At 55.4% G+C, this 112,992-nt stretch carries 109 protein-coding genes and 3 tRNA genes (2 of these 112 running past the window's edge); 53 read left to right on the top strand and 59 right to left on the bottom strand.

Translation table 11 applies throughout. The features are described 5' to 3' along the window. The 3 genes from DOP62_RS12880 to ruvC all read left to right on the top strand — a co-directional run. Window positions 1-344: the 3' portion of a chromophore lyase CpcT/CpeT gene (locus DOP62_RS12880; RefSeq protein ID WP_208674270.1), read on the top strand. It extends 250 nt beyond the left edge of the window; only the last 344 of its 594 coding nucleotides appear in the window; its start codon lies off the left edge, out of view; it ends in the stop codon at window positions 342-344. A 71-nt stretch (window positions 345-415) separates the two neighbouring features. Beyond that, a complete protein-coding gene (locus tag DOP62_RS12875; RefSeq protein WP_222610251.1) occupies window positions 416-1,990 on the top strand; it encodes a photosystem II high light acclimation radical SAM protein in 1,575 nt (524 codons plus the stop codon). A gap of 7 nt (window positions 1,991-1,997) precedes the next feature. After that, window positions 1,998-2,483: a crossover junction endodeoxyribonuclease RuvC gene (gene ruvC, locus DOP62_RS12870; protein WP_208674274.1), complete on the top strand. Its 486-nt coding sequence runs from the start codon at window positions 1,998-2,000 to the stop codon at window positions 2,481-2,483. Here the strand turns inward: ruvC and DOP62_RS12865 are convergent. Next, a complete protein-coding gene (locus DOP62_RS12865) occupies window positions 2,480-2,728 on the bottom strand; it encodes a hypothetical protein (RefSeq protein WP_208674276.1) in 249 nt (82 codons plus the stop codon). The two genes, ruvC and DOP62_RS12865, sit on opposite strands and share 4 nt — an antisense overlap. 304 nt (window positions 2,729-3,032) lie before the next feature. Then, window positions 3,033-3,578, bottom strand: coding sequence for a DciA family protein (locus DOP62_RS12860; RefSeq protein ID WP_208677093.1), 546 nt, complete (start codon window positions 3,576-3,578; stop codon window positions 3,033-3,035). 98 nt (window positions 3,579-3,676) lie between these two features. On the opposite strand from DOP62_RS12860, the gene DOP62_RS12855 reads away from it, so the two are divergent. The 7 genes from DOP62_RS12855 to DOP62_RS12825 all read left to right on the top strand — a co-directional run bounded on the left by DOP62_RS12855 (window position 3,677) and on the right by DOP62_RS12825 (window position 9,944). Then, window positions 3,677-4,291: a hypothetical protein gene (locus tag DOP62_RS12855; protein WP_370538812.1), complete on the top strand. Its 615-nt coding sequence runs from the start codon at window positions 3,677-3,679 to the stop codon at window positions 4,289-4,291. Window positions 4,292-4,497: 206 nt separating this feature from the next. Next, entirely contained in the window at window positions 4,498-5,271 is a 774-nt protein-coding gene (locus tag DOP62_RS12850) for a PspA/IM30 family protein (protein WP_208674278.1), read from the top strand. Between the two features lie 183 nt (window positions 5,272-5,454). After that, window positions 5,455-6,690 (top strand): MFS transporter, encoded by a 1,236-nt coding sequence (locus DOP62_RS12845; protein WP_208674280.1) that lies wholly within the window; start codon window positions 5,455-5,457, stop codon window positions 6,688-6,690. Beyond that, entirely contained in the window at window positions 6,656-7,939 is a 1,284-nt protein-coding gene (locus DOP62_RS12840) for a CCA tRNA nucleotidyltransferase (protein WP_261789869.1), read from the top strand. The genes DOP62_RS12845 and DOP62_RS12840 overlap by 35 nt, the downstream gene beginning before the upstream one ends. Window positions 7,940-8,198: 259 nt before the next feature. Continuing rightward, window positions 8,199-8,621, top strand: coding sequence for an RNA recognition motif domain-containing protein (locus DOP62_RS12835; RefSeq protein WP_208674282.1), 423 nt, complete (start codon window positions 8,199-8,201; stop codon window positions 8,619-8,621). Window positions 8,622-8,760: 139 nt separating this feature from the next. Then, on the top strand, window positions 8,761-9,054 hold the full coding sequence (locus tag DOP62_RS12830; RefSeq protein ID WP_208674285.1) for a hypothetical protein: 294 nt from the start codon (window positions 8,761-8,763) through the stop codon (window positions 9,052-9,054). 95 nt (window positions 9,055-9,149) lie between these two features. Continuing rightward, complete coding sequence (locus tag DOP62_RS12825) at window positions 9,150-9,944, top strand: glutathione S-transferase family protein (RefSeq protein ID WP_208674287.1); 795 nt, start codon at window positions 9,150-9,152, stop codon at window positions 9,942-9,944. Between the two features lie 52 nt (window positions 9,945-9,996). On the opposite strand, the gene DOP62_RS12820 is transcribed toward DOP62_RS12825, so the two are convergent. The 3 genes from DOP62_RS12820 to DOP62_RS12810 form a co-directional block, all read right to left on the bottom strand. Further along, the gene (locus DOP62_RS12820) at window positions 9,997-10,878 is read right to left on the bottom strand and encodes a metallophosphoesterase (protein WP_208674289.1); all 882 of its coding nucleotides are present in this window, start codon (window positions 10,876-10,878) and stop codon (window positions 9,997-9,999) included. Between the two features lie 64 nt (window positions 10,879-10,942). Further along, window positions 10,943-11,809, bottom strand: a complete 867-nt coding sequence (locus DOP62_RS12815; protein ID WP_208674291.1) for a hypothetical protein — start codon at window positions 11,807-11,809, stop codon at window positions 10,943-10,945. A 166-nt stretch (window positions 11,810-11,975) separates the two neighbouring features. After that, window positions 11,976-14,345 (bottom strand): transglycosylase domain-containing protein, encoded by a 2,370-nt coding sequence (locus tag DOP62_RS12810; RefSeq protein ID WP_261789870.1) that lies wholly within the window; start codon window positions 14,343-14,345, stop codon window positions 11,976-11,978. A 356-nt stretch (window positions 14,346-14,701) separates the two neighbouring features. On the opposite strand from DOP62_RS12810, the gene hisG reads away from it, so the two are divergent. The 4 genes from hisG to DOP62_RS12790 all read left to right on the top strand — a co-directional run bounded on the left by hisG (window position 14,702) and on the right by DOP62_RS12790 (window position 21,371). Continuing rightward, the gene (hisG, locus tag DOP62_RS12805) at window positions 14,702-15,358 is read left to right on the top strand and encodes an ATP phosphoribosyltransferase (RefSeq protein ID WP_208674294.1); all 657 of its coding nucleotides are present in this window, start codon (window positions 14,702-14,704) and stop codon (window positions 15,356-15,358) included. A gap of 32 nt (window positions 15,359-15,390) precedes the next feature. Next, complete coding sequence (locus DOP62_RS12800; protein ID WP_208674296.1) at window positions 15,391-17,187, top strand: ABC transporter ATP-binding protein; 1,797 nt, start codon at window positions 15,391-15,393, stop codon at window positions 17,185-17,187. Window positions 17,188-17,435: 248 nt separating this feature from the next. Continuing rightward, window positions 17,436-19,952 carry a phosphoenolpyruvate synthase gene (gene ppsA / locus DOP62_RS12795; protein ID WP_208674298.1) on the top strand — a complete coding sequence of 839 codons (2,517 nt, stop codon included), beginning with the start codon at window positions 17,436-17,438 and terminating at the stop codon, window positions 19,950-19,952. A 45-nt stretch (window positions 19,953-19,997) separates the two neighbouring features. After that, window positions 19,998-21,371: a serine/threonine protein kinase gene (locus tag DOP62_RS12790; RefSeq protein WP_208674301.1), complete on the top strand. Its 1,374-nt coding sequence runs from the start codon at window positions 19,998-20,000 to the stop codon at window positions 21,369-21,371. Here DOP62_RS12790 and DOP62_RS12785 read toward each other — a convergent pair. Together DOP62_RS12785 and DOP62_RS12780 are read right to left on the bottom strand one after the other, a co-directional pair. Further along, a complete protein-coding gene (locus DOP62_RS12785) occupies window positions 21,363-23,762 on the bottom strand; it encodes an HD family phosphohydrolase (RefSeq protein ID WP_261789872.1) in 2,400 nt (799 codons plus the stop codon). The genes DOP62_RS12790 and DOP62_RS12785 overlap by 9 nt on opposite strands. 128 nt (window positions 23,763-23,890) lie before the next feature. Further along, window positions 23,891-24,340, bottom strand: coding sequence for a hypothetical protein (locus DOP62_RS12780; protein ID WP_208674305.1), 450 nt, complete (start codon window positions 24,338-24,340; stop codon window positions 23,891-23,893). 35 nt (window positions 24,341-24,375) lie between these two features. Between DOP62_RS12780 and folD the strand changes: the two genes are divergently transcribed. Genes folD through DOP62_RS12765 form a run of 3 tightly spaced genes read left to right on the top strand, consistent with a single transcriptional unit; the run spans window position 24,376 to window position 26,678 of the window. Continuing rightward, a complete protein-coding gene (gene folD, locus DOP62_RS12775) occupies window positions 24,376-25,245 on the top strand; it encodes a bifunctional methylenetetrahydrofolate dehydrogenase/methenyltetrahydrofolate cyclohydrolase FolD (RefSeq protein ID WP_370538811.1) in 870 nt (289 codons plus the stop codon). Between the two features lie 42 nt (window positions 25,246-25,287). After that, window positions 25,288-26,193 (top strand): geranylgeranyl diphosphate synthase CrtE, encoded by a 906-nt coding sequence (crtE, locus tag DOP62_RS12770; RefSeq protein ID WP_208674309.1) that lies wholly within the window; start codon window positions 25,288-25,290, stop codon window positions 26,191-26,193. Then, window positions 26,193-26,678: a divergent PAP2 family protein gene (locus tag DOP62_RS12765; RefSeq protein WP_208674311.1), complete on the top strand. Its 486-nt coding sequence runs from the start codon at window positions 26,193-26,195 to the stop codon at window positions 26,676-26,678. The genes crtE and DOP62_RS12765 overlap by 1 nt, the downstream gene beginning before the upstream one ends. Before the next feature lie 143 nt (window positions 26,679-26,821). Here the strand turns inward: DOP62_RS12765 and DOP62_RS12760 are convergent, their stop codons facing one another. Continuing rightward, the gene (locus tag DOP62_RS12760) at window positions 26,822-27,718 is read right to left on the bottom strand and encodes an alpha/beta fold hydrolase (RefSeq protein WP_208674313.1); all 897 of its coding nucleotides are present in this window, start codon (window positions 27,716-27,718) and stop codon (window positions 26,822-26,824) included. 75 nt (window positions 27,719-27,793) lie between these two features. Here DOP62_RS12760 and DOP62_RS12755 point away from each other — a divergent pair, with 75 nt between their 5' ends. From DOP62_RS12755 to DOP62_RS12745, 3 genes are all read left to right on the top strand, one after another. Then, a complete protein-coding gene (locus tag DOP62_RS12755) occupies window positions 27,794-28,339 on the top strand; it encodes a GNAT family N-acetyltransferase (RefSeq protein ID WP_208674315.1) in 546 nt (181 codons plus the stop codon). A 15-nt stretch (window positions 28,340-28,354) separates the two neighbouring features. Next, window positions 28,355-28,948, top strand: coding sequence for a chromophore lyase CpcT/CpeT (locus DOP62_RS12750; RefSeq protein WP_208674318.1), 594 nt, complete (start codon window positions 28,355-28,357; stop codon window positions 28,946-28,948). A 117-nt stretch (window positions 28,949-29,065) separates the two neighbouring features. After that, window positions 29,066-30,280: a glutathione S-transferase family protein gene (locus tag DOP62_RS12745; protein WP_208674319.1), complete on the top strand. Its 1,215-nt coding sequence runs from the start codon at window positions 29,066-29,068 to the stop codon at window positions 30,278-30,280. Here the strand turns inward: DOP62_RS12745 and DOP62_RS12740 are convergent. The 6 genes from DOP62_RS12740 to murA all read right to left on the bottom strand — a co-directional run bounded on the left by DOP62_RS12740 (window position 30,277) and on the right by murA (window position 35,422). Next, window positions 30,277-31,767, bottom strand: coding sequence for a bifunctional metallophosphatase/5'-nucleotidase (locus DOP62_RS12740; RefSeq protein WP_261789873.1), 1,491 nt, complete (start codon window positions 31,765-31,767; stop codon window positions 30,277-30,279). The genes DOP62_RS12745 and DOP62_RS12740 overlap by 4 nt on opposite strands. Window positions 31,768-31,788: 21 nt before the next feature. Further along, window positions 31,789-32,688 (bottom strand): hypothetical protein, encoded by a 900-nt coding sequence (locus tag DOP62_RS12735; protein WP_208674320.1) that lies wholly within the window; start codon window positions 32,686-32,688, stop codon window positions 31,789-31,791. 55 nt (window positions 32,689-32,743) lie between these two features. Continuing rightward, window positions 32,744-33,400, bottom strand: coding sequence for a Coq4 family protein (locus DOP62_RS12730; protein ID WP_208674322.1), 657 nt, complete (start codon window positions 33,398-33,400; stop codon window positions 32,744-32,746). A gap of 80 nt (window positions 33,401-33,480) precedes the next feature. Further along, entirely contained in the window at window positions 33,481-33,678 is a 198-nt protein-coding gene (locus DOP62_RS12725; protein ID WP_208674323.1) for a hypothetical protein, read from the bottom strand. A 297-nt stretch (window positions 33,679-33,975) separates the two neighbouring features. Then, window positions 33,976-34,059 (bottom strand) — tRNA-Leu (locus tag DOP62_RS12720). A 46-nt stretch (window positions 34,060-34,105) separates the two neighbouring features. Then, a complete protein-coding gene (murA, locus tag DOP62_RS12715; protein WP_208677096.1) occupies window positions 34,106-35,422 on the bottom strand; it encodes a UDP-N-acetylglucosamine 1-carboxyvinyltransferase in 1,317 nt (438 codons plus the stop codon). Window positions 35,423-35,592: 170 nt separating this feature from the next. Here murA and DOP62_RS12710 point away from each other — a divergent pair. From DOP62_RS12710 to ctpC, 4 genes are all read left to right on the top strand, one after another. Continuing rightward, a tRNA-Leu gene (locus DOP62_RS12710) sits at window positions 35,593-35,676 on the top strand. Between the two features lie 156 nt (window positions 35,677-35,832). Then, window positions 35,833-37,536: an N-acetylmuramoyl-L-alanine amidase gene (locus DOP62_RS12705; protein WP_208674324.1), complete on the top strand. Its 1,704-nt coding sequence runs from the start codon at window positions 35,833-35,835 to the stop codon at window positions 37,534-37,536. A 70-nt stretch (window positions 37,537-37,606) separates the two neighbouring features. Beyond that, the gene (ispG, locus tag DOP62_RS12700; RefSeq protein WP_208674325.1) at window positions 37,607-38,830 is read left to right on the top strand and encodes a (E)-4-hydroxy-3-methylbut-2-enyl-diphosphate synthase; all 1,224 of its coding nucleotides are present in this window, start codon (window positions 37,607-37,609) and stop codon (window positions 38,828-38,830) included. A 101-nt stretch (window positions 38,831-38,931) separates the two neighbouring features. Beyond that, window positions 38,932-40,206 carry a carboxyl-terminal processing protease CtpC gene (gene ctpC, locus DOP62_RS12695; protein WP_208674326.1) on the top strand — a complete coding sequence of 425 codons (1,275 nt, stop codon included), beginning with the start codon at window positions 38,932-38,934 and terminating at the stop codon, window positions 40,204-40,206. A gap of 150 nt (window positions 40,207-40,356) precedes the next feature. Here ctpC and carB read toward each other — a convergent pair whose 3' ends face one another. After that, entirely contained in the window at window positions 40,357-43,650 is a 3,294-nt protein-coding gene (gene carB, locus DOP62_RS12690; RefSeq protein ID WP_370538810.1) for a carbamoyl-phosphate synthase large subunit, read from the bottom strand. A 123-nt stretch (window positions 43,651-43,773) separates the two neighbouring features. Here carB and DOP62_RS12685 point away from each other — a divergent pair, with 123 nt between their 5' ends. After that, entirely contained in the window at window positions 43,774-44,412 is a 639-nt protein-coding gene (locus DOP62_RS12685; protein ID WP_039755832.1) for a DUF3318 domain-containing protein, read from the top strand. Between the two features lie 2 nt (window positions 44,413-44,414). On the opposite strand, the gene DOP62_RS12680 is transcribed toward DOP62_RS12685, so the two are convergent. After that, on the bottom strand, window positions 44,415-44,744 hold the full coding sequence (locus tag DOP62_RS12680; RefSeq protein WP_208674327.1) for a hypothetical protein: 330 nt from the start codon (window positions 44,742-44,744) through the stop codon (window positions 44,415-44,417). 51 nt (window positions 44,745-44,795) lie between these two features. Then, window positions 44,796-46,511, bottom strand: coding sequence for an ABC1 kinase family protein (locus tag DOP62_RS12675; RefSeq protein WP_228383101.1), 1,716 nt, complete (start codon window positions 46,509-46,511; stop codon window positions 44,796-44,798). Window positions 46,512-46,614: 103 nt separating this feature from the next. On the opposite strand from DOP62_RS12675, the gene DOP62_RS12670 reads away from it, so the two are divergent. Together DOP62_RS12670 and cbiT are read left to right on the top strand one after the other, a co-directional pair. Continuing rightward, the gene (locus tag DOP62_RS12670; protein WP_208674328.1) at window positions 46,615-48,084 is read left to right on the top strand and encodes an aminotransferase class I/II-fold pyridoxal phosphate-dependent enzyme; all 1,470 of its coding nucleotides are present in this window, start codon (window positions 46,615-46,617) and stop codon (window positions 48,082-48,084) included. Further along, window positions 48,065-48,679: a precorrin-6Y C5,15-methyltransferase subunit CbiT gene (gene cbiT / locus DOP62_RS12665; RefSeq protein ID WP_208674329.1), complete on the top strand. Its 615-nt coding sequence runs from the start codon at window positions 48,065-48,067 to the stop codon at window positions 48,677-48,679. Before DOP62_RS12670 ends, cbiT begins: the two co-directional genes overlap by 20 nt. A 120-nt stretch (window positions 48,680-48,799) precedes the next feature. Here the strand turns inward: cbiT and DOP62_RS12660 are convergent, their stop codons facing one another. From DOP62_RS12660 to DOP62_RS12640, 5 genes are all read right to left on the bottom strand, one after another. Beyond that, complete coding sequence (locus tag DOP62_RS12660) at window positions 48,800-48,979, bottom strand: hypothetical protein (RefSeq protein WP_261789876.1); 180 nt, start codon at window positions 48,977-48,979, stop codon at window positions 48,800-48,802. Window positions 48,980-49,010: 31 nt separating this feature from the next. Next, entirely contained in the window at window positions 49,011-49,646 is a 636-nt protein-coding gene (locus DOP62_RS12655) for a Vat family streptogramin A O-acetyltransferase (protein WP_208674330.1), read from the bottom strand. 32 nt (window positions 49,647-49,678) lie between these two features. Further along, complete coding sequence (gene dprA, locus DOP62_RS12650) at window positions 49,679-50,821, bottom strand: DNA-processing protein DprA (RefSeq protein WP_370538908.1); 1,143 nt, start codon at window positions 50,819-50,821, stop codon at window positions 49,679-49,681. Between the two features lie 104 nt (window positions 50,822-50,925). Then, window positions 50,926-51,714 (bottom strand): SAM hydrolase/SAM-dependent halogenase family protein, encoded by a 789-nt coding sequence (locus DOP62_RS12645; protein WP_208674332.1) that lies wholly within the window; start codon window positions 51,712-51,714, stop codon window positions 50,926-50,928. Next, a complete protein-coding gene (locus DOP62_RS12640; protein ID WP_370538809.1) occupies window positions 51,711-52,172 on the bottom strand; it encodes an acyl-CoA thioesterase in 462 nt (153 codons plus the stop codon). Before DOP62_RS12640 ends, DOP62_RS12645 begins: the two co-directional genes overlap by 4 nt. Before the next feature lie 141 nt (window positions 52,173-52,313). Between DOP62_RS12640 and DOP62_RS12635 the strand changes: the two genes are divergently transcribed. Further along, window positions 52,314-53,147 (top strand): universal stress protein, encoded by an 834-nt coding sequence (locus tag DOP62_RS12635; protein WP_208674334.1) that lies wholly within the window; start codon window positions 52,314-52,316, stop codon window positions 53,145-53,147. A gap of 86 nt (window positions 53,148-53,233) precedes the next feature. On the opposite strand, the gene psbM is transcribed toward DOP62_RS12635, so the two are convergent. Both psbM and DOP62_RS12625 read right to left on the bottom strand, forming a co-directional pair. Beyond that, window positions 53,234-53,341: a photosystem II reaction center protein PsbM gene (gene psbM / locus DOP62_RS12630; RefSeq protein WP_011243143.1), complete on the bottom strand. Its 108-nt coding sequence runs from the start codon at window positions 53,339-53,341 to the stop codon at window positions 53,234-53,236. Between the two features lie 99 nt (window positions 53,342-53,440). Further along, complete coding sequence (locus tag DOP62_RS12625; RefSeq protein WP_208674336.1) at window positions 53,441-53,875, bottom strand: 2Fe-2S iron-sulfur cluster-binding protein; 435 nt, start codon at window positions 53,873-53,875, stop codon at window positions 53,441-53,443. 336 nt (window positions 53,876-54,211) lie between these two features. Between DOP62_RS12625 and psbB the strand changes: the two genes are divergently transcribed. The 6 genes from psbB to DOP62_RS12595 all read left to right on the top strand — a co-directional run bounded on the left by psbB (window position 54,212) and on the right by DOP62_RS12595 (window position 59,298). Beyond that, the gene (gene psbB / locus DOP62_RS12620; protein WP_208674338.1) at window positions 54,212-55,738 is read left to right on the top strand and encodes a photosystem II chlorophyll-binding protein CP47; all 1,527 of its coding nucleotides are present in this window, start codon (window positions 54,212-54,214) and stop codon (window positions 55,736-55,738) included. Between the two features lie 76 nt (window positions 55,739-55,814). Beyond that, entirely contained in the window at window positions 55,815-55,910 is a 96-nt protein-coding gene (locus tag DOP62_RS12615; protein WP_011243146.1) for a photosystem II reaction center protein T, read from the top strand. 210 nt (window positions 55,911-56,120) lie between these two features. Then, window positions 56,121-56,627 (top strand): transcriptional regulator NrdR, encoded by a 507-nt coding sequence (nrdR, locus tag DOP62_RS12610; protein WP_208674340.1) that lies wholly within the window; start codon window positions 56,121-56,123, stop codon window positions 56,625-56,627. A 251-nt stretch (window positions 56,628-56,878) separates the two neighbouring features. Then, on the top strand, window positions 56,879-57,802 hold the full coding sequence (locus DOP62_RS12605; RefSeq protein WP_208674343.1) for a 30S ribosomal protein S1: 924 nt from the start codon (window positions 56,879-56,881) through the stop codon (window positions 57,800-57,802). 88 nt (window positions 57,803-57,890) lie between these two features. After that, a complete protein-coding gene (locus DOP62_RS12600; RefSeq protein ID WP_208674344.1) occupies window positions 57,891-58,646 on the top strand; it encodes an HAD family hydrolase in 756 nt (251 codons plus the stop codon). Between the two features lie 133 nt (window positions 58,647-58,779). Beyond that, on the top strand, window positions 58,780-59,298 hold the full coding sequence (locus tag DOP62_RS12595) for an alpha/beta hydrolase (protein WP_261789878.1): 519 nt from the start codon (window positions 58,780-58,782) through the stop codon (window positions 59,296-59,298). Here DOP62_RS12595 and DOP62_RS12590 read toward each other — a convergent pair. After that, window positions 59,295-59,639: a hypothetical protein gene (locus tag DOP62_RS12590; RefSeq protein WP_208674348.1), complete on the bottom strand. Its 345-nt coding sequence runs from the start codon at window positions 59,637-59,639 to the stop codon at window positions 59,295-59,297. The genes DOP62_RS12595 and DOP62_RS12590 overlap by 4 nt on opposite strands. A gap of 130 nt (window positions 59,640-59,769) precedes the next feature. Here DOP62_RS12590 and clpS point away from each other — a divergent pair, with 130 nt between their 5' ends. Further along, a complete protein-coding gene (gene clpS / locus DOP62_RS12585; protein WP_011377684.1) occupies window positions 59,770-60,057 on the top strand; it encodes an ATP-dependent Clp protease adapter ClpS in 288 nt (95 codons plus the stop codon). Further along, complete coding sequence (locus DOP62_RS12580; protein ID WP_208674350.1) at window positions 60,041-60,874, top strand: CPBP family glutamic-type intramembrane protease; 834 nt, start codon at window positions 60,041-60,043, stop codon at window positions 60,872-60,874. The genes clpS and DOP62_RS12580 overlap by 17 nt, the downstream gene beginning before the upstream one ends. Here the strand turns inward: DOP62_RS12580 and DOP62_RS12575 are convergent. From DOP62_RS12575 to DOP62_RS12540, 8 genes are all read right to left on the bottom strand, one after another. Beyond that, window positions 60,865-61,188, bottom strand: coding sequence for an ArsR/SmtB family transcription factor (locus tag DOP62_RS12575; protein WP_370538808.1), 324 nt, complete (start codon window positions 61,186-61,188; stop codon window positions 60,865-60,867). The genes DOP62_RS12580 and DOP62_RS12575 overlap by 10 nt on opposite strands. Then, on the bottom strand, window positions 61,178-62,800 hold the full coding sequence (locus DOP62_RS12570) for a DUF3352 domain-containing protein (protein ID WP_208674354.1): 1,623 nt from the start codon (window positions 62,798-62,800) through the stop codon (window positions 61,178-61,180). The genes DOP62_RS12575 and DOP62_RS12570 overlap by 11 nt, the downstream gene beginning before the upstream one ends. After that, window positions 62,790-63,950 carry a 7,8-didemethyl-8-hydroxy-5-deazariboflavin synthase subunit CofH gene (gene cofH, locus DOP62_RS12565; RefSeq protein ID WP_208674356.1) on the bottom strand — a complete coding sequence of 387 codons (1,161 nt, stop codon included), beginning with the start codon at window positions 63,948-63,950 and terminating at the stop codon, window positions 62,790-62,792. Before cofH ends, DOP62_RS12570 begins: the two co-directional genes overlap by 11 nt. A 10-nt stretch (window positions 63,951-63,960) precedes the next feature. Next, window positions 63,961-64,161, bottom strand: coding sequence for a hypothetical protein (locus tag DOP62_RS12560; RefSeq protein ID WP_208674358.1), 201 nt, complete (start codon window positions 64,159-64,161; stop codon window positions 63,961-63,963). A gap of 228 nt (window positions 64,162-64,389) precedes the next feature. Beyond that, the gene (gene groL, locus DOP62_RS12555; protein WP_208674360.1) at window positions 64,390-66,057 is read right to left on the bottom strand and encodes a chaperonin GroEL; all 1,668 of its coding nucleotides are present in this window, start codon (window positions 66,055-66,057) and stop codon (window positions 64,390-64,392) included. A 107-nt stretch (window positions 66,058-66,164) separates the two neighbouring features. After that, window positions 66,165-66,914: a 3-oxoacyl-[acyl-carrier-protein] reductase gene (fabG, locus tag DOP62_RS12550; RefSeq protein ID WP_208674361.1), complete on the bottom strand. Its 750-nt coding sequence runs from the start codon at window positions 66,912-66,914 to the stop codon at window positions 66,165-66,167. A 57-nt stretch (window positions 66,915-66,971) separates the two neighbouring features. Next, window positions 66,972-67,997, bottom strand: coding sequence for a potassium channel family protein (locus DOP62_RS12545; protein ID WP_208674362.1), 1,026 nt, complete (start codon window positions 67,995-67,997; stop codon window positions 66,972-66,974). 36 nt (window positions 67,998-68,033) lie between these two features. Next, entirely contained in the window at window positions 68,034-68,993 is a 960-nt protein-coding gene (locus DOP62_RS12540) for a glycosyltransferase family 9 protein (RefSeq protein ID WP_208674364.1), read from the bottom strand. A gap of 83 nt (window positions 68,994-69,076) precedes the next feature. Between DOP62_RS12540 and ispD the strand changes: the two genes are divergently transcribed. Then, window positions 69,077-69,775 carry a 2-C-methyl-D-erythritol 4-phosphate cytidylyltransferase gene (gene ispD, locus DOP62_RS12535; RefSeq protein ID WP_208674366.1) on the top strand — a complete coding sequence of 233 codons (699 nt, stop codon included), beginning with the start codon at window positions 69,077-69,079 and terminating at the stop codon, window positions 69,773-69,775. Window positions 69,776-69,778: 3 nt separating this feature from the next. On the opposite strand, the gene DOP62_RS12530 is transcribed toward ispD, so the two are convergent. The 4 genes from DOP62_RS12530 to DOP62_RS12515 form a co-directional block, all read right to left on the bottom strand. Further along, window positions 69,779-70,606, bottom strand: a complete 828-nt coding sequence (locus tag DOP62_RS12530) for a sterol desaturase family protein (protein WP_261789880.1) — start codon at window positions 70,604-70,606, stop codon at window positions 69,779-69,781. A 225-nt stretch (window positions 70,607-70,831) separates the two neighbouring features. Then, a complete protein-coding gene (locus tag DOP62_RS12525) occupies window positions 70,832-71,149 on the bottom strand; it encodes an RNA recognition motif domain-containing protein (RefSeq protein ID WP_208674368.1) in 318 nt (105 codons plus the stop codon). A gap of 285 nt (window positions 71,150-71,434) precedes the next feature. Continuing rightward, window positions 71,435-71,506: transfer RNA gene (locus tag DOP62_RS12520), tRNA-Val, on the bottom strand. A gap of 31 nt (window positions 71,507-71,537) precedes the next feature. Then, window positions 71,538-72,173: a ribonuclease D gene (locus DOP62_RS12515; protein ID WP_208674370.1), complete on the bottom strand. Its 636-nt coding sequence runs from the start codon at window positions 72,171-72,173 to the stop codon at window positions 71,538-71,540. Window positions 72,174-72,480: 307 nt separating this feature from the next. On the opposite strand from DOP62_RS12515, the gene DOP62_RS12510 reads away from it, so the two are divergent. Then, window positions 72,481-72,861 carry a PadR family transcriptional regulator gene (locus DOP62_RS12510; RefSeq protein ID WP_208674373.1) on the top strand — a complete coding sequence of 127 codons (381 nt, stop codon included), beginning with the start codon at window positions 72,481-72,483 and terminating at the stop codon, window positions 72,859-72,861. Here the strand turns inward: DOP62_RS12510 and DOP62_RS12505 are convergent. Continuing rightward, a complete protein-coding gene (locus tag DOP62_RS12505; RefSeq protein ID WP_261789881.1) occupies window positions 72,839-74,029 on the bottom strand; it encodes a lipid-A-disaccharide synthase-related protein in 1,191 nt (396 codons plus the stop codon). The genes DOP62_RS12510 and DOP62_RS12505 overlap by 23 nt on opposite strands. A gap of 95 nt (window positions 74,030-74,124) precedes the next feature. Between DOP62_RS12505 and DOP62_RS12500 the strand changes: the two genes are divergently transcribed. Further along, the gene (locus DOP62_RS12500) at window positions 74,125-74,646 is read left to right on the top strand and encodes a cofactor assembly of complex C subunit B (protein WP_208674375.1); all 522 of its coding nucleotides are present in this window, start codon (window positions 74,125-74,127) and stop codon (window positions 74,644-74,646) included. Here the strand turns inward: DOP62_RS12500 and hemF are convergent. After that, window positions 74,643-75,671 carry an oxygen-dependent coproporphyrinogen oxidase gene (hemF, locus tag DOP62_RS12495; protein ID WP_208674376.1) on the bottom strand — a complete coding sequence of 343 codons (1,029 nt, stop codon included), beginning with the start codon at window positions 75,669-75,671 and terminating at the stop codon, window positions 74,643-74,645. The genes DOP62_RS12500 and hemF overlap by 4 nt on opposite strands. 216 nt (window positions 75,672-75,887) lie before the next feature. Here hemF and DOP62_RS12490 point away from each other — a divergent pair, with 216 nt between their 5' ends. Continuing rightward, the gene (locus DOP62_RS12490; protein WP_208674377.1) at window positions 75,888-76,223 is read left to right on the top strand and encodes a hypothetical protein; all 336 of its coding nucleotides are present in this window, start codon (window positions 75,888-75,890) and stop codon (window positions 76,221-76,223) included. A 61-nt stretch (window positions 76,224-76,284) separates the two neighbouring features. Here the strand turns inward: DOP62_RS12490 and mutY are convergent, their stop codons facing one another. From mutY to DOP62_RS12470, 4 genes are all read right to left on the bottom strand, one after another. Continuing rightward, entirely contained in the window at window positions 76,285-77,358 is a 1,074-nt protein-coding gene (gene mutY, locus DOP62_RS12485) for an A/G-specific adenine glycosylase (RefSeq protein ID WP_370538807.1), read from the bottom strand. Beyond that, on the bottom strand, window positions 77,358-78,320 hold the full coding sequence (locus tag DOP62_RS12480) for an RNA polymerase sigma factor, RpoD/SigA family (RefSeq protein WP_208674379.1): 963 nt from the start codon (window positions 78,318-78,320) through the stop codon (window positions 77,358-77,360). Before DOP62_RS12480 ends, mutY begins: the two co-directional genes overlap by 1 nt. Window positions 78,321-78,578: 258 nt before the next feature. Continuing rightward, window positions 78,579-79,595, bottom strand: coding sequence for an aspartate carbamoyltransferase catalytic subunit (locus DOP62_RS12475; RefSeq protein WP_208674381.1), 1,017 nt, complete (start codon window positions 79,593-79,595; stop codon window positions 78,579-78,581). A gap of 2 nt (window positions 79,596-79,597) precedes the next feature. Beyond that, window positions 79,598-80,176, bottom strand: a complete 579-nt coding sequence (locus DOP62_RS12470; protein WP_208674383.1) for a DNA-3-methyladenine glycosylase — start codon at window positions 80,174-80,176, stop codon at window positions 79,598-79,600. A 111-nt stretch (window positions 80,177-80,287) separates the two neighbouring features. On the opposite strand from DOP62_RS12470, the gene DOP62_RS12465 reads away from it, so the two are divergent. Beyond that, on the top strand, window positions 80,288-80,410 hold the full coding sequence (locus DOP62_RS12465) for a hypothetical protein (protein ID WP_261789882.1): 123 nt from the start codon (window positions 80,288-80,290) through the stop codon (window positions 80,408-80,410). Window positions 80,411-80,419: 9 nt separating this feature from the next. Here the strand turns inward: DOP62_RS12465 and DOP62_RS12460 are convergent, their stop codons facing one another. Together DOP62_RS12460 and DOP62_RS12455 are read right to left on the bottom strand one after the other, a co-directional pair. Beyond that, a complete protein-coding gene (locus DOP62_RS12460) occupies window positions 80,420-80,731 on the bottom strand; it encodes a DUF6679 family protein (RefSeq protein ID WP_208674385.1) in 312 nt (103 codons plus the stop codon). A 226-nt stretch (window positions 80,732-80,957) separates the two neighbouring features. After that, complete coding sequence (locus DOP62_RS12455) at window positions 80,958-81,578, bottom strand: J domain-containing protein (RefSeq protein WP_208674387.1); 621 nt, start codon at window positions 81,576-81,578, stop codon at window positions 80,958-80,960. A 169-nt stretch (window positions 81,579-81,747) separates the two neighbouring features. Between DOP62_RS12455 and DOP62_RS12450 the strand changes: the two genes are divergently transcribed. Together DOP62_RS12450 and DOP62_RS12445 are read left to right on the top strand one after the other, a co-directional pair. Beyond that, window positions 81,748-82,494 (top strand): creatininase family protein, encoded by a 747-nt coding sequence (locus DOP62_RS12450; RefSeq protein WP_208674391.1) that lies wholly within the window; start codon window positions 81,748-81,750, stop codon window positions 82,492-82,494. A gap of 303 nt (window positions 82,495-82,797) precedes the next feature. Continuing rightward, window positions 82,798-83,928 (top strand): hypothetical protein, encoded by a 1,131-nt coding sequence (locus tag DOP62_RS12445; RefSeq protein WP_370538806.1) that lies wholly within the window; start codon window positions 82,798-82,800, stop codon window positions 83,926-83,928. 119 nt (window positions 83,929-84,047) lie between these two features. Here the strand turns inward: DOP62_RS12445 and DOP62_RS12440 are convergent, their stop codons facing one another. The 5 genes from DOP62_RS12440 to DOP62_RS12420 form a co-directional block, all read right to left on the bottom strand. Then, complete coding sequence (locus DOP62_RS12440) at window positions 84,048-85,397, bottom strand: mechanosensitive ion channel domain-containing protein (RefSeq protein ID WP_208677099.1); 1,350 nt, start codon at window positions 85,395-85,397, stop codon at window positions 84,048-84,050. 2 nt (window positions 85,398-85,399) lie between these two features. Continuing rightward, complete coding sequence (locus DOP62_RS12435) at window positions 85,400-87,253, bottom strand: CHASE2 domain-containing protein (protein WP_261789883.1); 1,854 nt, start codon at window positions 87,251-87,253, stop codon at window positions 85,400-85,402. 433 nt (window positions 87,254-87,686) lie between these two features. Continuing rightward, window positions 87,687-88,607, bottom strand: a complete 921-nt coding sequence (locus DOP62_RS12430; RefSeq protein WP_208674393.1) for a FecR family protein — start codon at window positions 88,605-88,607, stop codon at window positions 87,687-87,689. 68 nt (window positions 88,608-88,675) lie between these two features. Then, window positions 88,676-90,268, bottom strand: coding sequence for a hypothetical protein (locus DOP62_RS12425; RefSeq protein ID WP_261789884.1), 1,593 nt, complete (start codon window positions 90,266-90,268; stop codon window positions 88,676-88,678). 28 nt (window positions 90,269-90,296) lie between these two features. After that, on the bottom strand, window positions 90,297-91,133 hold the full coding sequence (locus DOP62_RS12420) for a prephenate/arogenate dehydrogenase (protein ID WP_208674395.1): 837 nt from the start codon (window positions 91,131-91,133) through the stop codon (window positions 90,297-90,299). A gap of 57 nt (window positions 91,134-91,190) precedes the next feature. On the opposite strand from DOP62_RS12420, the gene DOP62_RS12415 reads away from it, so the two are divergent. From DOP62_RS12415 to DOP62_RS12405, 3 genes are all read left to right on the top strand, one after another. Continuing rightward, window positions 91,191-92,696: a helicase C-terminal domain-containing protein gene (locus DOP62_RS12415; RefSeq protein ID WP_208674396.1), complete on the top strand. Its 1,506-nt coding sequence runs from the start codon at window positions 91,191-91,193 to the stop codon at window positions 92,694-92,696. A 142-nt stretch (window positions 92,697-92,838) separates the two neighbouring features. Next, a complete protein-coding gene (locus DOP62_RS12410; protein ID WP_208674397.1) occupies window positions 92,839-93,051 on the top strand; it encodes a DUF2839 domain-containing protein in 213 nt (70 codons plus the stop codon). 167 nt (window positions 93,052-93,218) lie between these two features. Beyond that, window positions 93,219-93,560 (top strand): DUF1815 family protein, encoded by a 342-nt coding sequence (locus tag DOP62_RS12405; RefSeq protein ID WP_208674400.1) that lies wholly within the window; start codon window positions 93,219-93,221, stop codon window positions 93,558-93,560. 355 nt (window positions 93,561-93,915) lie between these two features. Here the strand turns inward: DOP62_RS12405 and psbC are convergent, their stop codons facing one another. Together psbC and psbD are read right to left on the bottom strand one after the other, a co-directional pair. Then, entirely contained in the window at window positions 93,916-95,301 is a 1,386-nt protein-coding gene (psbC, locus tag DOP62_RS12400; protein ID WP_208674403.1) for a photosystem II reaction center protein CP43, read from the bottom strand. Next, entirely contained in the window at window positions 95,285-96,343 is a 1,059-nt protein-coding gene (gene psbD, locus DOP62_RS12395) for a photosystem II D2 protein (photosystem q(a) protein) (RefSeq protein WP_208674406.1), read from the bottom strand. Before psbD ends, psbC begins: the two co-directional genes overlap by 17 nt. A 224-nt stretch (window positions 96,344-96,567) precedes the next feature. On the opposite strand from psbD, the gene DOP62_RS12390 reads away from it, so the two are divergent. From DOP62_RS12390 to DOP62_RS12380, 3 genes are read left to right on the top strand one after another with little or no spacing between them, the layout of a single operon-like run. Continuing rightward, window positions 96,568-97,134, top strand: a complete 567-nt coding sequence (locus DOP62_RS12390; protein WP_208674409.1) for a photosystem I assembly protein Ycf4 — start codon at window positions 96,568-96,570, stop codon at window positions 97,132-97,134. Window position 97,135: 1 nt separating this feature from the next. Beyond that, window positions 97,136-97,867, top strand: a complete 732-nt coding sequence (locus tag DOP62_RS12385) for a peptidylprolyl isomerase (protein ID WP_208674411.1) — start codon at window positions 97,136-97,138, stop codon at window positions 97,865-97,867. Next, the gene (locus DOP62_RS12380) at window positions 97,864-99,411 is read left to right on the top strand and encodes an FAD-dependent oxidoreductase (RefSeq protein WP_261789886.1); all 1,548 of its coding nucleotides are present in this window, start codon (window positions 97,864-97,866) and stop codon (window positions 99,409-99,411) included. The genes DOP62_RS12385 and DOP62_RS12380 overlap by 4 nt, the downstream gene beginning before the upstream one ends. Here DOP62_RS12380 and priA read toward each other — a convergent pair. Further along, entirely contained in the window at window positions 99,408-101,864 is a 2,457-nt protein-coding gene (gene priA / locus DOP62_RS12375) for a primosomal protein N' (RefSeq protein WP_261789887.1), read from the bottom strand. The genes DOP62_RS12380 and priA overlap by 4 nt on opposite strands. Window positions 101,865-101,911: 47 nt before the next feature. Here priA and DOP62_RS12370 point away from each other — a divergent pair, with 47 nt between their 5' ends. Continuing rightward, window positions 101,912-102,406 (top strand): GNAT family N-acetyltransferase, encoded by a 495-nt coding sequence (locus DOP62_RS12370; RefSeq protein WP_208674413.1) that lies wholly within the window; start codon window positions 101,912-101,914, stop codon window positions 102,404-102,406. A 198-nt stretch (window positions 102,407-102,604) separates the two neighbouring features. Continuing rightward, window positions 102,605-103,804, top strand: coding sequence for an RNA polymerase sigma factor RpoD (gene rpoD, locus DOP62_RS12365; protein WP_208674415.1), 1,200 nt, complete (start codon window positions 102,605-102,607; stop codon window positions 103,802-103,804). A gap of 113 nt (window positions 103,805-103,917) precedes the next feature. Here the strand turns inward: rpoD and DOP62_RS12360 are convergent, their stop codons facing one another. The 5 genes from DOP62_RS12360 to DOP62_RS12340 form a co-directional block, all read right to left on the bottom strand. Beyond that, window positions 103,918-104,460, bottom strand: a complete 543-nt coding sequence (locus DOP62_RS12360) for a L,D-transpeptidase (RefSeq protein ID WP_208674417.1) — start codon at window positions 104,458-104,460, stop codon at window positions 103,918-103,920. Between the two features lie 218 nt (window positions 104,461-104,678). Further along, a complete protein-coding gene (locus DOP62_RS12355) occupies window positions 104,679-104,906 on the bottom strand; it encodes a hypothetical protein (RefSeq protein ID WP_208678064.1) in 228 nt (75 codons plus the stop codon). Window positions 104,907-104,912: 6 nt separating this feature from the next. Then, window positions 104,913-106,214: a glutamate-1-semialdehyde 2,1-aminomutase gene (gene hemL, locus DOP62_RS12350; protein ID WP_208674422.1), complete on the bottom strand. Its 1,302-nt coding sequence runs from the start codon at window positions 106,212-106,214 to the stop codon at window positions 104,913-104,915. Between the two features lie 125 nt (window positions 106,215-106,339). Beyond that, window positions 106,340-108,595: a circadian input-output histidine kinase CikA gene (cikA, locus tag DOP62_RS12345; protein WP_208674424.1), complete on the bottom strand. Its 2,256-nt coding sequence runs from the start codon at window positions 108,593-108,595 to the stop codon at window positions 106,340-106,342. A gap of 110 nt (window positions 108,596-108,705) precedes the next feature. Next, a complete protein-coding gene (locus tag DOP62_RS12340; protein WP_208674426.1) occupies window positions 108,706-108,909 on the bottom strand; it encodes a heavy-metal-associated domain-containing protein in 204 nt (67 codons plus the stop codon). A 95-nt stretch (window positions 108,910-109,004) separates the two neighbouring features. Here DOP62_RS12340 and DOP62_RS12335 point away from each other — a divergent pair, with 95 nt between their 5' ends. Beyond that, the gene (locus DOP62_RS12335) at window positions 109,005-109,550 is read left to right on the top strand and encodes a peroxiredoxin (RefSeq protein ID WP_208674428.1); all 546 of its coding nucleotides are present in this window, start codon (window positions 109,005-109,007) and stop codon (window positions 109,548-109,550) included. 128 nt (window positions 109,551-109,678) lie between these two features. Next, window positions 109,679-111,586 (top strand): fumarate reductase/succinate dehydrogenase flavoprotein subunit, encoded by a 1,908-nt coding sequence (locus DOP62_RS12330; protein WP_208674430.1) that lies wholly within the window; start codon window positions 109,679-109,681, stop codon window positions 111,584-111,586. Between the two features lie 30 nt (window positions 111,587-111,616). Here DOP62_RS12330 and DOP62_RS12325 read toward each other — a convergent pair whose 3' ends face one another. Continuing rightward, a protein-coding gene (locus DOP62_RS12325; RefSeq protein ID WP_208674432.1) for an ABC transporter ATP-binding protein crosses the window boundary here: on the bottom strand, window positions 111,617-112,992 show its 3' portion. Its footprint extends 391 nt past the window's final position; 1,376 of the gene's 1,767 nt are visible here — the last part of the coding sequence; the start codon falls outside the window, past its right edge; it ends in the stop codon at window positions 111,617-111,619.

Raw genomic sequence — 112,992 nt, 5'->3', positions numbered from 1 at the left:
TCCGGGTCATCAATGGCGAGGACCTGTTTGGCGCTTCCCGCGATCGCGATCGCCTGTCTAAGTTGAGCCGCGATCGCCTTGAAAAACTTCCGGGCTGCACTTTCATCACCCATTGGACAGGGAACGGCTTCAAAGGTGTGGTGGAGCCGGGCAAAGGCTGCATTGTCGAGCGCAAAGGTCAGTCCACCTACCTCGAAAGTGAATTCGAAGTAGACGAGGAGAAGATGATCAGCCTTGATCGCGGCCGTCATCCTGAAACCGATGAGCAGGTGTGGGGATCGGTGGCGGGGCCATTTCACTTCCTGCGCTGGCACAGTTTTGCCGACGAAGTCCCCACTCCTTAGTTGCCACTAAATCCGAGTCCTGATCAGACCTCGCTATGGTGGAAAGAGGTCTTGGGTCTTGTGCTGTGGCTGTGGCCGATCGCATTCTTTACGTCCGTCTTCCTTGCAACCCGATCTTTCCGATCGGCGTGGTCTACCTTGCAGATCATGTCCACAAGCAGTTTCCGGCGATCGAGCAGCAGATCTTTGACCTCGGCACCGTGCCCCCGCTGGACTACAAAGGGGCACTTGATCGGGCGATCGATCAGTTCCGGCCGACGCTTCTCGTCTTCTCTTGGCGGGATATTCAGATCTACGCACCGGTAGGTGGACGCGGCGGTAATCCGCTCCAAAACTCGTTTGAGTTCTACTACGGTCGCAATCCTCTGATTCGGCTGCGGGGTGCCCTCGGTGGTTTCCAAGTGGTCAGCGCCTACTACACGGAACTCTGGCGTAATTTGGGGCTGATCAAACGGGCTCAGAAACGATCGCAGCGCTACTGTCCTGATGTGCGAACGGTTGTGGGTGGCGGTGCCGTCAGCGTCTTCTATGAGCAGCTCGGCAACAAACTTGCCAAGGGCACGATCGTCTCAGTGGGCGAAGGTGAGACGCTGCTGGAGAAACTGCTACGCGGTGAATCGATCGCCCAAGAACGCTGCTACATTGCTGGTGCCGAAAAACCGCGATCGCGCCTGATCCACGAGCAACCGACGCCGCTGATCAAAACGTCCTGCAACTACGACTACATCGAGTCGATTTGGCCGGCGTTCAATTACTACTTGGCGGATGGCGACTTCTACATCGGCGTCCAAACCAAACGCGGCTGCCCGCACAACTGCTGCTATTGCGTCTACACAGTCGTTGAAGGCAAGCAAGTTCGCGTTAATCCGGCGGCGGAGGTCGTGGCGGAAATGCGCCAGCTCTACGATCGCGGTGTGCGCAACTTCTGGTTTACCGACGCCCAATTTATTCCGGCGCGCCGCTACATCGAAGACGCCAAAGTACTGCTACGGGAAATTCTTGCAGCGGGTCTAACCGATATTCACTGGGCAGCTTATATTCGTGCCGATAATCTCGATCCGGAGCTGGCTGAGCTGATGGTTCAGACCGGCATGAACTACTTCGAGATCGGCATCACCAGCGGTTCGCAAGAACTGGTTCGCAAAATGCGCATGGGCTACAACCTGCGCACAGTTCTGGAAAACTGTCGTGCCCTCAAAGCAGCTGGCTTCAATGACTTAGTGTCAGTTAACTACTCGTTCAACGTGATTGATGAGCGGGAAGAGACGATCCGCCAAACGATCGCCTATCACCGTGAATTAGAAGCGATTTTCGGTGCGGATAAAGTCGAGCCAGCGATCTTCTTCATTGGACTCCAACCCCACACGCACCTTGAAGATTACGCCTTTGAACAGGGCGTGCTAAAGCGGGATTACAACCCGATGAGCATGATGCCTTGGACGGCGAAAAAGCTGCTCTGGAATCCGGAACCGATGGGCTCCTTCTTCGGTGAAGTCTGCCTAGAAGCCTTCCAGCGCAATCCCTACGACTTTGGTCGTGAGGTGATGCAGTTGCTGGAAAACCGGCTGGGGCGATCGCCTTTGGCAGAAGCCTTGACCGCCCCAGTGCCTGAAGCGCCGGTGCGATCGCTGGCTTCGGTTTCCTAGCGCGATCGTGGGGCAACGCATTCTCGGCCTGGATCCGGGGTTAGCGATCGTGGGATTTGGGGCGCTGCTCTGTCCCGACTCCCGCCAAGGCGGATTGGAACTGCTGGACTTCGGCGTCATTTCCACGCCTGCTGGGGCGGAGATTGGCGATCGCCTCGAAACGATCTATCAGGATTTGCATCAACTGATCGATCTGGTGCAGCCGGATGCCGTCGCGGTTGAGAAGCTATTTTTCTACCGCATGGGCAACACGATCGCGGTTGCTCAGGCTCGCGGTGTTCTAATGCTGGTGTTGCGACAGCGCCGCTTGCCCTACTGTGAGTTCACGCCTGCTCAGGTCAAACAAGCACTGACTGGCTACGGCAATGCACCGAAGTTAGCAGTGCAGCAAGCTGTCCAACGCGAGCTTCAACTGGACGCAATTCCGCGCCCCGATGATGCAGCAGATGCGGTTGCTTTAGCTTTGACGGCTTGGTTCCAGCAAGCAGGCTAAGCGACCCCTGCTTTGAAATAAGCGCCTTGAGCCTCAGCACTCCACTCTGCTTCAGTCATTGACAAGACTGGAGCTGCACTGAGGGCAGGAACCGCAGCAGTGGGTTCGGAAAACAGTTGACTACTGGATCGGCAGGCAGGCCAATCACTGCCCACGCTGACTTGGAGGAGTTGACACTCACCAGCCCAGCGGCGATCGGCTCTGTAGAACTGGCAGTACCGACAGGTTGTAGCGGAATCAGCCATTGCGATCGCACCCACGCATCACGACCCTATGATCCCAAAGTCATTCTTAACTTTGAGGGGCGAGGATCACCTCAGAAGCTAGGAGCAGTCGGCGTTATTGGGCTGCAATTTCTGAGAGCCTGCTTAAGAATCTTTTCGTGAACTCGTAACATCTAGAAATTTATCTCCCGACAATTTAGACGCAAACAGCAGAGTTTTTTGGGCTTTAAGGTCGGGGATCAAGAAGAATGACAGACAATCCATGAGTGAACAGCATGCTGAGAAGGACAACCCTCAGGAGTCCAAGATTAAAATCCTGAGAATTTCACCGCGATGGATCAGCCCACTGTTGGCGAATGCAGAGCGCACAACAGTGCCAGCGCTGGAGTTCACCGGGAGGGGTAGGAATGCCGCAGCGGGGACAGCGGGGAAGACGACGACTCAGATCTCGGCGGTGTTGGAGTGGGTCACTGGCGATCGCGGGGTTGAACGTCTCCCCCAATCGGCAGGGGTGCACTTGCCAAGACTGTTGTTGGCGATCGGATTCGAGGGGAGTCGCAATTGTGCGGCGATCGCGGTAGGCGGTCGAAAAGCGAATGTCTTTCAGCTCTTGCACGCTGATTTTGAGTTCTTGCCGCAGCCGTTGCAGCAGCCGTAGCCGTTCAAAACCTAAGGTCTGTGCCCAAGCGCCCGAACTGACAGCCACTTGCAGGGTTTGGCGCTGAATCGCCACCGGTTCTGCCTGAGCTGCGATCGCAGGCCCAACAATCGCTGCCCAGCGCTGCTGTATCTGTCGCAGCGTGCGATCCTGCTGCCAGCGAGGATCCTGCTGAAGCTGTCGAAGGATCTGTTCAAGCGATCGCGGTTGCATGACAGGCACCCGGGCCAAAGGAAGCTAAGGAAGACCAAGGGTTGGCGTTGGCCAGCTAGCCGCTACACTAGCGAGCGCGTTCGGCTCTCTCCATTGTTATGCCTTCTTCATCTCTGCCCGAGCCACTTCAACGAATCCTGCAAGGTAGTGACAGCACTCTCGATCAGGAGTTGCGACGTTTTCAAGAGTGGAGTCAGGCGAACCCCGGTTGGGACAAGGTCGTCACGCCAATGACACCACCCCCTCAGCAGGAATATGACTCGACGGAAGCACTCTTTGCCGCCAGTCATCAAGGCTGGCGACGGCTGCTTCCAGTCGATCGCACACCGCTGTACGCGCTCTCTATCGTGGCAGCCGTGCTGGTAGTTGCCGTGGGAATCGCTAGCCAACTGGTCCGGCGATCGCCTGCACCGACTGCCCCACCTACCGTTGCGTTCCAAGGCCCCGATCTCAGCCAGCGGGAATTTGCGGACCTCACCCTCGATCGCCTGAGCCAAATCAATCCAGAAGGCCGCGATCGCCCGCGCTTTCAACTGTTTGTGCAAGTTAGCCCCGGCCAGAGCTTAGAACAGCTCGCAGCGCTGATTCCGGGCTCCCAAGTGGAGGGCGATCGCCTCTTAGTCGGTGAATTTCGCGATCGTCAAGCCGCCACAGAGCGCCAACAACAGTTTCGGCAGCAGGGATATAGCACCGAGCTAAAGACTTCCCCCTAAGCCCTGCTCAGGAAGCTGAATCCAGCCAAGTTGGCAAGGACGGGAATCCAGCCAGGGGTCAAATCCTGGACTTGACTGACAGGCAGATCCTCCTTGCTACACTGAAGCTCAGCGCCAACCGCAGCGTCTTCTCCCCACTTTTTGGGATGAGACTCTAACCCCGTCTTGACTGCGGGAAGCATCAACGCGAATAGGAAGTTTGCGTCATGGGACTTTTCGACCGCATTAGCCGTGTTGTCCGAGCCAACATGAATGACTTGGTCAGCAAGGCCGAGGATCCCGAAAAGATTCTCGAGCAAGCCCTGATGGACATGCAGGAGGATCTGATCCAACTGCGGCAAGCGGTGGCTACGGCGATCGCCGGCCAAAAGCGCATTGAGCAACAGATGAACCAAGCGCAGACGCAGGCCACGAGCTGGCAGCAACGGGCGCAATTGGCTCTGCAGAAAGGTCAAGAAGACCTGGCTCGTCAAGCGCTGAGCCGCAAGAAAACCTTCAGTGAAACAGCACTGGCGCTCAAGACTCAGCTCGATCAGCAAGCAGGGCAAGTCGATACACTCAAGCGCAACTTAGTGGCACTAGAAGGCAAAATCGCCGAAGCCAAAACGAAGAAAGACATGCTCAAGGCGCGGGCACAAGCTGCCAAAGCGCAAGAGCAACTGCAAGGAGCTGTGGGGCGCTTGGGCACCAATAGCTCGATGGCAGCTTTTGAGCGCATGGAGGAGAAAGTGCTGCAAATGGAAGCCAAGGCACAAGCCACGGCTGAATTGGCTGGCACAAATCTAGAAAGCCAGTTTGCGGCGCTTGAAGCAGGCGGTGATGTTGAAGATGAGCTAGCAGCCATGAAAGCGCAGCTCGCTGGCGGAACCACCGCAACAACAGCGCTACCCGCAGGGGACCCAACGCCGGTCAACGTCTCGCAATCTAGTAGCGTCGATGCTGAGCTAGAGGCTCTGAAGCGCGAACTCGATTCTCTCTAGTCGTTCTCTCGTTTGAACACATATAGACTTCAGCAATCTGTCTTTGGGCAGGTTGCTTTTGTTTTGAGGGTATCGATTCGCTGGTAGTCAGTACCGGTGCGATCCCCACCTACCACCCAGCAAACCAGCCGATCGCGTCACACTGGGGAGTAACTTTTCACAATTTTCCCAGGACCGTTGCCCATGCTGGTTAAAACCTCAGAGTCGCGCTGGTTGGCGCTTTTACAACGCCGCCAGCGTCAATGCTTTCTGGTGGCAGCGGGCGTTTCCTCGATTGGCTCCTTCGCCGGAATCATCGCCAAGGGCTGGCTCATTCAAGACATGACCCAGCAACCGTTGCTGCTCGCAGTCAACTTTGCCTGCCTGAGTTTGCCAGCCATTTTTCTCTCGTCCCATGCCGGGACGCTCACTGATCGCCTGGGGGCAGAACCTGTCCTGAAGCGATCGCAGTATTTCCTGCTGCTGGGGGCTATTTTCTCTGCGATCGGCTACGTCCTCTGCACCGGTTGGATTGCGGGCCAAGTGACAGCGATGATTGGCGGCACGCTGATTGTGGGCATTGCCAGCGCCTATGAGCTGACGTCGCGCCTCAAATACGTTGGCCTCGTGGTGGCGGAAGCAACCCTAGCTGGCTACCTGGCCCAGTTCTCAGTCATCTTTAATGTCGCCAAACTGATCGGCCCGCCGGTGGGGGGCTTTGCCCTAACGCTCTTGCATCCCTCCTGGGTCTTAAGCCTGGATGCCCTCAGTTACCTGGTGCCGATTGCGGTTGTCAATTTCGTGATGCAGCCGCGATCGCTGACGGCTGCCGAGCAGCCTCAGCATCGACTGACCATGACCCAAGCCTGGCAAGGGATCACGCCACAATTGCGCAGCATCACCCTATTTACTGGGGTTGCCTCGGTAATTGGCTTTTTCCATCCCGCGATCGTGCCGGTGCTGGCTAAGGCTTATGTCGGACCAGATCCGCTCTCCTTGGGTTGGCTGACCGCCAGTATTGCGATCGGGAGCATTACGGCTGGCTTACTGCAGCAGCGGTTTAGTCAAGCCGTCGTCGGGCGTCCGCGGCAAATGCTGATTCTGGCTGCCAGCGTGACGGCGATCGCCCAAATTGGTTTTGCCCTCCAGCCCAACCAAAACATGGCTCTCTTTCTTGCTGCCTTGATTGGCTTTGGCACCGCTGCGCTCCTAGCGGGCGGCAACATTATTGGCCAAGCCCTCGCCCCCTGGGAGTATCGCGGTCGAGTAGCTGGTCTGACCCAAATTGCTACCTTGGGCGGCGGTGGCGTCAGCAGTTTGTTGGCTGGTGGTCTAATCGCACAATTGGGACTGTCCATCGCGATGGGGCTGCTCGGAATCGCCGGACTTCTTGCAGCTTTGGTCTATGGCCGCCAGTCGCTACAACCCGCTGCCCGCTGATCGCTCTTGTATGAACACTGCTCTCGCTGCCCTGTTCAACCCACAGACTTGGCCCTTTCGTCCAGAGAGCTTGCCGGAGGGAGCCTGCTTGGTTGGAGGGGCCGTTCGTGATGCGTTGCTGGGCCGTCTGACTGAACCGCTCGATCTGGATTGGGTGGTTCCCACAGGTGCAGTTGAAACGGCACGCACTTTAGCTCGTCAACATCAAGCGGGCTTCGTTCTCCTGGATGCTGAGCGTCAGATCGCACGGGTCGTCTTCCCTTCAATGACCGTTGACTTTGCCCAGCAGGAAGGCGATCGCCTGGAACAAGACTTGCAGCGACGCGATTTCACAATCAACGCGATCGCCTACGACTGGCAGCGCTGCCGCCTGATTGATCCGCTGGGAGGCCAAGCCGATCTGGAGCAAGGACTGTTGCGGATGATTGCTCCCGACAATCTAGTGGCTGACCCGCTGCGCCTGCTGCGTGCCTATCGGCAAGCGGCCCAACTAGAACTAGAGATCGAACCAGAGACGGCTGCTGCGATCGCCCAGCTTGCCCCTTTATTACCCCAAGTCGCGGGTGAGCGGATTTGGGCAGAACTTCAGCGCCTGCTGAATGTGCCCCCACCCCATCCGATTTTGGTGGAGGCGATCGCCAGCGGGCTTCTCACACCGTGGTTTCCCGAGGCTTCGGTGGATTGTTTGGCAGCCATCGCCGATCACTGGCGGCAACTCCAAGCTCAAGTCCCAGATTGGGCGGACTGGTTCACGCCCATTGGACCGGGCGGCAGGCTTAGCTACTTAGCCTATGCTTGGCTGACCTGCTTGCTACCCCGCGATCGCGATCGGGCGCAACAGGTCCTACTGGCCCTCAAAAGTAGTCGAGCCGAGCAGCGATCGCTGTTACAACTGCAGCAACATTGGCAGGAATGCCAGGCGGGGACGGCAGCCACGACGGCTGGACAAGTCGCCTTATTCCAAACCTTGGGAGACCTAGTACCAGCCCTCTTGCTACAGCTCGAAGCGGGCGACTTACGCCAGACGTTGCTGCGGCGCTACCAAACGCCCAATGACCCGATCGCCCATCTCCAGCCCCTCGTCAGTGGGACTGATCTACAGGTTTCGCTGGGCATTCGGAGCGGCCCTCACCTCGGCCAACTCTTGCAGGATCTCCGTGTGGCTCAAGCCGAGCAGCAGTTTTGCGATCGGGCTGGGGCGATCGCGTTTGCGGCCCGTTGGCTCCAAGAAACCTCTCTCCCCCAATAGCTTGCAAATGCCGTGTTAGCCTAATCAATGGCGTAGGCTTTTTTACGCAATCTATAGTTCTAGGTGTGCCTGCAAGGCGCTTTGGTTATCCAGTCCTTCAGGTGTTTTTCATCAGGATTTAAGGTTGCGGGTCTATCCCTTCAGTCTTCCAAGGGCGTCATACCGCGATTACTCGGAATTTACGTTTCACGTCGAAGACGGACAGTTTTGCCATGACGGGGTCCCTTTATCCCGTTTGTTGTTTGAGAGGTCAGTGACCATGTCAGTTCGTGTGTACATCGGCAATTTACCGCGCGACATTGAGCAAGCCGAGTTGGATGCGGTCTTTGCAGAGGCCGGCGAGGTTTCGGCCAAACTGGTCACCGATCGCAAAACCGGTAAATCGCGTGGTTTCGCCTTTGCAACGGTCGCTAGCGACGAGCAAGCAGATGCTTTGATCGAGCGCTTCAACGGCACCGAAGTGCAAGGCAGCACCCTCAAGCTCGAAAAAGCTCAGCCGCGTGAGCGGGACAACGACGGCGGCAACAACCGTCGTCGCAGTGGCAGTGCCGACAACCGCCGCTCCGGCAAGAGCGCACCTCGCGTCATCTCTTCCGGTCCTGAAGGCTTCCAGCCCGATCCCCGCTGGGCACAAGAGCTGGAAAAACTCAAAGAATTGCTGGCAGCTCAAACGGTCTCCTAATCCAGAGACTCGAGACTGTCTGAATCAATGACTGAACGGCGGCTAGAAATTGATTTCTAGCCGTTTTTTGTTGCCTGCTTGGAGGCTGGTCGAATTACGCCGCCCACGGCATCCTAAAAGCAAGGCATTGGAGAGTGGCATGGGCGTGCGTCTTTGGATTTTGGCTATGGTCTGGATGCCCCTGCCAGCGATCGCGCTCCCCAGCGATCGCCAGCTCCAAGACTTCGCCAAAGAGCTCTGCGCCATCAATAGCCCTAGTCCCCAGCAATTCGAAGCAGCGGTCAGTCAGCAGATCAATCGTTGGATCAGCGACCAAAGTCTGACCGAGGCAGATCTGAAAACACCCAACAGTGCAGAAGCTCTAGGGGCTCAGCTTGCTGGTTTTCTGATTCAGCAATGTCCTCAGCAAGCCTCAAAACTCTTTGGGATTTAGGGAGCATAGCTGCAGGAAAGGTGCTGGTCATCTAGGGCAAGGCGGCTCATCGCTGATTTTTGATAGAGTCTTGCTGTCACCCAAGGAACGCCCCAATGCTGGAGCTTTACCAGTTTGAGTTATCACCCTACAGCGAAAAGGTTCGCCTGATTCTCGACTTCAAGGGTCTGGAGTATCGCAAACAGGAAGTGACTCCGGGCATTGGACAGTTTGAAGTGTTTCGCCTCTCGGGGCAGCGCCAAGTTCCGGTGCTGAAGGATGGCAGCGAAGCGATCGCTGATTCCACCGCGATCGCCCAGTACCTCGATCAAAAATTTCCAGAGCCGCCGCTAACGTTGGCCGATCCGCAGCAGCAAGCACTGAACGTCTTGCTGGAAGATTGGGCCGATCGCAGCTTTGCTGCAGATGTGCGCACGGTACTCCTTGGGGCTTTAGGCTGGGATCCCAGCCTGCGAGAAGCGGCGCTGCCCAACCAAGTACCCGGGCCACTCCGTAACTTGGTCAGCGCTGTCCCTAGCGAAGTCTTCAGCGTCCTCGGCAGCGGTGTTGGCCTCAGCCCAGAAACACTACGAACCGCCCGCCTCAACCTCGAGCAAGGCCTCAAAGCGCTCTGCCAACGATTACAGAATCAACCCTACCTATTGGGCGATCGCCCAGTTCTGGCAGATTTAGCGATCGCGGCTCACAGCCTCTTTCTGAAATTCCCGACAACCGCTGCGATCGACATTCCCAGTGGTCTGCGCGGGCGCGGTGTTCCTGGCTTGGTCGATAACCCCGACTATGCTGTGTTCTTCGAGTGGCGCGATCGCCTCTATCGCGAGTTTCGCCGCGGTGCTGCTGTCACTCCCCCGAGCAGCGGCAACGGGCCAACCAAAATTGCGATCGATTAACGCGATTTGCCAGCAGGCTGAAGTTGGCCGATTGCTTCAGCCTGCTGTTGGATCAGGATGCAAAAATCTGACCTTGATCGATCAGGCGACTGTCTTTATCAAAGGTTTGGATTCGTAGTTCGTTGCCATAGACCTCGAGTCCTGCAAAGCTCAGGGTGCTGGCTGACTGAGCCGTCCAGGCTGAGCGGCCCACGGGTCGCAAGCCCGCTCCGGCGCCCACAATTAGATAAGTTGTGCCATCAATCGGCTGAGTGCGTTCATAGCTGTGGTCATGACCACTGATGTAGAGCTGGACACCATGGCGCTTAAACAGGGGCACAAGGCGGCTGATCAGCGTCCGGTTAACACCATAGAAACCAGATGAATAGATCGGATGATGACCAAATACCACCTTCCAAGGCGCAGTGCTCGCCCGTAGGGCGCGATCGAGCCAAGTCAGTTGATTGTTCCAGTCCGCATTGCCGTTAGTGTCCAGCGCAAAAAAAGCAACCGGTCCTTCCTGGAATTGGTAATAGCGCCCAGCCATGTTGAAACCGGGATAGCGTACCTGATCGTTACCATTGTTGGTGCGGATGTCGTGGTTGCCCAAAACAGCCCGAAACTTAACGCCCGATTGCAACAACGGTGCATAGGGACGCTCAAACACTGCTTGAATTTTTTCGATTTCGCCGTTGTTGTAGATGTTGTCGCCGGCTAACAGCGCAAGTCGATAGGGATTCGATCGCCGGTAGCGTTCCATCGCTGCAGCGACTGAATATTGCCCACGGGCACCCGTTCCTGTGTCCGCAACGGCGATGAAGCGAAGATCCAAAGAACGATCGCTGGCGGGCAGGGGTGTGATCGCTTGAGCTGGCGAGGGTTGCAGCCATTGCCGCCCCATCCCAGCGGCGATCGTACTCAGTCCGCCCAACACCAGCAGCTCACGGCGCTTCATGCCCAAGTCCTCAGCAAAACGACTACACTCTAGCCGCTAGAACCCGCGATCGCTGCACACTCGCTTACCTTGAAGCAATGGCTCCGGTCGCGAACCGAAGGTTCTTGAGGAAGTTGGCTGGATGATGACGAATTTCGAGGAAAGATGCCTGAGGTGCAGCAGGCTTATAGATTCGAAAGACCTTCATCAAGGAAAGAGAAGCAGCACTTTCAAGAGGGCCAACGAAGCGGATATCCCGATCGAGAAAGCAGGGATCAGTGACCAGCTTTTGGACTTGGGCTTGGCTGAGAAAAAAGCAGCCTGAATGAGGATTGACACTGCGTTCGAATGTCATGGGAAACCCTAGGAATTGTCCCGTTAGCTGCAGGGCCTCGCGATCGGGCCAAAACTGAACAGCAACACCACTGTTCGGACCATCGACATAAAGCTTATGAGGTTTTCCTTCTGCTACTAAGGATTCAAAACGATTAGGCTGTAGCACTGCTTGGGGCCCAACATTGGTTTGAAACCACTGTAACTTCAAGAAGAAAAGTGGATCTTCAATAATCAAGTCATCTTCTAGAAACCCATACCAATCAAAATCCTGTTGGCGATCGCGAAGATAGGCTTGAGCTTCAAAGCCTAAGAACATTGGATCGCACTCGACTGGACAGTGCCGATACAAGTTTTTGGGGCAGGATAGATACTCTAAAACGTGACAGCCTTGAGTTGTAAAAATGGCAATTTCGATCTCAGCTGCTTTTTGCTGATTGGCTGGCTGTAATGTGCGATCGCGAATTTGGAGTACAGCCTGCTGGGGGCCAAACTGACTATGTAAAGCAGCGATAAGACGACTCAGAGCCGCGACACGCGGACTCGGGTCTGCCCCAAGCGAGCCATAGTTACCGCCAGTTGGCTTCCAATAATGTGGCACTACAAATAACAGCTTCATGACTCAATTGAGGTCGGTTATCTGAGATGGAGAGCAGATTGGCTGTTTAGACTCCGAGGAGAATTTAGTGATGGAGGATTTGCCGCATCGCTAGTATCGTCCCATGAGCACGCTCGCGATCGCTTCTGGCACTCGCTCACGACCCAGTATCAGACACTCAAGCATGCTAGGGAGCCTGGGGGAGTGGTGCTGTCGGTTCGACTGGTGGCGGTGGTGCCGTCGGTTCTAGAGACGGTGGTGCTGGAGCTTGGGGTTCAACCGGTGCTTCTGGTTCCGGTTCAGGTCCTGCAGGAGCAGGAGCTTGATCAACTGGCTCAGAGCCCGAGGAAGACGGCGGTTCATAGTACCGAGGTTCCTCAACCGCAGGCTCTTGACCAAAGTCAGCTTCGTAATCTGGTGATGGCCGATTGGGGGTTGACCCACCGGAGGGAGCTGGGGGCAAGCTACCGGCAAAACTGGGGGAATCCGCTAATTCAATCCCTGCTCCGTAATCATATCGACCTGGTCCGCGATCGATTCCACCTAGATCGCGTCCACTCGTGAACTGCGCCTTAAACAAGGGCTTGCGCTGTTCAGGCTTGGGCAGCGGCGGGAATTTCTCCGGCGGGAGGTCCTTAATCGCCTGTGCCATGAAGCGATACCAAGCCACCGCCGCTGCACTACTCCCACTGCCAGTTGGAGCAAAATTGTCGTAGCCCAGCCACACTCCCGTGACCAGCTGTGGGATATAGCCAATGAACCAGAGATCACGGGCTTGCTCAGTCGTGCCTGTTTTACCTGCTACAGGGCGATCGGGCAGATAGGCTGCGGCCCCAGTTCCAGAGGTTACGACGCGTTCCAGCATAGAGGTAACTAGCGCAGCAGAGCCTGGGTCCAAAGCTTGGACAGGTTCAATCTGCTTATCTTGGTAAAGTCGGCGACCACGATGATCAATAATCTCCGCGATCGGGTGGGGCGTGAGATATTGTCCACGATTAGCTAAGGTTCCATAAGCACTGGTGATCTCCAGCAAGGTGACATCGGAGGCTCCCAAAGCTAATGGATAGTAGCGTGCGAGGTCGGCCCGAATCCCCATCTGTCGGGCAACCCGAATGACGTTGTCAATTCCAACATCCCGCAGCACTTTGATCGCAACAATATTGACCGAGTTGGTCAGCGCCTGAGTCAGGCTGATAGCGCCACTAAAGCTGCGACTAAAGTTTTGTGGCTTATACCCCCCTAGGTTTAGCGGTGCATCCACATAAATCTGAGACGGCGACATTCCCGAGGCGATCGCCGCTGCATACACAAACATTTTGAAGGTGGAGCCAGGCTGCCGGTAAGCCTGGGTCGCGCGATTGAACTGACTACGATCAAAATCGACACCACCGACCATGGCGCGAATGGCTCCACTGCGGGGATCGATACTGACGAGTGCCCCTTGCAAGCTGCCGTAGGTGGAGTCTTGAATCGCCTGATCTGCCGCTTTCTGCCAGCGATAGTTCAAGGTTGTCTTGAGTGTGAGTCCGCCGTATTCCAAAACGTCTGGTGAGACAAATCGTGGCAATTCCTGTCGGACATAGTTGGTGAAATAGGGCGCTATGCTCTGGGCGTATTTGGGGCTGGCCGGTTTGAGCGCCAACGGTTCGCGGCGAGCAGCCTCTGCTTCAGCAGGCGTAATAAAACCCACTTCCTGCATCCGGCTCAAAACAATGTTGCGTCGCTCTTGCGCAATCTTGAGTGAAACCAGTGGGGAATAGGCGGTCGGAGCAGGCGGAAGCCCTGCCAAGGTTGCCATTTCTCCAAGGCTCAAGTCCTTGACCGGCTTACTGAAGTAGACCCAGGCAGCATCTGCCACCCCGTAGGCACCGGCACCGAGGTAGACCAGATTGAGATATTGCTCAAGGATTTGGTCTTTGGTCAGCTCTTGCTCTAGCTTCTGAGCCATCAGCGCCTCATTGAACTTGCGCTGAATGCTGCGTTCTTGGCTGAGAAATACAATGCGGGCCAGCTGCTGCGTGATCGTGCTCGCCCCTTCCTGAACTTCACCGCTCAGGAGATTGGTGACACTGGCACGGGCAATGCCTACCAGGTCAAGGCCACTGTGTTCGTAGAAGCGCTGATCTTCCGCGGCCAGAAATGCTTGGCGTAGCTGCAGCGGAATTTGATCAAAAGGAACCTTGTCACGGGTCGCCGGCCCAATCTTCTGCAGCACAACATCGTCTGCCGAGAGAATGGTGATCGTGCCGGGACGGGTAAAGCTATAGACTTCTCGCGGATTGGGAAGCTGCTGAATCAGTCGCCGCCGACCCACTTCTGCACCAGCAACAGTTGCAGCACCGATCGCAACGGCCACGATCGCTCGGAGCCAGCGCCGTCTGCCTGGAGGATGAGCCGCCCGCTTTGCTCGATGAGCCTGTCGGCGCTCCGCTCGACTTTTTCGCGTGCGGGTGGTGTTCGTCTCAGGACGGGCTTTCCAAAAAGCTAAGCGCCCCAAAAAAGAGGGAGAAGTAGCCGGGCGATCGCTCGTCTGGTCAACAGCAGAAGACTTGGCCACCGATGGTTGATTGCTAGAGCCAGACACCGCTAGGTTAAAACTCCTCGAAATAGTGATGCCCAGTGATCGAGCGATCGTGCAGGGATCTTAGCCGTTCACAGCGCAATCAGCAGTCGATTGAGGGGCAGCTCAAGAAAAGTCCAAGCTAATGCCGTTGCTGACCCTACCGCCCAAGCCGCTGAGCCAGCGTTTTAGATTTAGATTGCAGCTTTGCGGAGGTCAGGAGTGTCGAGCCGCGATCGCTGTTTAGCGTACCTCACAGATTCCCAGCTGAGGCGCATCGTTGATGCAAGAGTTTGCGCTCGGGCTCTGTAAAGCACTTTGATACGATCGAAAGACTTTTGCTGCCTGCCACCATGCTGACGATCGCCCTGCCCAAAGGTGCCTTACTCAAGGACAGCATTCGCTTGCTGCAATCCGCAGGGCTCGACTTTAGCGCCTTTTTGGAACCCGGAAATCGTCAATTACAAATTCTCGATCGTCAGGGTCGGGCCAAGGCTTTGCTGGTGCGCAATTCCGATGTGCCAGTTTACGTGGAGTATGGACAGGCTCAACTGGGAGTCGTCGGCTATGACGTGCTGCGCGAGAAAACTGCCCGAGTCGCTCAACTGATCGACCTGGGTTTTGGGGGCTGTCGGATGTCGATCGCGGTGAAGGCCAGCAGTCCCTACCGTTCGGCTCTCGATTTACCGGCGCACTGTCGCATTGCCTCCAAATTTGTCCACTGTGCCCGCGACTATTTCCACGATTTAGATTTGCCGGTGGAGATTGTGCCACTCTCCGGTTCTGTCGAACTGGGTCCGATTACCGGTATGTCAGAAGCGATCGTGGATTTGGTAGCCACGGGGCAAACCTTGCGCGAGAACGGGCTTGTTGAGATTGAAACCCTGTTTGAAAGCACAGCTCGTCTGATTGCCAACCCCTTGGCCTATCGAATTAATGCGGATGGTATCGGCGATCTGATTAGTCAACTCCGGCAGACCGTTGCTCAGGCGATCGCGGCAACTTGTTAGGGTGAAGCATGACCCAGTCCGTCATTTAATTCATGCTTGCTCTGCTACGCCGTTGGGATGATTGGTCACTGTTGCAGCGGCTTTTGCCCTATCTCGGTCGCTACCAGCGGCCCCTGATTGGAGCACTAATCCTACTGGTGCCCTTGGCCTTGGCGGGTGCTGTTCAGCCCATGTTGGTGGGTCAGGCTATCTCCGTCCTGCAGAACAAGCCCACTTGGACTGTGCTGCAGGGGATGAGCCGCAGCGATGGGTTGAACCTGTTGTCGCTGGCTCTGCTGGTCACCATCGTTGTGCGATTGGCTTTTCGGGGCGTGCAGGGTTACTACGTCCAGGAAGTGGGGCAGCGCGTGACGGCGGACATTCGCCAGGACTTGTTCCAACACGTGACTTCGTTGGCTGTGCGCTTTTTTGATCGCACACCGGTGGGCAAGCTGGTCACCCGTTTGACGAATGATGTTGAAGCCCTCGGCGAGGTGTTTTCGACTGGGGCAATCGGCATTCTCAGCGACATTGTTTCGTTGCTGGCGATCGCGATCGCCATGTTTTGGCTGCAGTGGCAATTGGCACTATTGCTGACCGTTTTACTACTGCCCACCACTGCTGTCATTCTCTATTTCCAGCGGCGCTACCGCATCGCTAACTACCGGGCCCGCGAAGAGCTGTCAAACCTCAACGCTACCCTGCAGGAAAATATGGTCGGCATTGGTATTGTCCAGAGTTTCCGTCGCGAAGCCTACAATGCCCAGCAATTTCGAGTTGCCAATCAACATTATTTAGAAGCTGTCGATCGCACCATCTTTCACGACTCAGCTATTTCTGCCACGCTGGAATGGATCTCGCTGGCTGCGATCGCGGCAGTGCTCTGGCTAGGCAGCTTTCTCGTGCTGCAAGATCAGATGAATTTTGGTCTGCTCGCCGCCTTTATTCTCTATTCCCAGCGGTTGTTTGATCCGCTACGCCAACTCGCTGAAAAATTCACTTCAATTCAAGCTGGCTTTACGGCGATCGAGCGGATTGTTGATATTTTCAATGAGCCAATTGAAATTCGAGATGCAGCCAAGCCCCAACAACTGAGTCTTGACACTTCACAATCGGGTGAAATTCGCTTTGAGAATGTTTGTTTTGGCTACAAACCGGATGAGCCAGTTATCCATAATCTCAATATCACGATTCAGCCCGGTCAAAAAGTAGCACTAGTGGGGCCAACTGGTGCAGGTAAGAGCACAATTATTCGCTTGCTTTGTCGCCTCTATGAACCGACCCAAGGTCGGATTTTAATTGATGGAATTGATATCCGTGATCTGCCGCAGGTAGAGTTACGCCGGCACCTAGGGGTCATTCTCCAGGATGGTTTTCTGTTTGCTGGTGATGTGCAGAGCAACATTACGCTCGGAGAACCCTACGACACGGATGCTGTACAAACTGCCGCTCGACGCACCAATGTTGCTGATCTAATTGAATCCCTTCCCCAAGGCTATGCCACGCCGCTGCGGGAGCGAGGTACAAATCTTTCGGGTGGACAACGCCAGCTCTTGGCATTTGCGCGAGTGGCGATTCGCGATCCCAAGGTTTTGATTTTGGACGAAGCAACCGCAAATTTAGATGTTGGGACCGAAGCTTTGGTGCAAGAAGCTTTGGATGATTTGCTGAGCGATCGCACGGCAATTATCATTGCCCACCGACTCTCAACGATTCGCAATGCCGATCGTATCCTTGTCCTTCGTCAAGGGCAACTGATTGAGGATGGTTCGCACGATGTCTTGATGGCACGCAATGGGCTTTATACCAGTCTCTATCGCCTTCAATCACTGGGTGTAGAAGTGGCCTAGAGGCTGTTGATTTCCTCGTCACCAAGCATGCTTTCTCAGTATTGATCTCCAACCCAAAAAGGGTGGTAAATAGCATTTTTTTGAGATCGCTATTTCTGTTATCGTGCTCTCCCTGGGAGTAAATCTTCGCTGATTGCACAGAGTTTCTATCGTTTTCTAACGAATCCTCAGTCTTTCCAACGAACTGTTGATTTCGCTACAGTCCTCGTGCCTCCTAGAGATAGGACGTGCGATCGCGAGGCTCCGCCATGACGCTCACTAGCTTCCAGCCAACCGCTGGCAATGAGTCGCGAGACCAACAGTTTGTGCTCTGGTTCGAAGACGTTGGTATTGACGATATCGCGCTTGTCGGTGGCAAGAATGCCTCCCTCGGCGAGATGATCCGCGAGCTCCTGCCCAAAGGGGTCAACGTTCCCTTGGGTTTTGCCACCACTGCGACAGCGTTCCGCTTTTTCCTTGCTGGGGCAGGCCTGGAACCCCAGCTCCGCCAACTGTTTGCGGATTTGGATGTGGAGGATGTTGCCAATCTGCGGGAACGCGGTCAGCAAGCCCGCAATTTAGTCCTCAATACGCCCTTTCCGGTGGAGCTAGAAACTGCGATCGCGGAAGCCTATCAGCAACTTTGCGATCGCTATCAACCTGTTGCTTCTGTTTGCGATCGCCTTAGCGGGCTCGATCGCGATCGCTGTCAGCGTCAGTTCGGCAGTGTCGATGTGGCGGTTCGTTCCAGTGCGACTGCAGAGGATCTGCCCGATGCTAGCTTCGCTGGTCAGCAGGAAACCTATCTGAATGTGCGCGGGGTACAAGCGGTCATCCAAGCCTGTCATCGCTGCTTTGCGTCGCTGTTCACCGATCGCGCCATTTCCTATCGACAAATCAAGGGCTTTGACCACTTTGAGGTGGCTTTGTCAGTTGGGGTGCAAAAGATGGTGCGCTCTGATCTGGCTGCTTCGGGCGTGATGTTCTCAATCGACACGGAAACGGGTTTCCGCAATGCGGCCCTTGTGACAGCAGCCTACGGCTTGGGTGAAAACGTCGTCCAAGGCGCAGTTAACCCTGACGAATTTTTTGTCTTCAAACCGACGTTGCAGCAGGGCTATCGCCCAATTCTCGACAAGCGCCTTGGCAGCAAAGAGATCCGCATGGTCTATGACGAAGGCGGATCGAAGCTGACCAAAAACGTCTCCGTGGCTGAGAGCGATCGCCAACGGTTTGCCATCAATGACGATGAAGTGCTGCAGCTAGCTCAGTGGGCGTGCATCATCGAGGATCACTACTCTGCCAAACGGGGCTGCTTCACCCCGATGGATATCGAGTGGGCCAAGGATGGCCTCAGCAGCGAGTTATTCATCGTCCAAGCCCGCCCCGAAACAGTGCAATCTCAACGGGCGAGTAATCTGTTACGCAGCTACCAACTGCAAGGCAGTGGCCCGGTGCTGGTGGAAGGGCGAGCCGTCGGTGAAATGATCGGCCAAGGTACGGCACGGGTCATTCTTGATGTTCATCACATCGCCGATTTTCAAGCGGGTGAAGTGCTGGTGACCAATCGCACCGACCCAGATTGGGAACCGATCATGAAGAAAGCCAGCGCGATCGTGACCAATCAAGGCGGTCGGACTTGCCACGCGGCAATCATTGCCCGCGAGATGGGAATTCCTGCGATCGTAGGGTGCGGAACAGCTACTACTGCGATCGCCACGGGGACTGATGTCACGGTCTCCTGTGCGGAAGGTGATCAAGGTCGTGTCTATGCTGGCCTGCTGCCTTTTGAGGTCCAGGAAACGGTACTGGACGATCTACCCCGCCCGCGCACTCAGATTCTGATGAATGTCGGCAATCCTGAGGAAGCCTTTGGACTGGCGGCGATTCCCTGCGATGGCGTCGGGTTAGCACGACTGGAATTCATCATCGCCAATCACATTCAGGCTCACCCGCTGGCGCTGCTCCACTTCGAGCAGCTTGATGATCTGCTGGTGCAGGCCAAAATTGCGGAGCTGACAGTTAACTACGATCGCAAAGCTGACTTCTTCGTCGATAAGTTGGCGCAGGGCATTGGCCGGATTGCTGCTGCCTTCTGGCCGAAGCCAGTAATTGTCCGACTCTCGGATTTCAAGAGCAACGAGTACGCCAATCTCTTGGGCGGGCGACAGTTTGAACCCCGCGAAGAAAACCCGATGATCGGCTGGCGGGGCGCCTCACGCTATTACGACCCGCAGTACCGGGAGGCTTTTGCGCTGGAATGCCAAGCATTCCACCAAGTACGCGAGGCGATGGGGCTAACCAACGTCATTCCGATGGTGCCCTTCTGTCGGACGCCGGAAGAGGGGCGACGGGTACTGGTAGAGATGGAAGCCAATGGCCTCAAACGTGGCGAAAACGGCCTACAGGTCTACGTAATGTGCGAACTGCCCAGCAACGTGATCTGTGCCGATGCCTTTAGTGAGGTGTTTGACGGCTTTTCAATTGGCTCCAATGATCTGACTCAGCTCACCTTGGGGCTCGATCGCGATTCGGCTCTTGTGGCAGCTCTGTTCGATGAACGCAACCTAGCGGTTAAACGAATGGTGGCGCAGGCAATCCAAACGGTCAAAGCCTCCGGTCGCAAGATTGGTATTTGCGGCCAAGCCCCCAGTGACTATCCCGAGTTTGCAGCCTTCTTGGTAGAGCAGGGCATTGATTCGATCAGCCTCAACCCCGATTCCGTGCTCAAAACGCTGCTAGCGATCGCAGAGGTCGAAGCCCGTCTCGCTGCTGGACGGGACTAGGGGGCTCAGGGCACCCTAGAGGCAAGCTCGGACTCCAAACTACAGATGAGCATGCTGCCTGTCGGCACGGTTCTCAACGATCGCTATGAACTCGATCGCCCACTCGGGCAGGGAGGAACGGGGACGACCTATCGTGCCCGCGATCGCCAGAGTCAACAGACGGTGGCGATCAAAGTTCTGACGCTCAGCGGCACCACTGACTGGAAGATCCTCGATCTGTTTGAGCGAGAAGCCCGGACTCTCGCGACGCTGCAACATCCGGGTATTCCCCGCTATCGCGATTACTTTCAGGTCGAAACACCAACGGACTGTTACTTCTGCCTCGTGCGGGATTTGGTCGAAGGTCAGCCGCTCGATCAATTAGTCGAGCAAAGCCAGCGCTTTCAGGAGCAGGAAGTCGTTGCGATCGCGACGCAAGTGCTGGAGATTCTGGTCTACCTGCAAAGTCTCTATCCGCCAGTGGTTCACCGTGACATCAAGCCGCAGAACTTGATTCGCCAAGCCGATGGACAGCTGCAGCTGATTGACTTTGGCTCGGTGCAGGCGATCGCCCGCGAAACCTTGCTGGGCAGCAACACGTTTGTCGGCACGCTCGGCTACATGCCCCCTGAACAACTTCAGGGTCAGAGCACACCGCAATCTGATCTCTACGCTTTGGGTGCAACGCTTGTTTTTCTGCTGACGGGGCGATCGCCCGATCAACTGCAACGGCAGCGATTGCGCATCGACTTTCGACCCTATGCGAGGGTCTCCGAGCGCTTAGCCACATGGCTCGATCAACTCTTGGCACCTTTGCCCGAAGAGCGTTTTGCTTCTGCTGCGATCGCCCTGCGTGCCCTGCAGACCCCCGATCCACCCGTGATCCGAGAGCGTACGCTCACCGGTTCTCCAACAACCACCGTTCTTAGCCTGCGGCGTCCGGCAGGTAGCAACGTCGAACTGATTCGCAGCCCACAACGTCTGCGCCTTCGCATTCCGCCTCAAGGACTTCGACTTTCCCTTCTAGGACTCGCCGGATTTGCGCTGTTTTGGAATGTCTTGCTGGTTTTTTTTACAGCGACATTTGCTGTCAGTGCACCGCTCTTTCTGCTTTTCTTGCTGCCTTTCTGGTACGTCGGCATCATGCTGATGGCACCGCTCTGTTTGGCCCTCTTCGGGCAGACGATTTTAGAGGTGGGACGCGATCGCTTTCAGCTCCACATGACGGCTTTAGGCATCAGTAAAACCCTGCGGGGTCAGACGGATGACATCAATGCGGTAGAAGTGGCGAATAGCGGGGTTCGCATCAATGATGTGCCACTCTACACCTGCGTTTTACAGGTAGGTATTCACCGCCATCAGTTTGGCTTTATGTTGACGACAATTGAGCAGGAGTGGATTGCTGCTGAGCTTCAGCAATTTCTACAGCAACTAGTTTGAATTGGTTGCGCTGTTGGGATAGGCAATGCGTTTGTGATGGAATTGCTGCCAAATTTGAACAAAGACTTCCGCGATCGTGGCGAGATCCCTGCGGTTTAAGCCTGAGGCAGCAAGCTGATTATCCTGCCAGCGAGCACGAATAATACGCTTCACCATTCGGAGAGCATCTTCGATCGTGGCATCCTCCAGCGATCGCAGTGCTGCTTCACAGGAATCTGCCAACATTACAATGCCGGTTTCACGGCTTTGGGGAATTGGACCGGGATAGCGAAAATCCCGTTCATTCACTTGGTACCGTTCTGGATCTTTCTGGGCCAGTTCCTTTGCTTGGTGATAGAAATAGGCGATTAGCATCGTGCCCTGATGTTCCGGGATAAAGTCCCGTACCGCCTTTGGTAATCCTGCCCGTCGCGCCAGTTGCACCCCTTCCGAGACATGTCGTTGAATAATGGCTGCACTTTGCCAAGGATCGTTGATCTGGTCGTGCTGATTTTGACAACCCTGCTGGTTTTCAACAAAACAGCGCGGCTCACAGAGCTTGCCTACATCGTGATAGAGCGTACCAGTGCGAACCAGCTCCATGTTGCAGCCTAAGGCTCGGGCCGCAGCTTCGGCGAGCGAGGAGACAAACAGGGTGTGCTGAAATGTTCCCGGTGCTTCAGCAGCCAGTCGGCGCAGCAGGGGTCGGTTTGGATTCGCTAGCTCCGCCAAACGGATTGGGGTGACAAGGTCAAAAATCCGCTCGAGATAAGGGCTGATACCTAGCGCTACCACACTCCAAGCCATGCCCCGCAGTGCATGAATGCCCACGGTGGTTAGCAGGGAGATCCAAGAGGCGACAAACAGCCCAGCAGGGGGATTGATCAAGCTACAGAGCAAGAAAGTGACCCCTTCAGCCAAGCCAACCCCTAGCCCCAGCAGGGCTACTTCTTCCCGCGATCGCAGCGATCCAGCGCGGACTGCGCCCACCAGCCCAGCGATAGAGCTGGCCATCAAGGAGTTGAGATCGACCACGGGTACTAGGTTCAAGCCCAAAGGGGCGATCGCCGTTAGCAAGACGACCAAGGTGCTGCCCAAACGGGCGCCGTAGAAGCTGCCCGCCAGTAAACCGACAGCTGGCAAGGTCGAGACATGCAGCGGGGTGCTGTAGCCCAAGGGCACTGACAAGGCGAGGATCAGCAGCAGCAGGCGATCGCCCACGCGCAGGTTAGGTTGCCAGCGACGTTGCATCAACCAAAAAACGCCAAAGCCTGCCGTCACAATGCCGCCAAAGCCGATCAAGCCCGGCCAGTTGGGGCTACGGCGGGTCAGACCAAAGTAGTCCAGCAGAGCAAATTCTCGCTCGCGAATCACTTCGCCCGAGGCAACAATCACCTGCCCCTTACGCACGGGCACAACCACATCATCGACAGCGCTGGCCCGTAGTTCAGCCAAAAAGCGCGTTTTTTCTTGATCGACTTCTAGGGTGCTCTGGTTGTTGAGCACCTGCCCCAGCAGGGTTTGACCAACCAAGACGGAAGAAGTCGAGAGCTGATTGCCCAGTTGGGATCGAATCGTGTTTTGGATGACCGCTTCAGGCAATCCTTGCGGCAGCCCTTGGGCCAAGATGCGATCGAGTGCCACGCGAAGCGAGAGCTGGAGCTGCTGCCACTGACGATTGCTGAGGTCGAGCAATTCTGGCTGAAACGGTGAGGGGCGATCGGGCGACTGCAGGGTATCCAAGCTGGCCCGTGCCCGACTATAGCGCTGCTGGGCTTGGCGAATACTGTTCAACACTAGCGACCAAGTCCGGGGCGATCGCTGGCGAGCTTGTTCCAGGCTGTCGAGCAGTTGTTGAAGCTCTGGGTCGGTCAGGGGTTGATTGGGTTGAGTCAGGGCGAGCTGTAGCTGCTGCCAACGTTGCGGGGGGAGCTGACGCAGCGTTAGCTGGGTCTGTTCACTGAATTGAGGCAGGGGCAGATAGGGGAACGCCCCAAGCTGTTCCCGCACTTCATCGCCTTGATCCAAAAAGGCATTCAGGGTTTGACGGAGCTGCTGATTGGTCGTGGCATTAATCCGCAGCACGGACGTTGTGCCCGATCGCGCTTCACTGCGGCGGCGATCGGTACTGAGGCGATCGACCACCTGCGCCGAGTCGGGTGCCGTAATGGTGACAGCCGCACGCATCCCCACATCAAGGCGAGGCTGATTATAAAATCGCTGCCCACCCAGAGCAGTCATGGCAATGATGCCAACGATTCCGAGCACCAGACAGCGTCGGTAAGAGCGACGGCGCTTCGGAGGCATCACTGAGCAGACTGCTCCCACGGAGAGCGGTTCGTGGGATGGCTGCCACCAGCGTGGCTGCTGACGAATGAAGGGTCGGACGATCCAGCCGGGCAGGGAACTCATGGAATTGAACGCCAGATCACGAGGGCCAGCAGGCAATGAAGAGAGACATGGACAGGCGATCGGCAAGCATTAGGCCGATTATAGCGAGTTGACCTCTTCGGCTCAGCCATACTCAGGGGTCAACCCCCCTATTGCATTGGCGGCTGACGGTAGCCTGCCTGCCAAGCTCCCAGTTGCCAGCTGAGGACTTGAAGGCGATCTTGTGGCAGCGATCGCCACCAGTGCAGCGGCAGGATCACGGTTCCAAACTGACGGCCTAGGTGGGCTAATTCCAGTGCGATCGCCTCTGGTTCATGCTCCTGTTGCCGCGCGATCGCTAGTTGTAAATCCAGCTCTGGCAACAGGGTTGGCTTGGGGGATTCCAACGGTACGGCTGTGAGATAGCGCTGGGGCAGAGCAGCTATGCCGATGGCTGCAGGTGGTTCCTGGCGTTGCCAGATGGCTGTGGCGATCGCTTCCCAGGCTTGCAAAAGCGGTTCCGGCCCATGGTGGTGAAACTGCCAGACATACAGTGCGATCGCCAATGGGGCTAGCCAGCGATCGGTCTGAGGAGACAAGCTAGTGACAGGATGCGACATCGGCAAACCAGCGGAGCACTCAAAGGATAGACGGGATGGCGGCAGCAATACTGGATGGTCGGGCCTTGGCAGCACAATGGCGACAAAATCTGCGATCGCATGTGGAAGCGATCGCTCCCGCCGTGGGTCGTCGTCCCGGACTAGCAGTGATTATGGTCGGTGACAATCCTGCCAGTGCCGTCTATGTTCGCAACAAAGAAAAAGCCTGTGAGCAGACGGGCATTGTCTCCTTTGGCAAACATCTGCCCAGCAACAGCAGCGAAGCGGAAATTCGTGCCCTGATTGAATCGCTCAATGCTGACGATCGCGTCGATGGCATTTTGGTGCAACTGCCCTTACCCAGCCATTTGGATGCAGTGCCATTGCTCCTCGCGATCGATCCTGAGAAAGATGCGGATGGTTTGCACCCACTGAACCTTGGGCGGCTACTCCGCGGCGAGGAAGGTCTGCGCAGCTGCACGCCAGCGGGTGTGATGGAATTGCTAGCGGCCAATCAAATCGATCCCGCCGGCAAAAAAGCAGTCGTGATTGGTCGTAGCATCCTCGTCGGCAAACCGTTGGCAATGATGTTGCTCGAAGCCAACGCCACCGTCACGATCGCCCATTCCCGCACTCCTAACTTGCCGGAAGTGTGCCGACAAGCCGACATCTTAGTCGCCGCCGTGGGCCGGCCCGAACTGGTGAGCGTTGACTGGATTAAGCCCGGCGCAGTCGTCGTTGATGTCGGCATTAACCGACTGGAAGACGGCCGTTTAGTTGGGGATGTGGACTACGAAGCCGCCGCCGCTACCGCCAGTTGGATCACCCCAGTTCCCGGCGGGGTTGGTCCAATGACCGTGGCAATGCTGTTGCATAATACGGTCTTGAGCTATTGCCGCCGCTCGGAACAGCCGTTTCTGCGCTAGACCGCTGAGTGGTGTGGCCTGTTTCCCATTGCGCTAAGTCCTATGGTCGCCTCTTCATCGCTTCGCTTCGATCTCAAAAGCTATCTAAAGGAGCGGCAGCGCCAAGTTGAGGCAGCTCTCAACGCGATTTTGCCCCCCCAAGAGCCGCCGTTGATCTACGATGCCATGCGCTATTCGCTGCTGGCAGAAGGCAAGCGGCTCCGCCCGATTCTCTGCCTGGCGAGTTGCGAGCTGGCGGGTGGAACGGCAGCGATCGCTCTACCCACGGCCTGTGCCTTGGAAATGGTGCACACTATGTCGCTAATCCACGACGACCTACCGTCGATGGACAACGATGATTTTCGGCGGGGTCGTCCCACCAATCACAAGGTCTACGGCGAAGACATCGCCATTTTGGCTGGTGACGCGCTGCTGACCTATGCCTTTGAAGCGATCGCTAGCCAGACACCCGAAGTTCCCGCCGATCGCGTCCTCAAGGTGATTGCGGCTCTGGCTCGCGCCGTCGGTGCAGAAGGGCTCGTCGGTGGTCAGGTGGTGGACTTGCAGTCCGAAGGTCGCGATGACGTCGATCTCGAGACCTTGCACTACATCCACACCCACAAGACCGGTGCGTTGCTAGAGGTATCGGTGGTTTCCGGTGCAATTCTGGCCGGCGCTAGCGATGAGTTGCAGAAGCAACTGCGCACCTACGCCCAAAAAATAGGTCTGGCCTTCCAAGTGATTGACGACATCCTCGACATCACGGCCACGGCTGAGGAATTGGGCAAAACGGCAGGCAAGGATCTCGCGGCGCAGAAAGCCACCTATCCCAGTCTTCTTGGCCTAGACGCTTCTCGGGAGTATGCCGATCAGCTGATTACTGAGGCGAAAACTGCGATCGCGGCCTTTGGGCCGGAAGCAGATCCGCTGCGGGCGATCGCAGACTACATCACTGCACGGAAACACTGATGCTGGCAATTCTTCAGCAAGTGCTGGCCAATGATGTTCTCGTTGCAGCTCTGTTGGCCTGTGGTATTGCACAGTTCTCGAAGCTCATCGTTGAAGGGGTGCGCGATCGCCGTTTGAACTGGCATGTACTGATTGAAACCGGCGGCATGCCCAGTTCTCACTCCGCTCTTGTCGCTGCCTTGGCCACAGCAGTGGGCCGCCAGCAGGGGTGGGGCAGCCTCGAATTTGCAGTCGTCACTGTCTTCGCGATCATTGTGATGTATGACGCTGCCGGCGTTCGCTGGGCAGCAGGACGTCAAGCCCGCATTCTCAACTTGATCAGTGAGCAAGTCTTGACGAGTCAAGAGGATAGTGATGAAGACGCGATCGAGCGTTTGAAAGAAGTTTTGGGACACACACGACTGGAAGTTTTAGTCGGTGCTGCTCTTGGTGTCGCGATCGCCCTGCTCTTAGAACCGGCCTTGTCACTCTCCGAGTGGCTGTAAGTTCAGCCCCGGAACCAAACCTGCAAAGGGATGGATTGCCTTACAAGCGCAGGGGCAAAAGCAAGCTCCTGACTGAACTTCGCTTTTTTCTAATCGCTTGGGTCAGACTTGCCAACATCCAGCAACATCTGTCCAAAGATGACTCACAGACCAGACTGCAGCGAGGGATCGAGTGCTGGATCGCTCTGCTCGGCTGCGATCGCCTGGTGGATCCAAGTGTGGATCGCCTCAGCCACAGCATCAGTTTGTTCCAGCATGGCTAAATGCCCACAGTCTTCCAGCTGTCGCAGGTTATGTCCTTCCAGCCCAAAGCTGGGGTGGAAGCTCGCCAGATGCTGCACATAGGCTGGCGGCATGATCGTGTCGCGATCGCCCGCCAAGAAGTACGCAGGCTGCGTGAGCCGCGCCACCAGACTAGGCAGGCAATTAACCTGTTCTGCCGTTGTTGAATCCAGCAAGCTACCGGTTGCTGCAGCCGCATCCGCTCCCAAAAAGTCCCGTAGTCGTCGACGCGCCCATTGTCGTGGTAGAGGACGATGCACACTGTCCCAACAGAAAGGCAACTCAGCACCGGGAATTTGTCGCAACCATTGTGGACGCCAGCGAATTAACTGCTGACCAAAGCCGCGAAATCGCTCAAATTCTTGCTCAATGTAGATGCCACCCCCTGCATTCACCCCAATCACGCCAGCGATGCGCTCGGGACAGAGCCGTGCCGCCCAAAGGGCGATCGTGCCCCCGAGCGAATGACCAACCAGCCAGACTCGTTGGAGGTTGAGGGCAGTGAGAAGGTCGATCAAATCCTCAGCGTAGTCAACCGGGCTATGCCCTTGATCAGGATTGGCAGTCGATTCTCCAAAGCCGCGTAAGTCGTAACTCAGACACCCCCAATGCGATCGCAATTGTGCGATCAGCGGTTGCCAATAAGAACGACTCAGCAACCAGCCGTGAATAAAAACAAGCGTGAGGTCAGGGTCGCCATCCGTCGGATCGTACTGATCGTAGGCGTGTAACGATCCCCGTAAATTCAGGTGGGGCATGCCTTTAGGATAAAGGCTCCAAGCCAGCAGGCTATACTAGCCACTGGCACAGCGCCCAAGCGAGTGGCAGCAGGAATGGGGTTTTGGAAGAGTTTACTCTCTGCACTGGAGTCACCCGTTACCGTTTCCAGCTCTGCTTCTGACGATCCCCTCGCTGGCTATGGTCCAGAAGCCGTTGAGATTACCCCCGCGATTGCCACTGATCAACGCCTGATCCTCAGCACTCGTCGCGATATTGACCTACAAGAACTCGAAGCTCTATGCGATGCCGTGGGCTGGTCACGTCGCCCAGTGCGCAAGGTTCGTCGCGCCCTCGATAACAGCTTTCTCGTCGTTTCAATGTGGGAACACCTCGCTCAGCAGCGGCGGCTGATTGGCTTTGCCCGCGCCACCTCAGACCATGCTTTCAACGCCACGATTTGGGATGTGGTGATTAATCCCAGCTTTCAAGGGCAGGGTCTCGGACGTGTCCTGATGGAGTATGTGATCGCGCAGCTGCAGCAAGCTGATATTCCCAACATCACGCTGTTTGCCGATCCCCATGTGGTCGACTTCTACCGGCGCTTGGGATTTGTGCTGGACCCCGAGGGCATCAAAGGCATGTTTTGGTATCCCAACTAGGGGCAGATGGTTCCCATGGATGATCTCCAACAGCTCTGGACTTGGCTCAGTGGCGAGTTCAGCAACCAGCCACAAGCGATCGCAGAACCCGTTCACTTTGTTCAACTGCGCCTGTGGCAACAGCCCCTACTGTTGTTTGGGCGCGATCGCCCCTGTCTGTTTCTAGAGCAGGCGAATGCCCTCCAACTCGATCGCCCTTACCGCCAACGGCTGCTCTGCTTAGAGGCCGACTCCTCAGGTCAACTAACCGCTCAGTTCTATCAATTCAAGAACGCCACAGCCGTACTCGGAGCTGGAGCGGATCCTGATCGCCTGCGATCGCTCACCCCAGAAGATATCCAACTCCTCGAGAGCTGTCGTTTAACGGTGGAGCACACCCCACGGGGTGGATACAAGGCCCAGTTACCAGCAGGCTGTCGCTGTCGGTTTTGGACAGATGGGGTCGAACGACAGGTCAGTTTGGGCTTTGAAGTTTGGCAGGATCAGCAGACAGTTCACTTTCATAGCTTCGATCGCGGCATTGATCCTGAAACGGGGCGCAGCATTTGGGGCGCGTTGATAGGTCCCTACGAATTCACGAAGCTTACGGACTACAGCATCCCAAGTTGAACATTCAGCCTGGCATGATGCCGACTCTGCATTGAGCGCAACGTTTGCGCTAAGGAACCGCAGGAGCCGGGAACTTCGCAACAATAATGAGGACTGTCCCGGTTTGCCTTGTCTGCTATGAGTTCTTCTGCCCTCAGTTGGTCTGAGCTGGCTGCGTTGACGGACTTCAACCCCGATCGCGTCAACGGCCCCACCAATGCCCAGAGCACGCTGCGACTGTTTGGGCAGCCAGAATCAGCGGTACGGGTCACCCTCTACCGCGACCACCACGCTTGGTGCCCCTACTGCCAAAAAGTGTGGTTCTGGCTGGAGGAGAAGCAAATTCCCTACCGCATCGCCAAGGTGACGATGTTTTGCTACGGCGAGAAAGAAGCTTGGTACAAGCGCAAAGTGCCGTCGGGGATGCTGCCTGCGTTGGAACTCGATGGCCGGATCATCACGGAAAGTGATGACATCCTGCTGGCCTTGGAGGCGGCCTTTGGCCCCCTGACCCACAGCCTGCGCGATCGCGACGTTCTGCCATTGCGACGACTCGAGCGGGAACTGTTTCGGGCTTGGTGTGGCTGGCTTTGCTATCCCTCGCGATCGCTGCAACAAGATCAGCAAGGCCATGCCGCCTTTCAAGCCGTGGTCGATCGCGTCGAAGCGGCTTTAGCGAGTACGTCCGGCCCCTACTTTCTCGATCGCTTTGGCGTCACCGATGTGATTTTCACGCCCTACGTTGAGCGGATGAACGCCAGCCTCTACTACTACAAGGGCTATTCCCTGCGTGAGAGCAACCCGCGACTGAACGACTGGTTTGATGCGCTGGAATCTCGCGAAACCTATCGGGGCACCCAGAGCGACTTTCATACTCACGCACATGACTTACCGCCACAAATGGGTGGCTGCTTTGCCAATACCGATCCCCAAACAGCGGTCTGTCAAACCCGTGTAGACCAAGGCCCTTGGTTGGGTCTGCCGGATGTCACCTATCCAGAGCCTTCGACTGCTCGCCAAGAGGCACTGCAACGAGTCTTGCGCCACAAAGATACGCTGATTCGTCTGAATCCAGTGGAAGCAGAAGTCTTTGATTCCGCCCTGCGTGCTGCCCTAACCACATTGATGACCGAGCAGCCCTGTCCGCCACCGGCGGGTTCTGATCTGGGCCTGCGCTATCTCCGCGATCGCATCAGCGTGCCGCGCGATATGTCGATCTATGCCGCTAAGCGTCTACGGGAAGCCTTGGAAACAACCGCCCAACTGGCGGGCGATCGCCAAGGAGCGCCAATCTCCATGCGCGATCGCCGTGACCAAGATCCTGCCCGTTTTGCCAGTGCGGCTGCTCATTAGGGTTGAGCCTTGAGCTGCTCAATCACGGCGAATCGAACGTCCTGCCCCCGTTGCAGCGATCGCAGACTGGGATTCTGTTCGGTCAGAAAACTGAGTCCTTTCTCTTGGCCAGTGAGCAGATAGTCTGCGATCGCCACCCGATACCAGCGATTAGGCTGTAGGGGCTGACCTTGGATCTGCCAACCGCGATCGCTGCGATCGACCCCATCCGTTTGGAGAAAACCGCCACTGCCGCGATTCTTGAGCCCTTGGTCAAGGAGCTTTTGCAGCAATTCCCCTTTCATTTCTGCGGAGACGATCGCTCCTCCAAAAGGCAGCATACGAATCACGTCGTACTGACTAATCGGTCCCGGTGGCAGCACGTCATCAATGCGGATAGCACCACTGTTGTAGATCGCAACTTCGGCTGTCGGCACTGCTCGCCGATAGCTCTTAGCAATTAAGCGTGTCAGCGCTGTGGATTCGTTGCGCACTGCACTTTCGAGACCATCTAATGGTTCCGAAGTACGCCCCACGATCGCGCTGGGGTCAAAGCCCTGAGCCCGAAATCCTGCAAATCCTTTTTCCAGCCAAGTCTGCACAACCGCTGCTGTCTTCGGATCTTCGGGAATGGCTGGTGTAATTGGCACCAGTTGCGAATTAATCTGCAGTTCACGGCGATCGCTGTCATAGGTCAGGCGATGCACATAGACAGTTCGAGCATTGGCATCCGCCTTGAAAATCGGCGTGAAGTCATCGCCCACCCACAGCTGAATATTCTCGTGCTCATGCCCACCCAGAATCAAATCCAACGGGGGGAGCGATCGCGCTAGTTGCTGATCCTGGGACAGATTAAGGTGCGTCAGCCCAATGAATAAATCCGTTTGAGGCTGTAGTTGCTGGATCTGTTGTTGCAGCGTCGTCAAGGGATCGTCATAGCGCACATAGGGCGCTCGATTACTGTCGATCGTGACACCTAAAACGGAGACTTGCAGGGGTGGACAAACAGGCTTCTGGCAGTCAGCCGCCTGCACCTGAAACTGATAGTCCGCTTGGGTGTTAGGAAATAACTGCCCTTGAGCATCAACCACATTGCCCGTCACCAAAGCAAACTTCTGCTCCTGTAATCGCTGGCGCAGCTGTGCTTCAGAGATATCAAATTCGTGATTGCCGAACGTGGCTAAATCCAGTCCCATCGCATTCAGGACAGCGACCATTTGCTGCCCCGCCAAGCGATCGCCATTTACCTTAGCGGTGCCTAGAGCAGAAGGGCTGAGGTAATCGCCCGCCAGCATCGACCATGTCTGCGGATTCTCTGCTTTGAGTTGCTTGAGCAGGGTTGCGACTCGGGCTAGACCACCGCTGCGACCACCCTGCACCGGCGTAATTTCGTAGACATCATTGAGTTGCAAAATCTGGAAGCGATAGATTTCTGCAGCAGCAGGCAGCATCCAGCCCAGCCCCAGCGCCACTCCAATCGCCAGCGATCGCCCCAGTTGCCCCATCATGTCTACACTTCCTTTGTGTGATTAACGATCAGCCGTAGCGGGCAAATAGCCATTGCGTTGCAGAAAAGCCCGCAGCGCTTCCGGAAAGTTTTTGTAGCGCACTTCTTGCCCCTTACAGCGACCTTGATCGTCATAGGTGCCGAGGCATTCATCAAGTCCCCAGTCGGATGGCTCGTAGCGCGATTCCACCAACTTCCAGGCTTCGGGGAATTTGCCCAGGATCGCTTGGGTGGCAGCATAGCCAGCCAGCAAACCATTGCTATCCGGCGATCGCGGGGGCGTCTCTTGAATCGCCTTCAACATCTGCTCAGCTTGCTCTTCGTGTAACCGTCGAAATGGAGGCTGCTGCGAAACATCAACAAACTGGCCGTTCTTCAACTGCCAAACTTGCACGGGTGGGACGCTACCCGCATAGGAACTGAATTGATAGAGAAAACGGTTGTCGCGATCGACAAACTCCAATTGCCCGTCCCCATCGACATCTTCCAAGGGATGAGGTCCCCCATCAAAAGCGCCCAACTCGAGCGATCGCCACTGCTTTCCTGTTGAATCGCTGCTAATCACTTCTACCTTGTTGCAGCAATGTGCCCCACCGGTGTAATGGGAGATGATCACCTCTGGATAAGGATTGCTGGCATCCATCTCAGCAATCTCTACCAAGGTTTCCATGCCTGGCAGATCGGGCCGGAGCGCGCGAAAAACGGTTTTGCCACTGACTTGCACGGTCACGACTGGCGGTGGGGGATCGCCATCAGGCGTGGCACTGCGGGGTACATCGATGCTGACACTGACAGAATTAACCGTTAGCTGCTGTGCACCAGGGCCACTACTGGAATTGAAATTCAGTGTGGCAGCCTGCGCGATCGCAGTACTACTCCAGCCCCAAAAGCCCAGGGCAACGATCCATGCAGTCAACCTCATCCTGAGCTTTCCCCTTCACACCAACTTTGCCTGAGAAGTCGCGATCGCCTTTGCCCTAATCAGCAATTTGCAGCTGCTGACGAACCTCGGCCACAGGCAACGCCCAGAAGCGATCCCAACGCTGTGCCAGAAGTAATTGCGGCGAGTGGCGACCTCGACGAAAAGCATCAGAAATGGCATCAATCAAGGCGGGAATGCGATCGGGTTGCACCACCGATGTCCGTAACAAGCCCATGCTGACAACCACAACGCTGAAGGGAATCGGCAGTTGTCCCATCAGGAATGCTTGCAGCGCTACTTCTCCACGGGGATCGGTGCCAATGCCAGTCGCGATGTGATGAAAATCATGGGTAGTTCGCCAGAGCCGTTTGAAATAACTCAGATCGTCATCCCCTTCAACCGGCGCAATTTGGATCACATAGTCGGGGTCAAAGCCATTGGCAACGAGCATTTCGGCATAGACTCGACCAAAGCTTCCTTCAGGCAATTGCAGAAATGTCGACAGATTGAGCTCGGGCAACGTCCAACGCTCAGCAAACAACTGGTTAGCCGCAGGATCCTTTTGCAGGGCTTCAACAGTCAAGCGGCCATATTCACCCGCTTCTAAAGCATCCTCAGCTGTAAAGAGCCGACGGACATCAAAGTCAGTATCAAACAGACTCTGCAACGCAGAAAAGCCTTGCAGTTGCTTCTCGAGCTGGGCATCAATCATCGAAAAACTCCTGCAATTTCCTGCAATTAATTGAGGCTGGAGCAAAACACTCAGCTGGACCGTTTAAGGACAATCCTGTGTTAGCTGTCTTCACCCGTCGGTGGCTGATGGGGTGAGAGAGCGGGCAGGCGATAGCACTGCTCCAGATATCGCTGCCGATAGCAACGCCAGTAACGAACCGGATTCAGAATGGCATTGCGATCGCGTTGAAACAGTGGCTGACAAAGATAGTCCTTCCACGGGAATGCAAGGCTCCAGCCGGTAGTAGGCGAGAACATCAGACCGGCCCCCAGAAGAATGCAATAGAAATACTCTTAGATTCAGTGTGCCCCGCGCTTTTGGCCGCTACGACATATGCAACAGTGCTTCATCAAGCCTAGAAATTTACTGCCTTCCTCACAGTTTTGGGAACGACAGAATTGCAATTGCTTCTACTCCCGCCCTCAAACCATTCGCCAGATCGCGTTCGATTCAGGGATCTCAACCGATGTCCTCACGTGTCCATGGGGGTAGGGAGCAGGATTCCAAAGCAAAAGCCTCTCGCAGACAAGCTTTGAGAGGCTTCAGTTGAGTGATGGGCAAGGTGGGACTCGAACCCACACACTATCGCTAGCGGCAGATTTTGAGTCTGCTGCGTCTACCAATTCCGCCACTTGCCCGTGGCACTTTCATTACAGTACCAGAGGACAGCAGCGTTGCCAAGGACTACTCAGCGCTAAAGCGCTTGATATCTGCGCCCAACTTACGGAGTTTTTCCTCAATATTTTCGTAACCGCGATCGAGGTGCTGGAGACCACTGATTTGGGTTTTCCCTTCAGCTGCCAAAGCTGCCAAGATCAGTGCTGCCGAAGCTCGCAGATCCGTTGCGAGGACAGGCGCTCCTGAGAGCTGAGGAACTCCACGCACGATCGCAGTATTACCTTGCAGACGAATGTCGGCCCCCATGCGTTGCAGCTCAGCCACATGCTGCATCCGGTTCTCAAACACTGTCTCAGTGATGACGCTATCGCCTTCACAAATGCTCATCAGCGCCATAAACTGCGCCTGCATGTCAGTTGGGAAGCCCGGATAGGGAAGCGTCCGCAAATCTACCCCTCGCAAGCTGCCCTGGGGGCGAGTCTGCAGTTCATTGCTGCCAGTTTGCACAATCGGGCAGCCCATTTCTTCGAGCTTAGCGATCGTGGCTGAGAGGTGATCAGGAATGACCGGCGCTACGTTGATCACGGAGTTCGTGATTGCCCCAGCGATCAGGAAAGTCCCTGCTTCAATGCGATCAGGAATGATTGCATAGTCAGCGGTGTGCAGGCGCTCTACACCTTGAATCGAAATAGTGTTAGTGCCAGCCCCACGAATGCGAGCGCCCATCGCGCGACAGAAGTTGGCTAAATCGACCACTTCGGGTTCTTGGGCCGCATTCTCCAGAATGGTTTCCCCTTCGGCCAACACTGCAGCCATCATCAGGGTTTCGGTCGCTCCCACACTGGGGCAATCGAGGTAGATGCGGGCACCTTGCAGGCGACGACGCGAGCCAGGAATCGCTGCACTGACAATGCCATGCTCAATCTGAACGTGAGCCCCGAGTGCGCGTAAGCCTCGAACATGCAGATCGACAGGCCGCGCCCCAATATTGCAGCCACCCGGCAAGGGCATACGGGCGACACCCACCCGCGCTAAGAGCGGACCGATCGCAAAGAAGCTGGCTCGGAGCTGATTGACCAGTTCGTAGGGAGCGGCGGGACTACTGAGATCTCGGAGGTCGAGGTCAATACAGTCGCCTTGTTGTTTCGTTTTGACACCCAGCGCCTGCAGAATTTCCAACATGCGGCCCACATCGGCCAACTGCGGAACATTTCGGATGCGGCATTGGTCAGGGCACAAGAGTGCCCCAGCCATCACGACCAAAGCCGAGTTTTTGGCGCCACTGATGTGCACGCTCCCTGAGAGGGGGCGGTTGCCAACAATTTCGAGGAACGATGCAGGTGCGGTGGCAGCCTCAGCAGCCGATAAAGACAGGGCGGAAATGGCTCGTTCCTCCTCAGGTGGGGTGCAGGGGTCAAAAAAGTGACCTAATACTACAGGAAACTAGCAACCTGTCTAGGCAGGCATGGACAACTCTGTTGCTGGCTCTGCAGATGACTTGACAAAAGTTTCTCTTGGCCTAAAGTAATTAATTGTGCGGTTCGCACTTGCCAGCGGAACTGGCGGAATTGGTAGACGCGCTAGATTCAGGTTCTAGTGGTTTCACGACTGTCCGGGTTCAAGTCCCGGGTTCCGCATTGAACAAACCCCTCTCATTCTTGATGAATCAGAGGGGTTTTGTTTTTGATTGATTTTTCAATGATGGCGATCGCCCGTGGATTGATTCTTCAAGGGTAAGTATCATCTGCCAAGCTAGACGCTGGATCTGGCCATGGTTCTAGGGAGTCCGTGGAATGTTTTGGATTGCACAACTGCCTGCCCTCCAAGTGGTCTATCCCAGCGATCGCCACGAGACGACTGCCGATCGCATTTTTCTGATTGGGACAGCTGATCCTCAACAACCAGTTACCGTTAACGGCCAAGTCATTCAACGCAGTCCCGCCGGTTACTTTGCCCCCAGCTTTCCTTTGCAGCTCGGTCCCAATCAGTTTGAGCTGCGATCGGGCAATCAAACATTGATGCTGACGATTCTGCGCAAACCCACTCAACCCGTTCTGGCTCCGGGTGTCTTGTTTGATAACCTCCAGCCCAGTCAGGCGATCGCAGTCAGCCCCAACGAACTGGTCTGCTTTTCTGCGATCGCGGTGCCACAAGCCCAATTAAAAGTTCAGATCGGAGCACTACAAGTCCCACTGCAAGCCCAAGCCGGCGCGCCACTCCCCAGTAATGCTGCCGTCTTAATCGGTCAAAACCAACCCGATCGCCCTGCTTCTGTTCAGCGCTACGAAGGATGCACGACTGCATTGCCAGCAGGGTTTCAGGGGCGTCCCATCTTCCAAATCCAAGCTGGCGATCGCCGTCTGACTCAAACTGCTCAAGGGTCGGTAACGGTTTGGTCCGCCCAGCCCTATCGCATCGCCACCATAACGGCAGCTGAGGCAATCGCCAGAACAGGCCCCAGTACCGATCATTCCCGTCTTACCCCGCTGCCTCAGGGGACTCAAGCTCAGGTTTTGGCTCAGGCTGGCGACTGGTTACGACTGGCCTACGGCGGTTGGATTCGTCAGTCAGAAGCGCGAGTAACTACCAGTGCTGCACCACCGCGATCGCAGGTTCGCAGCGCTCGCTTCCAGAATCGCGATCGCTGGCTAGAGTTTCAGGTGCCGCTAACTCGTCCTGTCCCAATTCGGCTAGAGCAACAGGGCAATCGTCTCAACTTGTACCTTTATGAAACGACTGCTCAAACCGATACGATTCGGCTGACAACACAACCATGGTTGCAGCGCTTCCGCTGGGAGCAAGTCCGTCCAAACGAGGTTCTCTATCAATTTCAGTTTGCGACTGCACAGCAGTGGGGCTATCGCGTGCGCTACGACGGCAGCACTTTAGTTCTGTCAATTCGCAAGCCCCCACAACTGAGTAACTCGCGATCGCAGCCTTTGCATGGACTCAGGATCTATCTCGATCCCGGGCATGGCAGTGCTGAGGATTTGGGTGCTCGTGGGCCAGATGGCACACCCGAAAAAGACGTGACCCTCACCGTCTCGAAATTGCTACGCGATCGCCTCCAACAGTTAGGGGCAACAGTGTTGATGAGTCGAGAGGGTGATGAAGACATTTGGCCGCAGGAACGGGCCGCGCAGATTCAAACGCTGGAGCCAGATATTGCCCTCAGCCTGCACTACAACGCCCTGCCCGATGCAGGAGATGCCGAAGGAACCCAGGGAATTGGGACATTCTGGTATCAAGACCAGTCGCAGGACTTAGCGCGATCGCTCCATGACAGTCTGGTGACGCCTCTACAGCGACCCTCCTACGGCATTTTCTGGAATAACTTGGCACTGACCAGACCCACGGTTGCGCCCTCGGTGCTGCTGGAGTTGGGCTTCATGATCAACCCGCAGGAGTTCGAGTGGATTGTTGATCCCGCCGCTCAAAAACAACTGGTTGAAGCGATCGCCCAAGGTCTGGTCGATTGGTTCCATTCACAGCCGTAATCACTGAAACACACGTCGAGTTCCGCTTCCATGGCACCTTAAAGGAGTGATCCGAACTGCTCGCGGTGCCATGCAGACCCTTTCCAACCCCAGCGCGACTGCTACTGAGTTTGATACCGTCATTCACCGGCGCCCGACGCGATCGGTGCGTGTCGGCGATATCTGGATTGGCAGCCGCCACCCCGTCGTTGTCCAGTCGATGATCAACGAAGACACGCTGGACATCGATGGATCCGTTGCTGCCATCCGTCGTCTGCATGAGATCGGCTGCGAGATTGTCCGTGTTACGGTGCCCAGCCTCGGTCATGCCAAAGCCGTCGGCGACATCAAAAAGAAACTACAAGATACCTATCGCGATGTGCCCTTGGTGGCTGATGTCCACCACAACGGCATGAAAATCGCGCTGGAAGTGGCCAAGCACGTCGATAAAGTGCGGATCAATCCTGGCCTCTACGTTTTCGAGAAGCCCGATCCAAACCGGCAAGGCTACACACCAGAAGAGTTTGAGCGGATTGGCAAACAGATTCGCGACACCCTTGAGCCATTGGTCGCCAGCCTGCGCGAGCAAGATAAGGCAATGCGGATTGGTGTCAACCATGGCTCTCTCGCTGAGCGGATGCTGTTCACCTACGGCGACACGCCGGAAGGCATGGTGGAGTCGGCGTTGGAATTCCTGCGGCTCTGCGAAGAAATGGACTTCCGCAACCTCGTTATTTCCATGAAGGCCAGCCGCGCGCCCGTAATGCTAGCGGCCTATCGTCTGATGGCTAAACGCATGGATGATCTCGGCATGGATTATCCATTGCACTTAGGTGTGACTGAAGCAGGCGATGGTGACTATGGTCGGATTAAGTCCACAGTTGGGATTGGTACCCTGCTGGCTGAAGGCATTGGCGACACGATTCGTGTTTCCTTAACTGAAGCCCCAGAAAAAGAAATTCCCGTTTGCTACTCGATTTTGCAAGCTTTGGGCCTCCGCAAAACGATGGTCGAGTACGTCGCTTGTCCGAGTTGTGGACGGACGCTCTTCAACCTTGAAGAAGTACTGCATAAGGTTCGAGCAGCAACGAGCCATCTAGTCGGTCTGGACATCGCCGTGATGGGTTGCATCGTCAATGGCCCTGGTGAAATGGCGGATGCGGACTACGGCTATGTCGGAAAAACTCCCGGCACGATCGCCCTTTACCGAGGACGGGATGAGATCAAAAGAGTTCCCGAAGAACAGGGGGTTGAAGAGCTGATCAATTTGATCAAAGCCGATGGTCGCTGGGTTGAACCTGAGGTGATCGGCTGACCCTAAAAGTCCAGAAATTGAGCCGTCTATCGGGACTGTGTCGCTCCAGAAAGCCTGTGCTAGATTGAGCCTACTCCTTTCCTGATAGGCGGTTTTCGCCAATGGCTTTTTCTAATCGCAAGCTCATCGCCGGTATTTGTGCCTCTGCGATCGCGACCGTAGCTGTGGTGGGGGCAGGAAATCACTGGGCGAAAGGGCAAGCGCTCTTTCAAGAAAGCCCCAAAGAAATCATTGATGAAGTGTGGCAAGTTGTCGATCGTAACTATGTCGACAGCACAGGTACCTTTAACCGCAATAAATGGCGTGAGTTACGTCGTGAATACCTAAGTCGCAATTACAAGACTCGGGAGGAAGCCTACACCGCTGTTGAGGAGATGCTCAAAACGCTGGGCGATCCTTACACGCGCTTCATGAATCCCGACGAATTCAAAGACATGCAGATTGATACCTCGGGTGAATTGACCGGGGTAGGGATTCAGCTCAGTCAAGACCCAGATACGAAAGAACTGATTGTCGTCTCACCAATTGAAGGTTCGCCCGCTGCTGCTGCTGGGATTCGCTCACGCGATGTGATTGTCCGCATCGACCAAAAGAGCACTCAAGGCATGTCATCTGACGAGGCCGTCAAGCTGATTCGCGGTCCCGTAGGTAGTAAAGTCACTCTCACCATTCGCCGCGAGAATGAAACGATCGCCTTCCCAATCGTGCGGGAACGGATTGAAATTCACTCAGTCAGTGCTCGAGTTCAAGACTCACCGACAGGTCCTGTGGGCTATATCCGGCTGCGGCAGTTCAGCGCCAATTCAGCGCCAGAAATGCGGCAGGCCATCAAAGATTTAGAAGCGAAAAATGTCAAAGGTTATGTCCTTGACCTGCGGTCGAATCCGGGTGGGTTGCTCTACGCCAGCATCGACATTGCTCGGATGTGGCTCCAGAAAGGGGTGATTGTTTCTACGCAGGATCGGGGTGGCATCTCAGAGCAGGCTTCAGCAAATAATCGAGCCCTCACAGATAAACCCCTCGTCGTCTTAGTGGATGGCGGATCCGCTAGCGCCAGCGAAATCCTCTCGGGTGCTCTGCAAGACAACAATCGAGCCGTACTGATTGGCTCTAAGACTTTTGGCAAAGGTCTTGTGCAATCTGTTCGTCCGCTCGGGGATGGCTCTGGTCTGGCAGTGACGATCGCCAAGTACCTCACGCCCAGTGGTCGCGATATCAATAAGCAGGGTATCGAACCCAACATTGTTGCTGAGTTGACCGATGCACAACGGGAAAGTCTCAGTAAAAATCAGGAGCAAATTGGTACGGTCAGCGACCCTCAATTCCAATCTGCACTGAAGGTGCTAACGCAGAAGATTGCGACCGCATCGAAATAAGCCACTGCTGGATTAGTTAGATAGAAAGGCGAGTAGCGATCGCTACTCGCCTTTCTGTGCTTTCGGCTAGTTAAGCGTCAAGTTTTCAAGCCAATCGAGTTCACCCAAATCCTTGCAGAAGATGGGTGAACAACTAGCAGATGACTGTTGCTATCCCTGTTGTTGATATTCCTGCAAGGATTTCACTTGCAACGGTTGTTCTAACAAGGCACGAATCGCCTCAACCGTAGCTTTTGCACCCGCGATCGTGGTTACGGTTGGCACTTTGTAATCGAGTGCAGCGCGGCGAATAATCTGGTCATCCACTTTGGCGCGAGCGCCTGCGGGAGTATTGATAATCAGCTGAATTTGATCGTTCTTGAGTGCATCCAAAACGTGCGGACGACCTTCATGGACTTTGAGAATCGGCTCCACGGAGAGTCGTTGCTCCGCCAACACTTTTTGAGTGCCACCCGTTGCAACCACTCGGAAGCCCAACGTGAGAAATTCCCGCGCGATCGGCCCGATCGCCGCCTTATCGCGATCGCTGACGGAGATGAAGACCGTGCCTTGGCGTGGCAGTCGCTGAGAGGCAGCCAGTTCCGCCTTGGCAAAAGCACGGCCAAAGTCCACATCAATGCCCATCACTTCGCCAGTGGAGCGCATTTCAGGGCCGAGCAGCGTGTCGGTGCCGGGGAAGCGATCGAAGGGCAGCACGGCTTCTTTAACCGAGAGGTAGCTGGGCACTAATTCAGAGGTAATGCCGAGATCCGCTAGTGTTTGACCCGACATCAATCGTGCTGCAATCTTGGCCAGCGGTCGCCCGATCGCCTTGGAGACAAAGGGAACGGTTCGCGAGGCACGGGGATTGGCTTCGAGGATATAAACCTGCTCGTCTTTGACGGCGAACTGAATGTTCATGAGGCCGATGACGTTGAGCGCTTTCGCGAGCTGGGTTGTCCAAGCACGGATCGTTTCCAGCACCGTCTCGTTGAGGCTGACGGTGGGCAGCGAACAGGCGCTATCGCCGGAGTGAATGCCGGCCTGCTCAATGTGCTCCATGATCCCGCCGATGACGACTTGACCCGTGCGATCGGCGAGGGCATCGACATCAACTTCGATCGCGTTTTCAAGAAACTTGTCGATCAAAATCGGGTGATCCGGCTCGACCTGCACGGCCTCAGCCATGTAACGCTCGAGTTCGGCATCGGAGTAGACAATCTCCATCGCACGGCCGCCCAAAACGTAGCTAGGGCGCACCACCGTCGGGTAGCCGATGCGATGGGCGATCGCTAAGGCTTCTTCGGGGCTGCGCGCCAGACCATTGGCAGGCTGGGCGATGTCGAGCTGGCGCAGGATTTGCTCAAAGCGTTCGCGGTCTTCCGCTGTATCGATCGAGTCCGGCGAGGTGCCCCAGATTTGGGTACCGAGGGCTTGACCTTCTGGCGTTTGCAGGAAGGTTTGCAGGGGAACAGCCAGCTTCAGCGGCGTTTGACCGCCGAATTGAATGATCACGCCTTGGGGCTGCTCGGCTTCCAGAATGTTCAGCACATCCTCGCGGGTCAGCGGCTCAAAGTAGAGGCGATCGCTGGTGTCGTAGTCGGTGGAGACCGTCTCAGGGTTGGAGTTGACCATGATCGTCTCGTAGCCATCGTCGGCCAGCGCAAAGGCCGCGTGACAACAGCAGTAGTCAAACTCGATGCCCTGACCAATGCGGTTAGGGCCACCCCCTAGAATCATCACTTTCGGGCGATCGCTGGGACGGACTTCTGATTCCGGTGCGATCGCGGCTAGACCTGACTCACCCAGTTGGGCGCGGGGCGATTCGTAGCAGGAGTAGTAGTAAGGCGTGTAGGCTTCAAACTCCGCCGCACAGGTGTCGACCAGTTTGTAGACCGGCTTGATGCCCTGTTGCTGTCGCCGCTGGCGCACCGCTTCTTCGGAACTACCCAGCGCAAAGGCAATCTGGCGATCGCTAAAGCCCAGCTGTTTGACCTCCAGCCACTGCGCTGGTGTGATCTGCTCGATTGAGGTGCGCTTCAGGAAGTCTTCGCCCTCCAAAATCTCGCGGAACTTCTCCAAGAACCATGGATCGATGCCCGTCAGCTGGTAGATGTCACTGTCGCTGAGGCCGAGCAGCATCGCCTGCCGCACTGCAAAAATGCGATCGGGGCTAGGTGTCCGGAGTTGTGGCTTGATTTGATCCAGTGTTGGCAGGGTTTCGGGGCGATCGCAGCCCCAGCCGGCCCGACCAATTTCCAGCGATCGCAGCGCCTTTTGGAAAGACTCGGGGAAGGTCCGCCCGATCGCCATCGCCTCACCCACGGATTTCATCATCGTGGTCAGCTGGGCAGGCGTACCGGGGAATTTCTCGAAGGCAAAGCGCGGGATCTTGGTGACGACATAGTCGATCGTCGGTTCAAAGGAAGCTGGTGTCTGGCGGGTAATGTCGTTTTTCAGTTCATCTAAGCTGTAGCCGACCGCAAGTTTGGCGGCGATTTTGGCGATCGGGAAGCCGGTCGCTTTCGAAGCCAGCGCTGAACTCCGGGAAACGCGCGGGTTCATTTCGATCACGATCACGTCGCCATCTTGGGGATTGATCGCGAACTGGATGTTGGAACCGCCAGTTTCCACCCCGATCTCGCGGATGATTGCGATTGCTTGGTCGCGCAGTCGCTGATATTCCTTATCGGTTAGGGTTTGTGCCGGTGCAACGGTGATCGAGTCGCCGGTGTGCACGCCCATCGGATCGAGGTTTTCGATCGAACAAATGATCACGACGTTATCGGCGAGGTCACGCATCACCTCCAGCTCGAATTCTTTCCAGCCAATCAGCGACTGTTCCACCAGAATTTGGCTGACGGGGCTGGCATCCAAGCCCGACTGAACAATCAGCTCAAATTCTTCTTGGTTATAGGCAATGCCGCCGCCGGTGCCGCCCATGGTAAAGGCCGGACGGATGATCAGCGGATAGGTGCCGATTTGCTCCGCGATCGCCTGAGCCTCGGCCATATTGTTGGCGATGCCGCTGGGGCAAACTTTGACGCCGATCCGCTCCATCGCTTCTTTGAACAGGAGTCGGTCTTCAGCTTTTTCGATCGCTTCCAGTTTCGCGCCGATCAGTTCCACCTCAAAGCGATCGAGGGTGCCGTTTTTGGCGAGCGCAACCGCGAGGTTCAGCGCCGTTTGGCCACCCATCGTGGGCAGCAGCGCATCGGGGCGCTCCCGTTCGATCACCTGCGCGACCAGTTCCGGCGTTAGCGGCTCAATATAGGTGCGATCGGCCGTCTCGGGGTCGGTCATGATCGTGGCGGGGTTGGAGTTAACCAACACCACCTCGTAGCCTTCCTCGCGCAGCGCCTTACAAGCTTGCGTGCCCGAGTAGTCAAACTCGCACGCCTGTCCAATCACAATCGGCCCGGATCCGAGCAGCAGAATTTTGCGAATATCTTGGCGGCGAGGCATGGCACGGTCACAGCGGCAAATCCGATCTATTCTGCCATCTGCGCTGGTGCTCCCCGACACCGAGGGCTGAGTCGGGCTTGTATGCTAGGGACAATTGCGCATGGGTTATCGTCACCACCGGCTATGAGCGAACTTCAGCGTCTCAAGGGTTTGCTGCCACCCGAATTGCAGAGTTGGGTCTTTGTGGAAGCGTCGGCAGCCGTCGATCCGCCCTTGGTGACCTGCGAAGAAATCGGTCGCGACGAAGTTGAAATCCAGATTGATCTCCTGCGCTGGGAGCAGTTGGCGATTGACCAACGCAATCTGCTCTTTTGGCATGAAGTTGGCCGCATCCAAAATGATGCGATTCCCCGTGATGGCTGGGAAATGGCAGCCTTGGCGATCGGCTTGGGCGGCGCAGTCGGTGAACTGTGGGTACGCGACGGCCTGTTGCTGCTGCTCGCCCTTGGTCTCTCGGGTTTTGCCGGCTATCGCCTCTATCTGAAAAACAACAGCGAGAAGAAGCTGCAAGAAGCGATCGCCGCCGATGAACGCGCGATCGCCCTCTCGACGCGGTTTGGCTACAGCTTGCCCAACGCCTACAAGAGCTTGGGAAGCGCTATCAAAACGCTGATTGAGCAAACACCCAAGAAAAAACAGCGCAGCTTCTACGAAAACCGTTTGCAAGCTCTGCGCCGTAGTGCTGCCAAAGCCAAAGCGAAGGCTCAACAGCAAGTTGCAGCGAATCCCGAAACCTTCGAAGACGTCTACCAACAAGGCTAGAGCTACGGCTGGTACTGTGTATCCGGCCAAAGCTCAAGGATTGCAGTCGCTTGCTGAGCAACGGTGAATCGCTCCCAGAGGATGCCGTTGCAGTCGCGATCGCATTTAAATGCTTCTGCTTGCGGATCTTCCCAGCCTAGATGGCGGAGTTGACCCGCTTGCTTTGGTTCCGTCTGGCGAATCGAAAAGTTGAGCTGCGGCGTGCGCCAGAGTGCATAGGCTCCGGCGATCACAACTTCGGGTTCTTGCCCCAGTCGCTGCGAATAATCCGCCACTGAAGCAGCGACATCAGCCACAGCGATCGCGAGGTGAAAGCGTTTTGGCTCAGTCATCTGCCAGCTCCTCGAACACGCTTAGGGACGGCGATCGCCCAACTAAATCACTCAGCGATTGGATTCGAGAGCCAGCGCAGGGAAGAAGGCTGCAGCGCGATCGCGGGAGAAAGCCACAAAGGCATTGAAGGCATGGCCTGCCACTCGGGCGGGTTCCAGTTCCGGCCGCAGCAATTCCCACAGCCGCTGCAGGGGTTCCGTTTGTAGACGCTCATTCTCAGTCAGAGCCAACAGCAATTGATTGCGCAGGTAAGCCCCTTCTTCTGAGAACAGATATTGCAGACCCATTTGAGCCGTGGGCAGCAAATCAAAACCGCCATCATTCTGGGCGATCGCGATCAGATTTTCGAGACGACTCCAGCGGAATTTTCCATCCTTGACCAGGACTTCTAGCAGACGCCGCCGCAGTTGAGGGGATTCACCCTGCAACAGACGCTTGGCAATGTAGGGATAGGCGACATCAACAATACGGAAGTCAGGATTCACGCTCAGCGCTAAACCTTCTTGGGTGACGAGCGATCGAATAATCAGCGCAAACTTAGCAGGAACACGGAAGGGATAGTCATACATCAACTCCGAGAAACGATCGGTAATCGTCTTGAAGTTGAAGTCGCGAACTTTCTCGCCCATGATGTCGCCCAGCACCGATTCCAGCGCCGGAATAATCGGTGTGAGATCGCTATCGGGTGTCAGGAAGCCAAGGGTAATAAAGTCTTGCGCTAGCTCGACATAATCACGATTGATCAGGTGAACGACCGCATCGACTAAGGTTTCTTTAGTCAGCTGATCCAGCTGATCCATCATCCCAAAGTCGATATAAGCCATGCAGCCCAGACCATCAGGGCGTGGTTCTGACGGCAGGGCAAACAGGTTGCCCGGATGGGGATCAGCGTGGAAGAAACCAAACTCTAACAGCTGCTGCAGACCGGAAATGACACCCGTTTTAACGACTGCATCTGCATCGATACCCAACTGATCGAGTTCAGTCGCTGCTGTCAATTTGACACCATCGATCCATTCCAGAGTCAGGACATGACGGCTGCTAAATGCCCAGTAAATTTTTGGCGCTTTGACATAGGGACAATCGCGGAAGTTCTCAGCAAAGCGTTCCGCATTTCGCCCTTCATTTTCGTAGTCGATTTCTTCAAAGAGCTTGCAGCCAAACTCGTCGACAATCAGGGTCAAATCATGGCCAAGATTGAGCGGGAGCAACGAGCCAAACCAAGTGGCTCCCCAGCGAATGAGATAGAGGTCGAGGGTCAACGTCGGCAGTAGATTCGGCCGCTGCACTTTGACGGCAACCGTTTCGCCGCTGAAGAGTTTTCCTTTGTAGACCTGACCTAAACTGGCGGCTGCGATCGGCTCCGGCGAGAGTTCCTCAAAACACTGACTGACTGGGCGCCCCAGTTCCTCCGCCATGATTTTGAAGGCTTGATCATTGGGAAACGGAGGCAGCTGGTCTTGTAGCTTGGTTAGTTCATCGAGGAAATCAACCCGCACCAGATCGGGTCGCGTTGAAAGGGCTTGACCCGCTTTGATGAAAGTTGGCCCCAGTTTCGTCAGAATTTGTCGCAGTTCTGCCGCTCGTTCTGGCAGATGGGCATCCCCAGCCTGTTGTCGTTGATCCCAAAAAAGTCGCCACGCAAATCCCAGAAAATTCCAGAAGATGACCGTCAGCCGTGCGATTGCCAACCAAGGACGAAGACGGTAGTAGCGGGCGATCGCCGCAGCATCGTAGCGATCGGAGTCAGCAAGGGGAAAACTCACAGGCGGCAACCAAAAACCGGAGGAGCGCACTGGCCCCTGACCGTAGCGCGGATCGTCAGAGGTTCGTAACAACAGTATAGAAAACGACACATTGTCACGCCGCATGCCGACACCGCTCTTTGATCAACTTTTGGCCAGTGCTGAGCAAGCCCGTGCGCCCTTTCATACCCCCGGACACAAGCTGGGACGAGCGATCGCGCCGCATCTTCGGCAGGCATGGGGATCAGCAGTCTTTCGCGCCGATCTGCCTGAGTTGCCGGAATTGGATAACCTCTACGCCGCCAGCGGGGTTTTAGCGGAGAGTCAAGCCCAAGCCGCTGAAGTCTTCGGTGCCGATCGCAGTTGGTTTTTGGTCAATGGCTCTACTGGCGGACTGTTAGCTGCGATTCTGACCATCTGCAGTCCCGGCGATCGCTTGCTACTGCCTCGCAATGCCCATCGATCACTGCTGAGCGGCTGTATTTTGAGCGGCGCGATGCCGGTTTGGATCACGCCACCAGAAGCAGCTGACTTTGACCTGATTGGGGTGCCAACTCCTGAGCAGGTGGCCATAGCATTAGCCCAAGATGCCCAGATCAAAGCTATCGTCCTTGTCTCGCCCACCTACGAAGGCGTCTGTGCCGATGTGGCTACGATCGCAGCGATCGCTCATCGCCATGGCGTCCCGTTGATTGTGGATGCCGCCCACGGCGCGCATTTAGGCTTTCATCCTGACTTGCCAGCCTCGCCCCTGAGCGAGGGAGCCGATCTCGTCGTCCAATCAACCCACAAGCTGCTGGGAGCCCTGACCCAAGCAGCGATGCTGCACCTTAAGGGCGATCGGATTGATCCTGAACGACTCAGCCAATCCTTAGCGTTGGTGCAAAGCAGTAGCCCCAGTTATCTGTTGCTGGCCTCTTTGGAAGCCGCTACAGAGCAAATGCGTCTTTCCGCGCCGGAGCTCCTGCAAACGCCGATCATTCTTGCTCGTCAAGCACACCAGCAACTCGCTGCACTGCCAGGCCTGCGATTGCCCGCGATCGCGATCAGTGATCGCCCCGGATTCCTCGAGTGGGACCCAACGCGGCTCGTGATCAATTTCCAAGCCTGTGGTTGGAGCGGCTTCAGTGCCGATGAATATTTGCATGAACAATGGCAAGTCACAGCGGAGCTGCCCAGCCTTCACAATCTGGTTTTCCATCTCAGCTTGGGTAACCAAGCGGCAGATATCGATCGCCTCGTCACAGCCTGCGATCGCCTCTTGTCACAGGAACATCACGAGGAATTACCACCGCGCCTGCCCGCTTGGCTGGAGCCAGAAATTGTCCTCAGTCCACGGCAAGCATGGTTTGCTCGCCATCAAACCGTCAGCCTTGAGCAAGCGATCGGAGCGATCGCGGCGGAGTGTATTTGCCCCTATCCACCCGGCATTCCCGTCCTGCTGCCCGGCGAGCGGATTTCCAAGAGCGCAGTAGACTATCTGCGACAGGTGCAGGCGACCGGCGGTATTCTCAGCGGCTGCGCTGACCCTGAATTGACCACGCTGCGCATCGTGCAGGACTCCGACACGCTTCATGCCTCTTGCCCCTCCTGATCGTTCCTGGCCCTACAGCACGGCTGGCATCCCCGACGACTGGTTTGCCCAACTGCCCGGCATTCCTCTCACCAAACGGGAAGTGCGGCTGCTGATTTTGGCACAACTCCGGCTTGAAGCCACCTCCTGTCTCTGGGATGTTGGGGCGGGGACGGGGACGATTCCGGTTGAAGCCGGTTTACTCTGCCCGCAAGGCAAAGTGGTGGCGATCGAGCGGGATGAGGAAGTCTGCGCCCTGATTCAGCGCAACTGCCAGCAGTTCGCCGTGACTAATGTCGATGTGGTGATGGGCAACGCACCCGATTGTTTAGAGGCGATCGCCCACTCTCCTGATCGCGCCGTGATTGAAGGTGGCCGACCGATCGCTGCTGTGATCAGTAGCGTCTGGCAGCGTTTGCAGCCCCAAGGTCGCCTCGTAGTCACGACTGCCAGCTTGGAGGGGCTATATACCGTTTCCGAAACGCTGGCCCAGCTTCCCGCTCGCAACATTGAAGTAGTTCAAGCCGCTGTTAATCGACTCGAGCGCCGAGGACGCAGCCAAGTACTCGCTGCGGTCGATCCGATCTTCATCCTCAGCGGCGAAAAACTCGAATAGCCACTAACGGCGATCGTTCGCTACATCAAAGCTCAGACGCTGGTAGCAAAATCCTGCTGGAATTGAACAAGCCCGCAACAACGCAACTAACAGGTGACTTTTGGCGTAGCAGTAGCCCGTTCAGTACTCCAGCACCTCTGAAGCACGACAGGTTACAGGATTGAGTTGAGAGTCTGAGCTATGGCGAATCTGATCGCGCACCCATTCAAAACAGGCCTGAGCGATCGCAGTTATAGAAGATTGATCAGCTTGCAGTTCTGTAGCTAAAGCCTGAATTGAAGGATGATCAAAATCAATCACAGGACTGACTGATAGACACAAATCTTTCGATTCAACTACTGATATTTTTAAGGACTTCTAAATCTGCGCCAACGATTGCTTCTAAATTCTCTGTAATTTTCTCAATTGGCCAATCCCACCAAGCGATCGCCAGTAATGTTTCAATCACAGAATCTGGGAAGCGCATTTTTAAAACTTGAGCAGGATTCCCCCCAACAACCGCATAGGGCGGAACATCTTTAGTCACGACTGATCGCGCCCCAATAATCGCACCGTGACCAATCTGAACACCCGGCATAATCAGGGCTTCGTAGCCAATCCAAACATCATGACCAACCACCGTATCGCCCTTGTAGGGATAGTCACCGGGCTGCGGCATGACTCGATCCCAACTCGGCCCAAAAATTTCAAAGGGGTAGGTCGAGAAGCCTGACATTTTGTGAGCAGCGCCATTCATGATGAATTGAACGCCACGGGCGATCGCGCAAAACTTACCAATGATCAGCTTGTCACCCACAAACGGAAAGTGATAGAGAACATTACGCTCGAAGTTCTCAGAATCTTCAGGATCATCGTAATAGGTGTAGTCCCCAATGATGATGTTGGGGTTCTGAACCGTATTTTGAATAAAGCAGACTTGAGGAAAGCCAGGTAACGGATGCTTATTTTGGGCGCTCGGATAGGGCATTGATTGCAGATCAAAGAAGGACAAATTTTACGCTAGCAGCGTTGACAGAAGTCACTTGGGAGAACCTCAACAAGGCCTAAGATCTCCAAGTGAGTAATATGAATTTGAACTTGGTAAAAATCTAAGCCCGATCGCTCAACAATCTCATCTTTACTAATCGGTTGATCACTCAGAATGGCATAAACCTTTGCTTGCTCCGGTGTCAAGTCCGCGATTGCTGCTTCCGCTTCTTGACTCGGCACAGCCAAGGGAATTAGCGGCTGAGACTGTGGGTCAAGAGGCGGTAATTGTCGGAGCCAATCAAGCAAGTGCCCCGCTCCTAAAATCGGTTGTGCTCCTTGCTGAATCAAGCTCAGGCAACCCGCCGCCTTGGGATTATCCAAGCTGTTCGGCAGGATGTAGACGTCTCGACAAAATTCATTGGCTAAATGAGCCGTAATCAAAGCACCTGAGCGCCCCGGTGCTTCTGTCACTAGCAGAGCCCGACTGAGACCAGCAATGATGCGATTTCGCGCTGGAAAAGCACCGCGATCGGGCTGAGTAGCGCTGGGTTGCTCACTCAGAATTAATCCACCTTGCTCCAAAATCGCTTCGTACAGAGTGCGATTCTGCGGCGGATAGATCACATTGACGCCGGTGCCCAGCACTGCAACGGTTTTTCCCCGCGCTTCCAGACAGGCTTGGTGGGCTTCCGTATCAACTCCATAGGCCAAACCAGAAATGACAGTGTAGCCTGCTTGGGCGATCGCACCACTCAACTTGCCCGTCCAGCGGCGACCATAGGGCGACGGGTCGCGCGTGCCCACAATCCCGATCGCTACTGCATCCAGCGGCGGTTGAATCAGGTCTAAGTTGCCTCGGTAGTAGAGAACAGGCGGTGGCGTGGGAATTTCGCGCAGGAGGCGTGGATAAGCCGGATCAGTCCACAGTAAAAAGTGCGGATTTTGGCGCTGGTGCTGCTCCCAAAAAGCTTCTGGCTGCAACTGCTGCCTGAGGGTCGCGATCGCTTCGGCCAGTAACAGACCAATGCCATCGACTTCCAACAGCGCTGTTGTCGGGGCCTGCCAAGCAGCTTCAAAACTGCCAAAGTGCACCAGAAGACGCCGGAGTAAGGCTGGCCCCAGCCGTGGCACTTGCACCAAGGCAAGACAGCACAGCGCCTCAGCGTCCGGCATAGCCCGCATCGTTGCAGGGGATTCTTGAAGGCGCGATCGCTGCGATCGGGGCGGTGCAAGAGAGTCCAGCAAATCCATGACTGCGATCGCAGACAGATTGCTGTTTAGGGTGCCCGTCTACAGACCAATTGAACGACTGCGCCCATTTCTGCACCTAAGGCTTGTTGTGCGGAGCCGTTGCGTTGGGCGATTTCTAGGTAGCCATGACTCCCTGCCAGCACTAGCAAGTCACCAACCGCGACTTCACTATAGGTTCGTGCGATCGGCAGCCAGCGATCGCCCAAAGTCAGACCCGCTGCTGCCTGACCCAGCTCTGCCGGCAGGGTGGTGATCAGGTTGCCAAAGCGATCGATCGCTTGAATTTGTCCTTGCCAACCCTGAGGCGATCGTTGCGGTTGCGACTCCCCCAAGGTCTGCAAGGAGGCTGGCTCAATTAAAGGTCCTAGCTCAGTCAACGGCACACCATTGAGCAGATGAGCAGCAACCGGTGCAAAGATATCGCGACCATGAAAGGTCGGATCTGGCTGAGGCGATCGCCAGTAGTTCGTGTTAGTCAGGTTGACTGCCCGTTGCGCCGGAAAGCGGCTGAGGAGACCACTCCAGAGGCCGTTATCAGGGCCGACCAGTAGCCCGATCGCTGTTTCAATCACTACGGCGCGGCGATCGCTACCCACCCCTGGATCCACCACCGCCAAATGCACGGTTCCCGCTGGGAAGTAAGGCACTGCTTGCAATAGCTGCCAACGGCCTGCCGCCACATCCTGAGGCGGGATTGCATGGCACAAATCAACCAGAGTCGCCTCTGGACAGATCGAATAGATCACCCCTTTCATGGCCGCGACATAGCTGTCCTGCAAGCCAAAATCTGTCAGCAAGGTCAGCAAGTGACTCATTCAGGACTGTACTGACCCGCCTGCAGCCGGTCGATCGCCGCTTGGAGAGGTTCAGGGAGCTGCCGCAGGATGCGTCCCCGCTGGCGATCGACCGGAGCCAAAATCACTTGAGCGGTGGCGCAAACCTGATCAGGCGACAGGCAAATCTGACAGTCCCAGACCAGCCGCACACCTTGACTGGGGCCAGTGCGGACGCGAACTAACACCGACTCACCCAAGGCGATCGCTCGGCGGTAGCGAACCCCCAGGTCGACCACTGGCAAATCGACCCCTAAAGACACCAAGTCAGCAAAGGCTACCCCCACCGATCGCAGGCATTCAACCCGCGCTTCTTCCAACCAGGCGAGATAGGTGCCATGCCAAACAATGCCGGCATAGTCGGTGTGATGGGGTTGCACCCGTAGCGGGTAGTCAAACCAAGGCGGGGCTTCTTTTTCAAGATTTATGTCAGCAGACATGACGGCGTCTTTACGCGGTGCGAGGAATTCTCTCTCAAGAAATATTATGAGGAGGTGCAGGGGACGCAGTTAGCCTGCCCCGGCAGTCCCCGACGCAACCCTGCTCTGTGCTCTGTTGAACGACCCGAGGAGCTGTGGTTCATGATTCAAAAAATCTTGCTCGCTGATTCTGGCACTGGCAACTCTGAGGAAATGCTCAAGCAGTTGCTAGAAATTCCTGCGCTCAAGCAGGCCAGTATTTCGATCCTGCACGTGGTTCCCGGCCAAATTAGCCCCGAACAGCTGACCCAGAAATGGGAAGAAGGCGGTAAATTGCTGGCCACTGCAGTCCAGTCACTCAAGCTAGACCCCACTAAGGTCAGCACCATCCTGCGTCAAGGCGACCCCAAAACAGTCGTCTGTCAGGTAGCGGAAGAGATCAACACCGACTTGATCATCATGGGCTCGCGTGGTCTAAAGCGCCTGCAATCGATTCTGCAGAACTCCGTCAGCCAGTACGTATTCCAGTTGTCTTCAAAGCCGATGCTGCTGGTGCGCGATGACATCTACGTCAAACGGTTGAATCGAATCATGGTGGCGCTGGATAAGTCAGAAGCCGCTCAAGAGGCTCTGAAACAGGCGATCGCTCTGGCTCGTGATATCAGCGGCGGTCAACTCTTGCTCGCTCATGTCACCAGTGGGCCAGCCGCCAGCAACCCTGAGGAAGATCCCATCCTGCAAGCAGCAGCCAAAACCGCCCGTCAGCAGGGAATTGAGGTGAAGTTGTTCACAGCATCGAGCAATAAGGCCGGTGAAGCGATTTGTGCAATCGCGGCTGAAGCGAATGCCGACCTGCTGATTCTCGGATCACCCGATCGCCGTCCAACCATTGCCAAGGGCTTACCGGATCTCGATCGCCTCTTGGGCGGCTCCATTTCCGACTACGTCCGCGTCTACGCCGATTGCCCTGTGCTGTTGACCCGCACAGCCGCTTAGCTCTCAACTTTACGAAAACAAAGCCCGGCGGAAATCCGTCGGGCTTTTGAATGACTCGTGGCAAAGACTCGGTTTGAGTCCAGCCTTTATTTCGCTTCGCGGCTTGCTGTCTGGATGTACAAGACGATCAAAAAGACGCTCGGCACGAGCACAAATAGCAGACTGGCAAGGAACCCAAGCTCGTTGACTTGCATAGCGACTCAGCCTCAGTAGTAGCAGTTCCGAAAAATTTTCTTCAGCCTACCACTCTGGGCTATCATGCCCCTGAGTTTTTTGCAAAAGCCCAACGCTCTTTACGATTCAGCCGTCGCGATCGAAGGCTGATCACTATCGGGGCTGAGCTCCTCTTGAGGCGGGGCTGCTGGCGCAGTTACAGGGATCGGCTTGGCTAAATCTTGAGCAATCAGCGTCTCGCGTTGGGCCTCTTTGGGGTTGGGCTTGGTCAACACTGTCACTGGCCCATTGACAGATGCTTGGCAGGCAAGACGGTACGAATCAGGCTTGCGTTTGAGCTTACGCTCTTCAAACGACGTGCGGGGCGAGAGGTTCTCAGCACCTTGGACAATCTCGACAATGCAAGTCCCGCATTGGCCGTAGCCGCCGCAGTTCATCATCTTGCCACCGAAGGTGTAGAGGTCGACTTGGTTCTCCACAGCTTTGAAGCGGAGGTTGGCCCCATCGGCGGCAAAGACCTCTTTGTCTTCACGGATAAAGCGAATGCTCGGCATGGGGTTTTGGTCTCCTGCGAAAAGAGCAGAGGTAAATAAATATTAAAATCTGTTTCGACAATGATGGGATCTTTTGAGCTGTCTTTGGGCCTCTCTGACGGCTCCGATCGCGGCGATCGCTGTTGTAACAAGTATTTCTACTCGCTTGCTGGGCTCTCTCACACTAGATACACTTCTTCAAGTCTTAGTCACGTCGCTGGAGACCGTCGGCCCTTAGCAAGGTGCTGTCTAGCTTGTTCAAAGGCGATCGCAGCCTTCCGGTAAGCTGGATTTTGGAATCCTAGAGTCGCAGCTGAGAGCACTCTGGCTAAAAACCTTAGAGGAGGAGCGTAGTCGATGGGACTACCCTGGTACCGTGTCCACACGGTCGTCCTCAATGATCCGGGACGACTGATTGCTGTGCACTTGATGCACACTGCCCTCGTGGCAGGTTGGGCAGGTTCGATGGCTTTATACGAACTTGCCATTTTTGATCCTTCTGATGCCGTGCTGAACCCGATGTGGCGGCAAGGCATGTTCGTGTTGCCGTTCATGGCGCGTTTGGGCGTCACCCAATCTTGGGGTGGCTGGAGCATCACCGGCGAAACCGCCGTGGATCCTGGCTATTGGAGCTTTGAGGGCGTCGCGATCGCCCACATCGTTCTGTCCGGTCTGCTGTTCCTCGCAGCTGTCTGGCACTGGGTCTATTGGGACCTCGAACTCTTTACCGATCCCCGCACCGGCGAACCGGCTTTGGACTTGCCAAAAATGTTTGGCATCCACCTGTTCCTCTCCGGTCTGCTTTGCTTTGGCTTCGGTGCCTTCCACCTGTCTGGCCTCTGGGGCCCAGGGATGTGGGTCTCCGATCCTTACGGCTTAACCGGCCACGTACAACCGGTGGCTCCGGCTTGGGGTCCTGAAGGCTTCAACCCCTTCAACCCTGGCGGGATTGTGGCTCACCACATCGCAGCTGGTGTCGTTGGCATCGTTGCGGGTCTGTTCCACCTAACGGTTCGTCCGCCCGAGCGCCTCTACAAAGCGCTGCGCATGGGCAACATCGAAACCGTTCTGTCTAGCTCGCTGGCAGCAGTCTTCTTTGCTGCTTTCGTGGTGGCTGGCACCATGTGGTACGGCAACGCCGCCACTCCGGTGGAACTGTTTGGCCCAACTCGCTACCAATGGGACCAAGGCTACTTCCGTCAGGAAATTGCCCGCCGTGTTGATACGGCTGTTGCCAGCGGCGCTTCTCTTGAAGAAGCTTGGAGCGAAATTCCTGAAAAACTGGCCTTCTATGACTACGTCGGCAACAGCCCCGCTAAAGGTGGCTTGTTCCGGACCGGTCAGATGAACAAAGGTGATGGGATCGCTCAGAGCTGGCTTGGCCATGCCGTCTTCAAAGACAAAGAAGGCAATGTCTTGGATGTTCGTCGTCTGCCGAACTTCTTTGAAAACTTCCCGATTGTCTTGACCGACAGCACGGGTGCCGTTCGGGCTGATATTCCCTTCCGGAAAGCAGAAGCAAAATTCAGCTTTGAAGAAACCGGTATTACGGCTAGCTTCTACGGCGGTTCTTTGAATGGCCAAACCATCACGGATCCGGCGCAAGTGAAGAAATACGCCCGGAAAGCACAGTTGGGTGAAGCCTTCGAATTTGACACCGAAACCCTCAATTCGGACGGTGTCTTCCGCACCTCGCCGCGTGGCTGGTTCACCTTTGGTCACGCCAGCTTTGCCTTGCTCTTCTTCTTTGGCCACATCTGGCACGGTTCTCGGACACTGTTCCGGGATGTCTTTGCTGGGATTGAAGCCGACCTTGGCGAGCAAATCGAATTCGGGGCCTTCCAAAAACTGGGTGACCCGACCACTCGGAAAACAGCCGCCTAAGGTTGTGATTGGTTAGAGCGGTTTGAGTTGCGCTCAGATCGCTCCGCTTTCTTGCTCTGACTATTGGCTCACGGTCATGGAAAGTCTCGTCTACATCTTCGTTTTCGTTGTGGCACTGGGTGTGCTGTTCTTCGCGATCGCCTTCCGCGAACCGCCTCGGATCGGCAAATAACCCTCAGGAACTTGTCTACAGACCTGATGCGACTCTGAGTTTGTAGACAAGTTCATCCACCAAGACTCGTTGTTCCTTACGATCGCAGTTGTTCCTTTTGGAACTGCTTCGATTACACTATGGGGCAACGAGTCTTTGCTTTTAGGGTCGTCTCTGTTTCCGAATCAATAAATCGGAAACACCTTTCCGAAAGCTTGCGAGGAAACGAGAATGCAATGTCCAGCCTGTCGCCATACTGATAGCCGGGTCCTCGAATCGCGATCGTCTGAAAGTGGTCGCAGTGTGCGGCGGAGACGGGAATGCCTCAGTTGTGGCCATCGATTTACCACCTATGAACGGGTGGAGTTTGTGCCGATTAGCGTCATCAAGCGCAATGGCGATCGCGAATCCTTCGATCGCTCAAAATTGCTGCGTGGGATTGTCCGGGCTTGTGAAAAAACTGGCGTCTCAGCTCAGCAAATGGACTTGCTCGTTGATGAAATTGAGGGAACCCTGCAGCAACGTAGCTCCCGCGATGTCCAAAGTTCAGAAATTGGCGAGATGGTGCTGCAGCAAATTGGCAAGTTGAGCGAAGTCGCCTACATCCGGTTTGCATCGGTTTATCGTCAGTTTCGAGGGGTGCGGGATTTTGTCGAAACCCTCGATCGCCTTCAAGATCTCAATCGGAGCGAAGTGGGCGATATTCCTGCAGCGGTCACGAGCTTGACCTCGGCCTAAATTGCCAACGATGTTATTCTCCTCAGCCGAAATCCATTGACCGTCAACCCAGCAGCGAATAATCGAGTCAAATGGTGATTGGCGAATTCTTGCACTGGCAAAGTTCAAGAGATACGGTAAGATTTTGATTTGGGCAGTTGCCCGCCGGCCCAAGAGCGACTTAGGGCGTCCTGACAGCGCGATCGCCTGTCTTGTCAGCCTTTAATGTCACTCAAATTCGCAGCGGAGATCCCTTCTAGGAAGCGTTTAGCATGGTCACACAGGACATCCCAGCGGTCGATATTGGCTTTACTCTCGAAGATTTTGCCGCTCTACTCGATCAGTACGACTATCACTTCAATCCGGGTGACACTGTCGTCGGCACGGTCTTCAACCTAGAACCGCGGGGTGCCCTGATTGACATCGGTGCAAAAACGGCCGCGTTTTTGCCCGTTCAAGAAATGTCGATCAACCGGGTAGAAAGCCCGGAAGAGGTGCTCCAGCCCAGCGAAATGCGGGAGTTCTTCATCCTGAGTGATGAGAACGAAGATGGTCAGCTGACGCTGTCGATCCGCCGCATTGAGTACATGCGGGCTTGGGAACGGGTGCGCCAATTACAGACTGAAGACGCCACGGTGCGTTCGGAAGTATTTGCCACCAACCGCGGTGGTGCCCTAGTTCGGATTGAAGGTCTGCGCGGCTTCATTCCGGGTTCGCACATCAGCACCCGCAAAGCCAAAGAAGATTTGGTAGGCGAAGAACTGCCCCTGAAATTCTTGGAAGTGGACGAAGATCGCAACCGCTTGGTGCTCAGCCACCGTCGGGCGCTGGTTGAACGGAAGATGAATCGCCTCGAAGTGGGCGAAGTGGTGGTCGGTGCCGTGCGTGGCATCAAACCCTACGGTGCCTTCATCGACATTGGTGGCGTCAGCGGTCTGCTGCACATCTCCGAAATTTCACACGACCACATCGAAACGCCCCACAGCGTTTTCAATGTCAATGACGAAGTCAAAGTCATGATCATTGACTTGGATGCCGAGCGTGGCCGGATTTCGCTGTCGACTAAGCAACTGGAGCCCGAACCGGGTGACATGGTTCGCAACCCAGAAGTGGTTTACGAGAAAGCTGAAGAAATGGCTGCTCAGTACCGCGAAAAACTGAAACAGCAAGCTGAAGGGCTGGTTGTTACCGAATAGATAACAGCAAAACCGCTGCTCAAGAGAACCGGGCCAAAAGGTCCGGTTTTTTTGTGGAGCTCCCCGAGTCTGCATCTCTGATCGATCCATGCCTCTCCTTCGATTACTCGATGACCGCAGCAGCGATCGCTGGCAAATGTCAGTCCAAGCCTTACTGTTTGATAAAGACGGAACGCTGGCCAACAGTGAGGCTTTTCTGAAGCGACTCGTTTTGGCACGCTATGGCGCGATCGCGAAACGGGTGCCGACTCTCAGTCCTGACCTCTTACTGAGTTGGGGTTATCGGCAGGAACAGGTTGATCCCGCTGGCTTAATGGCGATTGGTAGCCGTCAAGAGAATTTAATTGCTGCTGCTGCCGCGATCGCTATCCAAGGATTTAGCTGGACTCAAGCCCTTAAACTTGTCACTGAAGCCTTCAGCGAAGGTGATGCAGCCTGTGAACCCAAAGCTGTCCAAACGCCGCTTCTATCCAGCATTCGTGAGTTGCTACAGCTAGCGCGATCGCTGGGCCTCAAGATTGCAGTGATCTCTGCTGACAGCGAGGCGCAGATCCAAGCCTTTTTAGATTGCTATCAGCTCAATGACTGGGTTGATTTGATTTGGGGGTGCGATCGCCAACCGAGTAAACCTGATCCAGCTACTGTTTTAACCGTGTGTCAGCAACTCAACATCGATCCCCAGTCTGCTGTTGTCATCGGGGATGCCGATAGCGATCTGCAAATGGCTGCAGGCGCTGGAGTTGCAGCGATCGCAGCGGCTTGGGGTTGGTCGCAAGCACCCAAATTTGAGCTGATCGCCCCAATCGCCACTCAAGTCGAGGACTTAGTTTTAATACCGGATTGACTTGAAGAAACCTGCGATCGCATTGCTAGGCGGTGGCGGAGAACGCGCGTCGTTGTCAGACTAGAGGGAATAGGAAAGACACCAAGGTTCAGACCACATGAATCGACCTCTGAACTGGGCTTTGGGCCTCTGGATGAGTTTTGGATGGGTGCCCGCTCAGGCATTAGAAACGGTCACCTTCTCGGCAGATGGACAAGTGCAGCAACTCACGATCGCCGATCTTGCGGTTCTGGCACAGCAAGGGCAAGCTCCCAGGGCTTTATCTCAGCTGCTCCAACAAGCCGGACTGAATAGTCAAGCCGTGCGACGCTTTTTAAATACCCCCTTGCCTTTATCCGGCAGTCAATTATCTGCACTGCTCGACCTCGGTTTTGGCGATCGCCTCGTGCAGGAGTTAAGCCGCACCTTGGGCGCAACAGCAGAGCAACTTCAGAGTCCAAATCGCATCAGTAATCGCTTGGCGCAGCTTGCTAATCAGCCGAGTATTTCGGTTGTGCAATTGCTGGAAGTCTTGCCAGCGCAAAGCCTCACGATTGAAATTCCGCGTCTGCTCAAAGTTTTGTTGCCGTTGCAAACGCAGTTTCGCAGTCTCGGTTTAGAACTCGCTGACGTGGTACCCTGCCTGAGCGATCGCAGTTGTACTAGCCGTTAGACAGCAGTGACCAACAACTGACGCAGCAGCGTTCGCAAATACTGCCGTCCTGCCTGACTTGCTTGAGGTATTTCCGAGAGCTGGCTGAGCAGCGTAATTGCGGCTACATCTTCTGCCGCTTCGAAGGCACTGAGAGGAACTAGTAGTTGTGAATCCTCGCGGCAGTCAAACACTTGCCAAGACTCAGCTTGGCTAACGGCTACCGCCAACGGACGCAGCCAAAGGCGATCGCGATCGCTGACCACATCAATCACCTCAGCCAAAAGCCAGAGCAGCGATCGCTGGCACTGAACGATTTGTCCAGCACAGAATGGCGATCGCGAGGGTTGTCCAAAGGACATTTGTTAAACTAAGACTGCTTTTCACAATCGAAACTAACTCGAAATCTGCGCTGCCGCGTTGAGAAGAAGGAAGGACTGCAGGACGAGTTAAGTCAGTCGTTGTTTGTTTTGAAAACAGAGGAGAGCTGCAATGGCCGTGGAAACCATTCAGAAGCCAGAAACCACGACCAAACGGAAAATTGCCCCGCGCTATCGGGTTTTGCTCCACAACGATGACTTCAACCCAATGGAGTATGTGGTCATGGTGCTGATGCAAACGGTGCCCAGCCTAACTCAGCCGCAAGCTGTGGACATCATGATGGAAGCCCACACCAACGGCACGGGCTTGGTGATTACCTGTGATATCGAGCCGGCAGAGTTCTACTGTGAGCAACTGAAAAGTCATGGCTTGAGCAGCAGCATTGAACCGGACGACTAAACTGCTCACGCGCGTATTTACAGCCCTACGCGATCGCCCCGTTTGGCTACGAGTGCCCGCATTTTTGGTCATCCTCGGTCTGCTATGGTTGCCATGGTTATTCCTCGGTTCGATCGCGATCGCTGATAGTAATAGCCGGTCGATCGTCACCCTGATTGGGCTGTACGTGATTTTTCTGCTGCTGTTGCCGCGCTGGGGTCAAAGCCAGCAGGATTGGCAACAACCATTCCGCCACTATGGACTGGAATGGAGTGACCGCTGGCGGCGATCGTGGCTACTGGGTTTAGGGCTGGGAATCAGCCTCGTTCTGCTGCTCTACGGTCTGCAGTGGAGCCTTGGCTGGCAACAGTGGCAGGGCTGGTCGCCCCAGTTTGGGCAGTTCTTCCTAGAAGGGCTCTTGATGGCAACAGCGATCGGGTTTGCCGAAGAGCTGTTGTTTCGCGGTTGGCTGCTTCAAGAATTACGGCGCGATTTTCCGCAGCAGAGCAGCTGGATGAGCGCACTCATTTTTGCAGCAGTCCATCGTTTTGGTCTGCAAATTCTCGGTTTAAGCCTCTTGGGACTGGCACTAGTCGCCGCCCGTCAGTGCGATCGCCAGCGCTTAGGACTACCGATGGGACTACACTCCGGCCTTGTGGCTGCCTACTACTGGATTAATGTCGGTCAGCTGATGCAACCGCGAGCGGGGCTTTGGGCGGGCTGGACAGGTTGGGAAGGTAATCCGTTGCAAAGCATCCTGGGCGTTTTTCTCCTGATGCTGCTCTGGCTGGGGCTAGTCGCTTGGCAGCGGCGCGATCGCCCCTCTCTTCACTCCTGACAAGTAGATGCGATCGCCGGTTGAGCCTGACTGAAGCGCTGCAGCCAGACCTGTAACGACGCAAAACGGCTGGGGCAGAGCGAGTAGTAAGTCCAGCGGCCTTGGGGTCGCGCCTGGATCAGACCGGCTTCCCGCAACTGACGGAGGTGAAAGGAGAGCTTGGGCTGTTTGACCTGGAGGCGATCGCAGAGGTCACAGACACACAGTTCTTGTGTAAGTAACAGCTCAATCACCTGCAAGCGCAGCGGGTCAGCCATGGCTTGCAGGGCGATCGCCGGATCGAGCAGGGATTCAGTCTGGACGTCAGTTGTCACGGGTCGCAGAATCATTAGGCTCAGCAGGTTCGGCAGGCGGCAGGGTCAGCCACAGTTCAAACGGCGTCACTCCCGCTTGCACCGCTTGCCACTGCAAGTGCAGTTGGTCAAAGGACTGCAGGCGATCTTGCAAGAGTTTGGGCAACGGCAGCAGACCCAGTTGCCGGAGTTGCGTGAGCTTGAGGATCAGACGATCGCTGGGGCCGTCGCCGGTCAGAGTAGCCGTGGGAGTATTCGCCAAGGAGGCGCGATCGCCTTGGGGCGGCAAGTTCAGACTTGTACCAGCCGCAACCGCTAGAAAACTGACATTGTTCGGGAGCCAGCCATGACGAGCAATGGGGCGACCATCCGGCAACTGCCAGAGCGTTGCTCCCGCTTGTGTAACCACCTTGAGCTGCCCTGTTTTTTGCAGGTGCTGATCGAGACGTTGCCAACTTTGCTCAGCCTGCCGACGATTGCTCGCATGGGCCAGTAGAATCAGCCCCGCCCGAAACTGTGTCTGGGTCGCCGTATCCGGGTTTTGCACCACGCCGATCGCATAACTTCCCTGACTCCAGCTCAACCAATCACGCTGTAGTTGGGTGCCGGTCAAGGACTCAAAATCTCGATCGAATTGCTGACCACTGGGGAGTTGCGCCGCGATCGGCCCACCGCTAATGGTCTGCCAGAGTTGCTCTAGGTCAACGGACTCAAACCAAAGCACCGTTTCTGCTGGAACCAGCGATCGCAACTCTTGTCGGGGGCGGCGGGTTCGCGCAGGAGGAGGTGCCTCACCATCTGGATTGGTCAGGGCTTTGCCCAGCACTTGAATCCCTTCCGGCTGGGTCGCAAAATCGGCACAAACTGCCTGGGCAACTGCCGGGAGTCCCCAAGCATCACCCGCTTGGCTACTGGCTGTTTGCAAGACTGGCCAGTCAAAATACAGTCGAAGTTCAGCGGCAGGCGCACTGTTACATAGCCGACGATAGTCAGCGGATTGGGTTAGGGTTCGTTCCCCGAGGTAGGCTGCCAGCAGCCGACGCAACGTCGCATCACTTTCGCTCAGAACAAGGTAACGATTTCGAAGCAGTAAGAGGGAATAGCGATCGCCCAATCGACCCACCAAGGATTGGCCAGAACGCTGTTCCACTCGCCACTGCTGTTGCCGTTCCAACGTTTTAAGGCGATCGAGCAAAGGTTCAGGCTGGGTCAGCTCCAAGGCGATCGCCGGTTGCAGTTGCCCTGCTCCAAGGCCAAGAATTTGAGGCTGAGATGACGGAAGCCAGATCGCAAGGCGATCGCGAGCCTGATCGATGAGCGGCTCCAGGAAATCCGGCGGCAGTGCTTTTAACCAGTCCGCTTCCGTGCTGAGCGATCGGAAGAGGCGATCGCTCTGATCAGCGCTAAACAACAAGCTAGCGGCTGTATCTTGAGGCTGCAGATCAACTAAGGAACTGCTTGAGACATCATTGAGGGTCCAAGGTCGCTGCCACCACAGCAAGCTGGCACTAACGGCCAACAAAAGACCTGCCGCAATCCCAATCACCCACCGTTCTCGGGGCGATCGCCGCCGCAAGACCCGCCACCGACGACGGAATTGTCTCCACGCAGAGGGCGACGTTTTAGCCGGCATAAGCTGCCTCCACAGCGACCGGCCGATAGAGCGTATCGCGCTGGTAGGCTGGCCGCCCCACAGAGGCGATCGCTGCCTGCAACTGCTCTACTGTTTGGGCTGTCCCACCCTGCGCGCCTGCCATGCTCGTGATGTGCTCCTCCATGAGTGTGCCGCCGAGATCATTACAGCCCCAGTCGAGGGCTTGAGTCGCTCCGGTCAGCCCTAGCTTGACCCAACTCGGTTGATGATTGGGGATCCAAGCTCCCAGGTAGAGCCGTGCTATGGCCATCACTAACAAAGCATCCGATAAATCCGGCTGATCACGCTGTACCCGCTTCCGCAGAGGCGTCGGTGCCAGCGCCCCTACAAAGGGCAAAAGAATAAATTCTGTGATTCGCGCTGGGGTCTCTTGGGCGATCGCCTGTTGTTGCAGCTGACGCAATTGTTCAAGGTGCTGGGCCTGCTGACTGGGCGTTTCGATGTGACCGCTGAGCAATGTGCTGGTGGTTGGCAAACCTACCTGGTGCGCAGTCTGTACGATCGCTTTCCAAGTAGCACTGTCTAACTTCTCAGGACAGAGAATGCGCCGCACCGAGTCATCCAAGACTTCTGCGGCTGTCCCTGGCAAGGAACCCACGCCGGCTGCCTTCAGAGCCTGCAATACCTCTCGGAAACTCAACCCATCTTCGCGGGAAATAAACTGGATTTCCTGCGGAGAGAATGCATGGAGATGGACGCAGGGAAAAGCTTGTTTAAGACTAGTAATCAACTCGACATAAAAGTCGAGCGATCGCCCATTGCGTTTAGCAGCTGGATTGAGCCCGCCTTGTAAACAAAATTCCGTGGCACCCGCCGCAACAGCAACAGCACCTTTCTCAATCAAAATTGAAGTGTCAAGCCAGAAAGCTCCTGCTTGATCAGGATCGCGACGAAAAGCACAAAAATTACAGTGCTGTTCGCAAATATTGGTGAAATTGAGATTGCGATTGATGACATAACTAACGCGATCGCCCACCTGTTGAGAACGGAGTTGGTTTGCCGTTGCTTGAATTTGGTGACGGAGTGAGCGATCGCGGACTTGGAGCAAAACCGTTGCGGCTTCTGGTTGTAAAGGCTCACCATCCAAGACCGATGCCAAGATGGCGGCAACCATTGCCGAATCAGTCACAGGGCAACTCTCAAGCGTTCGCAGAACGACGGCGATTTCCCGCGATCACAGGAGCCATCGGGGGATTCAACTCAAAAATGGTCCAGGCAATATCGCTGGGGTTAGGACTCACCGACTCCGAAAAAGCCGCTGCTGCCTGAGGGGTATCGAACGGTCCATAGAGCTTGCTGCCTGGTTTGCCGTTCCAGCGGACTTGCAACACAAAGTTCACTGGTTTTGACCTCCTTCGCGCTAGCTTCAGTCTGACAGCCGTTTCCCAGCAAAGCTGTGTCGAATATCACGGTCACAGCCCTTCAAGCTTTATTTGGGATCGGCACCCCCAGAGTAGCGATTGTTCGCTAAAACGGGGGGCCGTGCAGAAAAGCTTCAAGATTCTAGGGCTGAGTTAAAGCAATGTTGAGGAGAGGAATTTTCTCCTCAACATGCTTGCGATCGCAGGCTACATCATGCCCATACCGCCCATCCCCGGCATGCCCATGCCACCCATACCGCCCATGTCACCACCGGCAGGCATCGCTGGCTCTGGTTCGGGTTGATCGACAACCAACACTTCGGTCGTCAGGATCAACGAGGCGACGGATGCGGCATCTTGCAATGCCGAGCGCACCACTTTGGCGGGATCGATGATGCCGCTGGCAATCAAGTCTTCGTAAGTCCCGGTTAGCGCGTTGTAACCGGTGTTGAAGTCGCTAGAGCGCACTTTCTCGACCACCACTGAACCTTCGGCACCGGCATTATCAGCGATTTGACGCAGGGGTGCTTCGAGGGCACGTGCCACGATATCGACGCCGATTTTTTCCTCAGCAACGGTGAGCGAATCCCGCAGGCTGCTCAGGCCGTCAGCAAGGTGCAGCAGGGTCGTACCACCACCCGGCACGATGCCTTCTTCGATCGCAGCCCGAGTGGCATTGAGGGCGTCTTCGATCCGCAGTTTGCGGTTCTTCAGCTCGGTTTCAGTCGGGGCACCGACCTTGATCACGGCTACGCCGCCCGCCAGTTTTGCGATCCGCTCTTGCAGTTTTTCGCGATCGTAGTCGGAGTCAGTTTCTTCCAGACTGCGACGGATTTGAGCAATACGAGCTGCCACATCAGCCTTGTTCTCATCACCCGCCACAATGATCGTGGTGTCTTTGCTGATCGTAATTTTTTGGGCTTTACCTAGGACACTGCTGTTGGCATCCGCCAAGCTGAGGCCGACTTCCTCGGAAATGACTTGACCGCTGGTCAGCACCGCAATGTCTTGCAGAATCGCTTTGCGGCGATCGCCAAAGGCTGGGGCTTTGACTGCAACAGTGTTCAACACGCCCCGCGCTTTGTTGACGACGAGGGTCGCTAGCGCTTCACCTTCAATGTCTTCAGCAATGATCAGCAGCGGCCGACTGGAGCGGGCGGCATCTTCCAGCACCGGCACCAAGTCTTGAATCGAGGAAATTTTCTTGTCAGTCAGCAAGATCAGCGGATTGTCGTACTCCACAACCTGCCGGTCCTGGTCGGTGACGAAGTAAGGCGACAGGTAACCGCGATCGAACTGCATCCCTTCAACTACTTCCAACTCGGTAGCGAGGGATTTCGATTCTTCAACGGTGATCACGCCGTCTTTCGTGACCTTCGCCACGGCATCCGCGATCATTTGGCCGACTTCATCGTCGTTGCCAGCGGACACTGCCGCAACCGATTTAATGGCCGCTTCATCAGAAACAGGCTGGGCTTTGGCAGCGATCGCTTCAACTAAGTGAGCAACGGCTTTTTCAATGCCGCGTCGCAGCGAAATCGGGTTAGCTCCCGCCGTCACGTTTTTCAGGCCTTCCCGCACGATCGCTTGCGCGAGCACCGTCGCAGTCGTGGTGCCGTCGCCCGCAATCTCTTTCGTTTTAGAGGCGACTTCTTGCACCAGACGAGCACCCGCATTCTCGTGGGGATCTTCTAGCTCAATCTCTTTGGCAATACTGACGCCGTCGTTGATGATTTCCGGTGCACCGAATTTTTTCTCCAGCAGGACGTTCCGTCCGCGGGGGCCAAGGGTCACCTTGACGGCATCTGCCAGGGCATTCACCCCCCGTTCAAGAGCTTGGCGCGATTCTTCGTTAAACAGGATCAGCTTGGCCATAGGAAATCGTGGACAGCAGAATGGGTGGAGGAAAGGCGAGCGATCGCCCGCCCTTCACTGTCGCACGGTGCCCGGCAAGGCTGAAGTAGGGATTACCGAAGCACGATTTAGGCCATCACCAAGCCGCCGTCGATGTTGATCACTTGGCCGGTGATGTAGGCTGCTGCAGGATCCGCGGCGAGGAAGCGCACCACACCTGCGACTTCTGTCGCTTCGCCATAGCGACCCAAGGGAATGACTTCCAGTAGTTTCTCGGCCGCTAGTTCGCTCGTCATATCGGTGGCAATGAAACCGGGTGCGACAGCGTTAACCGTGATGCCGCGGCTCGCCAATTCTTTCGCCACTGTTTTAGTGAGGCCAATCACACCCGCTTTCGCCGCACTGTAGTTCGCCTGACCGGGGTTACCCATTTCACCGACAACAGAGGCAATGTTGACGATCCGGCCCGATCGCTGTTTGAGCATGATTTTGGCGGCTGCCCGACTGCAGAGGAACACCCCGCCGAGGTTGAGATCCAGCACCAATTGCCAGTCGTCGCGTTTCATCCGCAGCAGCAACGTGTCGCGGGTAATCCCGGCGTTGTTGACCAGCACATCTAGCCGTCCCCAACGCTCGATCACCGCCGCGAAGAGAGCTTCCACTTCTGACTCTTGCGACACATCGGCTTTGACTGCAAAAGCTTCGCCCCCTGCCGCCGCGATCGCTGCCACGACTTCGTCGGCAGCACCCGCAGAACTAGCGTAGTTAACCGCCACCTTCGCCCCCGCTGCTGCCAATTCCAAGGCGATCGCCCGACCAATGCCCCGAGAGGCTCCCGTCACAAGGGCAACGCGATCGGTCAGGGGTAGGGCAGTCATGATGTTGCGCTCCAGTGGGCATTGGCAGGGTTGATTTTACGATCCCAGCGGAACCCACTAGGCCAATAACTGCTCAAGTGCTTGGAGTTGCTGACGAGTTCCTAGGCAGAGCAACAAATCGCCCAGCTCCAGATAGGTTTCGCCAGTGGGCCCCGCAATCAAGGTGCCATCGGTGCGCCGAATTGCCAGAATCAGTGCCCCCGATCGCCCCCGCAGGTCGGCATCCCGTAGCGTACGCCCCAAAAAACGCGATCGCGGTTGCTCAAGCAAAAACTCATCAATGTAGACCGAGCGCTCACTGGCAGAAGTCAGATCATCAATGAAATCGATCGCTTGTGGACGGCGAGCCGCTGCGGCCATCCGCCGACCTCCAGTGATGTAAGGCGACACTACTGCATCTGCCCCACCGCGCCGCAGCTTTTGCACAGCTTCAGCGGAACTTGCCCTAGCGATCGTTCGCAGCTCTGAATTCAGGGTCTTAGCCGACAGGATCGCGTATAGGTTGTCCGCATCAGACGGCATGGCCGCCACCAAGCAGCGCGCCCGCTCAATTCCCGCTTTGATCAACACTTCATCGAGCGTGGCATCACCCACAAATGCCTGAAATCCAGCCGCGATCGCTGTGTCAATCGCAGCCTCATCATTGTCTAAAACGACAAACGGCAGCGCTTCTGCGTTGAACTCACGGGCAATTTCTTGGCCAGTCCGACCAAAGCCGCAAATGATGTAGTGATTGTGCAAGCGATTGAGTAAGTGTCGTAGTCGGCGATCGCGCAGCGTTTCTTGGAAGTATCCCTCGGCCAAGGCTTCGGTTGCAGTCTTGATCACATAGCCAATCAAAATCAACCCTGCCAAGATCAGCAGGATCGTAAATAGCCGGCCCTTGGGACTGAGGGGATTCACTTCCCCAAATCCCACCGTAGCCAGCGTTGTGATCGTCATGTACAGAGCATCTAGCCCTGTCCAGCCCTCAATCAGCTGGTAGCCCAAGGTGCCGACAACAATCAGCAGGAGCAACGCCCAGAAGCTGTAGACCAGATTACGACGATGGTTGAGGCTGCGCCGCGATCGCTGTGGCTCCATGCTGCCTCGCTCAATCCGAGCGGTGGAGGAAGATCACTAGCGACCAAAGAGGCGATCGATAATTTCCTGAGGTGGAATCGTCGCCACGTCAGCACCCTGTGCCTTGATACCGATGAACCGATTGTCCGCTGGTAGCAGCTTCGCCGGTTCAAACGGGCCAAAGAGCGCGATCGTCCGTGTCCCACTGGCCACGGCCAAGTGCATGGGAGCGCTGTCCGTACAGAGCATCAGATCAGCCCCTGCAATGATCGCGGCGAGCTTACCGATATCTGGCGGCTGAACCACTAGGAAGTCGAGGTTGGATTTGCTCAGCTCCGCCACAAACTCTGCATCATCAGGCCCTTGCACCACCACAAACGGGAGATTCGGCCGCTGCTCGCGAATCGCCCGCAACACGATCGCCCACTTTTCAACGGGATAGACCTTCTGTAAGCCCTTGAGCTTGGCCAGCGTGCTCGAGCCACCGTGCAGGACGAGATAGCCTTGACCCGCTAGACCCAGCCGTTGCTGTTCTGCGATCGCCCAGTCCAGATCCTGCCGCGCCAGCGTCAGCTTGGGATTCGGGCAGGGGGTGTTGATGCCAAAACCTTTCAGAAGATCGTGGTAAAGCGCCCCTGCGTACTGATTGGCGTTGAGCGGAATCGCATCAGTCAGGAAAATTTTGCCACCGCCAGCGTAACCGACCCGTTTGGGGATGCCGGTCAGCCAGAGGAACAGGCCCACCAGCGATCGCTGTCCCAGTGAGAGCACTGCCTCATACTCCCGCTCACGAATCGAGCCGAGCAAGTTGCCCCAGTCGGCCAAGCTGTTACGGTCTTTGAAATCAAATGGAAAGACCTGGTCTACCTCGGCGCAGACCCGATAAGCACCCACGGCGCGAGGCTCAACAACAACATCGATCTGAGCCTGCGGATAGTACTTTTTAAGATCGGCGACCGTCGGGAAAAAGAGAATCTGGTCACCGATACCGCCCGGAACCAGGGCCAAAATGCGCATGGGAATCGGGGTAAGCTGAAGTCCGATCTATTCTATGGGACGCTTGCACCCGCCTTGCTAGGGCTTGCAACGGAACAATAACCTTGCATCTGCTGATTCCTGCCGCTGGTTCGGGTCGTCGCTTTGGCGCCGATCGCAATAAATTACTCCTGCCGCTACTAGGGCAGCCAGTTTTGGCTTGGACGCTGCAGGCTGCCGATCGCGCTCAGTCAATCGCTTGGATTGGTCTGATTGGCCAGCCCCGCGATCGCGAAGACATTGAAGCCTTGGTGAATGATCTGCACCTTTCAACACCAGTTGTTTGGATTGAAGGCGGTCGCGAACGACAAGAATCAGTCTTCAATGGCCTGCAGGCTTTACCAACCGACGCTAAGCAAGTCCTGATCCACGACGGTGCCCGTTGTTTGGCAACGCCTGATCTCTTCGATCGCTGCAGCACTGCATTGCAGACTTGTGATGCGTTTGTCGCCGCTGTCCCCGTCAAAGACACGATCAAACAGGTCGCTGCTGATGGCACGATCGCCGCAACTCCCGATCGCTCGACGTTGTGGGCAGCTCAAACACCCCAAGGCTTTGCTGTCGAGCCTTTAGTACGTTGCCATCGACAAGGGTTAGAGCAACAGATCACGGTGACTGATGATGCGGCTCTGTTCGAAGCTTTTGGCCTGCCCGTTCACATTGTTGAAGGCGAAGAAATCAATCTCAAAGTCACCACACCAGCGGATCTTGCGATCGCAGAATTGATCCTGAAACAACGACAGTTAACCACTGAGATCGCTTAAGGATTAGTGAACAGAAAGAACTTCTTGTATAGGCTCTTTAGACAGTTCTAAAGCATCAGATACAGAGTCTTGAACGATTTGATGATTACTGGAAAAATTCAGTTTTTCTTGCGTCCCTAGTAGCCGATCCCAAAGCGTAAAGTACAGACCATAGTGCAGACGATAGCGCTGATGATGCACGACATGATGCTGCGGCCCAATCAGCCACTGACCTAGCCAGCGACAAACTTTGGAATCCGGAAAGAGTGCAAACCCTAAGTGATTAAAAACTGACCAAATCGTCATCGTCACGAGTACCGCCAACAACGTACCAACATGCACAGGCAGAATCAATAGAATTGCCACAATGAGCAACGCTTGTACGATCGCCTCTGGGAGATCAAATGCAAAAGACGTCCAAGGTGTTGGGCTTTGAGAGCGATGATGACCTTGATGGAATCTGCGAAAGAATCGAGGGTGATGAAAAAGTCGATGACAGAAATAAAAGCCCGTATCTTGCAAAATCAGCATCAGGAAAAAGCTGAAGATGAGATAAGGAATTCCATACTGGCTCACATCGCTATAGAGGAGGGTCCATTCAAAGACTGGTGAAGCCACCATCAAGGTGGCCACGATTGCAAAGATGAAAGCAGACAACATTGATAATTGAATATCTGATTGAATTGACTGCTGCCAACTTGGCCATCGCTGGATGCGCAACCGTGTCAACTGCTTAGCTAAGCGGTGATAGAAAAGCCAATAAAGCCCCCCTGCCACCAGGAAGTAGCGACTTAAAATAATGCCAAAGAGCGTGAGGCCAGTAGCAATGAAAGAGTGATGCAGCAGATCCACAAAGCCTCAAACAAGATGAGAGTCATGCTCTTGGTATAACGATTGCAAGAGCAAAAAAGTATAAAGACAAGTCAATAATTGTAGACACGATACAGGAGTACTTGGCCCAATAAAAAAGGCTTAGACTCATTCGCCCAAGCCTTTCTCTATACAAGTATCTTCAACGATTCGGTTGAGATACTAGATTGAAATATCAGTCAATGACTGAATGATGAAGCTCGTTGCTTAGTAGCTACGGTAGCCACCGCCGCCACCCCGACGACCACCACCGCCGCCAAAGGAGCCGCCACCACTGCGCTCTTCACGGGGCTTCGCTTTGTTAACGCGGAGGCCACGGCCCATCCACTCAGCACCATCAAGTGCTTCGATTGCAGCATCTTCTTCTGCATCAGCGCTCATTTCGACAAAGCCGAAACCACGCATGCGGCCGGTTTCACGATCGATGGGCAGTTGAACCCGTTTCACTGATCCGTACTCTGTAAACACAGCTGTCAGATCAGCTTCCGTAACCTCATAGGAAAGGTTACCAACGTAAATAGACATGGAGTTGTCTCCGAACAAGAGAGATTGAGAGTGAAATTTCGGAGAGAACTATGCCCACGAAAGACTTGAAAGACTCGTCAGGATTAGAAACACTACAGCCGATATTTATCCTCTAGGCATCAGACTAGCACCCCTAGCGCCTCTCGTGTGCACTTGCAGTACGGCAAGGATTGAAAGTTGCAATGGTTCAACCGTTGGCAAAGGCGTAGCAACACAGCAGAGTTGAGAGCAACCACCTTTGGCGCCTGCTTCAGCAACTAGTTTTTGCATGAATTGAAATTTAGATGGGCACTACTGGATTCGAACCAGTGACTTACTGCTTGTAAGGCAGCCACTCTACCGCTGAGTTAAGCGCCCGAGACCGTATTTGAAGATACCACAGCCCCGTCTAGTGCTCAAACACGCTGCCAAACTGAGCCAGATCTAAGGCTGCAAAGGTGGGAAGACAGGCAAAGCAATCTTGGGCTAACTGCCAGCGGCCCTCACGCTGCAGCATCGTCGTCAGAATCTTCTGAGCTGCTAAGAGATAGCGCACGTCATTGCAGGCATAGCGGAGTTGCTCAGCAGAGAGCGCTGCGGCATTGCCCCAATCAGAGCTCTGCGCTGTTTTATCCAGTTCAACCCCAAGCAGCTCCTGCAGCAAGCTCTTCAGTCCATGCTGCGAACTGTACGTCCGCGCCAGTTTGCTGGCGATCTTGGTGCAAAAGATTGGTTGCACCGCAATCCCGAGGCCGTGTTTGAGCGCAGTGATATCAAAACGGGCAAAGTGGAAGACCTTAGTGATCTGCGACTCTTCACAGAGAGCTTTCAGGTTCGGGGCTGCAGTCTGCCCTTGGGCGATGCGAACACAGGCAGTAATTCCAGTAGCATCACAGAGTTGGACAAGGCAGAGGCGATCGCGGTGGAAATTTAGCCCCATTGCCTCGGTATCAATGGCAATCGCACTGGACTGCCGATATTGCGCCAACAACTCATCTGTTAAGTCTTCTTCACAAAGGTAGAAGTCTTGAGAAGGACTAGACATAGAGATAACTTTTCCTGGAGCAGGCGAGTCGGGTAGGCCAGACAATGAGCAGGCTGTTTCCATCTAACGGGAAGAGTGGATCTTTTCTCAATCCCCGCAGAGAATAAATAAAGGCAGCCCCGTTCGTCGGAAGATTCTCTGACCTCTGCAGAGATGGCTATGGCAATGTCCGGACCAACTGCCAACGGTGTGAGGGATCAACTCAAGGCTCGATTGCGACAAGCTTCAGCGATACCGTCTAGTCGCGTGGGGTTTGAGCAATTGTCGCCGCAGTTTTTGCGTCCCTTCGCGCGTGAGTGATTTCAGCATGAACTTCGAAGATATCTATCGCTTCTTCCAAGATCCGCCGCCGCACTATCTCAGCAAAGAACTGGCGGTTTGTTATGTCTTGGCGGTGCTACGGCACGAAGATTCCTACGGGACGGAGCTGATTCAGCATCTCGAAACTCAGTGGCCCAACTATCGGCTGTCCGATACCGTGCTGTACACCGCTCTCAAATTTCTCGAAGATGAGCAGATCATTTCGGGCTACTGGCAGAAAGTAGAGGGACGCGGACGACCCCGCCGTATGTATCAACTGGCCCAGGTTGGTGACGATCGCCCCCGAGAACTCGCGCAGCTTTGGGAGAGGTATCTCACTTCCGCAGCAGCCAACGATCGCCGCCTTATTCCTGCTGAAGCACGCTGAGAATTTGATGAGCGATCGCGGCTGAGCCACCTGCCGACCCCACACGCTCTTGGCCGTTGCGTTGACAGCGATCGCGATGGGTTGGATCTTGCAGCGTCTGCACAATGACCTGAGCTGCTTGCTCCAGATCAGCAGGTTGAGCGGTTGTGGTGCCTACTGTTTGCACCGACTCGGTGCCGAGTAGCCGCATTTGCGCCTCAGCAAAGCGGTAGGTGAACTGTGGCCCCTCACCAATGATTTGGACGACCGGTTTCCCCAAGCCAACTGCTTGCTCGACCGCTGTGCCAGCCATCCCGACAACGAGCTGACTCGCCTGCAAAATTTCGGCAAAGGCATCGCTGCGGCAGAGGACTTCGACGCCGTGATCGCCTACTGAGAGTGAGAGGCGATCGCGGCCATCAAATTGCCAACCTAAATCTGTGGCGATCGCCTGCAGTTGGGTTGCAGCCATCGCAGGCACGATCGCTGCCGCAAAAGTAAAGTTGCCCAGCCGTGCCAGTCGCTGACAGAGCTGGAGTTGCAGCTTGAGATTGGCGATCGCTTCCGGTAAACGGCTGCCAGCCAGTAATGCAATCAGAGGACGGTCAGTCGGGAGTTTAAGGTCAACACCACAGGGCTGCAGCGTATCCATGATCGGGTAGCCGCAGAAAATGGCCTTGGAAAAGCCTCGGCTCTGGAGATCGGTTGCCGTAAAGGCATCACGACAGAAAATTTGCTGACAGCGGCGCGATCGCAAGAGTAGCTGGGTCAGCCACGGCAACCGAAGTCGGCCTTCGTAGTAGCTTGATGTCGAAACCAGAAAAGCAACAAAGGGCCGTCCGGTCAGTCCTGCGAGGGCGATCGGGACAATATCGCCAACGGCAACTACGAGCTTGAACTGCCGCCGCTGTCGCCAAATGGCTGCAATCTGCCGCAAACTCAGCAGCACGAGTCCTTTAGACAGATCGCGCACCAATACCCACGGATTCATGTAGAGCAGGCCGCCCGAAGGCATCTGATCTGTAGGGCCAATGATCGAAATCCCGAGCCTGCGATAGGCGTTGCCTGCGCCCACGATCGGTTGCGCCGCGATCGCCAACTGAGGATTGGCTGCCTGCAGTGCCTTGACGATCAAGCTGGCATTGAGGTCTTCGCCATGACCATTACTGAGAAACAGCAGATCACGCATCGATCGGCGCCCCATTCTCAACTGGAGGCAAGCCAGCCCGATCGCCCAGCTCAGTAGAGTAGAGAGCAGTGCTGCTGTTGTGTCTTTGAACTGCCATGTCCGATCGCGTCACGCTAGCCTCGGTCTTTTTCATCACGCTGTTGCTCGTGATTGGGCTTGTTTTCTTCATCCGAGGGTCGTTCAAAGACCGCACGACCACCCAAGAATTTGAGAGCGATCTCGATCGTCCGACGCTCATTACGCAGCTGCAAGATTACTTCCGCAATCGAGCCTATCGCGTGATTGAGAATGATCCGACTCAGCAGCGGGTTGTTTTTGAAGGCATCGTTGCGCCGAGTCTGTTTCTTGCCATCTTTGTTGTGACTTTGGCAGCAACAGGCTTGGGTTGTTTGGGGCTGGTGATTGCGATCGCCACGGAGAGCAGTCCTCAACTGGGTTTGATTCCTGCCGTTCTGGCCCCTTTTGCAGGCCGGCTCTACTGGCAGAAAGCGCAGCGCTCGGAACAGGTGACATTACAATTCACCGCGGCAGACCGTTCGGACTTTACCGTGACGGCCCACCGCGATGAGTTGATTACCCTGACGCAATCACTGCCCTTGCGATCGATCGAGCCTTAGGTCGTCGGCCAGTTAACCCAATCTTGGGGCTTGAGGAAGACATCATAGAGCTCTTGCTCACGGCTGCCCGCCTCGGGTTGATACATGTACTCCCAGCGCACCAGCGGTGGCAAGGACATCAAAATCGACTCGGTGCGGCCATTGGTTTGCAGCCCAAAAATAGTGCCGCGATCGTAGACCAAGTTGAATTCGACGTAGCGCCCCCGACGGTAGAGCTGGAATTGACGCTCGCGATCGCCCCAGGGGGTGTCTTTGCGGCGTTCCACGATCGGGCCGTAAGCCGGTAGGAAAGTACGGCCGCAATCTTGGGCAAAGGCAAACAGTTTTTCCCAGTCGAGATCGGGAACGATGCCAACTTCCGCTGCTTTTTGCCCAGCGGGGCCAGAAGGGGCAGGCCCTTTGTTATAAAGATCGCCACGTCCGTCTTGGTAGTCGAAGAAGATGCCGCCAATGCCGCGCGTTTCACCCCGGTGTTTGAGGAAGAAGTATTCGTCACACCAGAGCTTGAAGACGTCGTAGAAATGCGGGTTGTGGCGATCGCAGGTGGCCTTGAAGCTGCTGTGGAAGTGCTTAGCGTCTTCGGCAAAGGGGTAGTAGGGCGTTAGGTCAGCGCCGCCGCCAAACCACCAAACGGGACCTGCCTCAAAGTAGCGATAGTTGAGGTGCACCGTCGGGATGTAGGGATTACGCGGGTGCAGCACCATTGAGGTGCCCGTCGCAAAGTAGCCATGACCGGCGGCTTCGGGATACTGCGCCAAGATTGAAGGCGGCAGTTTTTCGCCCCAAACCTCTGAAAAGTTGACGCCGCCTTGTTCGAAGACATTGCCTTCGCGGATCACGCGCGATCGCCCACCGCCACCTTCAGGACGCTCCCAGCTATCTTCACGAAACTGACTGCCACCATCCAGTGCTTCCAGACCCACGCAGATTTCATCCTGCAGCGTCTGCATGAACTGCTTGACCCGCTCGCGGGAATCGCTAGGGGGCACCGGAACGGTCGTAAGGTTCGGAGTTGCAACGGTCATAGACGTGACACGAATTTCGATCAGTAATGAGCTCGCTGGTTGTGGCTAGCACGGGGCAGGCTCCGCCTCTCATCATCCCAGCTTGAGCCGAAGGCAGGCAGGGCAGCATTAACAAACTGTTGCAGAAGCTCGCCGGAATGGAAAACTTTTGAAAGAAACACCAAAAGTCCTAAAAAAACAAGTCATAAAAACTATAGTTGAATTAATTTTACCTACATGAAACTAATTGTTGCATCAATATTGTTTTTAGCTGGGTTGGAAGCAGTATTGTCCACAGCAGTGAAGGCATCAATTGTCTATGACTTAGACAGGGGTGTTGAGATCCGCTGTATAGATGGTGACCCGCTTTTTATAATGGTATTCCGAGGTGTTGGCCTGTTGCATGGTAATAACGGCACTATGGATGCTGCTTATCCCATGCCAAAAACTAATAGCTTGATTGCAAAAGGCAATTGTTTTGGAAACCCAATCAGCGCCCAAAGCGTAGAGCAGATGCGACAAAGTGTTTACCAGTACTGCGTTGCTGCAAGAAATCCCTATTGTCGTTATTAGAACGATCTGATGGATTTATTCATATCTGAGTTGCCTCTTAGTCAAGACCTAAATAGCAATTTCATTTGTTTTGGATCGCTGCAATAATTTGCTGATTTGCTTTGGGGAAGGCAAAATCGTCTAATTCTGAGGGCTCTACCCAGCGAACTTCAGCGCACTCGATCGCCTGCGGCTCACCCTCTAAATGCTGACAGTGGTGAACGTGCAGCGTCACACGAAAATGCGTGTAGGTATGGTCAACCGAAATTAAATGTTCTCCGACTGCGATCGCGATGCCCAGTTCCTCTTGAATTTCGCGGCGAATACAGTCTTCGATACTTTCGCCCGCTTCAATTTTGCCGCCCGGGAATTCCCATAGCCCGCCCAGCAAGCCTTCCGGTTTACGTTGATCAATCAGAATTTGGCCGCGATCGTTCCAAATGACAGCGACACCAATTTGTTTGTGGGGAATCGGCGAGCTAGCTTCGCGTAGGGGGAGTTGTTCAGTCATTTCGGTATTGTAGGCGGCGCAGGCAAACGACCACGGACAGCGATCGCAGCTAGGTTTGCGCGGGGTACAGACCGTCGCGCCCAAGTCCATAATCGCCTGATTAAAGTCGCGGGGATGCTTGGGATCGATTAGGGCTTCCGACCATTGCCAGAGCTGCGCGATCGCCCGAGCCGGTGGCAGCGGCAACGCCCCTAAACGAGCCAGCACCCGTTTCACGTTGCCATCCAAAATCGCTTGGGGCTGATTGAAAGCCGCACTGAGAATGCCGCCCGCAGTCGTGCGACCAATGCCAGGTAAAGCTTCGACGGCAGTTGCATCCTCGGGGAAATATCCCTGATGCTCCGTCACAATTTGCTGGGCAGCACGGTGCAAATTGCGGGCGCGACTGTAGTAACCCAGCCCTTCCCAAGCTTTGAGAACAGCATTGAGATCGGCGATCGCCAGTGCTTCCACAGTCGGGAAGCGTTCTAGCCAGCGCTGGTAGTAGGGAATCACCGTCTGGACTTGGGTCTGCTGCAGCATCACCTCCGAAATCCAGATGGCGTAGGGGTCGCGAGTCCGACGCCACGGCAGATCGCGCCCCTGCTGCTCATACCAAGCCAGCAGCGATCGCCGCAAATCCGGAATCGCTGCCGTCGGAAACATTAGCTAGCCAGATATTCCTGCACTTGCGATCGCGCTTGACGCAAGGTGTGTAGCGCCTCGCGCTCCAACTGACGCACGCGTTCGCGGCTGATTTGCAGGCGATCGCCAATCGAAGCCAGCGTCATCACCTGACCATCTTCGAGGCCATAGCGCAGTGCGATGACTTGCCGTTGCTGATCGGTGAGTTGATCCAAGAGGCGATCGATATCCCGACGCATTGACGCCTGTAGCGTAAATTCTTCCGGCGTCGTGCAATCCGTTTCCAGCAAATCACCCAGCTCTGTATCTTGGTTATCGCCAACACGCAGATCCAAGGACAGCGGATGCCGTGCTTTTTCGAGGTAGTCCCGAACTTGTGCTGGGGTTAAATCCAGCGCTGCGGCTAGCTCCGGCAAGGTTGCAGTCCGGCCCAGTTGTTGCGACAGCTGGCGCTGCATTTTCTTGATTTTGTTGAGCTTCTCGGTGATGTGAATTGGCAGGCGAATTGTGCGCGCTTTTTCCGCGATCGCCCGCGTAATGGCTTGGCGAATCCACCAATAGGCATAGGTGCTAAAACGATAGCCTTTGGTCGGATCAAACTTCTCGACGCCGCGCTGCATGCCGATCGTGCCTTCTTGGATCAGATCCAAGAGGTCCATGTTGCGCTTGAGATATTTTTTGGCAACCGAAACGACCAGGCGCAGATTAGCCTCAATCATCTTGCGCTTGGCCTGCTCGCCCAAGTTTTGCTGCTGACGCAACTCTTCGACGGAGATACCAGCAGCGGCAGCCCACTCAGTTTCACTAGGGTCGCGATCGCCCTCTTCCGACTGCAACGTCTGTCGCAGTTCTTGGAGCTTCATCCACTGCTGGACCCGCTTTCCAAGGACAACCTCTTCTTCATGGGTCAGCAGGGGCACCCGACCAATTTCGCGCAGGTAGGTGCGGACTAAATCGGAGGTAGGAGTCTCAGGTTTGGCCACGGGAAACCTCGGCAACACGGTGGACGACGAGCCTTGGCCAGTCAGAAGCGGTTCTGGCTGGTGAAGTTGTCTTAATTTTTGTTAACTTTCTTTCAGCTTACGTCATAACTGAGGGGAAACCTAGCGATCGCTCCTCATAAATTGCTGATTTTTCGCGATCGCTGCCTTCTGGAACTCTCCAAGGACGCTCCTATGTCGAGAGCCGTTCTCTAGCGATCGGGATACAGCCAAGACCGGAGCACTGTCGAGTTTCCTGACTTAGGCCGGAACTGCTGCCGGCACAGCCGCCCCAATCAGATACAGGAGCGCCATGCGCACCGCGACACCGTTGGTCACTTGCGGCTGAATCAAGCTAATCGACTCATCTTCCATCAAGTCAGAGCTGAGTTCCACACCTCGATTGACTGGCCCCGGATGAAGAAGCTTCACGGTTGGCTGGCAAGCCCGCAAGCGATCGCGGGTTAAGCCAAATTCGCGGTGGTATTCCCGCAAACTAGGCAACAACGACTGACTCATCCGCTCCTGTTGCAAGCGCAAAGTCATCACAAAATCAGCGTTTTCCAGTGCCGGTTCTAGTTCCCAATGGACATGCAGCTGCCGCTGAGCATTGCTCCCAGGAATTGGGGTGTCAGCGAACTGGGCAAATTCCGGCGGCAGTAAGGTTGGTGGTGCTGCTAAATGAACTTCGGCTCCAGCGGCTGTCAAGCTCCAGATGTTCGATCGCGCCACCCGCGAGTGGAGAATATCGCCGACGATCGCAACTTTTTTACCAGCGATCGCGCTGAGACTTGGTTGTTCCGGCTGAATCACGCTGCAGATCGTGAACAGATCCAGCAGTGCCTGTGAGGGATGCTCGTGCTGACCATCGCCCGCATTAAGGACTCGCACTTGCGTTCCCAACCGTTCCATTTCACGGGCGATCGCCTGCGGGACACCTGCTTGGGCATGGCGCACGACCATGATGTCGCTACCCATCGCCAGATAGGTGCGCGCCGTATCGAGAATCGTCTCGCCTTTGCTCAGTGAAGAACTGCTGGCGGCAAAGTTAATCGTGTCAGCCGAAAGGCGTTTCGCAGCCAGCTCAAAGCTACTACGCGTCCGCGTTGACGGCTCAAAAAAGAGGGTCGTCACGACTTGGCCCTGTAGGGTCGGCACCTTTTTGTTGCGACGTTGCAGCACCTCAGCAAAACCTGAAGCAGTGCGCAAGACAGTTTCGTATTCAGCAGGGCTAAAGTCTGCCAGCGACAGAATATGTCGGCGTTGCCACTCGCTCACTCTCAAACTCCTCGTTGCAATGCTTCGGCACGACGATCGCGGCGTGAAACAGCAGGACTCTCAGCCAAATACCAGCGCCACGGTAAATCAGTCCCTTGGGTCAGGCCAATCCGCGTGGTTTGAATGATTCGTCCCAAGGGCTGATCCACGACTTCCACATCTAAGGGACTGGTCGGACCCAAGTAAGCCCCATCTAGTTGGCGATCGATTTCCAAAAAACGGCAGAGTCGTCCGGGTCCAGATGCCGCGATCGCCTCAATGTCAGGAAATTCCAGCGCCCGAATCAGCACTGCACTAGCCAGACCTCCCGCTTCTGTCGCGAGATTGATGCAGTGATAGCGCCCATAGATTTGGTAGACATAGACCTGTCCCGGCGGGCCAAACATTGATCGATTGCGATCGGTCTGACGACGATAGCCATGACAGGCCGGATCGCCAGGCGCATACGCTTCAGTCTCAACAATGCGACCGCGAATGACGCGACCATCGGCAAAGCGCCGAACTAGCCAGCAGCCTAAGAGTGCGATCGCGGCATCGGTGGCAGGCTGGGTCAACAAGGGCTGCCAAGGCTGCTCCAACATGCCACCAACAGTCACAGCCGCCGCCAATCATTAAGAAAGCCGACAGGAGCCTCGCCAAGACCCAGTCGGCACGGCAAGCTGAGGGGTATCGGGTTGCGAGCGCCGTGCACTATGGACTTCAAGCTTGTCTTACTCCTGCTCACCATTCTCTTCACCCTTGCAACGCTCTACTTTGGGACGCGCAACGGCTTCTACGATTCTGATGATTACCACGGCAATGGCACCGCTCACTAGCCAGAGCGACTAGTTTTCAGGCAAGTCACCACTGCTTTTAGGCAGTTGTTCGGCTTCAGGACATTCTTCAGAGACAGTGATCTCGACGTTTGTACGCGGGAATGTAGCCAGTCGCTGCGTAACCGCGCCAATACTTTCGAGGCGAACCATTTCTTCCCAAGAACAAATTTCGTCTTCTTCTTCTGTTTCGTAACGGAGTGTCACCAGGTCGCCCTCGATATCGAGAATGCGAGCACGTTCAATCCACCGTTGCTGATCTCGAAGGAACACCCAGACCTCCCGACCGTCGCTACAAAGTTGGTAGATCTTGCGGTGTAGCATCGTGGTTCTCCAGGGCAGACTTATGAACGACCCGTGACCATCGGACTGTTGGGGCACCATTCCCTGACGGGATTGGGCTGATCATAGTACACGCGTCCAGCTACTCCCATGATGCCCGATTTCTGGTGGGGACAGTGCAGCACCCATTGGAGCCAGACTGCTGCCAGCTTTAGGTGACATCAAGGCTTCAAAGAGACTCATTTTTTGAGCGATCCGATCGATGATCTCACCAGCGACCCCGCCGTTCGAGTTGGGTATAGATGGTTTCGATCCGTCGCCACAATTCAGCGTCACTATTGGCCCATTTCAGGGCTCCTTTGAGGTACTGACGAGCGCGATCGATCTTGTTCTGAGCGATGAGTTGCTGCGCATAGTTGAAGTAAACCCAGCCCTTGAGCCGTCGCGCTCGAGCATCGTGAGGCAATGCCCGCAACAGTTCATCAACGACCAGCAAAGCCTGCACCCATTGCCCCTTTTGCCGTAAGTCCTCAAGTTGCACCTCAGCATTGCGACGGAGAAGCTGCTGTTCGGGGGTTAACGGCGGGGGCTCTGGCGGGGGGGCAGATTGCGTTGGGGACGATCGTCGGGTGACAGTAACGCGAGTTCCTGCTGGATTATCAGCGGCGTCTGAGTGCTTAATAGAGGCGGCCTGAGCACGATCGCGCAAGACTTGCTGCAGCGTTTCATAGGCGATCGTCAACTCCTGAAACTGAGTGTGGGCTTCCGGATGATCGTTGCGATCGGGATGGAGCGCTTTGGCCTGCTGTCGATACTGCTGCTTGAGTTGCGCTTCATCAAAGTCAAGAGGAAGTTGCAGCAACAAGCGAGCTTGAGTGACCTCATCCATCAGTTCGGTCAAGGATAAACGTCTTTACGCTAGCGATCGCAGCTCCAAAGTGACCACTCTGCTTGGCATTCATCTGAAATGTTGTCGTAGCCCTATCATCAGCAGCACTGAGCAGTCTATTCAAGAGACTTCAGTATCATCAGGTCAGCCCCACGATTGAGCGGTTCCCATGCTGTTGCAGCGTTCTACCTGGCCTGAAGTCGAAGCTTATCTGCAACAGAGTGACGGCATCATCATCCCTATCGGCTCCACTGAGCAACATGGCCCCATTGGACTCATTGGGACTGATGCAATTTGTGCGGAAGCGATCGCCCAGGGGGTTGCTGATCGATGCCAAGCGATCGTTGGGCCAACAATCAATGTCGGTATGGCGCTGCACCATCTCGCCTTCCCCGGCAGTATTAGCTTGCGACCCAGCACCCTGCTTCAGGTGTTGGTGGACTACCTCAGTAGCCTGGCTCAGCACGGCTTTCGCCACTTCTATTTCATCAATGGGCATGGGGGCAATATTGCAACGGTGCGTGCTGCGTTTGCGGAGTTTTACGCTGTGGCAAGCGATCGCCGCTGCCCAGAACCCGATCGCCTGCGCTGTCATCTCGCGAACTGGTTCATGGTGCCTGCAGTGACCCATCTGGCCCGCGAGCTGTATGGCGACGAAGAAGGGTCCCATGCCACCCCCAGTGAAGTCGCGCTCACGCAGTTCGTCCATCCCAAGTCCATTAAAAAAGCGCCGCTGACCGCTGAGGTGAACACCAGTCATGCTATCTATGCCGCAGCTGATTTCCGACGCCGCTATCCCGATGGTCGGATGGGGTCTAATCCTGCTCTCGCAACACCTGAACAGGGTCAACGTTTCTATGAAGCGGCTGTGGCAGCACTCAGCCAATCCTATGAATCTTTTCTGGTATCAGAGTGAGTGCGAGTCATTGCTTTTTAGTTGACTCAAGACACTAGAAACGCTCTGTCATCTGAGCGGCGATTGACTTATTCAAATAATCTCAAGAGCCAGTCTGTCTTGCCGATCAAGACCAAGACAGTTTCACATCGTTTTATTAAAAATTTGGCTTCGCTGCTAGACATGAGCGATCGCCAGCGAGGAGATACGAATAAAGTTTCATAAAATATCTGCCTAAACATTTGAGTAGGATCCAGATACTGACTCAGTTTCAAATTAAAAACAAGCGAGAGTTTTTATCAGGTGCGGGGTATGACTAGGGACATGATGATTATTCGCATTCGCCCAAGTCGTTGGCTAGTCCTGAGTCTTGTTGTTATCTCGCTGATCCTGATGGGACACACGCTGCTCCAGTCAGCACCCTCAGAGGCAATCAGCACGGGTGCGAAGACGCTACGCCAGGAACTCTCAATTGCCAGACCCAATCAGGATGGCCAAGAAATTCTTCCTAGCAAAACCATTCCCTTAAAAGTTGGAATTCAACTTAAGAATGTCTACAACTTGCAGTTAGCACTCCAAACCTATTCTGCCGATGGTTGGTATTGGGTAGCTTGGACAGAAGAATTAAACGAGATTCTGCAACAGGAAAATCTCCGTCCGGGTAAAATGATTGATTTCTTCAATCAGGTGGAGCCTTGGAACTCTCGAATTGAGCCAGAGACGAGTGAACCAAGGCGGCTACCCGATGGTAGCTATTACCAAACTTTTCGTTTCTCAGGGAATTTCTACATTGCCCAGATTGGTGAGCGGCGATCGCCTTTTAGCAGCGTGCAGTTACAGACCGTTCTGGAGACGCGCCCAGAGTCCTTTGCCTTTAGCAATCATGCCGTAGTGCTAGAGCCAGACCCGAACATGACAACAATTGTTGGTAATTACAGTGAGCTGTCAGGCTATAAGCTCGAAAAGGGCTGGATTGAACAGTCTACAAATACCTACCCAATTTCCGCCAAAAATACAGAGGAGACGTTTAGTCAGTTGAGCGTCAACGTCCTCTATTCTACTGAGCCTTGGTCGGCCTTTATGACTTGGATTCTGCCGCTACTGATTGTCATGATCATCGTGCTGCTCGCTCCTAGTTTGGATAGCCTCTTAGAGGAAGTTCGTCTCGCTATTCCCTCAACAGCATTACTGACACTAGTCCTGATGCAGCAGAGCTATAAGAGCGAACTGCCTGCAATTCCCTATCTCACTTTCCTGGACAAGATTTACGCTTATTGCTATCTAATTTCGCTAGGACTTTTTATCCTGTTCCTTTGGAGCTCTAATCAGCTAGAAGCAGTCAAGAAAGAAGAGAAAGACACTCTACGCATCCGACTGAACCACATTGGCACAATTGGGCAAATCTCAGCTTGGATAAGTTTGATTTTGGTCGCTCTGATTGCTTGGTTTCTTTAAACCCATTGGCTTATTGTGACGGATGGCAACTGAGCAAGCTCACAGCATGAGGCAATCGTTCTAGCAATGAGTGCGTAGACAGCACATTAAATCAGTTCCAGTCCACGAATAGATGATCCCTATAAGCGGAGGACTCGACGCAACACACTCCGCAGTTGATCGGGTCGCGATTGATTGGAGGTTGGCGCCAAAAGGCCAGCCCTTGTTAATACTTGTTTGCGCTGGGCTAATTGTTCAGCCATTGCTTCAGCTAAATTGGGGCAGCGTTCTAAGAGGTGGCGCAGGTTATTGCGATCGACAACAAACAGAACACTCGGCTCGATCGCCACGACCGTCGCTGTGCGCGGGATATCCAGCATCACTGCCAATTCACCAAAAAAGTTACCAGACTCAAGAATTGCGATCGCTTCTTCTTGCCTCTGCACCTGCACACTGAAGCGACCATGCAGAATCAGATAAAATTCTTCTCCAGCTTCACCCTCACGACAGAGAATTTCACCTGCATGACAGGCGCGGCGATAGCCTTTTTCAATCAGTAAGCGAATTTGACTATCGTCATAGTCTCGAAAGAGATCAACGCGCCGTAACAGACTGGGTAAATAGTCGCTTGGCAGCTCCGCTACAGTGGCATTTTGAGGTCGGTGAATAACCATCTGCGGAAATGGAATTTGAATATTACGCTGCTGAAACTCACTAGCAATTCGAAAATTGAGATCACTTTTGATCGGCTCAATAAGTTCGGGGCGATCGGTCCAAAATAGCAGCTCAAAATTCAGTGCAGAATCACCAAAGCTGCGGAACCAAACTGTGGGTGCAGGTTGAGAAAGAACGCGACTATCCTGTCGGGCAACGGTGAGCAAGGCATCCATCAGCCAGAGGGGATCGGTGCCATAGGCGACACTAATCGGCAGATGAACACGGCTGGCAGTGCCTTGATAGCTCCAGTTAATAATATTGGAATCAACTAGGCGATCGTTAGGAACAATGACATGTACTTGATCGAGGGTGCATACAGAAGTCGAGCGGAAGGAAATTTTTTCAACGGTTCCAAGAACTCCATCCAAGCTGACCAGATCGCCAACTTTAATCGGTTGCTCTAGGAGCAAGGTGATGCCGCTAAAAAAGCTAGCAGATAGCTTTTGCAAACCTAAGCTCAGTCCTAGGCCAAGAACACCAGCCAAGACCGTGAACGAGCTGAGATCCAAACCGATCGCTTGCAGGGCAATCAGGAGGATAAATGCTGTCAATAGGTAGCTACTAATGGTGGCGATCGCCTCGCGACTGCCTCGCTCGACCCCCAAACGCACCAGCACAATCTCACGCAGCCAGCGGTTGATCTGACGCATCAGGAAGAGCAGCAAGCCAGCCAGTAAGACCAGCAGTATCAGCGACCCTAAAGAGAGTTGACTGTTGCCCAGCCGAAAGAGAGGCGTGCTGGCCCACCGTTCCAAGCGATCGATCAAATCCATCGTCAAGACACTCTTGGGTTTTCTGGAACAGCGATCGCCCAGCCTTCAACGGCATAGAGAGCCACCTCGCCGTAGCCGCGAATTGCTGATCGCCCCAGCGATCGGGTTTGCAGGCGATCGCCCAAAACCTGTTGCAGTGCTTCACTGATCACGATCGGGGCTTTGAGTTCCTTGGTCATGCTCTCCAATCGACTCGCCAAGTTGACCGTATCGCCCATCACGGTGAATTCCAGCCGTTGGGGCGAACCAATGTTCCCTGCGAGTACTGGCCCGCAGTGGAGACCGATGCCGTTATCGAGGACGGGGCGACCTTCGGCTTGCCAGCGCTGATTGAGGGTTTCGAGTGCCTGACGCATACCAAGAGCCGCTGCGATCGCGGCCGCCGCATCAGCTTCTTCTCCTTGGGAGAGCGGTGATCCAAACACCGCCATCACTGCATCGCCAATAAATTTATCGATAGTGCCACCGACTTGGGTGATCTCGGTCACCATCGCCGTCAGGTATTCATTGAGCTGACTGATCAGGGTTTCCTCATCACCCAAACTGGCACGATCACGCGTCAGAGCCGTAAACCCCCGTAGATCACAGAACAGAATCGTGACGGTTCGGCGCTGACCCCGCAACAGCTGCTGCGCTTCTAAGGGACTTTGCAGAATTTCAGCGACGACAGCGGGTGCCACGTAGCGTTCAAAGGTCTGCCGCAGCCGACGGCGTTCCAGTCCCTCTCGTAAGTAGGCTGCTGCGCCAGTACTGACGCCAATCGCCAGACTGCCAACGAGGGGTAGCAGTAGTGGCAGGACCCAGCCTGCTAGCAAGCTCAGCCAAGCAACGACCATCCAGAGTCCCGCTGCAGCGATCGCCGGAGCAATCTGCCAACGCAGCGATCGCCCCGATCGCGAAACCAGCACGATTGCCACTGAAAACAGACTGGTGAGCAAAGCCCGCATGGGGGCAGACTGGGGCCAGAAGCGTAACCCCGAGCGATCGCGATCGTTCGCTAAGGCAGTGGCCAGAATTTCTACACCGGACTGAATACCCCAGGGAGTTGCATGCTGATCCTGCAATGATGCAGCCGTCGGACCAATCAAAATCAGGCGATCGCGCACTTGGCCTTGCACTCGTCGCCACTCTGCGTCATCCAACACTTGCCAAGCAGAGATCTGAGCGAGATGTCCCTGCGGCCCGTAGTAGCGCAGCGCCCGAGCTGGCGATCGCTCTTTTTGCAACGTTTCGGGCAGGCTGGGCAAGACAGGGAGCCCAAGCGGTGCAACCACGGTTTCACGGTAGCGGGCTGGATGGTCGAGAATCTGGCCATCATCTGCCGGCAGGGTGTTGATGTAGCCAACCCGCAGGTTGGAGCCCAAGGTCTCCGTCAGTTCACCCAGACTAAGACCACCACTGCCATCAGGCTCGCGATACTCGGTTGCCAGGCTGATGCGATCGCCATAGCGTTGCAATCGCTGTGCTAGCGCGGCATCGTCCTCTGGCCCAAAAGCACTGGGGGTGACAAACAGGAGGTCAATCGCGATCGCGCGGGCTCCAGCTGCAAACAAGCGATCGATAAGTTGGGCATAAATTGCCCGTGGCCAAGGAAATCCCTCCAGATCTTTTGCCCAAGCAGGGGCCTGGGGATCCTCACTGAAAAAGGCGGCCTGATCAAAACTGGCATCGTCAATTTTGACGATCAGCAGGTTAGTTGGGGCAGGGCGAGTACCTTGCAAAAGCAATAGCTGTTGTTGCAGCGCTCGGTCAGTACGCTGCAGCGTGCGCGGCATCCAAGCTGCCAACCCACCGAGAGCCACACTGACCACAATCAGAAGGCGCCAGCACCAACGATCGATCGAATTGGGCTGCACTATGGTTTCCGCAAACGGCGATCGCTCAATCTTAAGCCTTGCCAGCAATCATCTCCGCTCGTGGTTGCATTCAGTAAGGGTTAGCAGTCCTTATTGATGTCCATCTCAGAGACTCTAGAGGTTCCAGAATATTTCCCCCTGACCTAGTTCTTCAATTACCAACTGCGATATTGAAATGCCAGATTGCTGTGCCTTGGCCTAGTTTTTCGTAAAGCGCGGTCGCTGGCTGATCTTCAACACCCGTATCGGCCTGAACACTGACTATTTCTCAGTTATTGACTGAGATCACAGTGCAAGCCAACTACCGAAATTACTCTTAAACACCATATACATTGAACTTTTGTTTGTCAGATCAATGCAATCTGGCGCAGCTGGATTCGAGATCCACTTTGCGTATCTCTAGGCAAAATTGAGTATTGGAAAAACCCAAGATTTAGAAGAAGAATGGAATACTGGGCACCGATGGAACTGGGATACCTGGAATTCCTGGCAAGCCCACGCCTGGGAAGAGAATTTGGTACTGATTGAGGATGTTCGATAACCCCGGCAAGGGTTCCTGATAACCGCTAAAGAGTTGCCCTTGCAGGAAGCCTGCAAAATCGCCTGCTGTCAACTGCAAAATTGTCAGCAAAACTCCCTCAGGACTGAGCTGCAACTGTTGCCCTGCCTGCAGAACCACCGTTTTACCTTCATTTTCGGGGAAGGTTTCGATGGGGTCACCAGCTTCAGTCAGGCTGGGGTCTGTCGTGAGTGAGGCATCGCCGGCTGGCATGTTGGGCGCTGGGATTTGTCCAGATGGACTGTCACTGCCAGGGATTTGAATGGTCGGGTCGCTCGGTTCTTTGAGGTTCGGGTCTGTGATCAGAGCCGGATCGGGATTGGTATCCGCGCCTGCCGTTCCTGCCTGCCCCTGAAAGGTGGTCACTGCAACCTGTCCCTCTAAGACTGAGATGTTGGTAGCACCGTCCGCCGTGACTTCAACTACATAGTTCGTGCCGCGAACACTCAGGCGGGCTGACTTGGTGCAGCCATCTTGGGGACCTGAAATCAGAATTTGGCCCCGACTGATCTGAAAACAACGGGAGCCAATTTTGATCACCGATTGTTGCCCCAAGCGCCCGATCGCCTGATCGCTGAAGCGCAATTGTGTCCGCGAATCCCCCGTACGCACCAGTTGGTTGCGGCTGGCTCGGCTGTTGACAGGGACCTGGCGATTATTGATGAAAACTTGGTTGCCATCCAAAATTTCCACAATTGTGGCCTGTTCTGCAGCGATCGCAGGAGCACTCGTAAGCCAAGCACCACTTCCCACAAGTGCTGCGCTCAAAAGCATGCGAGCCCATGCGATCGCCATATTTGCCTCTCAGTTGCAGTCGCCGTTGCCCCTATTACATCAGCTTTAGCAACGTCTGACCCAAACCCTTAACGTCCGGTAGGAATCGCTGGGTCAGTCGGGGTTTCCCAGCGTGAAGGGGCCGTTGGCTCGTCTGGCAGAATCAGCGGCGGTCTGGCCTGCTCCCATGTCCGAATTTGTGCTTGAGCCACACCGTAGAGCGGACGCCCTGGCGGAATTTGCTGCGCCAAGCGAATGGCGCTGTCCCAATCCTGAGCTGCAGCAAAGGCTTGAGCTTGTGCGAGCAATTCGCGATCGCCCTGGGCATCGATCTGAAGTTGCCAATCCTGCACTCGCGCCTGCGCGGCTGTGTAGAGAGCACGACCGGGAAAAATCCGCTGGGCAGTTGCGATCGCTTCCAGTAGTTTTCCTTCAGCCGCAAGACGATCGGCAGCTTGTAGGGTGGGCTGATCTTCGCTTTGCTCAATCCGAGCCTGCCAGCTCTGTTGAAGGCGTTTGACCTGAGCCGATCGAGGATTGGTCTCGGCAATAAGGCGAACCACCCCTAGAGCTTGGCGCAAGTCTTCAATACGTCCACTGGCAGCGAGTCGTTCTGCCTGAGCCAGACGGCGCAAATCCTCAATTTCAGTTTGCCAGCGACTGCTGTACTGCTGAATCAAACGAGCCAGCGGACGATCGCGGGGATAGGTCTCGGCAGCGGCGACAACCTTGGCCAGTTCCGGAATCTCGCCACTCCAAGTTCGCACTTGCCAAGCTTGTAGTTGTTGCAAGTCCTGCGCCGTTGCCTGCAGGGCTGGGATAGTTTGGAGCGCTGCTACCACCTGCTCAACCGGCGCTAAGTTCCGTCGTTCCAGCGCCGTCTTCGCCAGATCTAAAAGGCGATCGCCCGTTCGTTTGAGGTTGGCATCCGCCACATCCCGCACGGGGCTGGAGCGGGGTACGGATTGGAGCAGTTGCACTGCCACAATCAGGCTGTCCAAATCGTCTTTGGCCAGTTGCTGCGCCACCTTGGGAAAAGGCCCTTGGGGCGATCGCACAGCAACAATGCGTTGATTCAGCGCTTCATAGCGTCGCGTATTCCAGTAGGAGCTTTCATTGGCTAATAAGCCAGAAGCAAGGGCTGCCGCCCGATCCCACTGCAGTTGCATCAGTTCAGCTTCTGCTTCCGCCACCAACTGCTCAGCCTCTTCCCAGAGGCGAGGCCACTGTTCGAGCCGCTCCTTAACAGCTGTTTGGGCGCAATCACGTTCGCGACAGGGCACTTTTGGCAGTTGTTGCAGGATGGCGATCGCGCCGGCCAGATCGCCATCATCCAAACGCACTTTGGCCAGATCGATCGCCTGCCAAGTCCACTGCTCGATATAACGCTGAGCCGTGTCGTAGAGGGGGTCCGAAGCCGGAATAGTCTGAGCAAGAAACAGTGCTTGCTGTAAACTGGCCAGTTGCCCTTGTTGGGCCTGTTGACCCGCACAGTAGAGCCGTTCCGCCACGGGTGCCAGCCACCAGACCCAGAAACGGCCGCAGGGTTCATTGCGCGGTTGCACCAACAGGAGAGCGAGGGAACCGGCAGCCAACGCCAGTAACCCCAAACTGAGCCGTCGCTGCCAGCGCCGTTCAGCCTGTTGCAAAGATTCGAGAGAGGCAGTCGGTTGACTCGACATGGAAAGCTTGAATTCAGCCTCAATCGGCCTAAAGATAGCGCGGCCGCACTTCCTGATTTTGCTGCAGGATAGCCGCGATCGCAGCGTCATCGGCAGCAGCGATCGCCGTTTTCAACCGTTCTAGCTGAGTCTGATAGCGATCGATCTGCTCCAGCAATGCCACTCGATTAAAGCGCGCCATCATTGCGCCTAGCTCGGGATTGCCACCACCAACGCGACTGGTATCGCGGAAGCCAGAGCTGGCCAAGGTCGCTGCCAAGGTTTGTACATCTGGATCTGGCTCCTGCAGACAGGTCTGAATCAGACTGGCACTGACAAAGACTGGCAAATGGGAAATGGCAGCGACTGCGCGATCGTGGCTGACCGGATCGCAGCGCAGCACCACAGACCCAAGCTCCTGCGCCAACAGCTCAACCACTGCGATCGCTTCAGGATCGGTTTGATCTGTGGGCGTCAACACGTAGGGGCGATCGTGGAAGAGTCCTCGCAGGGCTGCTTCAATTCCGTTTTCAGAGGTGCCCGCCATCGGATGTCCCCCAACAAAGCGGGGCCACAGTGGCTCCAGGGCACTGACAATCGGCTGCTTGACCGAGCCAACATCGGTGACGATCGCATCAGGCTGCCAGTAGCTGCGCAATTCCTGCACAGTCGTTTCCAGCGCGCCTAGCGGCGTGGCCAGGACAATGACCTCCGCATCCTGCAAGACGGTCGGATCAGAACTGGCGGTATCCACCACGCCTCGGGCGATCGCCCGCTCACAGGTTTCAGGACGGCGACTATAGCCCAACACAGTGTGGCCGCGATCGCGCCAATCAAAGCCCAGTGAGCCGCCAATCAAGCCCAGTCCAACAATGCCGATGCGCATAACGTCTCTTGCCACTGCTGTTGATCCTACCGACCGTAAGGCCGCTAGGATGAGCCAATGTTTGAGGTCGAAGTTCACCAACTGCTGCGCCGCTGGCTGCGGGAGCAAACCCCCGAGAATGCCTGGCCGCATCATCTCAGCGTGGCACGCCTCGCTGCTCGTTCGCTGCGCCTGCAGCAACCCACCTTGCTACAACTCCCAGCCAGCGGGGGCGATCGCCTCTATCTGCGCGGTCTACTCTTGCCGCTCCTGCTCTGGCAAGGCCCCGTAGTGATCCTCGCCGATTCCCTCCTGGGCGATCGCTTGCTCCATCGCGAGTTGCCACTGCTGCAGCATCACTTCGACCTCCAAAAACCGTTGCTGACTGCCGATCAGTTACCCAGCCAAGACTTTCAAGGAATTTGGCTGACCGACGTTGAGCATTGGCAAACCGTCCAGACCCACTATCCCCACTGGCCGCTCGCCATCGTTGCTGCCGAGGACTTGGAAGCACAACTCATCAACGCTGCAAGTGCAGTAATTACCCCTCATGACTGGAATGTTTTGCGCTGCTGCTACCCCGCTGCTCAGGCCCAGCTGCAGGACTGGCAAGCGCGGTTGACCTTTCAGTTATTTCAACGCCCCGTCAATCCCACGCAGCACTATCGGCTGGAGGCTGAAGATTTATTGCCGCTGGTGACATGGTTGCGATCACAGACCAATCTACCCATAGCTTGGCAGCGCTGGCTGCAGGTCCCAACGCCAGCCGTCGAAGTTGCACACCTCGTTCGCGAAACAGGGCAGTTTCAGCTTCGTCGACAGCCGCTAGCGGTGGCAGAGCTGGCCGCCCCACTCTGGCGCGATCGCCCACTTCTCTTGGCAGGCGAAGCCCTCGATTCCAACAGTGCTGCTCCCGTTTGGAGTAATCGGCTGGGTCTACCGACCCCAACCACTGCTCAATTTGCAGGCGATCGCCATGCCCCAGGGCTGCGACTGTTCCTACCCCGCCAAGCTGTCCTGCCCAACACCCCTCATTTTCAGAGAGCCCTCCTCCATGAGCTGCGATCGCTGCTGCTCTGGCTGAGCAATCGTTCAATTGTGCTCATCGTTGACGATCAGCCTCTGCTCCAGCAGGTGGCTAGTGCTTTAGCAGCAGAATGGGGCAGTCGGGTCCAAGTGGGTGCAAGCGCCCAGCACCCAGACAACGCCATCCGGCTCTGCAGCATGGCGACATGGCTGGAACAGCAGCCCCATCACCCCACGCCTGCCGCGATCGCGATCGCCTCGCTCCCCTTTGCCAGCGCCGAACAGCCTCTGACCGCCGCTCGGATCGAGTTTTATCAACAGCAACGCTGGGATTGGTTTCGAGACTTTCTGCTCCCCGACGCCCTTGCCAGACTGCAACAAGCGATCGCACCGCTGCGCAAAACCGGTGGGCTACTTGCTGTCTACGACGGTCGCCTCCAACGCCGCAGCTATGGCCAAGCATTTCTAGAGGCGATCGCGCCCAGTGAACGACTGCCACAACTCAGCCTCGAGGATCCAGCTAATGCTTGGGCCGCTCAGGAAGAGTCCAACAATTAGCTTGTCGGCCAACCGAGAGTTCTGATTGGCGGTTGCTTACCCATTCAAACCATGAAGGTTCGCTTGCCCTGATTGCGGAATGAAGGGAAAACCTGAGCATGCGATGATCGGCAGCAAGACGTTTTGCAGCTAGAGAACAATCGTGGGAGAAGCTAAGCGCCGTCAAAATAGCGATGCCAACACCAAGGCCAACCAACCGCTGATTCCTGGCTTGCCCATTACCAAACAGCAGTCCGAGCAGTTTATTGCGCTCACCACAAAAGGAGCTTGGATCGGCATTGGCGCCCTTGTTGTGATCTGGCTCACCGTGCGTTTGATTGGGCCAGCTTTGGGCTGGTGGCAACTGGCAGATTAGCAGGAGCCTGAATGCTCAGCCGCGATCGCGGGAATACTGAGCAAACTGCCAGCGACCGCTAGCAGTGTTGACAAGACATGGGGATCGCGCTAAACCAAGTCCAACTTGAGAGGGTCACTATCAATCTTAAGAAAGTGTAAAATTATGAATAGCCCAGGAGAACGATCGTGTTCATACGGCTTGCAGAACAACATCGATACTTTGTCAAAGACCTTGTCATGAGCCTACAAGCTCTGGCAACGGCACTCGAGAATCAGGGCTATCTTGCCTCCTGCTACACCTGTGGTGGGCAGATGAATAGCGCCTCTTTCATGGTCAGCTTGGGAAATGACCACTTGATTCGTTTTCTGGTCTCCGACTACGGCATCACTTGGACAGAAATGCGCGACGATCGCGAGCTAATGAAGCTAGAAGGTGCTGAGGCGATCAGTCAACTCCAAGAATTAGCCAACCTAATCAAGCAGCAAGTTTCGCCTCAAAACTGCCAGATTCGCACCCTCAAAGTTTAAAGCGTCCCTGCGATTGATGGCCAACTGACTTCTTTCTTCTTCTCTCCTTCCCAGCAGCGGCTCTCGTAGCCGCTTTTTTGATGGGTCGATCTTGCACAGTAAAACTTTGATTCAAGCCCGATCGCGGCCACAGACTGCGATCGACTGCGGATTTAGCGAGGGCTCAAATACTGTCCCCAAAAGCTTAAGCCAGCAGTTTGGCTCGACGTCAACCTCTTCCTCAGCCAATTCCAGGCTGCAGCTTGGCATCGGTCAGGACGAAAGACTCATCCCATCTCCACCATTCAAAACATGAAAAAACCCCTGCCGAAGCAAGGGCTTTTTACAGATCAGACCTGAATTCCCAAGTTAGGAATTAGTCGAGATCTTTCATCGCCAAAACAGGCTCGGTGGCGCGATCGATACCTTTCTCGAAGCCAGCCGCAGCAGCACGCGCACGGCCTGCATGCCAAAGGTGACCAACTAGGAAGAAGAAGGCCAGAACGAAGTGGCTGGTAGCCAACCAAGCACGGGGAGACACGAAGTTCACCGAGTTGATTTCCGTTGCCACACCACCCACCGAGTTCAGCGAGCCCAGCGGTGCGTGAGTCATGTACTCAGCTGCACGGCGAGCTTGCCAAGGTTGGATGTCGTTGGTCAACTTGTCGAGGTCAAGACCGTTGGGGCCACGCAGGGGCTCCAGCCAAGGACCACGGAAGTCCCAGAAACGCATGGTCTCACCACCAAAGATGATCTCACCGGTCGGCGAGCGCATCAGGTATTTACCCAGACCGGTCGGGCCTTGAGCCGAACCGATGTTGGCACCCAGACGTTGGTCACGCACCAAGAAGGTAAACGCTTGCGACTGAGACGCTTCAGCAGCGGTCGGGCCGAAGAATTCCGAAGGGTAAACGGTGTTGTTGTACCAAACCATCGTCGAGGCAATGAAGCCCATCAACGACAGAGCACCCAAGCTGTAGGACAGGTAAGCTTCACCGTTCCAGATGAAGGCACGACGCACCCAGCCAAAGGGTTTGGTCAGGATGTGCCAGATGCCGCCGGAGATGCAGATCAGGCCGATCCAGATGTGGCCGCCGATCACGTCTTCCAAGTTGTCAACGCTGACGATCCAGCCGTCGCCACCAAAGGGCGATTTCAGCAGATAGCCAAAGATGACGGCAGGGTTGAGCGTGGGGTTGGAGATGACGCGGACATCACCACCGCCCGGTGCCCAGGTGTCGTAGATGCCACCAAAGAACATGGCCTTGAAGACCAAGAGGAAGGCACCCAGACCCAACAGAATCAGGTGATAACCAATGATGTTGGTCATCTGATTCTTGTCTTTCCAGTCTTGGCTGAAGAAGGTGCTGTACTCTTCCAGCGACTCAGGGCCGCGCAGGGCGTGGTAGACACCACCCAAGCCCAGAACCGCCGAAGAAATCAGGTGGAGCACCCCAACCACAAAGTAGGGGAAGGTATCGACAACTTCACCGCCCGGGCCAACGCCCCAGCCGAGAGTTGCCAAGTGCGAGAGCAGGATGATGCCTTGCTCATACATCGGTTTTTCAGGGACGAAGTGCGCGACTTCAAACAGCGTCATCGCACCGGCCCAGAACACGATCAAGCCAGCATGGGCGACGTGAGCACCCAGTAGCTTACCGGACAGGTTGATCAAACGAGCGTTGCCGGACCACCAGGCGTAACCGGTGGAGTCAATATCCCGGCCGCCAGCGATCGCGGAAGGACTAGAGAGCGTTACCACGGGGCAGAACCTCTTCGGGGAAGACGAATTTTTCGTGCGGTTGGTCTTGCGGTGCCATCCAGGCCCGAATCCCTTCGTTCAACAAGATGTTCTTCGTGTAGAACGTCTCAAACTCCGGATCCTCGGCTGCACGCAGCTCCTGCGACACAAAATCATATGCCCGCAGGTTCAATGCCAAACCAACAATCCCAATCGAGCTCATCCACAAGCCCGTCACTGGCACGAACAACATGAAGAAGTGCAGCCAGCGCTTGTTCGAAAACGCAATCCCGAAAATCTGGCTCCAAAAACGGTTCGCCGTCACCATCGAGTACGTCTCTTCAGCCTGCGTCGGCTCAAACGCTCGGAAGGTGTTCGATTGCTCGGAGTCTTCGAACAAAGTGTTTTCCACCGTCGCACCGTGAATGGCACACAGCAGTGCTCCACCCAAAATGCCCGCCACGCCCATCATGTGGAATGGGTTCAAGGTCCAGTTGTGGAACCCTTGCAGGAACAACAAGAACCGGAAAATCGCTGCCACGCCGAAGCTCGGTGCGAAGAACCAGCTCGATTGCCCCAATGGGTACATCAAAAACACGGACACGAACACCGCGATCGGACCCGAGAAGGCGATCGCGTTGTACGGACGGACGCCCACCAAGCGCGCAATCTCAAATTGACGCAGCATGAAGCCAATCAAACCGAAGGCGCCGTGCAGTGCTACGAAGTTCCACAAACCGCCCAGTTGGCACCAACGCACGAAGTTCCCTTGTGCCTCGGGGCCCCACAGCAGCATCAACGAATGACCAAATGCATCCGCTGGCGTGCTGACCGCCACGGTCAAAAAGTTGCCGCCTTCCAAGTACGAAGACGCAATGCCGTGGGTGTACCACGACGTCACAAAGGTCGTCCCAGTCAGCCAGCCGCCCAGTGCCATGTACGCACAGGGAAACAGCAGCAAACCAGACCAACCCACAAATACAAATCGGTCGCGCTTCAGCCAGTCGTCGAGGACGTCAAACCATCCCCGCTCCGCTGGCGCTCGCCCTACTGCAATCGTCATTGGATCTAAAACCTCTTGCCGTACTGAAATCAGAACGTTTCAGCAAGTTGTCCACACCATGATATCGGCTCCAAGGATTTTTACAATCCGACACGAATTGCTCAGAGAGCTTTGACAGCAAGCCTTTGAGCAAATTTACTTATCGATACCGAACAAACTGCCTCTCTCAGCCCAGCTCGGCCTAAGATCGTCACCAGCACTTGTAGACCCAACATCACCGCCCTATGCCGAGCCCCGCAGCGACTGTCGAGACTGATTCCTTGCGGCAGCCCATTTTGGGTTCTCGCCGCCCCAGCAACTACTTTTGGGCGATCGCAGTATCGATCGGGGGCGTCGGTTTTTTGCTGGCAGGGCTGTCCAGCTACTTACAGGTCAATCTGCTGCCCTTCTCCGAGCCCACTCGTTTGGCTTTCTTGCCCCAAGGCTTGGTGATGGGTCTTTACGGCATCGCAGCAATTCTGTTGGCCAGCTACCTCTGGTTTGTGATTAGCCTCGATGTTGGCGGGGGCTACAACGCCTTCGATCGCGCCAGCCAAAAAGCTACGATTTTTCGCTGGGGCTTTCCCGGCAAGAATCGCCGCGTGGAGATCACCTATCCCCTCAGCGACATCCAAGCGGTCCGAGTCGACATCAAAGAAGGCCTTAATCCCAAGCGAGCGCTTTACCTCAAGGTCAAGGGCCGAGGTGACGTGCCGCTGACTCGGGTGGGTCAGCCGTTGCCTTTGGCAGAGCTGGAATCTCAGGGCGCTGAGCTCGCCCGTTTCTTGGCCGTGCCCTTGGAGGGTCTCTAGGATGCGATCGCTGTTCCGCATTGCAACACAAGGGTTCCTTATTGCCCTTGTCGCTTGGGGACTGACAGCCTGTAGCAGCACCAGCACGTCTCTATCAGCAGCAAATGCCAACCCCAGCGATGTCGCCCGACTGTACCCTGATATTCCTCGGCTTGAGGGCAGCGCCACCGTTGTCCTAACCGTCAATAATCAGCCGATTGAGATTGATGTGCTGGGTGCAGATGCGCCATTGACCGCCGGCAATTTCGTTGATTTGGTCTCAAAAGGGGTTTACGACGGTACCAGCTTCCACCGGGTTGTGAAGGAACCCCAGCCCTTTGTGGTGCAGGGTGGGGATCCGCAGAGCAAGGATCCTAAAGTGCCTGCTCAACAACTCGGCACTGGCTCCTACCAAGATCCCAACACGAAGCAGCTACGCTATCTGCCCTTGGAAATTACGCCAGAGGGAGCCAGTCAGCCGGTCTACAGCCGCCCCTTAGAGCAAGCTGGTGTGAGTCAGCCGCCAAAATTGCGGCACCAACGCGGGGCAGTCGCAATGGCACGTTCTTCGTTCCCTGACTCTGCTTCTAGCCAGTTCTACATTGCACTGTCGGACTTGGGCTTTTTGGATGGCAACTACGCCGTCTTTGGCTATGTTCGCAGCGATATGAGCGTGGTCGATCGCATCAAACAGGGCGATCGTATTCAATCTGCGAAGGTGACGGCCGGTCTCGATAATCTGAAGCGGCCGTGAGTGCAGCTGCGCTTCGTTCAGCCCTGAATCAACTTCCGCCTCAAGTTCGCCAGAATTTGCGTCAAACTGATGCGTTCTGGCGGTCGCTGCGTTGGGGCCGACTAGAGAAACCGCAATGGGTGTCGGAATCGGCGGAAATGCTGGGCGATCGCGATGTCGATGTGTTGATTGCCGGCGGTACGCTGGGACTCCTACCCGCACTTTGGCTCCAGAAGCAGGGTTGGCAGGTTGGCCTGGTTGAGCGAGGCGCGATTCAAGGCCGCGATCAGGAATGGAATATCTCGCGACGAGAGCTAGCAGTTCTGGTTGAGCTGGGCTTGATCAGCGCAGAAGAATTAGAAGCCGCGATCGCGACAGAATTTCCAGCGGCACGGATTGCTTTTCCTAATGGCCCAGAGCTATGGGTCGAAGGCATTTTGAATGTCGGCATTTCGCCGCGCCAATTGATTGCCACGCTGCTGCAACACTTTCGGGCGATCGGTGGGCAGGTGCTGGAGCAGACAGCGATCGATCGCGTTACGGTTCACCCCGATGGCGTGGCTGTCTATTCCGGGCGGCAGCGCTGGTCAGGACGACTATTGCTCGATGCCCTCGGTCATTTTTCGCCGATCGCCCGTCAAGCTCGGCAAGGCGCAAAGCCGGATGCCATTTGCCTTGTTGTCGGGGGCTGCGCGCAAGGCTTCCCATCCAGCGACCACGGGGACTTGTTTGTGTCGCGATCGCCGATTCAGCAGCAGCGACAAGCTTTTTGGGAAGCGTTTCCAGCAGTAGATGGTCGCACTGCTTACCTCTTCACATATATAGATGCGCAGGCAGCACGCCCTAGTCTGCAAAAGCTGTTCTGTGATTACTTCGAAGCGTTACCCGACTATCAGGGCATCGATTTAGCTCAACTGCAATGGCAGCGCCTGCTTTGGGGCATTTTGCCCAGCTATCGCCAAAGTCCTTTGCAGAGCCAGTGGAATCGAATTTTAGCGATCGGCGATAGTAGCGGTGCTCAGTCGCCGCTGAGTTTTGGCGGCTTTGGGGCACTGCTCCGGCATTTGCCGCGCTTGTGTCGGGGCATCCACGAAGCCTTGCTGGCCGACTGTTTGCAGGCTAGTGATCTTGCCTTGTTGCAGCCGCATCAGCCGAGCCTGACGGTGACTTGGTTGTTTCAGCAGAGCATGACAGTTCCGCTCGATCGCAAACTGCCACCCGACAGTATCAATGAGCTACTGGGGCGCATTTTTGCGGTGATGGATGGGTTAGGGCCGAAGACGCTCAAGCCGTTTCTGCAGGATGTGGTGCAGTTTCAGCCCTTGGCCAAAACCTTGCTGATGACGACACTACTCCATCCGGTTTTAGTGGCGAAGCTGTTGCCACAGTTGGGACTCAAGCCCTTGCTGCAGTGGCTGCCAGAATTTTTGCAGTTAGGGCTCTATCGATCGCTGGCAATCGCGGGTGAACCAACAGACTGGCTCACTGACATCACTCCTGCGGAATTTCAGCAGCGTCGCCGCCGCGAAGCGTGGGTTTACGGCTCGGGCTGCGACTATCACTAAAAGCTAATTGGATCGACATCGATCAGCAGGCTGACGCCCTTGCGACAGAACGATCGCAGTTGGTCAGGTTTCAGCCAATTCCAGTCGCGATCGGGCGGTGATTTCAGCAGAATTTGCCAGCGATGGCGACGGGCAATGCGGGCAATATTGGCGGGCGCAGGACCCAGAATTTCGACTGATTCCAGTGCCTGCTCACGCAGATGATCCGCGATCGCTTCCGCTGCTTGGATGACAGCATCCTCGTCTAATCCGCTGCAACTAAGTAGTAGTAGTCGCTGGGCAGGCGGATAGCCGTGGGCTTGCCGCTCTTGCAGTTCCTCACTCAAGAACTGGCTGTAATTATGGTCAGCCAAATGCTGTAAGACCGGATGATCGGGGCTGTAGGTTTGGACAATCACCCGTCCGGGGCGATCGCCACGACCCGCTCGACCCGCCACTTGGATCAGGGTTTGCAGCGATCGCTCGCTGGCACGAAAGTCAGGCATATGCAGCAACCCATCCGCTGCCACCACACCGACAACCGTCACCTGGGGCAGATCAATGCCTTTCGTCAACATTTGCGTGCCCACTAATAAACTGGCGGGCTGCGATCGAAATTGATCTAGCACCTTTTGGTGGCCACCCTTTTGGCGCGTTGTATCGCTGTCGTATCGGAATACTGTCAGTTCAGGGAAGAGACGCTTCACTTCAGCCTCAACACGCTGGCTACCACTACCAAAGTTTTTGAGATAGGGCGAATCGCAAACCGGACAACGCTGCGGTTGGGCTTGGGTGTAGTTGCAGTAATGGCAGCGCAGCAAGGATTGATCGAGAATTTGATCCAGGTGATAGGAAAGTGAGACATCGCAGTGGGGGCAGCCGATCGCGGTGCCACAAGCTCGACAGGAAACAAAGGTGCTGTGGCCACGCCGATGGATAAAGAGGATGCCTTGTTCACCTCGTTGCTGCAGATCGATCAGCGCTTGCTGCAGCTTTGTGCTGAAAATTGAGCGATTGCCGTTCGCCAGTTCTTGCCGCAGATCGACAATCTCAATTGGTGGCAGCGATCGCGCCTCAACCCGATCGGGCAATTGCAAATAGTGCGTCTGCGATTCTGTTCCCTGAGTCGTCGCCCAGGTTTCCAAAGCGGGAGTTGCAGAACCGAGCAGGAGTGGACAGCCTTCCAGTTGCGATCGCCATTGCGCCACCTGCCGGGCGTGGTAGCAAGGGGCGGTTTGCTCTTGTTTAAAGCTGCTGTCGTGTTCTTCATCCAGAATGATCAGCCCCAGATTGGGCAACGGCGCAAACACCGCCGACCGCGTACCAATCACGACCCGCGCTCCACCGAGCAACATCTGTCGCCAAGCATCGTAGCGTTCACCATCCGAAAGGCCACTGTGATAAAGACAGAGGCGATCGCGGCCAAATCGCTGTTGGAAGCGTTCAGTCAATTGCGGCGTCAGGCCAATTTCGGGCACAAGAACCAGCACCGATCGCTGCTGATCTAAAAAAGGTGCGATCGCCTGTAGGTAGACCTCAGTTTTGCCAGAGCCGGTGACGCCATGGAGGAGCAGAGTCTCACCAGCATCTGCTTTCTGGATTTGGGCAAGGGCTGCCGCTTGAGCCGGTGTCAACACACGCGGCTGATCAGCTTCCACATCCGTGGTCTGGATGCCACTCCGTAGTCGTTCTTTGGGGGCGATCGCCACACAACCAAGTTCCGTCAAGCGATCGAGGAGTCCACGACTGGCCCCAGTTTGCTGCTGAAACGTCTGAAGCCACGCTTCACCACCTGACTGTTGCAGCTGAGCGACGATCGCCGCTTGGCGTTGAGTCAGTCCTGGCAATCGCTGTACTAAGGTGATCGCGAGTTGTTGTTTTGCTTGAGCGCTTTTCCCTAGGCAGATGTAGCTCTCGACACAGCCAGCCTGCAGGAGTTCGCGCAATCCTTGAGGAGCCTGAGGATGCTGCTGACAGAGATAGCGCCAGCTATACCCCGTCTCAAGATTTTTCTGAAGCAGAGGCCAAATCCTTTGAGCGGCCTGCGATCGCAGGATGGGTTGAGCACCGCGCAGGGCACGAATTCGCCGCTGCGATCGGCGTAGAAGCCCTGGAGGAAGAGCAGCTCGTAGTACCTGTGTTAGAGGCACATGGTAGTAGTTGGCCGTGCGTTCCAGTAGATCCCAGTAGTGCGCTTGAAAAAAACTCTGGGCAACAACTTCATGGATCGACCGAATTCGGGCTGGGTCGAGGTCGTCGGGACATTCTGCCAAGACACGGACCACTAGCCCACCAACCAAGCGATCTCCAAAGGGCACGAGCACCACGTCTCCCAGGGCGATCGCCATCTGAGAATTAACGGCATAGGTGTAGGGCGCTTCAACTCCAGGACAGTCGACCAAGACTTCAGCCCAAACCTGAGGTAGTGCAGGATGCATCATGTCGCCGGCGCGCCATCCCTCCAGGCTGGACATGGCTAAGATCCGAGATTCAAACAACAGTCACTGAGCGTTTCTGAATTATGGTGTCCTTGCTCCAAATCCGTGCAGCCCAGCCGACCGATCTCCCCGAGATTCTGAAGCTGATTCGAGAGTTAGCCATTTTTGAAGAACTGGAGCACCAAGTTGTTGAAGATCCCGATCTGCTGGCAGAGCATCTCTTTGGTCGTCAACCTTATGCCTACGTACAAATCGCTGAATGGGAGGGCGCGATCGCCGGTTATGTTCTCTACTTCCTGACCTACTCCAGCTTCCGGAAGCAACCCAGCCTCTATTTAGAAGACCTCTTTGTACGGCCAGCCTACCGTCGCCAAGGCATTGCCACAGCGCTGCTCCGACAATTAGCGACGATCGCCGTAGAGCAACAGTGTGGACGCGTTGAATGGGCAGTTCTCGACTGGAATCAGCGGGCGATCGCTTTCTACGAAGGCTTGGGTGCCAAGGTCTTGCCAGACTGGCGAATTTGTCGTTTGGAGGGATCGGCAATCGGTAATTTTGCCGGCATTCTGACCGCTTAGATAGCAAACGTGCAATTTCAACAGGGCAAGCTACAATCGAAGGGCTTCGAGGCAAGACCGGCAGCTCGTCGTTGTTTGGTCCTCGCCCGAGGAATCTTTGAAAGCTCCCACAGTCTACTCTGCCTTTGGAATTTTGCTCTATGCATCCGAAGGCGATTTTTGGTGTGAGGAAGCAAAGACCCCAGTTTTCTAGGCGCGATGACGCTGCTGATTTCAATCGATAAGGAGCAAGAGGAAGCCGGCATGACTCAGGCCACCGAATTACTCGATCCCGCGCTCAAACCGGCGGAAGCCAAGCCGAAACGGAGTAGTCGCAAAAAAGCAGCGACTGCCGTCGTTGAGCCTGAGGCTGCGATCGCACCAACGGCGGATGTCGATGCGATCGATGATGAGGAATCGGTTGGCGAAGACGAGGATGCGGCGGCCAAAGCCAAAGCCAAAGTCCGTAAAACTTACACAGAAGATTCAATTCGGCTATATCTGCAAGAGATTGGTCGCATCCGTCTTCTGCGGGCTGACGAAGAGATTGAACTCGCGCGTCAAATTGCTGACCTACTAGCACTGGAACGCGTTCGGGATGAGTTGCTCGAGCAGCTCGATCGCCTGCCCAGCGATGCTGAATGGGCGGCGGCTGTGGATTCTCCGCTCGATGAATTCCGCCGCCGATTGTTCCGGGGTCGCCGCGCCAAAGACAAGATGGTGCAGTCGAACCTGCGGTTGGTGGTTTCGATCGCCAAAAAATACATGAACCGGGGTTTGTCCTTCCAAGACCTGATTCAAGAAGGCAGCTTGGGTCTGATTCGGGCCGCTGAAAAGTTTGACCACGAAAAAGGCTACAAGTTCTCGACTTACGCCACCTGGTGGATCCGCCAAGCCATCACGCGGGCGATCGCCGATCAAAGCCGCACGATCCGCCTACCGGTTCACCTTTACGAAACCATTTCTCGCATCAAGAAAACCACCAAGCTGCTTTCTCAGGAAATGGGTCGCAAGCCGACTGAGGAAGAGATCGCGACTCGCATGGAGATGACGATCGAGAAACTGCGGTTTATCGCTAAGTCAGCCCAACTGCCGATTTCACTGGAAACTCCGATCGGTAAAGAAGAAGATTCCCGCTTGGGTGACTTCATCGAAGCCGATGGTGAAACGCCAGAAGATGAAGTCGCCAAAAATCTGCTGCGCGAAGATCTGGAAGGCGTGCTCAGCACCCTCAGCCCCCGCGAGCGTGATGTGCTGCGTCTGCGCTACGGCTTGGATGACGGCCGCATGAAAACGCTGGAAGAAATTGGCCAGTTGTTTAATGTCACCCGCGAACGCATCCGCCAAATCGAAGCCAAAGCGCTACGGAAACTGCGTCATCCCAACCGCAACAGCATCTTGAAAGAGTACATCCGCTAGGATTTACGCTTCATTTTCTAAATGACTTTAAACGCTGCCTAAGAGATTCTTGGGCAGCTTTTTAGTTGAGGCTGAAGATACTTCTTGGACCGATGGTCGTAGCTTATGGCTAATCAAGGTTGAACGCTGACCAGCGTTCCTTCTTCAACTAACTCAAATAGAGCGCGAATATCACGGTTCTTCATCCGCACGCAGCCATGGGAAACCGCTTGTCCAATTAAGGATTCAGCAGTCGTCCCATGGAAGCCAATCGAGTTTTTACCATCGCTCCAAAAACCAATCCAGCGATCGCCCAGAGGATTATTGGGACCAGGCGGCACCAGTTTGCCATTCCAAGGGTGCTGCCAAGTGGGATTGACGATTTTACTGGTGATTCGAAAGGTACCGCGGGGTGTTTCCCAACCGGGTTTACCAATCCCAACGGGATAGCTGGCGATCGCTTGGTTGTCGCGGTAGACCGTCACTCGCCGCTGCCGCAAGCTCAAGACCAACTTGGTGGTAGGTGCCGGGGCAGGGGGTGGCGCGATCGTTGCTTCGACTGGAAGGGCTGGCACCGCCATCGTGGCTGGTGGCGGAATCGGAATCGCCGCAACGGGGCCGGCGATCGCACAACAGGCAATCAGCAAGCTGGAGTTCCAGAGAAAGCGCAGCGCCATAGCAGCAAGACAGAATTCGGAGAATCTGTTTTTACTGTAGTCAGCTGATCCGGCGAGCGTCGAGGCCTGTCATCCGTATCAATAGCCCTGTAGAACAGGGCTCAGACTAGAGAACGTTCTATTCAATTTCTTCAAGATTATGCGACAGGCGATCGCTTAGATTGCCCTCAGCCAGTCATGAGTCCAGTTTGGGAAAGTCAGCGAACCGACAGGCTAACTCACAACAAAATCACGATCGCAATCAGAATCAAAGCCAGCGCACCTGAAAAGTAGAGTGCTCTCATAAACTGCCGCGAGACAAGACCGATCAGCAGGCTCAAAAGGATCCCGAGCAGAATCAATCCGATGTAAATTGACGCTTCGCCGCGCTGAGAAACCAAAGGATTGCTCCCAGCAGCTTGAGCCAAGAGCAATCCTTCTGACAGCAACAGTATTGATGCTGTCATTGCGGGTTACAGCGCACTCATAACCGAACGAGCGGCTGCCAGCGTTGCATCAATGTCCTCTTCGGTGTGTGCCAAGGAGGTGAAGCCCGCCTCAAACTGCGAGGGCGCAAGGTAAATGCCTTGCTCCAGCATGCCGCGATGGAAGCGACTGAACTTTTGCAAGTCCGACTTTTTGGCATCTTCGTAGTTGTGGACAGGCCCTTCGGTGAAGAAGAAGCCAAACATGCCACTCACATGACCACCGCAAGCGGCATGACCCGTTTCTTGGGCGATCGCCAGTAAGCCATCACTCAGGCGCTTAGTGATCTGGTCAAGATATTCGTAGGTGCCGGGCTGACGCAGCAGTTCCAAGGTTTTAATCCCTGCAGTCATCGCCAAGGGATTCCCCGACAAGGTGCCCGCTTGGTACATCGGGCCAGCCGGTGCAACCAGCTGCATAATCTCGCGCTTGCCACCGTAGGCTCCTACCGGCAAGCCGCCGCCGATAATTTTGCCCAAGGTCGTCAGGTCGGGCGTGACCCCAAATTTTTCCTGCACACCACCGTAGGCAATCCGGAAGCCGGTCATCACTTCGTCAAAGACCAGCAGGGCATCATGCTCCAGCGTGATTTCCCGCAGTCCTTCCAAGAAGCCAGCATCCGGCACGATGAAGCCCGAGTTACCGACGATCGGCTCGAGGATGACCCCAGCAATTTCACCTGGATTCTCGGCGAACAGCGCTTTGACGGCTTCCAAATCGTTGTAGGGCGCGGTCAGTGTATTTGCTGTCGTGCTCTTGGGCACACCCGGCGAGTCCGGCAGGCCAAGGGTAGCAACCCCAGATCCGGCCTTGACCAAGAACATATCGGCGTGGCCGTGGTAGCAGCCCTCAAACTTGATGATCTTGTCGCGCCCCGTATAGGCCCGCATCAAGCGCAGCACCGCCATACAGGCTTCGGTGCCGGAGTTGACGAAGCGCACCATCTCGATGCTAGGAACCGCATCGATCACCATCTCAGCGAGGACATTCTCCAGAACGCAGGGCGCACCAAAGCTCGTGCCCTTGTCCATCGCTGCCTTCAGAGCTTCGATGACTTCTGGATGTGCGTGCCCACAAATGGCAGGGCCCCAGGTGCCGACGTAGTCGATGTAGCGATTACCGTCCACATCCCAGGCGTAGGCATCTTTAACGCGATCGAAGACGATGGGCTGACCGCCAACGGACTTAAAAGCACGCACCGGCGAACTGACGCCACCCGGCATCAGTTTTTGAGCCGCTGCAAAAATTTCGTCTGATTTGATGGTTTTAAAGGGAGAGGACGTGACCAAAGCAATCTCCTCGCAAACAAGCCGCGCGTCGCCAGCGAGCGATGCTGACAGCTCTCGTATTATCTCGCATTGGCCCCATCCCCCGAGTGATCTGTTAGGGACTGTTGCAACCTCTCAGCAGTGATCTAGCGATCGCCCTCTTTGAGGCTAGTTGCACAAAGGCTTTGCAGCGTTGTCAAGAGCAGTTGCGGATCTAGTGGCTTGGGCAAGACCGCTGCAACCTGTTCCGTGAGCGCTGGCTCAACCGGTGTCTCTCCCAAGAACAACACAAGTGGCGGATGAGGATCGGCTTGATGTTCGCGCAAATACTGGAGGAGCAGCACGCAAGTTTCGTCAGGCGCAGGCCAAGCCATCAGAATGACGATGGGCTGCAGCAGGTCAAGTTGATCGAGCGCCGTGCTGCCATCCACCAGCCAGATGACTTTGAGGCCAGCTGCTGTCAACATTTCGCAGACAACCGTTGCGGCCTCTTCATCATTCTCGAGGAGCAGCACATGACCAGGGGGCAAATGGCTCAGTGAGGGCTCTGCTTCTATCAGTGCAGGCACACTTTGTTCAGGGATCCAAACTGTGAAAGTACTGCCTTGCCCCACACTCGACTCCACTTGAATGTGGCCGCCGTGCAGTTCCACAAGCTGCTTGGTTAGAGCGAGGCCCAGTCCCGTCCCCCCGTATTGGCGACGAATAGAGGTGTCCAGCTGCTGAAACTTTTGAAAGAGATGGGATTGCTCACTTTCGGGGATACCAATGCCTGTGTCGCTGACTTGGAAAACTGCGCGATCGCCTTCACGCCACACCCGAAGAGACACCATCCCTTGGGGCTCGGTAAATTTGACGGCATTACTGAGGAGATTGATCAGAATTTGCCGCAGACGTTTGGGATCGGCACGAAAGACATCAATGCGATTATTCAGCTGTAGATCGAGTAGGAGGTGAATATCTCCAAGTCTCGCTTTTTCTTGGAGTGTATTGAGCGTCTGCGTGGCAAGACGAGAGAGGGAAAAAGGACGAACTTGCAAAGCAGCTTTGCCAGCCTCAATCTGAGAGAGATCGAGGATGTCATTGATTAACTCCAGTAGATGTTCACCACTATCATGAATCGCTTTGATATATTCTCGTTGCCGTTCCGTTAGGGGACCAAAAGCCCACCGCAGGAGAGTACTCGACATCCCGATCACGCAAGTCAACGGTGTTCGTAATTCATGGCTCATGGTTGCCAAGAATTCACCTTTTGCTGCATTTGCTGCTTGGGCTAGGGCCAACGCGTCAATCAATTCTTGCGTTCTTTCAAGGACGCGGTTTTCTAGCGTTTGAGTTTGATCTTGCAACTGGCTATAAAGTTGTGCCTGATAAATCGCGATCGAAAGATGTTCAGCAAGATGCTGAAGAATGTCCCGTTCTCGGGGTTGCCAGCGGTGATCCTGGTGGCATTGGTGGGCGACTAACAGTCCCCAAATTCGTCCCTGAACGAGAATCGGAATCTTACAGACCGATCGCACCTGAACCCGTTCGTAGAAGGCATACTGTTCAGGCAGTCTTTCCTGATAGAAACTAACCGTATCGATTAGAACTGTCTCGCCCCGTTGGAACCGTTGCCACTCTTCCGTTGTAATGAGCAATCCTGGTTGAACAGCCGGATCAAGTACTGAGAGCAAGGCATCATTACGGCGATCCTCATAGGTAATGTAAGACTGGCAGGGAATATAGAGAGGCCACGTCTGGTCTAAGCCATCATCGAGGCACTCTGGCTTAAATTGATAAATAATCGTGCGATCGGCATTGAGCAATTGCCGAATTTCACGAATTGTTGTCGTTAGAATCTCTGAAAGATCGAGACTGAGACGAATTTGCGCTGAAACTTGGCTGATCAGGCGATCCTGTTCTTCTTGCCAATGCAAGGCTTGTTCCAGCGGTTGACAGACTGAAACAGCCGGATATTGCGGAGCAGGCAGCATGTGATCTGCTGCGATCGCAGTAATCAAAAGATTACTAAATTGACTGACTAGTGCTGGATCTAAGCTCAGATCACTGAGTTGATCGAGAACAGGCTGATAGTCGACAGGCAAGCCCACCGACTGACAGTAGTGGTGAATGCTATCAGCTCCAAATTGCACACTCACGTGATGGGGATCGCTGAGAGATTGTGCTTGGTTATACTCAGCAGACGTGCGTCCTAACAACAACAACTGAAAGCCAGCTGCAATCGCGATCGCACAATCACCCACTTGTGCCCTCTGCTGGGCATGGAGCAATCGACTATCCCAATAAAACCCTTGGGGCAGGGTTGCCACAAAATCCTGCAGGATCGCTTGTAGTTGAGCAAAACCTTCAGGAGTCAGCCGCTGGCTGGCGAAAAAACAATTTGAAGAGGGTGCCAGCATAGGCAAAACCTGTGGTTTAACAGGCTTTTAGTCGTTTAACTGCATTGTTACAGAGATTTTTTCGACTACTGAGAAACTCCCCACAGGCTTTTAACATCTGGCTGATTTCTTTACGCAAGCTCGGGATGGTAGCCAGCAGCCGCGATCGCGGACTGAATCTTGGCAGCGGGACAAGTGGTCGTCACCGTGACGCGTTTAGAACTGGGGTCGGTTTGCACCTGAGCCTGCGGGTCGACGGTCTGAACCGCTGTTTCAATCGCTGCAGCGCAGGCACCACAGGCCATATCAGGTACTTGTAGCTGAATTTCGGGCATGAGGACGTTCGAACGCACACTGTTGATTTCATTCAGTCTAGGCCAGCCCTTGTCCTCGTTAGACTGAGAGCGATCGCGCAGATAGTGGAAGAGAGATGCCGGTTAGTCGTCGCCAATTACTCGTCAGTTCGCTCTTAGCTTTACCAGCCCTTGTTTTAGCCCCGCGATCGGCTCAAGCACTTGGTGGCCCTCAGCCCCCACTGGGTGAACCAGCTCCAGACTTTTCCTTGCCGACGGATGACGGGCGCGATCGCCTTTCCCTGGCAGATTTTCGGGGTCAGTGGCTGGTGCTCTACTTCTATCCCAAGGATGGAACGCCCGGCTGTACCCTGGAAGCCCAGCGTTTTCAACAAGATCAGACGGCCTACGCCGAACGCAATGCCCAAGTGGTCGGAGTCAGTGCCGATGATGTCAGCAGCCATAGTCGTTTCCGGGAGAACGAAGGGCTGTCCTACCCTCTGCTCGCTGATGTCAAAGGCGAAGTCAGCAAGCGCTACGGTTCGTGGCTAGCCCCTTTCAGCCTGCGCCACACCTACATCATCGATCCCGAAGGGGTGCTGCGTGCGAGCTTCACCGCCGTGCGGCCCGTAATCCACAGTAAGGAAGTCCTTGCCAAGCTGGATGAGCTGCAAGCCGCTTAGTTGAGCCAAGCGATCGCGGTGGGACTGCTCCTAGTGCCAGTTATTGGGCTGCGATCGCTGAACAATGACTGGATTCTCACCTGCTAGTCCAGAATCAGAAACAGTGTGATTGCCCCGAGTGTAGTGCTGTGATTCTGGATGCTCGACTGCCCAGTGGCCCCCTAGCTGGGGCTTGGCAGCGCTACCGCGAAACGCTGCCGCTGATCAGTCCGCTGCGCAAGCGACAGTTTGAGGTTTTGGTGGTCGGTACGGGACTGGCCGGAGCCTCTGCTGCCGCATCGTTGGCAGAACAGGGCTACCGAGTCAAGGTCTTCACCTATCACGACAGTCCGCGTCGGGCCCACAGCGTGGCGGCCCAAGGGGGCATTAATGCTGCCAAAAACTACCAGAACGACGGTGACAGCGATTTCCGGCTGTTTGCCGACATGCTTAAAGGCGGTGACTTTCGATCGCGGGAAGCTAACGTCTATCGTCTTGCTGAACTGAGCAGCGCCATCATCGACCAATGTGTCGCGCAAGGTGTGCCTTTTGCTCGCGAATACGGCGGCACCTTAGCCAATCGCACCTTTGGCGGCGTTTTAGTTTCTCGAACTTTCTATGCTCGTGGCCAAACCGGCCAGCAGTTGCTCTATGGGGCTTATGGCGCCTTGATGCGTCAGGTCGCAGCTGGGACGGTGGAATTGCACACCCACGCTGACGTCCTGGATCTGATCACGATTGATGGACAAGCGCGGGGGCTGGTGATCCGCAACCTGCAGACAGGAGATCTGTCTGTCGAGGCGGGCGCAGCCGTTCTGCTCTGTACTGGTGGCTATAGCAACGTCTATTTCCTCTCAACCAACGCAGTCAAGTCCAATGCTTCGGCGACTTGGCGGGCTCACCGTCGAGGGGCGTTCTTTGCCAACCCTTGCTTCACCCAAATTCACCCGACCTGTATTCCCAGTGGTGCGGCCCATCAGTCAAAACTGACCTTGATGAGCGAGAGCCTGCGCAATGATGGCCGCGTTTGGGTGCCTGCACAACCGGGCGATCGCCGATCGCCAGATCAAATCCCTGAAGGCGATCGCGACTACTTTTTGGAAAAGCGCTATCCCCGCTACGGCAACATGGTGCCACGGGATATTGCCTCACGTCAGGCTAAGCGAATTTGCGATCAAGGCTATGGCGTCGAACCGGCGGGACGTGCCGTCTATCTAGATTTTGCCGAGGCGATCGCACGCGATGGCAAGGCCGAAATTCAGCGCAAATACGGCAACCTCTTCGACATGTATGCCCGCATCAGTGGCGAGGATCCCTACGAAACGCCGATGCGGATCTACCCTGCTCCGCACTACACGATGGGCGGGCTTTGGGTGGATTACAACCTGATGAGTAATCTGCCAGGTCTATTCGTGTTGGGCGAAGCCAATTTCTCAGATCACGGAGCCAACCGCTTGGGTGCCAGTGCCTTGATGCAAGGCCTTGCGGATGGCTACTTCATCGCCCCCGCCACCGTCACTGGTTGGTTAGCCAGTCAGTCGCTAACGCCAGTCACCACTGATCATCCTGCCTGCCAAGCTGCACTGGCTGAGGCCCAAGCCCGCATTGACCAATTGCTCGCCGTGCAGGGCGATCGCAGTGTTGATAGCCTGCATCGTGAACTGGGCGAGATTTTGCTGGACGCCTGCGGCATTAGCCGCGATCGCGATCGCTTACTCAAAGCACGGCAGCAGGTTCAACAACTCCAGCAGACATTCCGCGATCAGGTCCGAGTCCCCGGCTCAGCTACCGGTTTGAATCCCGAGTTGGAGAAAGCGCTGCGGCTGGCTGACTTCCTTGAACTGGGTGAGCTGATGATTGTCGATGCCCTGCACCGCGAAGAATCCTGCGGGGCGCACTTCCGGGAGGAATATCAAACCGCAGAAGGTGAAGCGCAGCGGCGGGACGATCAGTTCAGCTATGTTGCCGCTTGGGAATACACCGGAGGAGAGCCCAAACTCCATCAAGATTGCTTGGAGTTCAAGACGTTATTACCGAGTCAACGTAACTATCAGTAATCCCCCAATCTCAGCACAAAGAGGATTAGTTTACGCACAGAGTTCCTCTAATTGCTGACGTTCCCAGAGACTGCGATAGAGCCCGTCAGTTGCTAACAGTTCGCGGTGCGATCCACTCTGCACTAAGTGACCGCGATCGAGGACCAAAATGCGATCAGCCGTTGCTGCCGCTGCTAATTGGTGTGAGATAAAGATCACGGTGCGCTGGCGATCGCGATCGCTATTTAAGGCTTGCAGGATTTGTGTTGCCGTTTGGTTGTCCACACTCGCCAAGGCGTCATCCAAAATCAGCACCGGCGCTTGCAATAACAAGGCTCGGGCTAGAGCGGTTCGTTGGCGTTGGCCGCCCGACAGCGTGATACCGCGTTCGCCAACCAAGGTGTCATAACGACGCGGGAAATTGAGAATTTCGCGATCGATTTGCGCTTGCTCAGCTGCTGTAATAATTTCCGCTTCGCCAGCCTCGGGATTGCCATAACGAATGTTGTCTCGAATCGGCAGGCTAAACAGAAAACTATCCTGGGGGACATAGGCGATCGCCCGTCGCAAACTGTTCAATGACAGTTGCGTAACGTCCATGCCATCCAAGAAGATGCTGCCATTTGGAACATCCAATAGACGGGGCAACGCATTGGCTAACGTTGATTTTCCTGCACCAATTGGCCCTACAATCGCGATCGTTTCGCCAGACTGAACACTAAAGCGAATATCGGAGAGTGCAGGTCGTGGCTGTCCTGGATAGTGAATCGTCAGGCCATCCACTTTAATAGCCCCAGTTAATTCGGATGGCGGCACCACGATCGCTTGGGGATCATCCTGAATTTGGGGCGGATGCTGGAGAATTTCTTCAATGCGATCGACGCTAACTTCACCACGTTGGAAAGCGGTAATCGTAAAGCCAAGCAATGCTGTCGGGAAAACAAGACGCTCGACATAGAGAATTAAGGCGATCAAATCACCCACAGTAATGCGATTACCTTCAATCGCTTGGCCACCTAGCCAGAGCAAAATCAGGAGACTAAAACTCGCTAATCCTTCTAAAAGAGGGAAGAGTAAGTTCCGGGTTTTGGTGAGCTTTAGGTTGGACTTAAGCAGTTTTTGATTACGCCGTCCAAAAGCAGCTCTCTCATTTGCTTCCTGCGCATAGATCTTGATCAGCGAGATACCGCTCATATCCTCTTGGATGAGCTGGCTGATTTCTGACAACTCCTCCTGAACATCTTGCTGTTCTTGTCTCAGTCGCTGGCTAAAAAGCTGAACTAATAACAACAGGATGGGATAAACCGCTAAAGCAGCCAAACTCAGCACTGGATCGATCGCCAACATCAAAGGCAGCGTCAGTGCATAGGCAAAAATTGTGTTGACGAGGCTGAGGACTGCAAAGCCCACCAAGCGGCGAATACTTT

The sequence above is a fragment of the Synechococcus elongatus PCC 11801 genome, from assembly GCF_003846445.2.
Taxonomy (GTDB): Bacteria; Cyanobacteriota; Cyanobacteriia; order Synechococcales; family Synechococcaceae; genus Synechococcus; species Synechococcus elongatus_A.
Note: the sequence above shows the minus strand (reverse complement) of the source record. Positions and strands in the feature narration are given on the sequence as shown.

Excerpts from the sequence above, each read along its gene's own strand:
- DOP62_RS12865 (WP_208674276.1), bottom strand. The coding sequence starts at position 2,728 with ATGGCTGATTCCGCTACAACCTGTCGGTACTGCCAGTTCTACAGAGCC.
- DOP62_RS12860 (WP_208677093.1), bottom strand. The coding sequence starts at position 3,578 with ATGCAACCGCGATCGCTTGAACAGATCCTTCGACAGCTTCAGCAGGAT.
- DOP62_RS12855 (WP_370538812.1), top strand. The coding sequence starts at position 3,677 with ATGCCTTCTTCATCTCTGCCCGAGCCACTTCAACGAATCCTGCAAGGT.
- DOP62_RS12850 (WP_208674278.1), top strand. The coding sequence starts at position 4,498 with ATGGGACTTTTCGACCGCATTAGCCGTGTTGTCCGAGCCAACATGAAT.
- DOP62_RS12845 (WP_208674280.1), top strand. The coding sequence starts at position 5,455 with ATGCTGGTTAAAACCTCAGAGTCGCGCTGGTTGGCGCTTTTACAACGC.
- DOP62_RS12840 (WP_261789869.1), top strand. The coding sequence starts at position 6,656 with ATGGCCGCCAGTCGCTACAACCCGCTGCCCGCTGATCGCTCTTGTATG.
- DOP62_RS12835 (WP_208674282.1), top strand. The coding sequence starts at position 8,199 with ATGTCAGTTCGTGTGTACATCGGCAATTTACCGCGCGACATTGAGCAA.
- DOP62_RS12830 (WP_208674285.1), top strand. The coding sequence starts at position 8,761 with ATGGGCGTGCGTCTTTGGATTTTGGCTATGGTCTGGATGCCCCTGCCA.
- DOP62_RS12825 (WP_208674287.1), top strand. The coding sequence starts at position 9,150 with ATGCTGGAGCTTTACCAGTTTGAGTTATCACCCTACAGCGAAAAGGTT.
- DOP62_RS12820 (WP_208674289.1), bottom strand. The coding sequence starts at position 10,878 with ATGAAGCGCCGTGAGCTGCTGGTGTTGGGCGGACTGAGTACGATCGCC.
- DOP62_RS12815 (WP_208674291.1), bottom strand. The coding sequence starts at position 11,809 with ATGAAGCTGTTATTTGTAGTGCCACATTATTGGAAGCCAACTGGCGGT.
- hisG (WP_208674294.1), top strand. The coding sequence starts at position 14,702 with ATGCTGACGATCGCCCTGCCCAAAGGTGCCTTACTCAAGGACAGCATT.
- DOP62_RS12800 (WP_208674296.1), top strand. The coding sequence starts at position 15,391 with ATGCTTGCTCTGCTACGCCGTTGGGATGATTGGTCACTGTTGCAGCGG.
- ppsA (WP_208674298.1), top strand. The coding sequence starts at position 17,436 with ATGACGCTCACTAGCTTCCAGCCAACCGCTGGCAATGAGTCGCGAGAC.
- DOP62_RS12790 (WP_208674301.1), top strand. The coding sequence starts at position 19,998 with ATGAGCATGCTGCCTGTCGGCACGGTTCTCAACGATCGCTATGAACTC.
- DOP62_RS12785 (WP_261789872.1), bottom strand. The coding sequence starts at position 23,762 with ATGAGTTCCCTGCCCGGCTGGATCGTCCGACCCTTCATTCGTCAGCAG.
- DOP62_RS12780 (WP_208674305.1), bottom strand. The coding sequence starts at position 24,340 with ATGTCGCATCCTGTCACTAGCTTGTCTCCTCAGACCGATCGCTGGCTA.
- folD (WP_370538811.1), top strand. The coding sequence starts at position 24,376 with ATGGCGGCAGCAATACTGGATGGTCGGGCCTTGGCAGCACAATGGCGA.
- crtE (WP_208674309.1), top strand. The coding sequence starts at position 25,288 with ATGGTCGCCTCTTCATCGCTTCGCTTCGATCTCAAAAGCTATCTAAAG.
- DOP62_RS12765 (WP_208674311.1), top strand. The coding sequence starts at position 26,193 with ATGCTGGCAATTCTTCAGCAAGTGCTGGCCAATGATGTTCTCGTTGCA.
- DOP62_RS12760 (WP_208674313.1), bottom strand. The coding sequence starts at position 27,718 with ATGCCCCACCTGAATTTACGGGGATCGTTACACGCCTACGATCAGTAC.
- DOP62_RS12755 (WP_208674315.1), top strand. The coding sequence starts at position 27,794 with ATGGGGTTTTGGAAGAGTTTACTCTCTGCACTGGAGTCACCCGTTACC.
- DOP62_RS12750 (WP_208674318.1), top strand. The coding sequence starts at position 28,355 with ATGGATGATCTCCAACAGCTCTGGACTTGGCTCAGTGGCGAGTTCAGC.
- DOP62_RS12745 (WP_208674319.1), top strand. The coding sequence starts at position 29,066 with ATGAGTTCTTCTGCCCTCAGTTGGTCTGAGCTGGCTGCGTTGACGGAC.
- DOP62_RS12740 (WP_261789873.1), bottom strand. The coding sequence starts at position 31,767 with ATGATGGGGCAACTGGGGCGATCGCTGGCGATTGGAGTGGCGCTGGGG.
- DOP62_RS12735 (WP_208674320.1), bottom strand. The coding sequence starts at position 32,688 with ATGAGGTTGACTGCATGGATCGTTGCCCTGGGCTTTTGGGGCTGGAGT.
- DOP62_RS12730 (WP_208674322.1), bottom strand. The coding sequence starts at position 33,400 with ATGATTGATGCCCAGCTCGAGAAGCAACTGCAAGGCTTTTCTGCGTTG.
- DOP62_RS12725 (WP_208674323.1), bottom strand. The coding sequence starts at position 33,678 with ATGTTCTCGCCTACTACCGGCTGGAGCCTTGCATTCCCGTGGAAGGAC.
- DOP62_RS12705 (WP_208674324.1), top strand. The coding sequence starts at position 35,833 with ATGTTTTGGATTGCACAACTGCCTGCCCTCCAAGTGGTCTATCCCAGC.
- ispG (WP_208674325.1), top strand. The coding sequence starts at position 37,607 with ATGCAGACCCTTTCCAACCCCAGCGCGACTGCTACTGAGTTTGATACC.
- ctpC (WP_208674326.1), top strand. The coding sequence starts at position 38,932 with ATGGCTTTTTCTAATCGCAAGCTCATCGCCGGTATTTGTGCCTCTGCG.
- carB (WP_370538810.1), bottom strand. The coding sequence starts at position 43,650 with ATGCCTCGCCGCCAAGATATTCGCAAAATTCTGCTGCTCGGATCCGGG.
- DOP62_RS12685 (WP_039755832.1), top strand. The coding sequence starts at position 43,774 with ATGAGCGAACTTCAGCGTCTCAAGGGTTTGCTGCCACCCGAATTGCAG.
- DOP62_RS12680 (WP_208674327.1), bottom strand. The coding sequence starts at position 44,744 with ATGACTGAGCCAAAACGCTTTCACCTCGCGATCGCTGTGGCTGATGTC.
- DOP62_RS12670 (WP_208674328.1), top strand. The coding sequence starts at position 46,615 with ATGCCGACACCGCTCTTTGATCAACTTTTGGCCAGTGCTGAGCAAGCC.
- cbiT (WP_208674329.1), top strand. The coding sequence starts at position 48,065 with ATGCCTCTTGCCCCTCCTGATCGTTCCTGGCCCTACAGCACGGCTGGC.
- DOP62_RS12655 (WP_208674330.1), bottom strand. The coding sequence starts at position 49,646 with ATGCCCTATCCGAGCGCCCAAAATAAGCATCCGTTACCTGGCTTTCCT.
- dprA (WP_370538908.1), bottom strand. The coding sequence starts at position 50,821 with ATGCCGGACGCTGAGGCGCTGTGCTGTCTTGCCTTGGTGCAAGTGCCA.
- DOP62_RS12645 (WP_208674332.1), bottom strand. The coding sequence starts at position 51,714 with ATGAGTCACTTGCTGACCTTGCTGACAGATTTTGGCTTGCAGGACAGC.
- DOP62_RS12640 (WP_370538809.1), bottom strand. The coding sequence starts at position 52,172 with ATGTCTGCTGACATAAATCTTGAAAAAGAAGCCCCGCCTTGGTTTGAC.
- DOP62_RS12635 (WP_208674334.1), top strand. The coding sequence starts at position 52,314 with ATGATTCAAAAAATCTTGCTCGCTGATTCTGGCACTGGCAACTCTGAG.
- psbM (WP_011243143.1), bottom strand. The coding sequence starts at position 53,341 with ATGCAAGTCAACGAGCTTGGGTTCCTTGCCAGTCTGCTATTTGTGCTC.
- DOP62_RS12625 (WP_208674336.1), bottom strand. The coding sequence starts at position 53,875 with ATGCCGAGCATTCGCTTTATCCGTGAAGACAAAGAGGTCTTTGCCGCC.
- psbB (WP_208674338.1), top strand. The coding sequence starts at position 54,212 with ATGGGACTACCCTGGTACCGTGTCCACACGGTCGTCCTCAATGATCCG.
- DOP62_RS12615 (WP_011243146.1), top strand. The coding sequence starts at position 55,815 with ATGGAAAGTCTCGTCTACATCTTCGTTTTCGTTGTGGCACTGGGTGTG.
- nrdR (WP_208674340.1), top strand. The coding sequence starts at position 56,121 with ATGCAATGTCCAGCCTGTCGCCATACTGATAGCCGGGTCCTCGAATCG.
- DOP62_RS12605 (WP_208674343.1), top strand. The coding sequence starts at position 56,879 with ATGGTCACACAGGACATCCCAGCGGTCGATATTGGCTTTACTCTCGAA.
- DOP62_RS12600 (WP_208674344.1), top strand. The coding sequence starts at position 57,891 with ATGCCTCTCCTTCGATTACTCGATGACCGCAGCAGCGATCGCTGGCAA.
- DOP62_RS12595 (WP_261789878.1), top strand. The coding sequence starts at position 58,780 with ATGAGTTTTGGATGGGTGCCCGCTCAGGCATTAGAAACGGTCACCTTC.
- DOP62_RS12590 (WP_208674348.1), bottom strand. The coding sequence starts at position 59,639 with ATGTCCTTTGGACAACCCTCGCGATCGCCATTCTGTGCTGGACAAATC.
- clpS (WP_011377684.1), top strand. The coding sequence starts at position 59,770 with ATGGCCGTGGAAACCATTCAGAAGCCAGAAACCACGACCAAACGGAAA.
- DOP62_RS12570 (WP_208674354.1), bottom strand. The coding sequence starts at position 62,800 with ATGCCGGCTAAAACGTCGCCCTCTGCGTGGAGACAATTCCGTCGTCGG.
- groL (WP_208674360.1), bottom strand. The coding sequence starts at position 66,057 with ATGGCCAAGCTGATCCTGTTTAACGAAGAATCGCGCCAAGCTCTTGAA.
- fabG (WP_208674361.1), bottom strand. The coding sequence starts at position 66,914 with ATGACTGCCCTACCCCTGACCGATCGCGTTGCCCTTGTGACGGGAGCC.
- DOP62_RS12545 (WP_208674362.1), bottom strand. The coding sequence starts at position 67,997 with ATGGAGCCACAGCGATCGCGGCGCAGCCTCAACCATCGTCGTAATCTG.
- DOP62_RS12540 (WP_208674364.1), bottom strand. The coding sequence starts at position 68,993 with ATGCGCATTTTGGCCCTGGTTCCGGGCGGTATCGGTGACCAGATTCTC.
- DOP62_RS12525 (WP_208674368.1), bottom strand. The coding sequence starts at position 71,149 with ATGTCTATTTACGTTGGTAACCTTTCCTATGAGGTTACGGAAGCTGAT.
- DOP62_RS12515 (WP_208674370.1), bottom strand. The coding sequence starts at position 72,173 with ATGTCTAGTCCTTCTCAAGACTTCTACCTTTGTGAAGAAGACTTAACA.
- DOP62_RS12510 (WP_208674373.1), top strand. The coding sequence starts at position 72,481 with ATGAACTTCGAAGATATCTATCGCTTCTTCCAAGATCCGCCGCCGCAC.
- DOP62_RS12505 (WP_261789881.1), bottom strand. The coding sequence starts at position 74,029 with ATGCGTGATCTGCTGTTTCTCAGTAATGGTCATGGCGAAGACCTCAAT.
- DOP62_RS12500 (WP_208674375.1), top strand. The coding sequence starts at position 74,125 with ATGTCCGATCGCGTCACGCTAGCCTCGGTCTTTTTCATCACGCTGTTG.
- hemF (WP_208674376.1), bottom strand. The coding sequence starts at position 75,671 with ATGACCGTTGCAACTCCGAACCTTACGACCGTTCCGGTGCCCCCTAGC.
- DOP62_RS12490 (WP_208674377.1), top strand. The coding sequence starts at position 75,888 with ATGAAACTAATTGTTGCATCAATATTGTTTTTAGCTGGGTTGGAAGCA.
- mutY (WP_370538807.1), bottom strand. The coding sequence starts at position 77,358 with ATGTTTCCGACGGCAGCGATTCCGGATTTGCGGCGATCGCTGCTGGCT.
- DOP62_RS12470 (WP_208674383.1), bottom strand. The coding sequence starts at position 80,176 with ATGTTGGAGCAGCCTTGGCAGCCCTTGTTGACCCAGCCTGCCACCGAT.
- DOP62_RS12465 (WP_261789882.1), top strand. The coding sequence starts at position 80,288 with ATGGACTTCAAGCTTGTCTTACTCCTGCTCACCATTCTCTTCACCCTT.
- DOP62_RS12460 (WP_208674385.1), bottom strand. The coding sequence starts at position 80,731 with ATGCTACACCGCAAGATCTACCAACTTTGTAGCGACGGTCGGGAGGTC.
- DOP62_RS12455 (WP_208674387.1), bottom strand. The coding sequence starts at position 81,578 with ATGGATGAGGTCACTCAAGCTCGCTTGTTGCTGCAACTTCCTCTTGAC.
- DOP62_RS12450 (WP_208674391.1), top strand. The coding sequence starts at position 81,748 with ATGCTGTTGCAGCGTTCTACCTGGCCTGAAGTCGAAGCTTATCTGCAA.
- DOP62_RS12445 (WP_370538806.1), top strand. The coding sequence starts at position 82,798 with ATGATGATTATTCGCATTCGCCCAAGTCGTTGGCTAGTCCTGAGTCTT.
- DOP62_RS12440 (WP_208677099.1), bottom strand. The coding sequence starts at position 85,397 with ATGGATTTGATCGATCGCTTGGAACGGTGGGCCAGCACGCCTCTCTTT.
- DOP62_RS12430 (WP_208674393.1), bottom strand. The coding sequence starts at position 88,607 with ATGGCGATCGCATGGGCTCGCATGCTTTTGAGCGCAGCACTTGTGGGA.
- DOP62_RS12425 (WP_261789884.1), bottom strand. The coding sequence starts at position 90,268 with ATGTCGAGTCAACCGACTGCCTCTCTCGAATCTTTGCAACAGGCTGAA.
- DOP62_RS12420 (WP_208674395.1), bottom strand. The coding sequence starts at position 91,133 with ATGCGCATCGGCATTGTTGGACTGGGCTTGATTGGCGGCTCACTGGGC.
- DOP62_RS12415 (WP_208674396.1), top strand. The coding sequence starts at position 91,191 with ATGTTTGAGGTCGAAGTTCACCAACTGCTGCGCCGCTGGCTGCGGGAG.
- psbD (WP_208674406.1), bottom strand. The coding sequence starts at position 96,343 with ATGACGATTGCAGTAGGGCGAGCGCCAGCGGAGCGGGGATGGTTTGAC.
- DOP62_RS12390 (WP_208674409.1), top strand. The coding sequence starts at position 96,568 with ATGCCGAGCCCCGCAGCGACTGTCGAGACTGATTCCTTGCGGCAGCCC.
- DOP62_RS12385 (WP_208674411.1), top strand. The coding sequence starts at position 97,136 with ATGCGATCGCTGTTCCGCATTGCAACACAAGGGTTCCTTATTGCCCTT.
- priA (WP_261789887.1), bottom strand. The coding sequence starts at position 101,864 with ATGTCCAGCCTGGAGGGATGGCGCGCCGGCGACATGATGCATCCTGCA.
- DOP62_RS12370 (WP_208674413.1), top strand. The coding sequence starts at position 101,912 with ATGGTGTCCTTGCTCCAAATCCGTGCAGCCCAGCCGACCGATCTCCCC.
- rpoD (WP_208674415.1), top strand. The coding sequence starts at position 102,605 with ATGACGCTGCTGATTTCAATCGATAAGGAGCAAGAGGAAGCCGGCATG.
- DOP62_RS12360 (WP_208674417.1), bottom strand. The coding sequence starts at position 104,460 with ATGGCGCTGCGCTTTCTCTGGAACTCCAGCTTGCTGATTGCCTGTTGT.
- DOP62_RS12355 (WP_208678064.1), bottom strand. The coding sequence starts at position 104,906 with ATGACAGCATCAATACTGTTGCTGTCAGAAGGATTGCTCTTGGCTCAA.
- cikA (WP_208674424.1), bottom strand. The coding sequence starts at position 108,595 with ATGCTGGCACCCTCTTCAAATTGTTTTTTCGCCAGCCAGCGGCTGACT.
- DOP62_RS12340 (WP_208674426.1), bottom strand. The coding sequence starts at position 108,909 with ATGCCCGAAATTCAGCTACAAGTACCTGATATGGCCTGTGGTGCCTGC.
- DOP62_RS12335 (WP_208674428.1), top strand. The coding sequence starts at position 109,005 with ATGCCGGTTAGTCGTCGCCAATTACTCGTCAGTTCGCTCTTAGCTTTA.